General features: G+C 34.2%; 127 protein-coding genes, 1 other RNA gene and 2 pseudogenes (2 of these 130 only partly in view). 69 read left to right on the forward strand and 61 right to left on the reverse strand.

The genetic code is table 11. The features are described 5' to 3' along the window. From AB4Y30_RS08640 to AB4Y30_RS08690, 11 genes and pseudogenes are all read left to right on the forward strand, one after another. A pseudogene (locus AB4Y30_RS08640) lies at nt 1–384 on the forward strand (hypothetical protein); its annotated part reaches 46 nt to the left of the window's first position; the annotation flags it as partial. Nucleotides 385–665: 281 nt separating this feature from the next. Then, nucleotides 666–1163 (forward strand): small multi-drug export protein, encoded by a 498-nt coding sequence (locus AB4Y30_RS08645; protein ID WP_368655072.1) that lies wholly within the window; start codon nt 666–668, stop codon nt 1161–1163. A gap of 45 nt (nt 1164–1208) precedes the next feature. Beyond that, a complete protein-coding gene (locus tag AB4Y30_RS08650; protein ID WP_368655073.1) occupies nt 1209–1412 on the forward strand; it encodes a hypothetical protein in 204 nt (67 codons plus the stop codon). 69 nt (nt 1413–1481) lie between these two features. After that, nucleotides 1482–2489 carry a LytTR family transcriptional regulator DNA-binding domain-containing protein gene (locus tag AB4Y30_RS08655; protein ID WP_368655074.1) on the forward strand — a complete coding sequence of 336 codons (1008 nt, stop codon included), beginning with the start codon at nt 1482–1484 and terminating at the stop codon, nt 2487–2489. Next, nucleotides 2486–2755: a hypothetical protein gene (locus tag AB4Y30_RS08660; protein ID WP_368655075.1), complete on the forward strand. Its 270-nt coding sequence runs from the start codon at nt 2486–2488 to the stop codon at nt 2753–2755. The genes AB4Y30_RS08655 and AB4Y30_RS08660 overlap by 4 nt, the downstream gene beginning before the upstream one ends. 88 nt (nt 2756–2843) lie before the next feature. Next, the gene (locus AB4Y30_RS08665) at nt 2844–3191 is read left to right on the forward strand and encodes a hypothetical protein (protein ID WP_368655076.1); all 348 of its coding nucleotides are present in this window, start codon (nt 2844–2846) and stop codon (nt 3189–3191) included. Nucleotides 3192–3305: 114 nt separating this feature from the next. Beyond that, nucleotides 3306–3893 (forward strand): TetR/AcrR family transcriptional regulator, encoded by a 588-nt coding sequence (locus tag AB4Y30_RS08670; RefSeq protein WP_368655077.1) that lies wholly within the window; start codon nt 3306–3308, stop codon nt 3891–3893. 14 nt (nt 3894–3907) lie between these two features. After that, on the forward strand, nt 3908–4282 hold the full coding sequence (locus AB4Y30_RS08675; RefSeq protein WP_368655078.1) for a DUF6220 domain-containing protein: 375 nt from the start codon (nt 3908–3910) through the stop codon (nt 4280–4282). A 58-nt stretch (nt 4283–4340) separates the two neighbouring features. Beyond that, complete coding sequence (locus AB4Y30_RS08680; protein ID WP_368655079.1) at nt 4341–4982, forward strand: NAD(P)-dependent oxidoreductase; 642 nt, start codon at nt 4341–4343, stop codon at nt 4980–4982. 119 nt (nt 4983–5101) lie between these two features. Next, complete coding sequence (locus tag AB4Y30_RS08685) at nt 5102–5707, forward strand: GNAT family N-acetyltransferase (protein ID WP_368655080.1); 606 nt, start codon at nt 5102–5104, stop codon at nt 5705–5707. A 147-nt stretch (nt 5708–5854) separates the two neighbouring features. Continuing rightward, a complete protein-coding gene (locus tag AB4Y30_RS08690; RefSeq protein WP_368655081.1) occupies nt 5855–6562 on the forward strand; it encodes a DUF998 domain-containing protein in 708 nt (235 codons plus the stop codon). Nucleotides 6563–7279: 717 nt separating this feature from the next. On the opposite strand, the gene AB4Y30_RS08695 is transcribed toward AB4Y30_RS08690, so the two are convergent. The 3 genes from AB4Y30_RS08695 to AB4Y30_RS08705 form a co-directional block, all read right to left on the reverse strand. Then, nucleotides 7280–8056: a class I SAM-dependent methyltransferase gene (locus AB4Y30_RS08695; protein ID WP_368655082.1), complete on the reverse strand. Its 777-nt coding sequence runs from the start codon at nt 8054–8056 to the stop codon at nt 7280–7282. Between the two features lie 100 nt (nt 8057–8156). Continuing rightward, nucleotides 8157–8360: a 4-oxalocrotonate tautomerase family protein gene (locus AB4Y30_RS08700; protein ID WP_368655083.1), complete on the reverse strand. Its 204-nt coding sequence runs from the start codon at nt 8358–8360 to the stop codon at nt 8157–8159. A 24-nt stretch (nt 8361–8384) separates the two neighbouring features. Then, complete coding sequence (locus AB4Y30_RS08705) at nt 8385–9542, reverse strand: YbfB/YjiJ family MFS transporter (RefSeq protein ID WP_368655084.1); 1158 nt, start codon at nt 9540–9542, stop codon at nt 8385–8387. Nucleotides 9543–9675: 133 nt separating this feature from the next. On the opposite strand from AB4Y30_RS08705, the gene AB4Y30_RS08710 reads away from it, so the two are divergent. Beyond that, the gene (locus tag AB4Y30_RS08710) at nt 9676–10533 is read left to right on the forward strand and encodes a LysR family transcriptional regulator (protein ID WP_368655202.1); all 858 of its coding nucleotides are present in this window, start codon (nt 9676–9678) and stop codon (nt 10531–10533) included. A gap of 422 nt (nt 10534–10955) precedes the next feature. Continuing rightward, complete coding sequence (locus tag AB4Y30_RS08715) at nt 10956–12233, forward strand: aminotransferase class V-fold PLP-dependent enzyme (RefSeq protein WP_368655085.1); 1278 nt, start codon at nt 10956–10958, stop codon at nt 12231–12233. Between the two features lie 47 nt (nt 12234–12280). Here AB4Y30_RS08715 and AB4Y30_RS08720 read toward each other — a convergent pair whose 3' ends face one another. Beyond that, nucleotides 12281–13237: a LysR substrate-binding domain-containing protein gene (locus AB4Y30_RS08720; protein WP_368655086.1), complete on the reverse strand. Its 957-nt coding sequence runs from the start codon at nt 13235–13237 to the stop codon at nt 12281–12283. Nucleotides 13238–13367: 130 nt separating this feature from the next. Here AB4Y30_RS08720 and AB4Y30_RS08725 point away from each other — a divergent pair, with 130 nt between their 5' ends. Both AB4Y30_RS08725 and AB4Y30_RS08730 read left to right on the forward strand, forming a co-directional pair. Continuing rightward, on the forward strand, nt 13368–14582 hold the full coding sequence (locus AB4Y30_RS08725; RefSeq protein WP_368655087.1) for a pyridoxal phosphate-dependent aminotransferase: 1215 nt from the start codon (nt 13368–13370) through the stop codon (nt 14580–14582). After that, nucleotides 14579–15004, forward strand: coding sequence for a RidA family protein (locus AB4Y30_RS08730; protein WP_368655088.1), 426 nt, complete (start codon nt 14579–14581; stop codon nt 15002–15004). The genes AB4Y30_RS08725 and AB4Y30_RS08730 overlap by 4 nt, the downstream gene beginning before the upstream one ends. Nucleotides 15005–15054: 50 nt before the next feature. On the opposite strand, the gene AB4Y30_RS08735 is transcribed toward AB4Y30_RS08730, so the two are convergent. Together AB4Y30_RS08735 and AB4Y30_RS08740 are read right to left on the reverse strand one after the other, a co-directional pair. After that, nucleotides 15055–16146 (reverse strand): threonine synthase, encoded by a 1092-nt coding sequence (locus tag AB4Y30_RS08735; RefSeq protein WP_368655089.1) that lies wholly within the window; start codon nt 16144–16146, stop codon nt 15055–15057. A gap of 14 nt (nt 16147–16160) precedes the next feature. After that, a complete protein-coding gene (locus AB4Y30_RS08740) occupies nt 16161–16538 on the reverse strand; it encodes a RidA family protein (RefSeq protein ID WP_368655090.1) in 378 nt (125 codons plus the stop codon). Between the two features lie 201 nt (nt 16539–16739). On the opposite strand from AB4Y30_RS08740, the gene AB4Y30_RS08745 reads away from it, so the two are divergent. Then, nucleotides 16740–16877: an RAxF-45 family protein gene (locus AB4Y30_RS08745; protein ID WP_368655091.1), complete on the forward strand. Its 138-nt coding sequence runs from the start codon at nt 16740–16742 to the stop codon at nt 16875–16877. Between the two features lie 140 nt (nt 16878–17017). Then, complete coding sequence (gene abc-f / locus AB4Y30_RS08750; RefSeq protein ID WP_368655092.1) at nt 17018–18646, forward strand: ribosomal protection-like ABC-F family protein; 1629 nt, start codon at nt 17018–17020, stop codon at nt 18644–18646. A gap of 623 nt (nt 18647–19269) precedes the next feature. Here the strand turns inward: abc-f and AB4Y30_RS08755 are convergent. Further along, a complete protein-coding gene (locus tag AB4Y30_RS08755) occupies nt 19270–19899 on the reverse strand; it encodes a GntR family transcriptional regulator (RefSeq protein ID WP_368655203.1) in 630 nt (209 codons plus the stop codon). A 175-nt stretch (nt 19900–20074) separates the two neighbouring features. On the opposite strand from AB4Y30_RS08755, the gene dpaL reads away from it, so the two are divergent. The 22 genes from dpaL to AB4Y30_RS08865 all read left to right on the forward strand — a co-directional run bounded on the left by dpaL (nt 20075) and on the right by AB4Y30_RS08865 (nt 41413). Then, nucleotides 20075–21277: a diaminopropionate ammonia-lyase gene (gene dpaL / locus AB4Y30_RS08760; protein ID WP_368655093.1), complete on the forward strand. Its 1203-nt coding sequence runs from the start codon at nt 20075–20077 to the stop codon at nt 21275–21277. A 15-nt stretch (nt 21278–21292) separates the two neighbouring features. Continuing rightward, the gene (locus tag AB4Y30_RS08765; RefSeq protein ID WP_368655094.1) at nt 21293–22450 is read left to right on the forward strand and encodes a M20 aminoacylase family protein; all 1158 of its coding nucleotides are present in this window, start codon (nt 21293–21295) and stop codon (nt 22448–22450) included. A gap of 250 nt (nt 22451–22700) precedes the next feature. Continuing rightward, the gene (locus AB4Y30_RS08770) at nt 22701–23795 is read left to right on the forward strand and encodes a flavin monoamine oxidase family protein (protein ID WP_368655095.1); all 1095 of its coding nucleotides are present in this window, start codon (nt 22701–22703) and stop codon (nt 23793–23795) included. Between the two features lie 182 nt (nt 23796–23977). Then, on the forward strand, nt 23978–24298 hold the full coding sequence (locus AB4Y30_RS08775) for an ArsR/SmtB family transcription factor (RefSeq protein WP_368655096.1): 321 nt from the start codon (nt 23978–23980) through the stop codon (nt 24296–24298). A gap of 90 nt (nt 24299–24388) precedes the next feature. Then, on the forward strand, nt 24389–25345 hold the full coding sequence (locus tag AB4Y30_RS08780) for a cation diffusion facilitator family transporter (RefSeq protein WP_368655097.1): 957 nt from the start codon (nt 24389–24391) through the stop codon (nt 25343–25345). A gap of 382 nt (nt 25346–25727) precedes the next feature. Then, nucleotides 25728–26072 carry a metal-sensing transcriptional repressor gene (locus tag AB4Y30_RS08785; RefSeq protein WP_368655098.1) on the forward strand — a complete coding sequence of 115 codons (345 nt, stop codon included), beginning with the start codon at nt 25728–25730 and terminating at the stop codon, nt 26070–26072. Nucleotides 26073–26146: 74 nt separating this feature from the next. Then, nucleotides 26147–26353 (forward strand): copper chaperone CopZ, encoded by a 207-nt coding sequence (gene copZ / locus AB4Y30_RS08790; RefSeq protein ID WP_368655099.1) that lies wholly within the window; start codon nt 26147–26149, stop codon nt 26351–26353. An 82-nt stretch (nt 26354–26435) separates the two neighbouring features. Continuing rightward, complete coding sequence (locus AB4Y30_RS08795) at nt 26436–28862, forward strand: heavy metal translocating P-type ATPase (protein WP_368655100.1); 2427 nt, start codon at nt 26436–26438, stop codon at nt 28860–28862. A gap of 7 nt (nt 28863–28869) precedes the next feature. Next, the gene (locus AB4Y30_RS08800) at nt 28870–29445 is read left to right on the forward strand and encodes a DUF1541 domain-containing protein (RefSeq protein ID WP_368655204.1); all 576 of its coding nucleotides are present in this window, start codon (nt 28870–28872) and stop codon (nt 29443–29445) included. Between the two features lie 93 nt (nt 29446–29538). Further along, the gene (locus AB4Y30_RS08805; protein ID WP_368655101.1) at nt 29539–30207 is read left to right on the forward strand and encodes a hypothetical protein; all 669 of its coding nucleotides are present in this window, start codon (nt 29539–29541) and stop codon (nt 30205–30207) included. Nucleotides 30208–30243: 36 nt separating this feature from the next. Then, complete coding sequence (locus tag AB4Y30_RS08810) at nt 30244–30522, forward strand: glutaredoxin family protein (RefSeq protein WP_368655102.1); 279 nt, start codon at nt 30244–30246, stop codon at nt 30520–30522. 117 nt (nt 30523–30639) lie between these two features. Next, nucleotides 30640–31251: a nitrite reductase gene (locus tag AB4Y30_RS08815; protein ID WP_368655103.1), complete on the forward strand. Its 612-nt coding sequence runs from the start codon at nt 30640–30642 to the stop codon at nt 31249–31251. A 52-nt stretch (nt 31252–31303) separates the two neighbouring features. After that, nucleotides 31304–32722 (forward strand): MFS transporter, encoded by a 1419-nt coding sequence (locus AB4Y30_RS08820; RefSeq protein ID WP_368655104.1) that lies wholly within the window; start codon nt 31304–31306, stop codon nt 32720–32722. A 220-nt stretch (nt 32723–32942) separates the two neighbouring features. Then, complete coding sequence (locus AB4Y30_RS08825; RefSeq protein WP_368655105.1) at nt 32943–33284, forward strand: PadR family transcriptional regulator; 342 nt, start codon at nt 32943–32945, stop codon at nt 33282–33284. Further along, on the forward strand, nt 33274–34014 hold the full coding sequence (locus AB4Y30_RS08830; protein WP_368655106.1) for a DUF1129 family protein: 741 nt from the start codon (nt 33274–33276) through the stop codon (nt 34012–34014). Before AB4Y30_RS08825 ends, AB4Y30_RS08830 begins: the two co-directional genes overlap by 11 nt. A 149-nt stretch (nt 34015–34163) precedes the next feature. Further along, nucleotides 34164–34865 (forward strand): MgtC/SapB family protein, encoded by a 702-nt coding sequence (locus AB4Y30_RS08835; RefSeq protein WP_368655107.1) that lies wholly within the window; start codon nt 34164–34166, stop codon nt 34863–34865. A 490-nt stretch (nt 34866–35355) separates the two neighbouring features. Then, nucleotides 35356–36027, forward strand: a complete 672-nt coding sequence (locus tag AB4Y30_RS08840) for a hypothetical protein (protein ID WP_368655108.1) — start codon at nt 35356–35358, stop codon at nt 36025–36027. Then, nucleotides 36024–36755 carry an ABC transporter ATP-binding protein gene (locus tag AB4Y30_RS08845; RefSeq protein WP_368655109.1) on the forward strand — a complete coding sequence of 244 codons (732 nt, stop codon included), beginning with the start codon at nt 36024–36026 and terminating at the stop codon, nt 36753–36755. The genes AB4Y30_RS08840 and AB4Y30_RS08845 overlap by 4 nt, the downstream gene beginning before the upstream one ends. Then, the gene (locus AB4Y30_RS08850; protein ID WP_368655110.1) at nt 36715–39225 is read left to right on the forward strand and encodes an FtsX-like permease family protein; all 2511 of its coding nucleotides are present in this window, start codon (nt 36715–36717) and stop codon (nt 39223–39225) included. The genes AB4Y30_RS08845 and AB4Y30_RS08850 overlap by 41 nt, the downstream gene beginning before the upstream one ends. Nucleotides 39226–39237: 12 nt before the next feature. Continuing rightward, nucleotides 39238–39738 (forward strand): PadR family transcriptional regulator, encoded by a 501-nt coding sequence (locus AB4Y30_RS08855; protein ID WP_368655111.1) that lies wholly within the window; start codon nt 39238–39240, stop codon nt 39736–39738. A 237-nt stretch (nt 39739–39975) separates the two neighbouring features. Next, a complete protein-coding gene (locus AB4Y30_RS08860; RefSeq protein ID WP_368655112.1) occupies nt 39976–40743 on the forward strand; it encodes a MerR family transcriptional regulator in 768 nt (255 codons plus the stop codon). A gap of 253 nt (nt 40744–40996) precedes the next feature. Further along, on the forward strand, nt 40997–41413 hold the full coding sequence (locus AB4Y30_RS08865; RefSeq protein WP_368655113.1) for an ester cyclase: 417 nt from the start codon (nt 40997–40999) through the stop codon (nt 41411–41413). Nucleotides 41414–41512: 99 nt separating this feature from the next. On the opposite strand, the gene AB4Y30_RS08870 is transcribed toward AB4Y30_RS08865, so the two are convergent. Further along, the gene (locus AB4Y30_RS08870; RefSeq protein WP_368655114.1) at nt 41513–41929 is read right to left on the reverse strand and encodes an SRPBCC family protein; all 417 of its coding nucleotides are present in this window, start codon (nt 41927–41929) and stop codon (nt 41513–41515) included. A 230-nt stretch (nt 41930–42159) separates the two neighbouring features. Between AB4Y30_RS08870 and AB4Y30_RS08875 the strand changes: the two genes are divergently transcribed. Continuing rightward, on the forward strand, nt 42160–42963 hold the full coding sequence (locus AB4Y30_RS08875; RefSeq protein ID WP_368655115.1) for a hypothetical protein: 804 nt from the start codon (nt 42160–42162) through the stop codon (nt 42961–42963). A 33-nt stretch (nt 42964–42996) separates the two neighbouring features. On the opposite strand, the gene AB4Y30_RS08880 is transcribed toward AB4Y30_RS08875, so the two are convergent. Continuing rightward, entirely contained in the window at nt 42997–43110 is a 114-nt protein-coding gene (locus AB4Y30_RS08880) for a hypothetical protein (RefSeq protein ID WP_368655205.1), read from the reverse strand. Between the two features lie 91 nt (nt 43111–43201). Between AB4Y30_RS08880 and AB4Y30_RS08885 the strand changes: the two genes are divergently transcribed. Further along, the gene (locus tag AB4Y30_RS08885; RefSeq protein WP_368655116.1) at nt 43202–43720 is read left to right on the forward strand and encodes a DUF402 domain-containing protein; all 519 of its coding nucleotides are present in this window, start codon (nt 43202–43204) and stop codon (nt 43718–43720) included. A gap of 371 nt (nt 43721–44091) precedes the next feature. Here AB4Y30_RS08885 and AB4Y30_RS08890 read toward each other — a convergent pair whose 3' ends face one another. Together AB4Y30_RS08890 and AB4Y30_RS08895 are read right to left on the reverse strand one after the other, a co-directional pair. Beyond that, the gene (locus AB4Y30_RS08890; protein ID WP_368655117.1) at nt 44092–44586 is read right to left on the reverse strand and encodes a DUF4188 domain-containing protein; all 495 of its coding nucleotides are present in this window, start codon (nt 44584–44586) and stop codon (nt 44092–44094) included. 23 nt (nt 44587–44609) lie between these two features. Continuing rightward, nucleotides 44610–45149, reverse strand: a complete 540-nt coding sequence (locus AB4Y30_RS08895; protein WP_368655118.1) for a PadR family transcriptional regulator — start codon at nt 45147–45149, stop codon at nt 44610–44612. 257 nt (nt 45150–45406) lie between these two features. Here AB4Y30_RS08895 and AB4Y30_RS08900 point away from each other — a divergent pair, with 257 nt between their 5' ends. From AB4Y30_RS08900 to AB4Y30_RS08960, 13 genes are all read left to right on the forward strand, one after another. Continuing rightward, on the forward strand, nt 45407–46309 hold the full coding sequence (locus tag AB4Y30_RS08900; RefSeq protein WP_368655119.1) for an alpha/beta hydrolase fold domain-containing protein: 903 nt from the start codon (nt 45407–45409) through the stop codon (nt 46307–46309). A 64-nt stretch (nt 46310–46373) separates the two neighbouring features. Continuing rightward, nucleotides 46374–47630 carry an acyltransferase gene (locus tag AB4Y30_RS08905; RefSeq protein ID WP_368655120.1) on the forward strand — a complete coding sequence of 419 codons (1257 nt, stop codon included), beginning with the start codon at nt 46374–46376 and terminating at the stop codon, nt 47628–47630. Then, a complete protein-coding gene (locus AB4Y30_RS08910) occupies nt 47617–48294 on the forward strand; it encodes a DUF6320 domain-containing protein (RefSeq protein WP_368655121.1) in 678 nt (225 codons plus the stop codon). Before AB4Y30_RS08905 ends, AB4Y30_RS08910 begins: the two co-directional genes overlap by 14 nt. Nucleotides 48295–48316: 22 nt before the next feature. Further along, a complete protein-coding gene (locus tag AB4Y30_RS08915) occupies nt 48317–49075 on the forward strand; it encodes an aminoglycoside adenylyltransferase domain-containing protein (RefSeq protein WP_368655122.1) in 759 nt (252 codons plus the stop codon). Between the two features lie 125 nt (nt 49076–49200). Then, nucleotides 49201–50505, forward strand: coding sequence for a Y-family DNA polymerase (locus tag AB4Y30_RS08920; RefSeq protein WP_368655123.1), 1305 nt, complete (start codon nt 49201–49203; stop codon nt 50503–50505). Nucleotide 50506: 1 nt separating this feature from the next. Further along, the gene (locus tag AB4Y30_RS08925; protein WP_368655124.1) at nt 50507–50911 is read left to right on the forward strand and encodes a hypothetical protein; all 405 of its coding nucleotides are present in this window, start codon (nt 50507–50509) and stop codon (nt 50909–50911) included. Nucleotides 50912–50938: 27 nt separating this feature from the next. Beyond that, a complete protein-coding gene (locus tag AB4Y30_RS08930; RefSeq protein ID WP_368655125.1) occupies nt 50939–51850 on the forward strand; it encodes a VOC family protein in 912 nt (303 codons plus the stop codon). Nucleotides 51851–51983: 133 nt separating this feature from the next. Next, a complete protein-coding gene (locus AB4Y30_RS08935) occupies nt 51984–52661 on the forward strand; it encodes a response regulator transcription factor (RefSeq protein ID WP_368655126.1) in 678 nt (225 codons plus the stop codon). Continuing rightward, nucleotides 52658–53665: a histidine kinase dimerization/phospho-acceptor domain-containing protein gene (locus AB4Y30_RS08940; protein WP_368655127.1), complete on the forward strand. Its 1008-nt coding sequence runs from the start codon at nt 52658–52660 to the stop codon at nt 53663–53665. The genes AB4Y30_RS08935 and AB4Y30_RS08940 overlap by 4 nt, the downstream gene beginning before the upstream one ends. 92 nt (nt 53666–53757) lie before the next feature. Beyond that, nucleotides 53758–54471, forward strand: coding sequence for an ABC transporter ATP-binding protein (locus AB4Y30_RS08945; protein ID WP_368655128.1), 714 nt, complete (start codon nt 53758–53760; stop codon nt 54469–54471). Beyond that, a complete protein-coding gene (locus AB4Y30_RS08950; RefSeq protein ID WP_368655129.1) occupies nt 54468–55211 on the forward strand; it encodes an ABC transporter permease in 744 nt (247 codons plus the stop codon). Before AB4Y30_RS08945 ends, AB4Y30_RS08950 begins: the two co-directional genes overlap by 4 nt. Further along, nucleotides 55208–55963 carry an ABC transporter permease gene (locus AB4Y30_RS08955; RefSeq protein ID WP_368655130.1) on the forward strand — a complete coding sequence of 252 codons (756 nt, stop codon included), beginning with the start codon at nt 55208–55210 and terminating at the stop codon, nt 55961–55963. The genes AB4Y30_RS08950 and AB4Y30_RS08955 overlap by 4 nt, the downstream gene beginning before the upstream one ends. Before the next feature lie 94 nt (nt 55964–56057). Beyond that, nucleotides 56058–56600, forward strand: a complete 543-nt coding sequence (locus tag AB4Y30_RS08960) for an AAA family ATPase (protein ID WP_368655131.1) — start codon at nt 56058–56060, stop codon at nt 56598–56600. A 107-nt stretch (nt 56601–56707) separates the two neighbouring features. Here AB4Y30_RS08960 and AB4Y30_RS08965 read toward each other — a convergent pair whose 3' ends face one another. Beyond that, nucleotides 56708–57364: a carboxymuconolactone decarboxylase family protein gene (locus AB4Y30_RS08965; RefSeq protein WP_368655132.1), complete on the reverse strand. Its 657-nt coding sequence runs from the start codon at nt 57362–57364 to the stop codon at nt 56708–56710. A 279-nt stretch (nt 57365–57643) separates the two neighbouring features. Here AB4Y30_RS08965 and AB4Y30_RS08970 point away from each other — a divergent pair, with 279 nt between their 5' ends. Further along, a complete protein-coding gene (locus AB4Y30_RS08970; protein ID WP_368655133.1) occupies nt 57644–58042 on the forward strand; it encodes a hypothetical protein in 399 nt (132 codons plus the stop codon). 218 nt (nt 58043–58260) lie between these two features. Then, nucleotides 58261–58512, forward strand: a complete 252-nt coding sequence (locus AB4Y30_RS08975; RefSeq protein WP_368655134.1) for a hypothetical protein — start codon at nt 58261–58263, stop codon at nt 58510–58512. A 597-nt stretch (nt 58513–59109) separates the two neighbouring features. Here the strand turns inward: AB4Y30_RS08975 and AB4Y30_RS08980 are convergent. Further along, entirely contained in the window at nt 59110–59748 is a 639-nt protein-coding gene (locus AB4Y30_RS08980; RefSeq protein WP_368655135.1) for a type 1 glutamine amidotransferase family protein, read from the reverse strand. 120 nt (nt 59749–59868) lie between these two features. Here AB4Y30_RS08980 and AB4Y30_RS08985 point away from each other — a divergent pair, with 120 nt between their 5' ends. After that, nucleotides 59869–60801, forward strand: a complete 933-nt coding sequence (locus tag AB4Y30_RS08985) for a helix-turn-helix transcriptional regulator (protein WP_368651906.1) — start codon at nt 59869–59871, stop codon at nt 60799–60801. A 433-nt stretch (nt 60802–61234) separates the two neighbouring features. Further along, nucleotides 61235–61378: pseudogene (gene fecE, locus AB4Y30_RS08990) on the forward strand (Fe(3+) dicitrate ABC transporter ATP-binding protein FecE); the annotation flags it as partial. 163 nt (nt 61379–61541) lie between these two features. Here the strand turns inward: fecE and AB4Y30_RS08995 are convergent. After that, entirely contained in the window at nt 61542–62570 is a 1029-nt protein-coding gene (locus tag AB4Y30_RS08995) for a YeiH family protein (protein ID WP_368651907.1), read from the reverse strand. A 118-nt stretch (nt 62571–62688) separates the two neighbouring features. Between AB4Y30_RS08995 and AB4Y30_RS09000 the strand changes: the two genes are divergently transcribed. The 5 genes from AB4Y30_RS09000 to AB4Y30_RS09020 all read left to right on the forward strand — a co-directional run bounded on the left by AB4Y30_RS09000 (nt 62689) and on the right by AB4Y30_RS09020 (nt 66845). Then, complete coding sequence (locus tag AB4Y30_RS09000) at nt 62689–63585, forward strand: LysR family transcriptional regulator (protein WP_368651908.1); 897 nt, start codon at nt 62689–62691, stop codon at nt 63583–63585. 156 nt (nt 63586–63741) lie between these two features. Beyond that, entirely contained in the window at nt 63742–64614 is an 873-nt protein-coding gene (locus tag AB4Y30_RS09005; RefSeq protein ID WP_368651909.1) for a GyrI-like domain-containing protein, read from the forward strand. 467 nt (nt 64615–65081) lie between these two features. After that, on the forward strand, nt 65082–65243 hold the full coding sequence (locus AB4Y30_RS09010; RefSeq protein ID WP_368651910.1) for a hypothetical protein: 162 nt from the start codon (nt 65082–65084) through the stop codon (nt 65241–65243). A gap of 331 nt (nt 65244–65574) precedes the next feature. Beyond that, complete coding sequence (locus AB4Y30_RS09015) at nt 65575–65871, forward strand: ATP-binding cassette domain-containing protein (protein WP_368651911.1); 297 nt, start codon at nt 65575–65577, stop codon at nt 65869–65871. 197 nt (nt 65872–66068) lie between these two features. Next, a complete protein-coding gene (locus AB4Y30_RS09020) occupies nt 66069–66845 on the forward strand; it encodes a methyltransferase domain-containing protein (RefSeq protein WP_368651912.1) in 777 nt (258 codons plus the stop codon). 258 nt (nt 66846–67103) lie between these two features. On the opposite strand, the gene AB4Y30_RS09025 is transcribed toward AB4Y30_RS09020, so the two are convergent. From AB4Y30_RS09025 to AB4Y30_RS09080, 12 genes are all read right to left on the reverse strand, one after another. Further along, nucleotides 67104–68630, reverse strand: coding sequence for an FAD-dependent oxidoreductase (locus AB4Y30_RS09025; protein ID WP_368651913.1), 1527 nt, complete (start codon nt 68628–68630; stop codon nt 67104–67106). A gap of 140 nt (nt 68631–68770) precedes the next feature. After that, nucleotides 68771–68977, reverse strand: a complete 207-nt coding sequence (locus AB4Y30_RS09030; protein WP_368651914.1) for a DUF6501 family protein — start codon at nt 68975–68977, stop codon at nt 68771–68773. 21 nt (nt 68978–68998) lie between these two features. Continuing rightward, nucleotides 68999–69958, reverse strand: coding sequence for a peptide-methionine (R)-S-oxide reductase MsrB (msrB, locus tag AB4Y30_RS09035; RefSeq protein WP_368651915.1), 960 nt, complete (start codon nt 69956–69958; stop codon nt 68999–69001). A 29-nt stretch (nt 69959–69987) separates the two neighbouring features. Then, nucleotides 69988–70413 (reverse strand): VrrA/YqfQ family protein, encoded by a 426-nt coding sequence (vrrA, locus tag AB4Y30_RS09040; protein WP_368651916.1) that lies wholly within the window; start codon nt 70411–70413, stop codon nt 69988–69990. A 180-nt stretch (nt 70414–70593) separates the two neighbouring features. Further along, entirely contained in the window at nt 70594–70815 is a 222-nt protein-coding gene (locus tag AB4Y30_RS09045) for a YozE family protein (RefSeq protein WP_368651917.1), read from the reverse strand. A gap of 22 nt (nt 70816–70837) precedes the next feature. Next, a complete protein-coding gene (tatC, locus tag AB4Y30_RS09050) occupies nt 70838–71578 on the reverse strand; it encodes a twin-arginine translocase subunit TatC (protein ID WP_368651918.1) in 741 nt (246 codons plus the stop codon). Between the two features lie 78 nt (nt 71579–71656). Then, nucleotides 71657–71848 carry a twin-arginine translocase TatA/TatE family subunit gene (locus AB4Y30_RS09055; protein WP_368651919.1) on the reverse strand — a complete coding sequence of 64 codons (192 nt, stop codon included), beginning with the start codon at nt 71846–71848 and terminating at the stop codon, nt 71657–71659. 181 nt (nt 71849–72029) lie between these two features. Further along, a complete protein-coding gene (locus AB4Y30_RS09060) occupies nt 72030–72614 on the reverse strand; it encodes a molybdenum cofactor guanylyltransferase (protein ID WP_368651920.1) in 585 nt (194 codons plus the stop codon). Nucleotides 72615–72635: 21 nt separating this feature from the next. Then, a complete protein-coding gene (locus tag AB4Y30_RS09065; RefSeq protein ID WP_368651921.1) occupies nt 72636–73121 on the reverse strand; it encodes a dihydrofolate reductase in 486 nt (161 codons plus the stop codon). Nucleotides 73122–73164: 43 nt separating this feature from the next. Further along, entirely contained in the window at nt 73165–74106 is a 942-nt protein-coding gene (locus AB4Y30_RS09070; protein ID WP_368651922.1) for a thymidylate synthase, read from the reverse strand. Between the two features lie 268 nt (nt 74107–74374). Next, on the reverse strand, nt 74375–74725 hold the full coding sequence (locus tag AB4Y30_RS09075) for a VOC family protein (protein WP_368651923.1): 351 nt from the start codon (nt 74723–74725) through the stop codon (nt 74375–74377). A 226-nt stretch (nt 74726–74951) separates the two neighbouring features. After that, entirely contained in the window at nt 74952–76622 is a 1671-nt protein-coding gene (locus tag AB4Y30_RS09080; RefSeq protein WP_368651924.1) for a formate--tetrahydrofolate ligase, read from the reverse strand. A 371-nt stretch (nt 76623–76993) separates the two neighbouring features. Between AB4Y30_RS09080 and AB4Y30_RS09085 the strand changes: the two genes are divergently transcribed. The 4 genes from AB4Y30_RS09085 to AB4Y30_RS09100 all read left to right on the forward strand — a co-directional run bounded on the left by AB4Y30_RS09085 (nt 76994) and on the right by AB4Y30_RS09100 (nt 79984). Further along, the gene (locus tag AB4Y30_RS09085; protein ID WP_368651925.1) at nt 76994–77155 is read left to right on the forward strand and encodes a cytochrome c oxidase subunit 2A; all 162 of its coding nucleotides are present in this window, start codon (nt 76994–76996) and stop codon (nt 77153–77155) included. A gap of 18 nt (nt 77156–77173) precedes the next feature. Further along, nucleotides 77174–77656 (forward strand): cytochrome c oxidase subunit II, encoded by a 483-nt coding sequence (locus AB4Y30_RS09090; protein ID WP_368651926.1) that lies wholly within the window; start codon nt 77174–77176, stop codon nt 77654–77656. Then, nucleotides 77656–79305: a b(o/a)3-type cytochrome-c oxidase subunit 1 gene (locus tag AB4Y30_RS09095; RefSeq protein ID WP_368651927.1), complete on the forward strand. Its 1650-nt coding sequence runs from the start codon at nt 77656–77658 to the stop codon at nt 79303–79305. The genes AB4Y30_RS09090 and AB4Y30_RS09095 overlap by 1 nt, the downstream gene beginning before the upstream one ends. A 91-nt stretch (nt 79306–79396) precedes the next feature. After that, complete coding sequence (locus tag AB4Y30_RS09100) at nt 79397–79984, forward strand: SCO family protein (RefSeq protein ID WP_368651928.1); 588 nt, start codon at nt 79397–79399, stop codon at nt 79982–79984. A 39-nt stretch (nt 79985–80023) separates the two neighbouring features. On the opposite strand, the gene AB4Y30_RS09105 is transcribed toward AB4Y30_RS09100, so the two are convergent. From AB4Y30_RS09105 to AB4Y30_RS09125, 5 genes are all read right to left on the reverse strand, one after another. Then, a complete protein-coding gene (locus tag AB4Y30_RS09105) occupies nt 80024–81151 on the reverse strand; it encodes a class I SAM-dependent RNA methyltransferase (protein ID WP_368651929.1) in 1128 nt (375 codons plus the stop codon). Between the two features lie 260 nt (nt 81152–81411). Continuing rightward, nucleotides 81412–81789, reverse strand: an RNA gene (gene rnpB / locus AB4Y30_RS09110) — RNase P RNA component class B. Between the two features lie 39 nt (nt 81790–81828). Next, nucleotides 81829–82140, reverse strand: a complete 312-nt coding sequence (gene gpsB / locus AB4Y30_RS09115; protein WP_368651930.1) for a cell division regulator GpsB — start codon at nt 82138–82140, stop codon at nt 81829–81831. A 295-nt stretch (nt 82141–82435) separates the two neighbouring features. Then, a complete protein-coding gene (gene cdd / locus AB4Y30_RS09120) occupies nt 82436–82837 on the reverse strand; it encodes a cytidine deaminase (protein ID WP_368655206.1) in 402 nt (133 codons plus the stop codon). Between the two features lie 43 nt (nt 82838–82880). Then, on the reverse strand, nt 82881–83231 hold the full coding sequence (locus AB4Y30_RS09125) for a DUF1798 family protein (protein ID WP_368651931.1): 351 nt from the start codon (nt 83229–83231) through the stop codon (nt 82881–82883). Nucleotides 83232–83995: 764 nt separating this feature from the next. Here AB4Y30_RS09125 and recU point away from each other — a divergent pair. Beyond that, nucleotides 83996–84598 carry a Holliday junction resolvase RecU gene (gene recU / locus AB4Y30_RS09130; RefSeq protein ID WP_368655207.1) on the forward strand — a complete coding sequence of 201 codons (603 nt, stop codon included), beginning with the start codon at nt 83996–83998 and terminating at the stop codon, nt 84596–84598. Then, a complete protein-coding gene (locus AB4Y30_RS09135; protein WP_368651932.1) occupies nt 84595–87387 on the forward strand; it encodes a PBP1A family penicillin-binding protein in 2793 nt (930 codons plus the stop codon). Before recU ends, AB4Y30_RS09135 begins: the two co-directional genes overlap by 4 nt. 79 nt (nt 87388–87466) lie before the next feature. On the opposite strand, the gene nth is transcribed toward AB4Y30_RS09135, so the two are convergent. From nth to menG, 30 genes are all read right to left on the reverse strand, one after another. After that, a complete protein-coding gene (gene nth, locus AB4Y30_RS09140; protein ID WP_368651933.1) occupies nt 87467–88120 on the reverse strand; it encodes an endonuclease III in 654 nt (217 codons plus the stop codon). A gap of 2 nt (nt 88121–88122) precedes the next feature. Beyond that, on the reverse strand, nt 88123–88800 hold the full coding sequence (locus tag AB4Y30_RS09145) for a DnaD domain protein (RefSeq protein ID WP_368651934.1): 678 nt from the start codon (nt 88798–88800) through the stop codon (nt 88123–88125). A gap of 109 nt (nt 88801–88909) precedes the next feature. Then, a complete protein-coding gene (locus tag AB4Y30_RS09150) occupies nt 88910–90088 on the reverse strand; it encodes a pyridoxal phosphate-dependent aminotransferase (protein ID WP_368651935.1) in 1179 nt (392 codons plus the stop codon). A 570-nt stretch (nt 90089–90658) separates the two neighbouring features. Then, entirely contained in the window at nt 90659–93436 is a 2778-nt protein-coding gene (gene dinG / locus AB4Y30_RS09155; RefSeq protein ID WP_368651936.1) for an ATP-dependent DNA helicase DinG, read from the reverse strand. 16 nt (nt 93437–93452) lie between these two features. Further along, entirely contained in the window at nt 93453–94325 is an 873-nt protein-coding gene (gene panC / locus AB4Y30_RS09160) for a pantoate--beta-alanine ligase (protein ID WP_368651937.1), read from the reverse strand. A gap of 8 nt (nt 94326–94333) precedes the next feature. Continuing rightward, nucleotides 94334–95158: a 3-methyl-2-oxobutanoate hydroxymethyltransferase gene (gene panB, locus AB4Y30_RS09165; protein WP_368651938.1), complete on the reverse strand. Its 825-nt coding sequence runs from the start codon at nt 95156–95158 to the stop codon at nt 94334–94336. A 6-nt stretch (nt 95159–95164) separates the two neighbouring features. Then, complete coding sequence (locus AB4Y30_RS09170) at nt 95165–96151, reverse strand: biotin--[acetyl-CoA-carboxylase] ligase (protein ID WP_368651939.1); 987 nt, start codon at nt 96149–96151, stop codon at nt 95165–95167. Further along, nucleotides 96127–97317: a CCA tRNA nucleotidyltransferase gene (locus tag AB4Y30_RS09175; RefSeq protein ID WP_368651940.1), complete on the reverse strand. Its 1191-nt coding sequence runs from the start codon at nt 97315–97317 to the stop codon at nt 96127–96129. The genes AB4Y30_RS09170 and AB4Y30_RS09175 overlap by 25 nt, the downstream gene beginning before the upstream one ends. A 20-nt stretch (nt 97318–97337) precedes the next feature. Continuing rightward, nucleotides 97338–98462, reverse strand: coding sequence for an N-acetyl-alpha-D-glucosaminyl L-malate synthase BshA (gene bshA / locus AB4Y30_RS09180; protein ID WP_368655208.1), 1125 nt, complete (start codon nt 98460–98462; stop codon nt 97338–97340). Between the two features lie 27 nt (nt 98463–98489). Then, entirely contained in the window at nt 98490–99278 is a 789-nt protein-coding gene (dapB, locus tag AB4Y30_RS09185; RefSeq protein ID WP_368651941.1) for a 4-hydroxy-tetrahydrodipicolinate reductase, read from the reverse strand. 23 nt (nt 99279–99301) lie between these two features. Further along, entirely contained in the window at nt 99302–99679 is a 378-nt protein-coding gene (locus tag AB4Y30_RS09190; RefSeq protein ID WP_368651942.1) for a nucleotide pyrophosphohydrolase, read from the reverse strand. Between the two features lie 240 nt (nt 99680–99919). Further along, entirely contained in the window at nt 99920–100099 is a 180-nt protein-coding gene (locus AB4Y30_RS09195; RefSeq protein WP_368651943.1) for a DUF6440 family protein, read from the reverse strand. 212 nt (nt 100100–100311) lie between these two features. Further along, on the reverse strand, nt 100312–100992 hold the full coding sequence (locus AB4Y30_RS09200; protein WP_368651944.1) for a zinc metallopeptidase: 681 nt from the start codon (nt 100990–100992) through the stop codon (nt 100312–100314). 151 nt (nt 100993–101143) lie between these two features. Further along, a complete protein-coding gene (locus AB4Y30_RS09205; RefSeq protein WP_368651945.1) occupies nt 101144–101392 on the reverse strand; it encodes a sporulation protein YpjB in 249 nt (82 codons plus the stop codon). A 76-nt stretch (nt 101393–101468) separates the two neighbouring features. After that, nucleotides 101469–102038 carry a DUF1405 domain-containing protein gene (locus tag AB4Y30_RS09210; RefSeq protein WP_368651946.1) on the reverse strand — a complete coding sequence of 190 codons (570 nt, stop codon included), beginning with the start codon at nt 102036–102038 and terminating at the stop codon, nt 101469–101471. Nucleotides 102039–102153: 115 nt separating this feature from the next. Then, a complete protein-coding gene (locus AB4Y30_RS09215; protein ID WP_368651947.1) occupies nt 102154–102930 on the reverse strand; it encodes a c-type cytochrome in 777 nt (258 codons plus the stop codon). A gap of 18 nt (nt 102931–102948) precedes the next feature. Beyond that, nucleotides 102949–103623 carry a menaquinol-cytochrome c reductase cytochrome b subunit gene (gene qcrB / locus AB4Y30_RS09220; protein WP_368651948.1) on the reverse strand — a complete coding sequence of 225 codons (675 nt, stop codon included), beginning with the start codon at nt 103621–103623 and terminating at the stop codon, nt 102949–102951. Between the two features lie 6 nt (nt 103624–103629). Then, nucleotides 103630–104142: a ubiquinol-cytochrome c reductase iron-sulfur subunit gene (locus AB4Y30_RS09225; RefSeq protein ID WP_368651949.1), complete on the reverse strand. Its 513-nt coding sequence runs from the start codon at nt 104140–104142 to the stop codon at nt 103630–103632. Between the two features lie 166 nt (nt 104143–104308). Continuing rightward, complete coding sequence (locus AB4Y30_RS09230) at nt 104309–104773, reverse strand: DUF2487 family protein (RefSeq protein ID WP_368651950.1); 465 nt, start codon at nt 104771–104773, stop codon at nt 104309–104311. A 27-nt stretch (nt 104774–104800) separates the two neighbouring features. Next, nucleotides 104801–105349 (reverse strand): YpiB family protein, encoded by a 549-nt coding sequence (locus tag AB4Y30_RS09235; protein ID WP_368651951.1) that lies wholly within the window; start codon nt 105347–105349, stop codon nt 104801–104803. A gap of 37 nt (nt 105350–105386) precedes the next feature. Beyond that, nucleotides 105387–106640, reverse strand: a complete 1254-nt coding sequence (locus AB4Y30_RS09240; RefSeq protein WP_368651952.1) for a tetratricopeptide repeat protein — start codon at nt 106638–106640, stop codon at nt 105387–105389. Between the two features lie 319 nt (nt 106641–106959). Next, nucleotides 106960–108252 carry a 3-phosphoshikimate 1-carboxyvinyltransferase gene (gene aroA / locus AB4Y30_RS09245; RefSeq protein ID WP_368651953.1) on the reverse strand — a complete coding sequence of 431 codons (1293 nt, stop codon included), beginning with the start codon at nt 108250–108252 and terminating at the stop codon, nt 106960–106962. Between the two features lie 25 nt (nt 108253–108277). Next, on the reverse strand, nt 108278–109378 hold the full coding sequence (locus AB4Y30_RS09250; RefSeq protein WP_368651954.1) for a prephenate dehydrogenase: 1101 nt from the start codon (nt 109376–109378) through the stop codon (nt 108278–108280). 52 nt (nt 109379–109430) lie between these two features. Next, entirely contained in the window at nt 109431–109802 is a 372-nt protein-coding gene (gene aroH / locus AB4Y30_RS09255) for a chorismate mutase (protein ID WP_368651955.1), read from the reverse strand. Then, nucleotides 109799–110872 carry a 3-dehydroquinate synthase gene (gene aroB / locus AB4Y30_RS09260; RefSeq protein WP_368651956.1) on the reverse strand — a complete coding sequence of 358 codons (1074 nt, stop codon included), beginning with the start codon at nt 110870–110872 and terminating at the stop codon, nt 109799–109801. The genes aroH and aroB overlap by 4 nt, the downstream gene beginning before the upstream one ends. Next, complete coding sequence (gene aroC / locus AB4Y30_RS09265) at nt 110872–112038, reverse strand: chorismate synthase (RefSeq protein WP_368651957.1); 1167 nt, start codon at nt 112036–112038, stop codon at nt 110872–110874. Before aroC ends, aroB begins: the two co-directional genes overlap by 1 nt. Before the next feature lie 124 nt (nt 112039–112162). Continuing rightward, the gene (locus AB4Y30_RS09270; RefSeq protein WP_368651958.1) at nt 112163–112939 is read right to left on the reverse strand and encodes a protein-glutamate O-methyltransferase CheR; all 777 of its coding nucleotides are present in this window, start codon (nt 112937–112939) and stop codon (nt 112163–112165) included. Between the two features lie 160 nt (nt 112940–113099). Next, on the reverse strand, nt 113100–113546 hold the full coding sequence (ndk, locus tag AB4Y30_RS09275) for a nucleoside-diphosphate kinase (protein WP_368651959.1): 447 nt from the start codon (nt 113544–113546) through the stop codon (nt 113100–113102). 81 nt (nt 113547–113627) lie between these two features. Further along, nucleotides 113628–114602 carry a heptaprenyl diphosphate synthase component II gene (hepT, locus tag AB4Y30_RS09280; RefSeq protein WP_368651960.1) on the reverse strand — a complete coding sequence of 325 codons (975 nt, stop codon included), beginning with the start codon at nt 114600–114602 and terminating at the stop codon, nt 113628–113630. Nucleotides 114603–114721: 119 nt separating this feature from the next. Continuing rightward, nucleotides 114722–115343 carry the 3' portion of a demethylmenaquinone methyltransferase gene (menG, locus tag AB4Y30_RS09285; protein ID WP_368651961.1) on the reverse strand. It continues 92 nt past the right edge of the window, so 622 of the gene's 714 nt are visible here — the last part of the coding sequence; its start codon lies beyond the right edge, outside the window — the gene reads right to left on this strand; its stop codon occupies nt 114722–114724.

Below are 115343 nucleotides of genomic sequence, written 5' to 3' on the forward strand. Positions count from 1 at the left end.
ACCCGTCAAATTGATCAAGAGATGGCGGTATTACCCAAAGTACCTGAGGCACTAGAAGAGCTAAAGATTAGAGAGCATGTTGCTTATGGGCGTTATTCTCACCAGCTAGCAATGTTAGAAGTGTTTCAGGAATTAAATAAACAAGAGAAGCGAACCATTATTATGGTTATCCATGATTTAAATCATGCAGCTCGTTTCTCTGATTATATGGTTGCTATTCGCAATGGCTGAATTATAAAGGAAGGTACTCCTAATGAAGTAATGAGAGCAGAGGTTCTTCAAGAGGTTTTCCAAATTGATGCAGAGGTTGTTGCTGACCCACGCACAAATAAACCAGTTTGTATTACTTATGATTTACTAACAAAGTCTGCAATAAAACAGTAATAAGCAAACTTCCGATTGGATAAATATATTTCATTTATCCAATCGGAAGTTTTTCTTGTAAAACTGATTTTTTTGCTCCATTGACCCTGTTTAATTCTCCATTCATCCATTCGGAATCTCTGAAAATCCTATTCTAGCAAGCTTTCATACCATTTGATACCACTCACCGTTTTTTAGGTTCCATTCAATGCTTTTTTCCCTCCTTTCATCCAAAAATTAATGCGACAGTGGGATATCTTTTTTATGCTTGGGTCAGTCAAATAAAAAGGAGTGTTTTAATAATGGAATGGTTTCAAGAGTTATTAATCAATTTAATGGAGGCAGATAGATGGATACAATATTTAAGTGTATTTATTACATCAATTATTCCATTTTTTGAATCTTATGTCGCAATTCCAATAGGGATTGTATTTGGATTTCCGAGCGTTCAAGTTGTTATCATTGCTGCTATAGCAAATTGGTTGTCTGTCATGGTATTTATTTGGTTGATTTCTGGTTTGCGTAAGAAAATAGTTAAAAATAAAGATACTGGTAATAAACGAAAAAATCGTGCACAAAAAATATTTAATAAGTATGGTGTCGCTGGTTTATCTTTTGCAGGGCCAATTATTTGCTATCATGTTTGTGCTGCTATCTCCATTGCTTCGGGTGCTAAGAAAGCTTATGTAAGTGTTTGGCAAGCAATAGCCATTACAACTTGGTCGGTAGCATTAGGAGTAGCTTTCCATTATGGTGTGAACCTTCTGGAATATCTCCCTAATCTTAATCCGTTTTCATAAAGACTAACTCTATAAACAATATTTTTAAATAAGGAGTGGTGAAATATGAAAAAAGTGATACAAAAAATTGGACCTGTATTAATGATATTACTCACAATTTTTCCGATTTTGGTGATCTATCAGCCTATATCTAAGCAGGTTCCATCGTTGCCAAATTTTGAAGCTCCTAGCTGGTTAACCCCTGTTGGCTTCATCAGTATTGCTTGCATCTTTGTTCTTTCCTTTTTGATTAAAAATAAAGGGGAATAAAAAATAATGGCTAAATTATTTTACTTTCTATATGATTAGTACTAAGAAAATAAAGGAGTCGTCAACTAGATGGTCATTGCTTTTAATCAGCTAAGGAGAATTGAAAAAAATGTAATCTTATTACCAGAATTTAGCTTAACAGTTCAAAAGGGTGATATTATTACCGTTCAAAGTGAAAACGAGTATATTGGACATTTCTTTGAATTGTTAAATCACCCAGATTATATACCCCAAAATGCAATCACTATACAAACAGGCGGATTTAGAAATGTGCATTTGTTTCAGCAAACAGACGGATTGTATAAACGATTGACAGTTACACAAATGCTGCGCTTTTGGTGTAATTTATATAAAAAAGAGCCAGATTTAGAAAACCTTTTAAATCTTTGTGAATTACAATCCTGTGCTTACAAAAAGGTAAAACACTTAACCTTTTCCGAGCAACAGCGTTTATTATTCGCAGCCGCATTAATCCATCAAACGGATGTGTTTATTTTTGAAGATCCTTCTTTAGGGCTGGATCTTCAATCTAAACATGTATTGCACAATATACTTATCCACCTATCTAATCAAGGTGCTGCAGTCTTAGTATTTACACCAACATTAGAAGAAGCTATCCGTCTTGGCAATTTGGTTTATCGTTATTCTGATCGAGGCATTCAGCAATTGGAACAAGATGCAGAGAAAGTAGAGGAGATTGTTGAAACTGAGCATGAAGAAGAGCCTACCAGTATGCAAGTGCAATTAGATAAAATAAGTGCAAAAATTGAAGATAAAATTATTCTGTTTAACCCACTTGAAATTGATTATATTGAATCATGCGATGGACAGACTTATTTGTTTGTTAATCACGAGGAATTCGCTTCTTCTAGTACGATAAAATATTTGGAGGAGAGATTACAACCCTTAGGTTTTTTCCGTTGTCATCGTTCTTACCTTGTTAATCTACAACGTGTACGGGAGATTATCATTTGGAGCAAAAATAGCTACAGCCTTAGTTTAGATAACTCTGCTAAAAGTACAATTCCATTATCAAAAGGAAATTATAGTAAGCTGAAAGAGCTGATTCGTTTATGATGCAAAAATATTTACATCAATGTAAAACAATACTGTATAAAGATTTATGTGACTTGCGCTGGAATGGACAAGTACTTATCAATATAATTGCTGGAATTGTGGTGATTATACTCATTTCCTATTTTCCAAACAATCAATTTTCAATAGCATTCCTATTTGGATTTATTTTTTGTATGCTAACAATGATTATGCAAGGATATTTAATTGTAGAGGAGCGAGAACAGAAAACGATAAGACGTTTAAGACAAGCTGATTTTTCAATTTAACATTATTATTTTATCCAAAGCTTTGATTACTTTTATAACAACCCTATTCATATTCATCTTGTTCTTTATACTTTCTGGAAACTCTTTTTTGTTTCATTTTAAACTGATTCTCTTATCTCTACCTATAATTGGTCTGTTTCTTATTGCTGGAACATATTTAGGTTTGAAAACGAAGAATACGATTGAAGTCAGTCTTTTTGCCACACCTATTATTGTCTTATATCTTTTCATCAATGGCCTTTTAATGAATAGTAGTAAAGGAGAGATGCCTTGGTTGGCCATTTTTCCAAATTTTCATTTTCATTATGGGATAGTAGCCCTTTATGCTAAAGATCCTTTTCTTATTTATCTAATCGTACCAATTATTTGGTTAATAGGGATTTTCTTCCTTTATACACACTGGTTTAAAAAGCAGAAAAATCGTTTCAATGGTTAGCAAGCTAGCATTGGAACGATTTTTGTATAGAAATTTATTGACATTTTTCTATTAAAGAAATATGATTATGTTAGTTATTACTAACATACATTTTGATGGAATAAAGGTGATACCATGTCTAATAAAAAACTAAGTACTTCTGAACGAATTTTACAAGCAGCACTTCAATTAATGAAGGATAAAGGCTTTCAATTAGTAACTATTAAGGAAATTGCAGATGCGGCTAATGTTAGTGAGATGACGGTTTTCCGTCATTTTGAAACTAAAAAAGGACTCCTGGAGGCTGCGGTCGAAAGAAATACAGTTATTCCCAGTTTTCAAGAAACACTTGAAAAGGATATTGCTTGGGATCTTGAGCATGATTTATTACTATTTGCTCAGTTATATCTTAGCTTGATGGAGCATAATGAATCTATATGTCTACTAGCAGTTCAAGAAAGAACGACGATGCCTGAATTAATTGATTTAATCTCTAATAATACAGAACACCTAAAGGATTTTATTACAAAATATTTTAATAAAATGCAGGAAGAAGGCAAAATGATTGAAGTAGATTCTTACACGCAGGCAGCTATATTTATCGCTACTTTATTCAGCTATTTTATTTCTACTGCCCTATGGCAAGATAAGTTTATGAATATATCTAAAGAAGAATTTATTAAAAATAGTGTGCAATCTTTTTGTCATGGGATTCTTAAATAAAGGAGGTGTTAACTTTGGAAAATTTGCATCGCCGTATTCATATATCTAGGAAAATCTTTCTTATCCTAGCTTGGATATATGTTGCTTGTATTGTTGTTCAAACATTTATTGCAGGGATGGCATTTTTTACTAGTTCTACGTGGAAGTATCACACAACATTTGTCATTTGGTTTCAATTTACTCCCATTATCATGCTGATACTTTCTTTTATAGGTCAGCTTCCAAAGAAAATTCGCTGGCAGGTGGTTGGTTTATTTCTGCTGATTGTACCACTTCAGTATATCAGTATAAATATTCCTGCTATTGCTGCCATTCATCCAGTCATTCCGTTAGTTTTATTTTGGTTAGGCTTGGTGATTATCAAGCAAACAAGAATGATAATAAAGTAAAGTATATTTTTTTGAAGTAAATGTTAGTTATCAATAACTAACTAAAGGAGTGATCAATATGAAAATTATAGTCTTTGGAGCTACTGGTGATACAGGTATTCAATTGGTGGAGCAATTATTAGCCGAAGGACATGAAGTAACCGCCATTGTACGTAATCCGGAAAAATTAAAAATATCAGGAGAAAAATTACTAATCGAAAAAGGGGATGTATTGAATCCAGTTACTTTGAGTGGAAAGATAAATGGAGCAGATGCAGTATTTTCAGCATTAGGAGGAAATCATCGTCAAGCAACAATTGTTTATTCACAAGGAATAGAGAATATTATAACTGAAATGCAGAAATCTGGAATAGAGAGGTTAATTTGTCTATCTGCAGAAACACTCAAATCCAAGGAAGAAGCTACATTTGTAGAACGTATTTTTATTAAAATTTTATGGAAGCTATTTTCTAATTTATATAGAGATATGCAACAGATGGAACAGAAAATTCTTTCTAGCTCTTTAGATTGGACAATTATTCGCCCTCCAAGACTTACAAATGGAAGCAAAACAAATGATTTTCAAATGAGTATAAATCATTCTATTTCAAAAGGGAAAGGGAAAGGGAAAATATCACGTGCTGATTTGGCAGTATGTATGATTCAACAATTAACCAATCAAGATTCCTATCAAAGCATTGTTTACGCTTCGAGTAAATAAAGAAATAGATAAATGACAGCCAAACTCTTTTGTAACGAAGGTTTTTACTTGATGAAGTATTTCTTTTACCAACATTTTAGTATAATTGGTTACATGAAGAGAGAGGGAGGGATTGATCCATGTCAATCATATCATTTCACAAGCCACCTGTATTAAGAGGAGAACAATTAAATTTGATTCCGATGGAGCATGAACATGCGCCATTTCTTTTTGAAATCAATCATCCGGATATATGGGAATTCATGTTAAGTAATATAAAAACATTAAAGGACATGGAAAAATGGGTTGCTACAGCAATTCAGCAACGTGAACACGGAACAGCTCTACCATTTGTAGTCGTTTTGAAAGAAACAAATCAAATTGTCGGTGCTACCCGACTTTTTGATATAATCCTTGGTCAAAAGTCATGCGAGTTGGGACATACTTGGTATGGTAAAGATTTTCAGAAGACTTTCGTAAATTCAAATGCTAAAAATATGCTATTAACCTATTGCTTTGAAGAATTAAAATTAGTTAGAGTTCAATTCACGACAGATGAAAGAAATAAACCTTCCCAAAATGCAATCGCACGATTAGGAGCAGTAAATGAAGGTAGAAAAAGAAATGGAAGAGTACTTGCAGATGGATCTGTTCGTGATGCCATTGTTTATTCCATTACAAATAATGATTGGATTTCCGTAAAGCAAGGATTTCAAGATAGAGATGCTAAGTACTCAATTAAGTAAATGTAGATAAAAATCAAATTCTTCATTATAGAGGAATTTGGTTTTTTTATTGAAAATAGTTTTAAGGTTTCCTGTTCACTTTGAAGTGGGAATGTCAGAATAGAGTTAAAAGAGTGGAGGTGAAGTAAAATTAGTTATGAATTTCATATGGTATCAATGATCATTATTTCATTGATCGCTGTACTTATAATATTCATCTTTCGGAAAAATAAAAGAATTTCTATTCGAATTGGTAGTATTAGTTGGATTGCATTAAGTGCTTATTTTTTTATTGAAGCATTTGTGATTCATGCAACGACTGCACCTTATGATTTTTTAAAACAACCAATGAGTGATTTAGGTGTTACAACTTGCGGAACAGATACGTATGTGCTCGCAAATTATATGATTTGTTCACCTTATCATTGGCTAATGAATTGGACGTTTTTCTTAACTGGATTAGCTATTTTACTTGGTACTGTTTTCCTGTATCCTTTATGGCCAAAAGCCCGTACTACTAAAATAGCAAGCTTTTTCATCGGTATTTTTGGAATAAGCTATGGTATGTCTGGGATTATTCCTGCTGATATTCATTTTTATGGGCATACATTAACTGCACTACCGGGGATGGTTGTGCAAATTCCAGCAATGATCTTAATCAGTATTGTTATTTATAAGAAGATGCCTCGTATATTTTGGTGGACAATACTTTGGTTAATTGTAAACATACTAGCATTACTAGGAATATTCCTCCAGCCAGTATTTAGCAACCTTCCAGGAGGGTTGCTACAGCGTATTCTATATGTTTCGGTGTATATATGGCTAACAGGAATCGCTATTGGATTTTGGCAAAAGCGTCACCGATTTATTGATTAGTGCAGAAGCTTTTAAGGTGTATACAGTAAATCCTAATCAAAAAAATGAATTGATATACTTCCTATTAGTAAGATGATACATTAAATCATTTTCCTAATAGGAGTTTTTATAATTTATCATAAAACTAGCATTATGGTAGACCACTTTTGAACCTTGACCATAAATCATACACTTAATCTTCTGCTAATTTTTTGTACAGATAATATATTTTGAAATTTGAACATCCTTACCTGTTTACGATAATAGCAGTAAGCTAGCATCTCATCTTTCTGTATCTTAATTACTCTTATAAAACGTTGGGTCATCTTTCCATTAGCAGAAATATAAATCATCTCTAAAGTTGCTCCTTTTTTGATTATGTTGTTAAACAACTTCATCTGATTATCACTCCTATTATAGAAACGTACGTTCTATTTTATCACGAATAAAAGAACGTATGTACTGTTATGTTTTACCATTGTTATTTTATGATTTCTCATTGGTAATGAGAACTAATATTCTTATATGGAGGATTATTTTAAAAATGTTACAAAGCTATAGTTAAGTTATGTATCAATTAAAGCGCTGCACCATTTTTTTAATGGGACTTGAAGTTAATATCTAAAGCAATCATTGAAAATTGCTTGAAAAGTATTATTAATAAATGATTTTAAAAAACAGAAAAACATGAGTCCAGCTTAGCTTAGAGCTCATGTTTTAACAAATTTTATTTAATTATTAATGTCCCTTTTTTATTGCTTTTAATAATAAGGCTTCTCCTTGAAATGATTCAATTTTATTATTATTTGATTGAATGCGAAATTTCCATTTCACTTTTTCTGGAGTTTCAAGCATTAAATTGTTTAAAGTTTCTTTCTCTGCACCTGATAAATGCATTCGCTCACACCAATTCTCAAATTCAAATCGCTTTTCAAAACGATGGAATTCTTGAATTTCAAAACCATTTAATTCTAACATGCGAAGCCATTCTGTCTTTTTCCATGCCCGGAAATGGCTATAATCTCTCATTTTTTCTACTTTATTATAAAAATCGTCTAACATATCATCTTCAGGGGCAACATTGTCATCCAATAGGAAAGTTCCATCAGGTTTTAGAACGCGATAAACTTCTTTTATAAAGTCAGTAATGTTTGGAAAATGGTGAGGAGCAATTCGGCAAGTAATCATATCAAATGATTCATCTGGGAAAGGCATTTTTTCTGCATCACCTTCCACAAAAAGTACATTAGAATGACCATTACCTTTTATAAACTTTTCAGCAGATGCTAACATTTCCGGTGTTAAATCCATAGCTGTTACCTGGCGAACAAGAGGTGCTAAAGCATTCGCCGTATGTCCACCTCCTGTGGCTACATCGAGAACATCTTCCACTCCTGTTGCACATGCCATTTCTACTAATTTATTCAAATCCCCACCATTGCGGTGTATTTCACTTTTAACGTAAGAATCAGCGCTACGACCAAATTGATTTTTAACATCTTGTTTGGTTTCCATTTATTTGCTCCTTTTTTATATCTAGATTGGATTTATTAATTCCTTAAAAACTAAGTTCGCACTATTACCTTAGCATAAAAATCTACGAATAGAGTTCTTTTTATTGATCATTTTTTCTACGAGCGGTTATTGTTTCTCCAGCAATGCCCCAATTATCCGTATCCACTTCATCAATAACTACAACAGTTGTCTGTGGATTCTTATCTAAAACATCAACCAATAATTGTGTTGCTCCTTTAATAAGCTCAGCCTTTTTGTCAGGTGTAACATGCTCATTTGTAATTTTTATATTTATGTAAGGCATTAAAATTCCCTCTTTTCATTTAATTTAACGCTCATATCGAATACCACTTATAAGCAATACTGCACCAATGAACACCGCGCTAGCTGCTGCAACTAACGCTGAATTAAAACCTTGTGTATGGGATAATAGAATTCCAGCAAATGTTGGTCCAATCATTTGACCAGCAGCATATACGGCAGTTAAATAACCTATGATTCTACCACTGTTTGATGGGCTCATTTGTCGTGCTAATGTTGTAGCCAATGTGGTAATGCCCATAAATGTAGCTCCAAATAATAAAGCACTTAACATTAAACTAGATTTACTTAACGAGAAAACGGGCAGTACAATACCAATGGATTGTAGAAGCATCGAAAATACTAGTGATTTTACAAACCCCCATTTTTTTGCAAGGTTCGACCAGATGATGCATGATGGAATTGCAGCCAATCCGGCAACCATCCAAACAATAGCTGGGTCATTGCTAAAGGTTGAGGTCTGTTCAGCAATCGATACGATAAATGTTCCTGTTATAATGTAACCTAATCCTTCAAGTCCATAGGCAATAATTAACCAAGGAAGCCATTTGAGGGGAGGTGCTTGCGTAACAACCACTTGTTCTTCCTTTTTCATAATCCTGTTTGGGGAATCTTTTAGCCATAACCATACGAAGATAAAAAGAATTACGCTTATAATGGCTAATCCTATCCATACGCCTTCCCACTCAAATAAATTATTTAAACTAGGAATAAAGAGTGTAGAGAAAAAGATACCAAATCCTACGCCTGCATAAAATAATCCTGACCAATTTGTTTTACCTATAGCAGCTAGTTTATCTAGTACAATACTTGAAGCTAAAACAAAAATGAATGCACTTGTCACTCCTGAAATAAAACGAACGATAAGCATCAAAATATAAGAATGAGAAAAACCCATCAAGCATGTAGTAACTATATTTATCACAAGGCTTGCTCTTAAATAAAATGTTTTATGCTTTTTCAAAGGGAGAACTCCTGCTAAAATTGCTCCAATGAAATATCCTGCATAATTGCTAGAAGCAAGATAACCCGCCACAGCATCAGTAAAAGAAAGAGAACTCTGCATCAAAGGCAGAATAGGTGTATAAGCAAACCTTCCAATCCCCATTGCAATCATCAAGGAAAAAATTCCACCAACCAAAAATAAAAAAGGATGTTTCTTCAATTTTTCACCTCCAACTAAAATAATCTGTATTTCTAATTTTATCTTAGCCGTTTTTTGTTATATGGTATAATACTTAAAAATGATACAGTGATATCGTTTTTTTATATATCAGAAGGGGAAAGAGCGTATGACTATGGATTTACAAGCATTAAACTTTTTTCAAGCTGTTGCTAAATCTGGAAGTATATCAAAAGCAGCGAAAGAACTAAACTACGCGCAATCAAATTTAACAGCAAGAATTCAGCAATTGGAATCAGATTTACAAACAAAACTGTTTTATAGACATAATCGTGGAGCCACGCTAACCGACAAAGGAAAAATCCTACTATCATATACAGAGGAAATATTTCAACTTTTTGATGAGGTTAAAAACGTGATGAATGATGATCAAACACCGAAAGGACCTTTAGTAATAGGATCGATGGAAACAACTGCAGCAGTTCGTTTACCAGTGTTCCTTTCAAATTTTCATCGTCAATATCCTGCAGTTGATCTTACTTTAAAAACAGGTCCAACTGAGCAAAATATCGCAGGCGTTTTACAATATGAATTGGATGGAGCTTTTATTGCTGGACCTATTGAACATCCTGATCTTACTCATAAAATGATAGTAGAGGAAGAATTAGTCCTCATAACAGATGCTTCCCATCAAACCTTATCCTCTATAAACAAAATAGAAAATCGTACAATATTAGTTTTTCGTAATGGCTGCTCATACCGGGCAAGATTTGAAGCATGGTTACATCATGAAGGAGTAATTCCAGAAAAAATCATGGAATTTGGAACACTTGATGGAATTATCGGCTGTGTTTCCGCGGGGCTAGGTATCAGTTTACTTCCTCGAAGTGTAGTAGATAAACATATAAACGAAGAACCCATTATCCAACACGCAATTCCGAATAGATACGGTAAAGTTAAAACCTTCTTTATTTATCGTAATGACAAACATATATCAACTTCTTTGAGAGGTTTTTTGGAAATTTTAAATTAAGAAATGAGATTAGTTAATTTTGGTATTTGTTTTTTTCAGTATGATTAAAAAAACTAAAACAAATGGTTGTATGAGCAGATGATCTATATAATTTAAATTTATTTGGAGGATTTTTTTACGGCAGAAAGAGGGAAATACGCATTAGAAAGCCCAATTTCTCTATTTATTCAAGGAGAAGTTGGGCACTTTTATTTAGAAATAGCATTGGATCGACCGGAAAAAGTAAGCTCTCTTAAGCTCCAGTTACGTCTAACAACATAAAAAATAAAGAGGAAGTAGTTCAAAAATATAGAAAAAAGTATATATCGTTATAATTTTTTCGTATTGGATTTTAGAAATGCTGACACTTACTATTAAATTATAGGCATATTATGAAACGCAAACTAACTTAGAAAATTGTACCGATGGGGGATTTTATAAAAATGGCGAATGAAATACTATTTAGTAAAGAGCTATTAGATGAAATTAGAGAAAAATTTGCATATGTTGATACAGATCCTTTAACACAAAAGAAAAGATTATACATGGATAATGCGGGGGGATCATTAAGATTAAAAAGTACGGTAGAAAAATTTATGCAATATGATTTAATACCAGATCACCCACAACGAGAGCATAAGACAGCGAAATATCTTGCTGATGTGGAAAGTAAAGGATTAGAGGATACAAGATTAATATTTAATGCCAAAGACGGTAGCATTGTAACATGCTTCACTGCATCTCAAGCAATTTTTGAAATCACTGGTAAAATTGCTGAAAATATAGAAGGAACAAATATTGTAACTACTGCACTAGAACATCCATCTGTTTATGATTCTGCAAAGTTTTATGCAGATAAATTAGGAAAAGAACTTCGAGTAGCACCAACCAATCGTGTTACTGGAGGAGTAGATGTTGAAGAAATTACAAAGCTAATTGACCAGGAGACTATTTTCTTAAGCGTAATTTATGCATCAAATATTTCTGGAGCTATTCTTGATATCGAAACAATTGTAAAAGAAGCAAGAAAAATTAAGCCAGATCTTTATATTATTGTTGATTCTGTACAGCATGCACCACATGGACTGATTGATTTAGAAAAAACTCCTGTAGATGTGATGAATTTTGCTCCATATAAGTTTTTTGGAGTAAGAGGATGTGGAGTTGCTTATCTTTCAGAAAGAGCAGCTAAATTACCACATCACCGTTTAATTGGAAAAGAAGAGGGCGATTTACAGCTTGGAAGCCCAGTACCAGCTCATTTTGCTGTGATTAGCGAGATTGTTGATTATGTCTGCTGGATTGGTAGCAAATTTACAAAAGAACAAGGTAAAAGAGCTCTATATGTGGAAGGTATTAAAAGAATTGGTTTACACGAAAAAGGCTTGCTAGAGGTCCTGCTAAATGGGACAGACAAAACAACGGGATTAAGAAACATTCCAGGTGTGACAGTGCATCTTGATTATGAAGATTTATCCAAACGTGATTTTATCATTGCAATTAGCATTGATCAATTGGGATACAAAGAAGCAGTAAAGCAGTATGAAGCAGAAAATGTCATTGTATATGATCGCGTGGCATCAAGTATTTATTCGAAGCGAATGTTAGAATCATTTGGCTTAGATGGAGCTGTCAGAATTTCTCCATTACATTGCAATACTGTGGAAGAAATTGAAGAATTCTTAGAAATTACAGCAAAAATTGCAAAAGCAAATGCTTAGGAAATGGGGAAAAGGACTGAACATGGTGTGTGTTTAGTCCATCCCTCTTAAATATCTGAAAGACTTCTTTGATTTAGAAACTGAATGAAATCCGTGTCGATTTTAGAAAGTGATTCCAGATTTTTATGGTACAACATAATATTTTGGTAGGCATTCTCATCATTAATCTTATAAAAATATAGCTTGTTAGTACTTTCAAGATAGCGAGCAACTCCTGCACGAACAAAAGCAATGCCTTTTCCATTATGAGCAATATAGTAAGATGTAAGCATTTGATCGAGATGCATAGATACCTTAGGATTAAACCCTGCTTTTTTACACATTTTTAATCCTCTTTGGTGCATATCATTGCCCTTTTTTAACAAGACAAAATTCTCGTTTTCAAATGCATTAAGATCTACTTTCAGCTGCTTCTCATTCAAATAGTGACCATTTGCAACTTCATCAAATGTAAGACGATACTTCTTCAAATGTTCATTTATTTCAAGAGCAGCTGGAACTGCTAGCAAAATATGTTCCTTAGCCCAGGCGTAAGAACGAAAGTATTTTGGAATTCCTTTCTTTTCAACATCAATGACCATATCAACGATACCAGAGCGAAGGCATTGCATTAAGTCATCTGCGTTAGCTTCCAAAAGGCTTACAGTATGACCAGGATATTCCTTTTTAAACTCCTGTACAACCTTTGGTAAAATGTACGTGCAAAAGAAGGAAGCACCACCAATATTTAATGTTTTTAAGTTTTCATCACGCAGGCGATTGAAATAGGATTTCATTTTTTGTTCTATGTTCATAATGTTTTCAATAGATTCAATATAATATTCACCGGCTGTTGTTAACTCGATGGGGTTACTGCTTCGATCAAATAAGGGGATTCCAATTTCTTCCTCTACTTTTTTAATCTTAGCACTAAGCGCTGGCTGTGAGATATATAAATTTTCAGCTGCTTTGGAAAAGCTTTTATTTACATATACTGCATAAACATAATCCATATCTTTAAGCATAAATATATCTCCTTATGTATGTCATTATTATTTTTTGAAGCGTAATTAAGAAGTCTTCTTATAACTATAAGGAATAAGAGGATGCTCTGTAAAGTATTAAAAGTATTGAAAAAGAAAAGGATGATGAATAATGGATAGAATAGAGAAAAAGTTTATTAAATTAGGAGCTGAATATGCTCCAGGTCAAGAAGTAAGACAACGTACAGATGATATTAAATTATCCTTCGAAAAAATCCCAGGAACTCCAGTTGATTTTTCACATGGTGATGTAGACGCTTTTGAACCAGTATCTGGATCATTAGATGTCTTTGTTGAAGGTGTTCACCTTGGTGGAAAACAAGCTTATACAGAATATCGTGGAAGTAAGAATATCCGTGAAAATGTTGCGGAGAAGCTTACACGTTTTACGGGTGCAAGTATTGATGTAGATAAAAACTTCATTATTACTCCTGGTACACAAGGAGCTCTTTTCCTAGCAATGGGAGCTAGTGTTATTAAAGGAGATAAGGTTGCAATTGTAGAGCCTGACTATTTCGCTAATCGCAAGCTAGTAGAATTCTTTGATGGTGAAATTGTACCTATTCAAATGGATTATTTAAGCACAAATACTGCTGCTGGGCTAGATTTGACTCAACTAGAAGAAGCGTTTAAATCAGGTGTTAAACTTTTCTTATTTTCAAATCCAAATAATCCTACAGGTGTTATTTATTCCCAGGATGAAATTCATTCTATTGCTGAGCTTGCAAGCAAATATGGAGCAAATGTAATTGTTGATCAGTTATATTCTCGACTAATTTTTGACGGCAGAAAATATACACATTTAGCTGCGCAAAGTAAAATAGATCCTGAAAATGTTATCACTATTATGGGACCATCTAAAACAGAATCGTTGAGTGGATATAGACTTGGTGTTGCATTTGGATCTGCTAAAATTATTGACCGTATGGAAAAACTTCAAGCAATCGTATCCCTACGTGCAGGAGGATATAGCCAAGCTGTTTTAAAAACATGGTTTTCTGAACCAGAAGAGTGGATGGCAGAACGTATTGTTCAACATCAAGCAATTCGTGATGATTTAGTACACAAATTACAGGCTGTTGAAGGATTTAAAGTAAGACCTACGGAAGCGGGAAGCTATTTATTCCCAAAAATTCCTGCATTGAATATTTCTATCAATGAATTTGTTAAATTACTTCGCCTACAGGCTGCGGTTACTGTAACACCTGGCACTGAATTTGGACCACAGTTTACAGATAGCTTCCGCATTAATTTTTCACAGGATCATAAAGCTGCCGTTGACGCAATAACACGTGTTATACAAGTAGTAGAGGAGAATCGTAAATGAGTAAAAAGAATCCTATTCCCCAAGGAAAATATGTTCCAGCTACAAGATTTGGGAATATCATCTATACAGCTGGTATGACACCAAGAAAAGATGGTGTTTTAATTCAAAGTGAAAAAGTAAGTGCTAATAAGCCACTTGATTATTATAAAGATTCTGTTTTACAAGCAATGTCTAATGCATTAATAGCCGCAGAAAATTTATTAGAAGATCAAGAAAAACTGGAAAAAGTCTTATCACTTAATGTGTATGTAAATGCAGAAGAAGATTTTTTGCAACACACAGCTTTGGCAGATTTTGCATCTGAATATTTATTTGAGGTATTAGGGGATGCAGGTATAGGAAGCCGTGCAGCTATTGGTATCGCATCATTGCCAGGTAATGCGCCAATTGAAATTCAATTAGTCGCTGGAGTTTCATCATAAAAAATAAAGATAGAGTCCATGACATCATGGACTCTATCTTTATTTTAAATTTAATTTGATTTAATTCCAGCACCGCAGAGAGGAATAATCACTATTTCATCTTTTGTGCGTTCATACTTTAAATAGCCTGCATAATTAATAGCAGAAGTAATTTCTACATAGAAGCCTTTTGCTGCAAGCTGTTCACGAGCCTCTGAAATCTCTTCTTCTCCAATGGTAATAATCATACCATCTGTCTCGCGAATAGCTTCTAATATTTGCTTCGATCTCGCTGGGGCTGCAATAGCAATTCCTTCTGCTAAAGTTCCTTCATTAATAACAGGATTTGCCACTAATTCTTGATTATTAAATGCTTTAGCTAATGGTGCGCAATTTTCAGCTTGAATAGCTACAATTTTTGGCATACGATCGATTTTCTTTGCTTCTAAAAGCTCTTTAAATCCATAATATACACCTAATACTAATGTTCCATTTCCTACTGGTACAATCAATGTATGTGGAGCCTTTTTTAGCTGTTCAAATATTTCAAAGGCATATGTTTTTGTACCTTCATAAAAATATGGATTATAGACATGACTCGCATAAAATACTTTTTCTTTTTCAACTGCAGTTTGAGCTGCAGCTGCAACATCTTCTCGTGTTCCTTTAATTGCTTTCACTTGTGCTCCATGTGCCTTAATTTGCGCTAATTTTTTAGGTGAGGTATCTGCACTTACATAGACATCACAGTTGATACCAGCTCTTGCACTATATGCAGCAATAGCTGTTCCTGCATTTCCACTACTATCTGCTATCATCTTTTTCACACCTAATTGTTTTGCCATTGTGACCAAGACAGCTGCACCACGATCTTTAAAGGAAAGAGTAGGCATCATATATTCCACTTTCACAAATGCATCTGGTGCTGTTTGATCTAATGGGACAAGCGGTGTTTGTCCTTCGCCAAGGGTAACAGATGACCACCCAACTAAATTTTCTTCCGTATCCATTGAGTTAACATATCTCCAAATGGATGGATGGTCTGTCCAGTTAATATCTGATTCGGATTTTTGTAGATTCAAGAGTCCACCACAATCACATTTCCATAGCGTTTCATGAATAGGATATATTTTATCGCAATCTGAACAAATATAATTGGTCATTTGTATCATCTCCATTATTCTGTATAAGCAATTGCTTCGATTTCAATTTTAAAGCCGAAATGTAAATCTTTTGTTGGCACAACAGTTCTTGCAGGTTTATGTGAGCCAAAAAATTGTTCATAAACCTTATTCACTCGATCCCATAATACAACATCTGGAATGTACAAAGTCATACGCAAAATCTGTTCCTTCCTGCTTCCAGCAGCTGCTACTATTGCTTCCACATTTTTCAAGGCTTGTAATGTTTCCTCCTCAATCGTTCCAAATTTCTTTTCTCCTGTTTCTGGATCAAAAGAAAATTGTCCTGATACATATACAGTTCCTTGATGTACTGTTGCTAAAGCATAGTGGCCATTTGATTTTAAATTTCCAACTTCAAATAAACTCTTCATTTTTTAACTCACTCCTATTCCTGTGCTTTTCCGAAGTTAAACATTTCTATCTATTTCCTATTATAGTGATAATTTTCATCTTATAAAAGAGAAATATTTTGCTTTAGTTAGGCTAGAGCTAAGATTCAATTTATTACTTGAAAAAATATTCGAAATATTATATGATATAGTTATATTTATTAGAAACGGGGGTGGATCGAGATGTTAAAATCAACTGTTTTAGTGCATGGATTTTGGACGGAATTCTTATTTCTTAACCATGCAAAATTTGCTGATGTTGTTATCAACGGGAGAAGTGTGTCCTTTTTTAACAACTTTATAGCAGATTTAAAACAGTGAAAACATCTCTAAATCCATCATTATATTAGAGAGGAGCTTTCATGCTCTTCTTTTTTTATGGATTCATTTATGTAATGAAGTCATGGGAGTGTTTTTCCTATGGCTTTTTTTGCATTTTAAGATTAAAGGAGGCTATCATAATGATCGCATGCAGTATACAAGATGTTACAAGGATATATGGAGGCAACACCATTTTTAAAAATATATCATTTGAAATTAAAATGGGTGATAAAGTCGGTTTAGTTGGCCGAAATGGAAGTGGTAAGACAACTTTATTAAAGCTATTAGCCGGAGAAGAAAATATTGATTCTGGACAAATTCACTGGAAAAAAAGAACTCAAATTGGATATATGAAACAAATGCCAGATTTTGATCACCATATGATGACTAAAGAAATATTACGGATAGCTTTTGCTAGCTTATTACAAATTGAACAGAACATGAAGAAAATAGAATTGCAAATGAGTAATCCCGGAAATAATCAAAAAATGGAGAAGCTGATTAATGAATATGGTCAATTGCAGGAAGCTTTTTTATCACAAGGCGGGTATGAAATCGAATCAGAGATAAAGAAGGTTGTCAGTGGATTAAACATGCTAGATTTATTAAATAAGCAGTTTTCCATGCTTAGTGGTGGAGAGAAAACGAAAGTTGAGCTTGCTTATATTCTTTTGAAAAATCCAGACTTTTTATTATTAGATGAACCTACAAATCATTTAGATTTAATATCCGTGGAATGGCTAGGAAACTTCTTAAAAAGCTATGAAGGAACAATTATAATCGTATCCCATGATCGTTATTTTCTAGATGAGATGGTCAATAAAATTTTAGATTTAGACGAAGGAGAAATTCAACAATTCAATACAAATTATTCAGGATATGTGAAAGAAAAAGAAGCGCTCCTGCTTAAAGAATTTCATGATTATCAAGAGCAGCAAAAGAAAATAAAGAAGATGAAAGAAGCAATTAAAAGACTACGAGACTGGGCAAACAGAGCAAATCCACCTAATGAAGGGCTCCATAAACGAGCAAGAAATATGGAAAGAGCATTAGAAAGAATAGAAAAGTTAAATCGTCCCACACTTCAACAAAAGAAAATGAATTTGGATATTGAATCTTCTAATCGTAGTGGAAAGGATGTTGTTATTTTAGAGGATGTAGATAAAGGATTTGCAAATCACAATTTGTTTGAGCAAGTAAATATGCATATCCTCTATGGACAAAAAGTAGCGATTGTCGGAGAAAACGGTACTGGAAAATCAACATTGATTAAATTAATCCTTCAAGAAACACTTCCTGATAAAGGGGAAGTTAAAGTAGGAAGTAACATTAAAATTGGTTATTTATCTCAGCATGTTTTTACAACACGAGATGATGAATCGATGCTCCATGTATTTCGGGAGGAAGTAAAAGTAACAGAAGGGCAAGCTAGACAAATTTTAGCAAAATTTTTATTTTACGGACACTCTGTTTTTAAAAAGATATCTCAATTAAGTGGTGGAGAAAAGATGAGATTACGCTTGGCACAACTAATGCATCAGGATACTAATTTTCTTATTTTAGATGAACCTACAAATCATTTGGATATTGAATCACTAGAAATATTAGAAGAAGCACTTGAAAATTATAATGGAACAATCCTAGCAGTTTCCCATGACCGTTATTTTCTTAATAAACTATTTGAAAGGATTTATTGGATTAAAGACGGAAAAGTATATGGTTTTGAAGGAAACTATAGCTGGGCTAAAGAAAAAATAATGATGTATTAAATAAACGCCCGTCAACAAATTGGCGGGCATTTATTCTTTTCTTTCGAAAAAATAATGATTAATTAAATAGGCGGCACATATTATCAAAAGAATAACACCTACAAAAAATAGAACTATTAATAAATCAGGAAAGTAATTGGCAAGAAAAACTATAGTAAAAGTCGTGAGTAAAAAAAGTACTATAAAAATGCCGTCATATTTCATTGGGTAACCTACTTTCATTTATAAAAATGATCATATGAATTAAGCTAGCATGTTAAAATAATCGAGATATGTTAAAGCTATTACAGAGCATAAAAAATATTTCTTACAACCCAACTTCAGCATAACTATTCCAAAATATTAATTAAAAATGCGACTAATAGAAAATATTCTGTCCTGTTTCTATCATCTAATTGCTTAAATCAAACAATAGATTTGGTCGTAATAATATATGATATGCTCAAAGTGTGATTAAAATAACATTAATAATTCTGTAAATGCTTTAGCGTGGTAACAAGTATCCAGCTTCGATTACTAAGTACACAGTTTCTCAAATAGTTAAATAAAAAGTAAAACTAGGTAGACTAGAAACTTTTTCAAGTTCTTAACCTACCTAGTTTTTAATTTCATCCAATAACTTATTATTTTTCTTCTGTATACAAACGAATACGTTCTAAACTATTTTTCCAATTCATTTTTATCGCATCCAGTGCTGGATCTAGCTTTTGATTTTTTATAGCATGAATGATTTGTTGATGTTCCATATAAGATGTGTTTTTAGCATCCATCTTACTGAAATAATATATTTCCATTCTTTGAATTCTCATTTTTAAACTGCATAGCAACTTTGCTAGTTCTGAATTATTAGCTAGCTGGATAATTTTATGATGAAATTCATTATCTGCTTCCACTGTACTAAAAATATCTCCACTATGAATTGTTTGATCAAGCTTTTCATTAAACTGCTCTAATTCTTCCACATCTTTTGCAGAAAAATAAGGAAAAGCTTGTTCGATAGCTAAGCATTCAAGTGTCCATACAAGGGGATAAATCTCTTCTGCTTGCTCCACATCAATTGGAGCTACTAATGTCCAACGATTCGCTTTCGTAACTACAAGTCCATCATTTTCAAGTCTTAATAAAGCTTCTCTAATTGGAGTACGACTAATACCAAGAGATTTGGATAAATCAAGATCTCTTAATTTTTCACCTGGCTTCAGTTCTCCGGTAATAATCGAATTTTGGAGTTTATTATATACTTCATCCTTCATAAAGGTACGTTTTAGTTTAGGTTCATTTTTATCTAAGCTCAATGACTAGCACTCCCTAAATATTTCTTTAACATACAATATATCATATTGTACAAAAATGAAGTCTATTCATTAGTATGTGAAATGTGATATATTACTGTAAAGAGTAATATATCACTTTGTAAAGGAGAATATAATGCTAAATTTAACAAAATTACAATATGTAGAAAATAATAACGCAAAATCCGAAAAAGAATCTGTAGCTGTGATGAGCAGTAAAGTAATGGAAGAGGTAAGAAGCTTTCATCAAAGCTTTCCAGAATATCAAATCACGCCATTACATTCTTTAGATCATTTAGCTAAAAAGCTAGAGATAAATAAGATTTGGGTGAAGGATGAATCTTATCGATTTGGTTTAAATGCTTTTAAAGTGTTAGGTGGTTCTTATGCAGTAGGTAAATATCTAGCAAGAAAATTAAATATGGATATCTCAGAGCTTTCTTTTGAAAAGCTGAAAAGTAAAGAGATTAAAGAACAGTTAGGTGATATTACTTTTGTAACGGCAACAGATGGTAATCATGGGAGAGGAATTGCTTGGGCAGCAAGTCAGCTTGGACAAAAGTCAGTTGTCTATATGCCAAAAGGAGCTTCTGAAATAAGATTAAATAATATTAAAGCAGAAGGAGCAAAGGCTTCAATAACTGATTTGAATTATGATGGTACAGTACAACTAGCTAGTCAAATGGCTGAAGAAAATGGTTGGATATTAATACAGGATACAGCTTGGGATGGTTATGAAGACATTCCAACTTGGATTATGCAAGGGTATGGAACGATTATTGATGAAGCTATCGAACAACTTGAGGGAGATAAACCAACTCATGTATTCCTACAAGCAGGAGTTGGCGCTTTTGCTAGTAGTATACTTGGATATTTGGCAAGTAGATTTGGTGAAGAATACCCAATGACAGTTATTGTGGAACCAGATGAAGCTGCTTGTTATTACAAATCTATGAAGATTGCTGATGGGAAAGCTTATGCAGTAACAGGGAGCTTGGACACAATTATGGCTGGTTTAGCTTGTGGGCAACCAAGTAAAACTTCTTGGGGAATTATAAGAGATTATGCAGCGTTATTTTTTGCTTGTCCAGATGAAGTAGCAGCAAGAGGAATGCGAATTCTTGCAAATCCATTAGTTTCTGATCCGCAAATTGTCTCAGGGGAATCAGGTGCTGCAGTTGGGATAGGATTAATGAGCTTAGTAGATAGAGAGAAACACCTAAAAGAAATCCTAAAACTTAATAAAGATTCAAAAGTACTTATAATTAGTACAGAAGGAGACACAGATCCAGATCATTATGAAAAAGTCGTATGGGATGGAGCATATCCATCTATATAAGGAGTGTTTACTAATATGAGTAATGAAAATTTTAAACAGGAACTAATTACTTGGAGACATTATCTTCACGCACATCCTGAAAGTGCTTTTGAAGAAGAAAACACAGCTCGGTTTGTAGCAGAAAAATTACTAGAAATGGGTTATGAAATTGTTACTGGTATCGGAAAGACAGGCGTAGTAGGTACTTTGAAAAATGGTACTGGAACTGGAATTATTGGCATTCGTGCGGATATGGATGCATTAAATATTCACGAAAAAACGGATCTACCATATGCTTCTGAATATCCAGGAAAGATGCATGCATGTGGGCATGATGGACATGTAACAACTGCTTTAGGTGCAGCAAAGCTACTTGCTGATAATAAAAACTTTAATGGAACTGTTCGTTTTATTTTTCAACCTGCTGAGGAACATGGTGAAGGAGCACTCGCCATGTTAAAAGATGGTTTATTGGAAAAGTTTCCAATGGATGAGCTATATGGGTTACACAATAAACCTAATTTGCCTGAAGGAGAAATCCATTCTAAAATTGGTCCTATCATGGCAAGCGAGGATAATTTTGAAATTCGGATAAAAGGGAAGGGAGGACATGCCTCAACGCCAAATATGGGTGTAGACCCATTAGTTACTGCATCTGAAATCATTCTAGCTTTACAAACAATTGTCTCAAGAAATATTGATCCCATTGATCAAGCAGTAATTTCTTGTACAGAAATTCATACAGATGGTGCAGTAAATGTTATCCCTACAAATGTAATCATCACAGGTGACTGTAGAAGCTATAAACCAGAGGTACAATCAATTATAAAAGAAAGAATGCAAGCAATCAGCGAAAATATTTGTAAATCGAATGGCGCAACCTGTGAATTTACCTTTAGAAATTCTTTTTCACCAACTGTGAACTGGGAAGAATGCCATCTCACAGCAATCCAAGCAGCAACAAATATTTTAGGAAAAGAAAATGTGGTAGATCAGGCTCAACAAGTAATGGGTTCAGAGGATTTTGGTTATTTTCTAAATAAAATTCCAGGGTGCTATGTATTTTTAGGGGGGAAACGTGAAGGAAAAGGAGTATATCCACTTCACCATGCTCAGTATGATTATAATGATGATAATTTAGTTCGAGGCGCTGAATTTTTCGCAGAAATAGTGCGTCTGAAGCTACCTAGTTGAATGAAATAATATGTATGTCAGCTCGGTTAAGTTTGTGATGTTTGTGATGTCACAAGCTTAATCGAATTTCCTCTATTCTTGCTTTTATGATAGGTATAAGCGCTACTTTCCTCAATATAAATAACACTTCCTTAATCAAGCTTAATAAAAGCCAGTTATATTAGACTTTTTTTCAAAACCTTAAAAAGTAATATTTTAGATAGCTGTGATATGATATTTTTAAGCATTAGCTAGGTAGGAGGAAAGAATTATGAAATATCCCGTTGTTATTATTGGGGCTGGTTTATCAGGTCTATATACTGCATCTTTATTGTCAGAAAAAGGTGTAGATTGTAGAGTATTGGAGGCTAGAGATCGTATTGGTGGAAGAGCTTTGAGTATTCCCCATCCAAATAATTCAGAGTTAGGAAACTTTGATCTTGGCGCAACATGGTTCTGGCCACAATTTGAAAATACGATTACCCAGCTTATTGAGAAATTAAATCTTGAAACTTTTGTTCAATATAATAAAGGGTCAATGCTAGCAGAGCAGACTATCAATGAATCTCCTCGACGTTTTGAAATCCCAAATAATTCTCATTCTATATCTATGCGATTTAAAGATGGGGTTCAGTCTCTGATTTATGCCATAGCAGATAGTCTTCCTGCAGAGCTGATAGAAGTAAATAAAAAAGTGACAAAAATGTCATTGGTTGAAGAAGACCATATTAAAGTAGAGATTGTACTCTCTAATGGAGAAAGAGAATTCATTTTTGCAAGCGCTGTTATTTTAGCTTTACCACCCCGAATTGTAAAGGAGCATATCGAATTTTCTCCGTCACTTCCAGATAATCTGATTTCAGAAATGATAAATAAACCAACTTGGATGGCTGGTCAAGCTAAATTTATCGCTATATATGATGAACCATTTTGGAGAGAAGATGAACTTTCAGGATTTGTATCTAGCTGGGTTGGCCCTTTACAGGAAATTCATGATGCTTCTCCAGAAACAGGCTCTGGTGCACTATTTGGTTTTGTAGGCATTCCTGCTAAAGTTCGTCAGCAAATTACAAAAGATGAAATGACTGAAATGATTGTCGATCAATTGATTCGTCTGTTCGGCTCTTCTGCACAAAATATAAAGGAAATGATATATAAGGATTGGTCAGAAGAATACGAAACCGCTGTTGAAGCAGATTGGGAACCACTTAGGAGCTTTCCACAATATGGTCCATTGGCAGTCACAGAAGCATGGCAAAAGAAAATCATTTTTGCGAGCACAGAAACAGATGCACAATTTGGAGGACACCTTGAAGGTGCGCTTCGATCAGCTAAGCGCGCTGCTTCTGAAATTATTGAAAAATAAATACTAAATAAGTACTAAACTATTTTCAATTAATAAAGCGACTTTTTGTGGAGGTAAAGGCACTCTGCGCTTTTCGTTCATATTTTCTAAAGCAAAAAGTCCTTTTCTATTTAAGAACAGTTGTAATAATAATTCATATATGATAATATGCTCATATATTGAAATATTGAGGAGGAAATTAATTGGAAGAGTTTCAAGAGAGTGTACTTCCACAAGACCTTGATGATGAAACATTATTTATTGTATCGCAAACCTTTAAAGCATTAGGTGATCCAACAAGAGTCAGAATTCTTCATTTGCTCTTTAAAAAAGAATGTTCTGTAAACGAAATTGCAGAGACATTGGATATACGGCAATCAACGGTTTCCCATCAATTACGCTTTTTAAAAAATTTACGGTTAGTGAAATATCGTCGCGCAGGAACAACACTTTACTATTCACATGATGATGAGCATGTGATGTGCATTTTGGAACAAATGATAAATCATGCTTGTCATAATTAATTTGAAGTAATCACTTATTTTAGATAAGTGATACTTATTATATTGTTATATGCATATATATAGATATAAACATAAAAGGGAGGTTTTAACATGGGACACGATCATCATGGGCATGATCACACGCATGGTGCAAATAAAAAAACATTATTAATTAGTTTTCTTATTATTACAGCATTTATGGTTGTAGAAGTAATTGGTGGTATACTTACTAAAAGTTTGGCACTATTAGCTGATGCAGGACATATGCTAAGTGATTCTATTTCATTATTGATTGCTTTAATTGCCTTTACATTAGGAGAGAGAGCAGCCAATTATGGAAAAACGTATGGCTATAAACGTTTTGAAATACTGGCAGCAATTATAAATGGTGTGACCTTATTTATTATCTCTATCTACATTTTTTATGAAGCTTATCAAAGGTTGTTAGACCCACCTACAGTAGCTTCGACTGGTATGCTTATTATTGCTTCTATTGGGTTAATTGTAAATATTATTGTAGCATTTATAATGCTACGTGGAGGAGATACCGAAAATAACCTGAATATGCGTGCTGCATTTCTTCATGTTTTAGGTGATTTATTAGGATCAGTTGGTGCGATTATCGCAGCTCTTCTTATGATTTTCTTTAACTGGATATGGGCAGATGCCGTAGCAAGTGTGCTTGTAGCAGTACTTATTTTGATCAGTGGATGGCGAGTTACAAAAGCTTCTTTCCATGTTTTAATGGAAGGTACACCTTCTAATATTGATGTAGAAGAAATTGTCACTATGATGAAGGGTGTAGAAGGAATTCAAGGGATTCATGACCTGCATGTGTGGAGTATTACAAGTGGGCAAAATGTACTTTCATGCCACATTATTGTTGATGGAAGCATGACAATAGAGGAAAGCCAATCTTTACTTCGAACAATCGAACATAAATTGGAACATAAGGGTATAGGTCATGTTACAATTCAAGTTGAAACAGAGGACCACCCACATGAAGATTCCATTATGTGCCAAGCAAAGTATAACATGGAAGCACATCATCATGGCCATAGCCATTAATAAGACAGATTCAATAAATAGATAAAATAGAAAATCTGAAAACTTCAATGCAATCTAGTATTGGAATTTTTGGATTTTTTATTTTGGAGTAAGAAAGCCGCAAATTAATGCTGATATACTAGTGCGGATGTTGCCCTCGTTACGTGGCGTACTTAATTCGCATTTCTCTAGCGTTTTTATGCGACTTACGCTTTTCTTTCAGGATATTATCTTAAATGAATAAAACGTAGTATTTTACATACACTATCTTCTGATTTAAAAAATGATTCAAGTAAATATTTTTCATCAATAAAAAAAGGGGGTTACATACTATATAGGGGTATAGTATGATGTTTTTAGAATTAAATTAGTTTTAATCCTTGAAATAGAGAGGAGAATTGAAATGGGAAAGACAGCTGAACAAATAAAGTCCATAGATCAAAAGAAAATGTGTTGTATTGAAAAAGAAGAGTCCAGTACACATATATCAGATGAGCTTCAACGAAAATTAATGAATCGCATGAGCCGGATTGAAGGTCAAGTCAAAGGTGTTAAACGGATGATTGATCGAAATGTATATTGCGATGATATATTGACACAAATGTCAGCAATACAATCTGCATTGCATTCTGTTTCAAGAGTGCTTCTGGAAAATCATATAAATACCTGTGTGATTGAAAAATTAGAGAATAAAGATCCTGAAATTGTCGCTGAGTTTATGACAACTATCTCAAAAATAATGAAATAAAAATTTTTCGCTTGACAATACCTATCCAGGGTATGGTAATATGGAAGTGAATTAAAAATTAGGAGGTAATTTACATGGAAAATATAACACTTAATGTACAAGGAATGTCTTGTGGACACTGCGTGAATTCAATTGAGGGAAGTGTGGGGAAATTGGATGGAGTTGAATCTGTCAAAGTTCATTTAGACAATGGAAAAGTAGATGTAACCTTCAATTCAGAAAGAGTAAATTTAAAAGAAATTACAGAAGTGATTGAAGAACAAGGTTATGATGTTAATTAAAATAAGCGGTCGTGCTGCTCCAGCACGATCTCTCTTTTAACATTTTTAATACCCCTATACAGTATATTGAGAGGTGATGATTATGGGCGCACAAAAGGAAATAAATTTACAAATTCAAGGTATGACTTGTGCTGCATGTGCCAATAGAATTGAAAAAGGGCTTAATAAGATAGATGGAGTAGAAAATGCGAATGTCAACTTTGCGATAGAAAAAACAAAAATTATTTATGATCCTGAAAAAACAAATGTACAGGATTTTGAAGATGAAATTGAGAAATTAGGATATCATGTCGCACATGATAAACAAACATTTGATATATCAGGTATGACCTGTGCTGCATGTGCCAGTAAGATTGAAAAACAATTAAATAAAATGGAAGGCGTTTCTCATGCATCTGTTAACTTTGCTTTAGAAAATGTAGTGGTAGATTATGACAAGGGTCAAGTTACTGTTAACGATATGATGGAAGCAGTTAAAAAATTAGGCTACAACTTAAAAGTGCAAGCATCTAAAGAAGAAACAGCTAATAATAAAGAGGAAGAGATAAAACATCAAACTGGGAAATTTATATTTTCAGCTATTCTAACACTTCCTTTATTGTGGACGATGGTGACACACTTTGAGTTTACATCGTTTATCTATTCTCCAGATATGCTAATGAATCCATGGGTACAATTAGCATTAGCCGCACCTGTACAATTTATTGTTGGAGCACAATTTTATAAATCTGCCTATAAAGCATTGAAAAATGGCAGTGCTAATATGGATGTTCTTGTTGCATTAGGTACATCTGTTGCTTTCTTTTATAGTATTTTTCTAGGCTATGAATGGCAAGTACAGGGTCAAGTTGGTATGCCAGAGCTATATTTTGAAGCTGCGGCAGTTATTATCACGTTAATTCTTCTTGGAAAACTATTTGAAGTTCGTGCCAAAGGAAGAACAGGTCAAGCAATACAAAAATTACTAGGGATGCAGGCAAAAACTGCTCGAGTTATAAGAAACGGTGAAGAACAAGAAATTGCGATGGAAGAAGTTATTGTTGGAGATACTGTTATTGTACGTCCAGGTGAAAAGATTCCAGTTGACGGTCAGATTATTAAAGGAGAATCGGCAGTTGACGAATCAATGATTACTGGGGAAAGTATCCCTGTTGATAAAAAATCGGGAGATGTAGCTATCGGTTCTACTATTAATAAAAATGGATTGTTAACCATTGAAGCTACAAAGGTTGGTAAAGATACAGCCCTTTCTCAAATTGTGAAGGTGGTAGAGGAAGCTCAAGAAAGTAAAGCGGATATTCAGCGTGTAGCTGATCGTGTATCCAGGATCTTTGTTCCAATTGTTGTAGGTATTGCGCTTATAACTTCGCTTATATGGTATTTCTTTGTTGCACCAGGTGATTTACGTGCTGCCTTAGTTCCTGCAATTACCGTATTGGTTATTGCCTGCCCTTGTGCGCTTGGTTTAGCTACTCCAACGTCTGTTATGGCTGGATCAGGAAGAGCAGCAGAGCTAGGAGTTTTATTTAAAGGTGGAGAATATTTAGAGAATACACGTAATCTAAACACGATTGTGTTAGATAAAACAGGAACGGTAACGAAAGGAGAGCCTGAATTAACAGACGTTCTCCCAGGGCAAGGTTTTTCAGAAGAAGAAGTACTTACCTTAGTTGCTTCTGCTGAAAATAATTCTGAGCATCCACTTGCAGAAGCTATCGTAAAAGGCGCTAAAGCAATGCGCGTTCAAATTAAAGAAACAGATTCTTTTGAAGCAATACCTGGATACGGTATTCAGGCCTCTGTAGATGGAAAAATGATTTTTGTCGGTACAAGAAAGCTGATGAAACGAGAAAACATTGATGTTTCTTCTGTAGAAGATAGCATGGTTAAACTTGAATCCGACGGAAAAACAGCAATGTTAATTGGATTGGAAAATCAACTGGCTGGTGTTATTGCGGTGGCAGATACAGTAAAAGAAACGTCTAAAGCTGCTATTAAGAGAATGCATGAGCAAGGATTAGAAGTTATTATGTTGACCGGAGATAATCAACGAACTGCGGATGCGATTGGTAAACAAGTAGGTATTGACCGTGTAATTGCAGAAGTTGTTCCAGAACAAAAAGCAGAAGAAATTAAAAAACTCCAGTTAGAAGGTAAGAAAGTTGCGATGGTCGGTGATGGTGTCAATGATGCACCAGCACTCGCAGTAGCAGATATCGGAATGGCAATTGGTACAGGTACAGATGTAGCCATCGAAGCAGCAGATATTACACTTATGCGTGGAGATTTAAATAGTGTGGCAGACAGTGTACAAATCAGTGAAAAAACGATGCGTAATATCAAGCAAAATCTATTTTTTGCTTTCTTCTATAATACAGCATCCATTCCAATTGCTGCCGTCGGTTTACTTGCTCCATGGGTTGCTGGAGCAGCAATGGCATTTAGCTCCGTGTCTGTTGTCTTAAATGCTTTACGATTACAACGCTTGAAATTAAAAGGAGGCCAGTAATATGTCTATTAAAAAATGGGTTTCCTTAGGGATCATCTATGTAATAGCAGTTTTTACGGCATTCGGTATTATTACAGGACAGAATCCCTTTGCCAGTAAAGGAATGGAACATAATGAACACGGACATGAAGGGATGAATCATTCAGCTGAAGAAATGTCCAGTTCTGGAGAAATCCCTATAGGTCTTAAAGAAGCAGTAGACCCGACATTTGAAATTGGCAGTGAAGTAATAATTAACGCTGACCACATGCCTGGAATGGATGGTGCTGTTGCGAAAATCTCCGGTGCATTTGATACGACTGTTTATACAGTATCTTATACTACAGATGATGGACAAGAAATCGAGAATCATAAGTGGGTGATTCATGAAGAATTGGAAAATCCACAGGCTGCACCACTAGAATCTGGTACAGAAGTTATATTGAATACAGATCATATGGAAGGGATGTACGGTGCTAATGCAGAAATCGAATCAGCTGAAGAAACCACTGTCTATATGATTGATTTTGAAACAACAGATACTGGAGAAGATGTCCAATACCATAAATGGGTAACAGAGGAAGAATTATTGCCTGTAGAGTAAGAGTTATTATGTAAATTCTCTCATAGTACTTGACGAAGTAAATGGAAATGCAATGAATCATAATATGAAAGCAAATCAAAGGAGGAAGAAAGTATGAATCATAGCCACCATCCCCATAATCATTCAGGTAAATCAGAGGTAAAAACAACGGTAACGTATAAAGATGGAAAGATATCTATAACCCTAGAAGATAATACAGGAAAAGTACCAGAACTTGCTTTAGCACATGAAAAAGAAATGCACTTTATCATGGTGTCCAATAATTTGGAACAATACTATCATTTACATCCGAAAAAAGAGCAGGAAGGCCTTTATACCATTCAACAACCTTTAAAGGATGGAACCTATAAAGCTTTCGTTGATATCACGCCAAAAGATAAGGCATATCAGGTAGCTCCCAATACAGTTCAGGTCGGAACTAGTGAAACTGGTAAAGCTGTCTTAGATCATGACTATGATTGGACCAAAGAAGTGGATGGTAAGACTGTTATTTTAGAGGATGTCAAAGCAGAGGCTGGTAAAGCAGTTCCACTAGATTTTAATATGCATGGAGAAACTCCTGAAGCACATTTAGGTGCTTTAGGTCATGTAGTCATTGTGGATGAAGCTGCAGAACACTATATCCATGTTCACCCAGATTCAGAAGATACAACAAGCTTTCATGCTCTTTTTCCGAAGCAAGGAATGTATAAAATTTGGGCAGAATTTCAATTTGGTGATAAGGTACACACCTATTCATTCATTATTGAAGTTAGTAAATAAGTAATGGCATATTACCTGGAGGAGGTAAGTTAATAGATGGCTAAATATAATTTAGAAATCTTTACAAGACCAACTTGTTCAGATTGTCAGGACTTGAAAAACTTTTTGGAAGAACATCAAATTCCACATAAACAGTATGATTTAGCAAAGCAACCTGAGAAAGAAAAAGAGTTGAAAAAGATAACGGGCAATCGAATCGTTCCTGGCATCGTTTTTTCTCAATCTTCTATGTTAGGTTTAAGGAAAAAAGCTAAAAGTATGACAGGATTTGAGCAAAATAAAGAAGAAATAAAAAAGCTGTTAGAAATTAGCTAATAAAAATAAACAGATTCCATAAAGAAATTTGATAAACATTTTATTTCTTTATGGAATATTGTTTTACTATTTTAAATACCCTACATATTGTATATCAGGGGTATAGGGGGAGTCCATATGGATAAGAAGATAAAAATCACTGTCAATGGAGGTATCGGATTTGGATCAAAATTAAATGCCAAACAGCTACTGACCATTTCCAAGTATATGGATGAGAACGAAGAGCTGGAATTAACCACATTTCAACAGCTTTATATAGAAATACCAGAAAACAATAAAGATGAAATTATAAAGGAATTTGAAAAGGCTGGATTGTCTTGTTATCCGGTAGGAAATTATATCAAGAGCTTGAGAACATGTAACTTCTGCAAAGGAGAAGAAAGAGAAGGAATGCCTGTAGCAAAAGAACTCAATAAGCGATTTGCCGGCAAACAGGTTCCTTTTACATTAAAGATGGCTTATACAGGCTGTCCAATTGGATGTGGAGAACCAATGGTGAGTGATATAGGCGTTATGAAGTTTAAAGATCAGTACAATTTATATGTAGGTGGAAAAGGCAAAGGATTTGATGCAGAAGTTGGTACACTTCTGAAAGAGAACTTAGATCCGAAAGATTTATACGAAATCATAGAGATCATTATTGATAGCTATGCACAGCTAGGCAAGAAAAGAGAAACATTCTTTAAATTTTGGAGAAGAATTGGGAAAGAACAATTGGTGAATATATAAATAATGGATTTTTAAGTGCTTTAATACTGGTAACATTGGAGGTAAAAAAACGATGTCTACACATACAAATACCATTTCACAACCAGATCCTAAACGATGGAAGGCACTGTTTCTGCTATGTTTTGCAAACTTTCTTGTAATAATGGATGCATCTATTATTCAGATAGCATTACCTTCTATTAAGGAAGCGCTTGGTTATACGCAAGAGAGCTTGCAATGGGTGATGAGTGCTTTTCTTCTTTTCTTTGGAGGGTTTCTTTTATTAGGGGGAAGATTAGCAGATTTATTTGGTAATCGACGTATATTTAATTTAGGAGTTGTCATTTTAGCTATTTCATCTTTATTTGCGGGTTTAGCCTGGAGTGAAATGATTCTGAATATATCCCGTGCGGTTCAAGGTATGGGATCCGCATTAATTGCTCCTGCAGCACTCTCTATGGTTATGCAACTGTTTTCTTTTAGTAATAAAGAAAAGGGGAAAGCACTTGCCTTTTGGGGGTTATCTGGTGCAGCTGGTGGAGCATTTGGAATTGTTTTAGGAGGAGTGCTTACAGGATTCTTTAGCTGGCGCTGGCCGTTGCTTATTTATGTTCCACTTAGTGCTCTTGTTCTTATTTTAAGCCCAATGCTTTTACGAAAATCTGATCGTATAGTTAAGGGAAATATTGATTATATTGGAGCAGTTTTAGTTACTGCATCCCTTATGTTGATTGTATATGGCATTGTAACAGCAGAACACAGTGGGTGGCAGTCATCGAATACAATTATTTCTCTTATCGTTGGTGTAGTCTTGTTTCTCATCTTCTTATTAGTTGAATCGAAAACGAAAGAAGCTCTATTACCTTTAAATATATTTAAAACACCTCATTTAGGTATTGGGAATATAGGTGTCTTTTTCGTTCAGGCAGCATGGTTCCCATTGATGTATATGGTTATTCTTTATTTACAGCAAGTTTTACAATTTTCTCCATCTGCTGGAGCAATGGCCGTATTACCTGTACCTATATTTATGGCATTTTTCATGGTGGTAGTAGCAGAAAAAGTACTGGCTAAATTCGGGATGAAAATGACAATGATTCTTGGATTTATTATCCTTGGTGCAGGAAATATTTTATTCTCACAATTAGCTACTGTAGATGGAACCTATGTAATAAGTGTATTATTTCCTTCGTTTTTTGCAGCACTTGGTAACGCACTGGCTTATTTAGCAGCTACAACTGCTTCTGTATCAGAAGTCGAATCGGAAAAATCAGGAGTAGCCTCCGGTCTATACAATACTAATTTTCAAATTGGTTCTGCAATCGGTCTTGCAATTATGGTTGCTATCGCTGGTACAACTACAAATTCCAGTAATGCTACTTCTGCAGTGACGGCACTGAATGAAGGATTTCAGCAAGCCTTCTTCTGGTCAGGAATTGTGGCATTTATTGGAGCAATACTAGCTCTGTTGTTTATGCGTTCTAAAAAGTAGAAAGGCTTTATAATACTTTTGATTTAAAGCAGCATATTTAAATATTTGAAACGATTCAAATTAATTTCGATTTTAATGAAATGGCACAAAACTAAGCATTGGTTTTGTGCCATTATTATTTGAGGTGAATTCATTTTTTAATTTTTTATCAACTATCTTGCTTTACACTATATTGTAATGTAAGATAGTATAAACAAAGAAAGAATTTGAGGTGAGAACCTTGTCTACGACTAGTCAAATGCTAAAAGGTTTATTAGATGGAAGTTTACTTGCATTGATCGCAAAAGGGGAAACTTATGGCTATGAAATTACAGAAAAGTTGAAAGAGCATCACTTTGCTGTCGTAAGTGAAGGGAGTATTTATCCTGTATTAATGCGATTACAAAAGAACAATTATGTAACAACTGTGCTAAGAAAATCACCAAGTGGGCCGAAAAGAAAATATTATTCTATTACAAAAGAGGGAAAAGAAGAACTAGAGAGGTTTAAAAAACATTGGAATAAGCTGTCATCTGGTGTATTTTCACTACTAAAAGAAGGAGATGACGAGGATGTTATCTAAGAAAGCAAATCAATTTATGATTGAATTAAAGATGTATTTGATGTCAAAGGGGAAGAAGGATAAAGAAATTAATGAAATTTTAGATGAATTAGAGGATCATTTAATACAAGCAGAGGCAGAAGGTAAAAGTATTCGAGATATCACTGGAGATTCTCCGCGGGCATATATGAAAAGTGTTGGTCAAGAAATGAGCTTTGATGGAAAACAATTCTTAAGTTTAGTTCCTATGACTGCCTTACTATTAATAGCATTTATGGCTTTTACTCCATCTATCCAAGGTGACTTCTCTCTTTCTAAAATAGGTGTGTGGGGAGCAGTTATTGGAATGGTCCTATCATTTGCTCTCTATGGATTTTTATTCACACGTGTTTTGCCAAAGGTTTTATATTCTAAATGGTTTTATGTCATCGTTATGATAGCTTATGTAATTTTAACTGGTTTTTTTGTGCTAGTATTTCTATTTGATAAAAACCCATTTTTTGTAGCAACTCCATTACAAAATAATCTAATATTAATTGGATGTATTGCTGTTTTTATTATTTGGTCTTTATATGCTAAAACTTGGATAACCATTCTTATCCCATTTATTATGTCAGTAGGACCAATGGGTGCTCGCTTTGTTCCTCCAGAAATTAATGAGGATCCAATTTTTATAACGATAGCAATTGTTATCCTTCTCCCGATAACAATTGCTGGATTTTATTTTCTATACCGAAAGGAAAAAGCATAAAGAGTTAAGACTTTTTGTATTGTTGTTTTCTTAACCAATTTGGAAATTCTAAATCTAATTAGGCAAATTGATGAATATGCTGTAAATAAGATATTGAATGTCCAATAACATGGAATTTTGCTAGATGTAAAAAGAAATGGGGGAAAGAAATGGGACAATTTACACAAGCAATATTAGGGGATAACTTTTCAATTATTGTTATTCGTTTGGTTATTGCCTTAATTTTGTCAGGAATCATTGGCTTTGAAAGAGAATGGAATAATCATTCAGCAGGTTTTCGTACACATATTCTCGTAGGTATAGGTTCTTGTCTCATGATGCTCTTATCCTTGTATGGATTCTTACATTTTCTAGAAACATATGATAATGTACGATTTGATCCTGCACGAATCCCGTCATATGTAATTAGTGGGATTGGATTCCTTGGTGCTGGAACGATTATTGTTTATGGTGGTACTATACGCGGTTTGACGACTGCAGCTTCTATATGGGCAGTAGCAGGAGTAGGGCTTGTTGTTGGAGCTGGGATGTATGGGCCAGCACTTGTAGCAACTATTATCATTTTAGTAAGTCTTGTTCTATTAAATCGAATTGAAAAAGCATTTCAATCCAGAAAAAAGACAACGCGAATTGAAATGGTTGTTGAACAGGAATTGGATGTATCAGAGCTGATAAAAATACTAGAATCACATCGAATTACGCTAGCAGATTTGGAAGTAGAGAAAATGAATAATCATTTAAGAACCATTTTTATTAAAATAAATAACGTAGAAGATAAAAAGCTGTTAGAATTATTTGAAGCCATTTCTAAGCTCGATTCCGTAAATCATGTAGCAAGACTAGTGGGATAGTGAGTGAGACATTTGAAAGATTAAGAGAGTATTAAAAAGCCGCCAGTATCAGGTACTGGCGGCTTCACGAAATTTGCGGCGAAAGACCATGGGGTTCACATCCGCATGTAATACGTTGTCCTTCGTCTTATGCAAATCAGCTCATCGCAGAGATAAGTATAGCATTATTTTGGTTAAATTGCTATACCACTTATATTCTTAATAATACTCTTTGTTGTTTCCCTGTAAAATAACTGCATACTACAGCTTTACATATAAGTATCCTATCCATAGTTCATAAATATACGCTATAAACTGATTAAGAATTACAAAGGGCAGACTACTGCTCTTTTTTTTATGAATTTTCCTTTTAACAGATAGTACCTTTAGTCCCTGTCTAGTCCATATTTATTGCATGCAATTAAATAAATATAATTCTTCTTGATTTTTATACTTACTCAGTATATACTTACATAGTAAATATTTACTGAGTAAGTAAAAGAGGAAGGTAGTGAGTTATTATTTGAAGGAATTTATTATTGATTATCAATGGGAATTATTTATTTTTGCAGAAATTATTTCTTGGTTATCTTTGGTTTTATTTTTGCTTATACGATATGCATTTCGACGTTTTTCTATAAGTATTTTATTTCTAATGTCTTTCTTGGTAGCAACAATATTCGAGGTGGTTCTAGCTATATTTGATTATCAAGAAACAGGAGAAATTGCCACCTTTCAAATAATTATTTTTGTTTTTATTCTTTATGCGTTCACATTTGGAATTGGAGATTTCAAAAAAATGGATCGTTATTTAAAAATTAAAATTGGAAAATGGCAAGGGAAAGATCTGTTGACGGAAAAAGATAAACACATGATGAAACAAAACAAGAACCCAGCTTATCTTGCGAGAAAATATCGGCGAACTTGGGCAGCACATGCCGTTATTTTTATTGTGGTACATTTATTGTTTTGGATATTCAACCGCTTACCAGAAGAATCGTTCCTCGCGTTTTTCACACAGGTTAGCTGGATAACGGAATCTGAAGTTTTTCGTGAACCATTTGTTAACCAGATAAGCGCAATTTGGAAAATTATTTTCTTCGTCGATACAATTTGGTCATGGTCTTATACACTATTTCCAGACAAACCTAGTCAACAAAAGGAAAAGGAGAATGATATATGATTGAAGTGACAGATTTACAACGAGAGTTTCAGGGTGGAGAAGAAAGCCTCCAAGTATTAAAGCATGTACAATTATCTATTTCTACTGGAGAGTTTGTTGCCATTATGGGGCCAAGTGGTTCTGGTAAAAGTACCTTACTACAGCTACTCGGTGGTCTGGATACACCTACAAAAGGAGAAGTGCGTATCAACGATATTGCTCTACATGAACTTTCAGAGAAAGAACGAACATTATTCCGTCGTCGCAATATCGGGTTCATTTTTCAAAACTATCAACTTCTCCCAATGTTAACCGTAGAGGAAAATATTGCTTTTCCCTTGGACGCGGACAATGTTCCACAAGTGGAAATAAAATCACGTGTGAATCGGTTACTAAAAGCAGTGGGATTAGAAGGTAAAGGCGATATGTTTCCAAATGTGCTAAGTGGTGGACAACAGCAGAGAATTGCTATTGCTAGAGCTTTGTCAAACCAGCCTCGCATCGTATTAGGAGATGAACCAACAGGAAATCTCGATCGAAAAACTGGTACAACTATTTTAAATCTGCTTTCTAAAATGCATCAGGAAGAAAAACAAACCATCGTTATGGTTACTCATGATATTTTTGCTGCAGGATATGCAGACCGTGTCATTATGTTGAAAGACGGGAGAATAGAAGCGGAAATAGAACGAGAGGAGGCTAATAAAGATGAACTCATGGCGAGTTTCTTGGCGGAACTTAATGCGTAAAAAATGGCGTTCCTTTTTAACGCTTTTAGCTATTATTCTTGGAGTAGCTGCAACGGTTTCAGCCTTTGCTATGGTTCAGAGTACTCAAAGTATTATCTCTGATTATGCAAGCCAAGGTCAGGGCAATACTGATTACTATGTATTTAGCCAGCAAGGTTGGACAGACACCGATTATATTAATCAGCTTTCCGAAGAGCATGTAATAGAAGAAGTATTGGGTCAATCAGATCAGCGATTAATATTGGATAAAGAAATATGGAAGAAAGAAAACGCTCAACTAGATGTCCAGGCAATGGGCATCAATGATTTAGAAAACGCGATTTATGATATTATCGTGTTGGATGGAACATTAGATGGGAACGGTCTTGTGATCGATGAACGTACAGCTGAGCTGTGGAATGTAGAGGTCGGTGATGAAATCAACTTTTCGCTGCATGCTCAAGAAACTGAAGAAAGCGTTCAGATACAAGTAGATGCTGTGGTGGAAAATACAGTTCTACTGACAAATCCGCAAAGCTGGGAAGAAGCAGAAAATAACGAATGGCATGTGTTCATAGGCTTAGATACGCTACAAGCATGGACAGATACAGAAGGACAAGCAAAACAGCTACTTGTACTGGGAGCAGAGGGTATCTCACATGAACAACTAGGGAATCATTTGAGAGATTTCTTTCCAGCTGAAGAGAATATGATTGTCCAGCCAGCTATAGTGGATGAGAGTCAAATTGCAACTGGGTTTGAAGAATTATATGCGAGTTTATACGTCGCTGGTGGTTTAAGTCTACTAATTAGTGCGTTTATTCTATATAACACGCTGTACATCAGTGTAGTAGAACGCCGAAAAGAATTTGCCTTAATGAAAGCAGTTGGTTATACACCAGGGCAAACACGCGGATATATTTTAAGAGAAGTCTTTATTCTCTCACTCATGGGAACAGCTTTGGGACTCGGAGTTGGAGTATTACTCTCCTATGGTTTTATGGAGCTTCTTTCAGAAGTATTTACAAATGTTTTATATGAATTAAAAATAGGAATACCGCTACTCATTGCCGCTGGTGCCGGATTGGTAATTCCAATTATCGCAGCATGGGTTCCTGTTATGAAGGCTTCCAACACAGAGGTAACAGATGTGTTTCGAGAAACCATTAGCAAATCAGAGAGAAAACCAACCTTCTTTTTAATTATAATAGGAATGCTTTTACTAATTCCTGGATTTTTTTGGGATGATATGCTAGCCTTTTTACCTTTGTTTATCGGTATTGCAATTCTGTTTCCATTCCTATTTAGTTCAATAATATGGCTGTTGCTGCCTGTTTCTAAACTATTGTTTCAACGAGCCGGAAAATTTTCTGCTCGTAACTTAAATCGTCAAAAATTGCGGACAGCATTAACAGCAGCTATTTTAAGTTTCGGAGTAACACTACTTGTCTTTCTCAGTTCAATGGCTTTATCTGTAAGTGATAGCATGTCTAAATTAATTGAAGAAACAATTGGTGGAGATGTATGGATTACTTATGATGATTCTATTTCAGAAGAAACATTCCATACCTGGCAAGATATTAAAGGTGTAAAAGACGCAGTAACTTACTCAGCATCTTCATTGCTTTGGCATGTAGATAAAGAAGAAAAGGATATGCGAGTTATGAATGTAAACAGTGTTACCGCAGAAAGAATGGAAAACTTCCCTGTTTTTCAGTATAATCAAGGTTATGAGCAATTGTTGCGTGATTTAGAAGAATCAAATACGATAGCCCTAGGAAGGGAAGCTTTTGAACAATGGGGCGGAGATATCGGTAATACGTTGACAGTAGAAACAGTAGATGGCACAAGGGACTGGACAGTAGTGGGGCTAGTCGATACATCTCGTAATGGAGGATATGTCGGTTTTATCCATGATGAACAGATGGAAAAGCAACTCGGTTTTAATGATCAAAACGAGGCCCTTTTATTAGCGGAAAATGATACGTCATCCTCTATCAAAACAGCAATTATATCAGAAGAGGATGCTTCGCTTGCAACTGTTAAAACAGCGGAAGAACAAATAGATGCATTTCAGCAGCAGACAGAGGATATCTTTTTCATATTAAATGTTTTGATTATCTTTGGAATGGGAATTGCCGGCATCGGTATCGCGAATACACTGTTGATGAGCACGATTGAACGGGTTCCTGAGTTCGGTACAATGAGGGCTATTGGCAGCACAAAATGGCAAATACAAAAGACCATTTTAAGTGAAGCATTCTTTATTGGAACAGGAGCAGCCATCATTGGTAGCGTGATAGGAATAGGAATTATGTTCCTAACATCTGTGCAGGAGAGTGACTTTATGTTAGATATTCCTTTCCGTATTTCCTGGTTGTCTATCCTGTTAGCATTTGTTTTCTCTATCTTAGTAAGTGTGCTCGCTTGTATCCTTCCTGCACGACGAGCAGCAAAAGTTAATATTAGCCGCGCATTGCGGTATGAGTGAGTTGAGTGAGCGATGTCTGTAAAACATGCGATGTTAGCATTATTATATGAGCAGCCCCACCATGGGTACGAAATTAAAACCGGTTTTGATGATCTTGTTCAAAAAAAGTGGCCTCTAAACCCTGGGCAAGTCTATACAACACTTGATCGATTAGAGCGGGACGGGTTAGTGGATTCTCCTGGATCAGATGAAAAAGACCGGAAAATATACAAGATTACGGATGCAGGAAAAAAAGAATTCATGGATTGGCTGTATACTCCAGTCGAATATTCATTATTAAAGAATACCTTTTATTTTAAATGGTTATGCTCCCAAAAAGTAGATGTCGGTCAAGAAAAAGAAATGGTGGAGCATCAACGGAAAACAATTATTAAAAACATTTTACAGCTGACCAAATTTAAACAACAGCTAGAAGTGGAAAATGAACAAGAAAATATGCAATTGTTAGTAGAAGGCGCCTTACTTCATTTGGAAGCAGACTTAAAATGGCTGGATATGATTAAGAAAAAATAAGTATTTACCAAAGTTAGATTTCAAAGAAACTTGCAATATAGTATGTAATTAAATATTTAGCTTATTAAACCCAATTGTTCTTTGATCAATTGGGTTTCTTTTTTGTGTCTTTGGCAATAGCTTGATTACTGGTGAAATAATTCAACTAAGATAATAAATTTCAAAAAAACATACGAAACTCCTTGCACTTCACGTTACGGAAGCATTTATACTTAACTTATAAAGGAGTTGGTTCAAATGTATACCATCGGTGAATTTGGAGCAAAAACCGGATTTTCAACAAGGACGTTACGATTTTACGAGGAGCTTGGAATTCTTTATCCAAGTAAAAGAAATGAGAGCGGTCATCGATTATATGGCTTGGAAGAACTTGCCACTTTACAGCGTATTCAATCATTAAAGTTTATTGGTTACTCGCTTCAGGAAATTAAAGAAATGTTAGATAAAGAAGAGATTACTTTAGAAAACTTTGCAGATTCTCTACCTGTCCAAAGAAAAGTCTTAGTGCACAAACGTGAAGAAATAGACTCGGCCATTGCAGCTATTGATCAAGTACAAGAGCTTTTAGATGATGATTTTCCATTAGATTGGACTGTTCTCACTTCACTACTTCATGGAATGGAATTTGAAGAAGAACAAAAGGCTTGGATGCAAGAGCATTTTCCAGATGATTTTGCATCGTTTTTCACTGATATATCAAAAGAAGAGCGCAAAAAATTAGATAGAGAATGGCTTTCTATCCTAGCTGATGTAAAAAAGTTGATGAGAGAAAATATTCCTCCGCATGCTCAAGAGGCACAACAAGTTCTTTATGATATCAATGAATTATTCCTTAAAATGGTTCCAGAGAATGTCATTGTAGAAAATATTGATAAATGGGAAAAACAATTAGAATCTGCTGAAGCTGACGATTTTATCGCTCCAACCTTCTGGTCAAAAGAGGAAGAAGCCTATATGGAGGATATAGCAAAAGTCATGGAAGAAAATTATAAGGAAGAGAAGTAATCTAAAAATCATCCTCAAAGTTAGATTTTCTACTCTAACTTTCGAGGTTCAGTACCTTATTGGAGTTGTCGGTTTTATTTGTTAGCTGGTGTTTTGTTGCTCGTTGGAAGCATAATTAACAATGATGAATTTCGTGAGTTCATATAGGAAGAGGCAAAGATATTTCCATCATTTAAAGCGTAGTTTCAAATAATATTTAAGCCTTCGCTTATGGTATAGTTGAGCTAAGAGAATACAGAAAGGAGATTTTATTATGAACGGTAAGTCCATTTATAAAGTTTGGGTTAAAGCATGGAATGAGGATATAAATGTGCTTGATGAAATAGTAGATGAAAATTGTATAGTCCATCAAGCAAGAACAGATGGTAAAGATTCAAAAAGCAAACAAGGTTTAGAAGCTATGAAAGATGTAATTATTTCAAGTACTAATTTCTTCGATAATATTCATATGTCTTTGGTTGTTGGACCGATTGAGGAAGATAATTATGTTTCCGCTAGATGGTTATTTAACGGGAAATATAACGGTCAAATGAGTGGTGCAAATGCTGAAAAAGGTAAAGAAGTTTCCTTTGAGGGAATTGATATTTTTCAAATCAGAAATGGAAAAATTGTAGATTATTGGGTATCATCTGATGTTGTTGATTTTATGAACCAGCTAGGAATGTATTAATATAAAAATGAATATTTATCAACAGTAAGATGGATGTGACCCCCAATTGTTAGATACCATCTAATAATTGGGGTGCAGTTCATAGAAGAGATTTTCCATTTATTTATGTGACTCACTATATCTTTTAAAATTATCTAAAATTGCCTGCCAGCCATCTCGTTGCATTTCAATAGAATTTTCAGCTTCTGCTTCAAAAACCTCTGTAATTTTTGTTTTATTTCCTTGGTCAGCGAAAGTGATAGTAACCTTTCTACCATCATCAAGTGTATAAGAAATCAGTCTGTGCAAGTTTACTTCATCGTAGATACCACCAAAATCAAATCCAAAACTTCCATCCTTGGCTTCCATTCTTGTAATAAATTTCCCTCCAGCTCGCAAATCATTCTCAGCCTTTGGCGCATGCCATTCATCTGAAGCAGCAGACCATTTCGTTATATGTTCTGGTTCTGTCCAATAAAACCATGCATCCTCAACAGATACGTGAACAGTTGTTTCAATAGTTATCATTGTCCCCATCACAAAACCTCCCTAAAGGCTAAAGGATTTAACATTCTCTACTTATCATATCACTTATCAAAGATCTAGTTAATATTTTGCATGCAGAAAGAAAATTTTTATTCATCTAAACATAAAAGCATCTTGATGCTTGAAAGGAGGCTCTCTTTTTAATGGGTTATTTTTCCTTTTTATTTCATAATCTATTAAACTAGAAATAATCATCTTGTTAATAAATGGGAGAGGGATATATGAATAAGCAAAAAATAACAGTATCATCTTATGTTCGTCAAGAATACAAAAAAATGTATTCGGGAGGAAATTTGCTTATTGTTTTTATCATTCTAGCTTTAAGCATTTGGGGAACAATCGATAGTTTTTTTGATGCAAATGGTAACAGGGTACTTGGTGTGGTTCCACTAATAACGCCAGCTCTTTTATCTGCATGGTATCTCGTGTCCATTTTAAGAGAAAAGGAACAGCAGGATACGCCTAATATTGTGAGGAAATTTTTAAACGCTACTGCTACGATTTCACTTCCAATCGTTATTGTAAATGTATTAGTACTCCTTATAGCTTGGATGATTCCTTCTATACGTACATTAGTAGAAAATTATGAGGGGTATCATTATTGGTGGGATGGATCTATTAATATGCAAATCATGCTGACAGGTCTTGTTGGGCTAGTTGGGCAGGGACTAGGAGCATTATTTGCAATGTTGGTCATCGTTTTACCAGTACTAGCAATCAAAAAGCCAGAAGCAGTTGCAGGTGGATCAAATATAGAGAGGATAGAGGATAAAGAACAGAGTAATAAAATAGCTAGAAACCTTTATATAGGCTTAGGTATTTTTATGTTAGGTTTAATTTTAATTTTCACTACAGATGGGATGGATTTTAAATTAGCGAGTCTGAGACTTAACATGATTTTAGAATTTGGTTATGCTCCAATGCGGTGGATTATTTGGCTACTCGGTAAAGCATTATTCATTATTGGTATTGCGTTAGTAGCAAAAGCTTGTATATCTGTACTTGCTGCGAAGAAGACGAATTAATATAATGACAAAATGATGGGTGATTATTACTCATCATTTTTGTATTTGATAAGTTTCATGATAAAATCCAACTGCATTATTGTTGGGGACTTTATTATTAAAATTTCTCCGTGTACCAAGTTTTTTCCCTCTTGCATAAGCAAGCAGATCTTCAGTAGATCACTAATATTGCACTTTATTAATATAACCAAATATAATTAATTTCCCCAATATTATTACTAACTTCTGGAGGGGTGTTATGGATAAAATTAAAGTTTTAGTATCTAAATACAATGGTAAAAATCATTATGAATGGAAATCTAAGCTATTAAAAGAAACAGAAGACTATATTATGATTTTTGGTGAGCCAGGTAGAAAGTTGTATCATCATAGCAAAAATAAGGTATATGAATTTGGGACATATTCAATAGAGTTTTTTCAAAAAAATACTTGGTATACGGTAAATTTAGATATTTATGAGAATGGAGATGTAGAATATTATTGTAATATTTGTTTACCTCCAGAGTTCCATAAAAATGAAATTAGATTTATAGATATGGATATTGATGTGATAAGAAGCAAGGATGGCGAATGGTCGGTTGTAGATGTGGATGAATTTGAAGATAATGCTAAGGAGCTTTGTTATTCTTTAGAAGTAAAGGATAAAGTACAGAAGAGTTTGAGTAACTTATTGTATAGGATTGAACAAAAAGAGTTTCCGTTTAATGGTTTTTTTGAAAAGTATATTAATTACCTACTGGCTAAGGAATTTTTATAAGTGATAAACAGTTCTAGTTATTTAAAAGTGTATGAAGAGATATTTAAGATTAGCGCTTTTGAGAACAAGCCTACTTTTAGAGGAGACACAAATGGATCAATAATTTGAATAAAATGGTTTAACGTATATTATAGATTTTCAACACATAAGAGTTTGGGATAAAAGGAAAAATTAAGCTTGAAATCCGACCAATATTCAAATGAAGCGTAGGAAATATACGTAGACTCCTATGGGAGGAAGGCCTAGGCGAGACCCCGGAGTGCGTAGCACGAGGAGGCTCACCAGCCGCCCATGGAAAGCGAAGTATATTTCCGAAGCGGGTGTTGGCTCAATTTAAGTTCGCAATTAGCTAAGTAATAAAACCTTTTGTCCTAGCTTCTTTGTTGTTGATTTATTCCTTCCAGACGTTTTCGTGCAGAACCATATTTTGCTGGGACAGGAATATGGTTAATGGCATTGCCCATACCAAATAAAGGCATATTGATATAAACAGATTCATAATTCCCTGGTTGTATTTGATAAGTTTCATGATAAAATCCAACTGCATCATTGTTGGAGGCTTTATTATTAAAGTTTCTCCAGGCAGCCAAATGCTTTTTACCTCTTGCATAAGCGAGTAAATCTTCAGTAGACCGCCAATATTGCACCATCAACGTTGTTCGTAAACCAAAATAGCTTTCCATAGAAAGGAATCCTAATTCTTCCTTATTTTCATAAAGCTCACGAATCATCCCAGGCATTGCAGTAAAAACAGGTCCCCATTTGCGAATCGACCACCATTTATTAACACGCATACCAATAATAAAAACAACCATATCTTTACTGTTTTCCGTTGTGTATCGACCTTTGTGAATTTTTTTAGGCATTGAGCATTCCTCCTTTTAAAAATCTATAGATTTTTAATTGTTTCCTCACACCATGCTAAAGCAGCTTCCGTCACTTTTTTTCCATAATCAAGTGTAAACAGCCAGTATTTCGCATCATTCTTGTTATTGTCGTAATAAGAAATCATTTCTTCGATTCCTTCGTATTTTTCATATGTTGCTTTTAATTTTTTCTGATAATCTTCTAATAGCTGAAGCGTCTGTTCAACTGTTTGATGCTGTCCAAAAAATAATTTTAGCAGTACTTCATTTCTTTCTACTGGTAATTGCTTTAACGGTTGCTCTAGCCATTCCTTTAATGCTTGCATACCTTTTTTTGTAAGAGAGTATTCTTTACGTGTAGGCTTTCCTTCGTCTGATGTTATTTGAACTGTTGCTAATTCATCTGCTTCTATAAGCTTTAAAGTTGGATAGATTTGTCCGTAGCTAATTTTCCAGAAATGAGTAAGGCTGTTATCAATAAAACTTTTTATTTCATAACCAGATCGGCAGTCTGTTGTTAGGATTCCAAGTATCGCGTATGTTGTATCATTGTATTTCTTCATTTATTTCACCACATATCTTTAAGATATATATCATTTAGATATATAATACATATTTCAATCGAAAAAGTAAAGAGAGATCAATTAAAAAAGAGGCATATATACGTAAAGTAAAAAGAATGTCATAATAAATATAGAAGTATTCATTTTTAACGAAGTAATAGACTAACTTTCTATTTTGATGGGAAAAATAGCAGTGATGCTACTTTTCTAAAGGTGTTAGCTAATAAAATGCTAATAAGGTATAAGGGGAAACAAATATGAGAAGTATGCAAAGCTGGATGATAGAACGATTACTTATGCGTTTTAGTAATAAAAATAGCTTTACGAATAAGAAAAAGTATAAGGCTTTTTTAAAAAAGCGACGAATCGAAAATGAAAAACCATATAAATTATCAAAATATATTCAGCAAAAATTTAATATCAAAAAAGAAATTTTTGCTGAAATGGAATGTTACATATTTAATTCAGACCTTGCCGACTCAAAAAAATCCATACTCTATTTACATGGAGGAGGATATATTAAACAGCCTTCCATATACCATTGGCATTTTCTCGGAAAACTAGCAAAAGCTACAAATGCTAAAATATATGTTCCAATTTATCCAAAAGCACCTAATCATCAATATAAAGAGTCTTTTGATAAAGTTCTGCCAATATATAAATGGATTTTAGAGATATCGAATAAAAAAGATATTATTTTAATGGGAGATTCTGCTGGTGGAGGATTCGCATTAGCGCTAGCACAATTACTTTTAGAGAAAAAATTATTACAACCAAGACATATTATTTTACTATCTCCTTGGCTCGATCTTACCTTGAAGAATCCAGAAGCTTCCAAACTAGAGCGCAAAGATCCAATGTTAGGTATTTATGGCTTGATTCAAATGGGTAAAGCATATGCAGGAGATACTGATCCAAACCATTATTTATTAAGTCCAATCAATGGAAAATTAAAGGGATTAGGAGAAATTACTTTATTTGTAGGGACACATGAAGTCTTTTTGCCAGATGCAAGAAAGCTTATTGAAATGGCTAAACCATTGGATGTAAAAATAAATTATTTTGAATATCCGAAAATGAATCATATTTTCTTGCTCTATCCTACCCCAGAAGCCAAAAAAGCTACTAAAGAAATTGTAAAGATTATTATGCAAAAATGAAAGCTATGAAGGGTAATGAAAATAGAGTATAAGCAAAAACAGCATGTATAGAGGTGTTCAACTTATGAGTGAATGGTACAGACTTGATAATGCAGGTAAAGTGTTTCATGCTGTGTCAGAACCAGCTAATTCTTCGGTCTTCCGAATTTCAACTATTATGAAGAAAACTGTACAATCAGAGAAACTTCAATTGGCATTAGATAAAACGATTAAACGATTTCCCATATTTGCAGTGAAGCTTCGAAAAGGAGCTTTCTGGGATTTTCTAGTAGACAATAAGGAGAAGCTATATGTTCAGCTAGAAAGTCAATATCCATGTGCGCCAATCGATCCATTAGAAACAAATGGCTTCTTACTACGCATTATTTATTATAAAAAGCGGATTTCAGTTGAATTTTTTCATTCCGTTACAGATGGCACAGGCGCTTTAGAATTTATGAAAGCATTAGTTTATTACTACTTAGTTCATTTAGGGGAAGAAGTAAACTATGAGAGTGTGTTGATCGATATTCATAATGAACAAAGTTACTATGAAAGAGACGATAGCTATCAAAACTATGTCACAAATGAAAAAACAGTAATGGCTAAGGAAATATCTTCTTATCAAATTCGTGGAGTACCCATAGATCAAACCATAACAATCCATGGGAGAATGAGTGCAGGCAAAATACATCAGCTTGCTAAAAAGCACGAAACAACAATTACTGTATTTATCACTGCTATTTTAATTGCAGCTATTTATAAAGAAAGATTAAAGTACAGAGCATATAAAGAGGAAATAAAAATTGCTATTCCAGTTAATTTACGAAGCCTTTTTCCATCTAATACATTACGTAATTTTTTTGGAGTAGTTAATATAGGGATGGTTGTTACAGAAAGCACAACATTGGAAGAAATTATTAGAGAAACATCAAAGCAATTACAGGAAAAAGTACAAAAAGAAATTTTACAGCAAAGCATTAATGATAGAGTAAAATGGCAAACAAGATTAACCGCACGTTTTATCCCACTTCCATTAAAATATTATGCGATTCGTTATGGGTACAGAAGCTTCAGTGAACGTACAAAAGCGATGACTTTGACAAATATGGGTATGGTCCGCTTCTCTGAATCTATAGATCCACATATTTCTCATATGGAAATGGTGATGTACCCAACAAAGAAAAGTCCAATCAATGGAGGTATGATTGCTGTTGGGGATGAACTTGTCATCACATTTGCCCGAATGATACAAGAAGCAGATATTATCCGTACCTTTTTTAAAGAACTGTCTAAAACTTATAACTTGGAGATAGAGGTGTACTCCAATGACAATAGATAAAACCGAGAAACATTATTGTACGAATTGTAATATCTATACAAAACAACATTATTGCCCTCTATGTAAACAGGGGCTTTCTGAAGTGATAGAGGAAAACGAATACTATCCAGCCTATGAAATGAAAATAAAGCGACGTTATTTTATCCAGCGTCTTGTTCTGTTTATTGCAATTTTCTCTATTAGTACAAGTCTGTTAATAAATTTATTAACAGACCCAGATACATTATGGTTTTTATATGTGTTAGGTCCAGTATTATATGGTTTATTATGTATTAATCATACTATTTTATCCAAGGCACATACTGGTTCAAAAGTGATTTTTCAAGTGATTGTACTTTCTATCATGCTGTTTATCTTGGACGCAGCGTCAGGAAGCTCAAAATGGTCTATTCACTATGTTATTCCTTTCCTTGTGACCTTGGCAACCTTATTTGTAACTATTATCATTCTTAGAAAGCCAATGAAATGGAGTGAATATATAGGATATATGTCCACAATGGTCGTTTTAGGATTTCTTCCTGTTATTCTTTTTCTAAGTTCTTGGTCAACTGTTTTATGGCCAAGTGCAGTAACTGCTTTATATGCATTACTCACATTAATCGGTATGGTATTATTTTCAGAAAAAACAATGAAAAATGAAATCGTACGGAGATTTCATTTTTAGAGGGGAATCAAGGGGATATCATATGGAAATTGATAAACAAATGAATGATGTATTAAAAGTATTAACAAATGAACTACCAGAAATATTAGTTGGTATTTACTTATGTGGTTCTTCTGTACAAGGTGGATTGAAGGCTAATAGTGATTTAGATTTCTTAGTTATCGTTAAGGAAAAACTTTCTCAAAAATGCAAGCAAAATTTAATCGAAAAACTTAAATCTTTCTCTAAAAAGATTGGAGAAGACACTCATTTGCGATATGTAGAAATTTCTGTCATTGTTCAAGCACAAATTACACCTTGGTCCTATCCACCTACACAAGATTTTATCTATGGTGAATGGCTACGAGATGCTTACGATAGGGGATATATTCCTTTAAATGAAGCAAATCCTGATTTAACGATACTATTGTATCAAGCGAGAGAAGTAGCTAAAAGGCTCTATGGTTCCTATTCACTCCAAGAAATATTGCCCGAGATTCCTTTTACAGATGTGAAATTGGCAATGAAAGAATCAATTGCTGAAATAGCTTGTGATTATGAAGGTGATGAACAAAATGCAATCTTAACGCTTTGCCGGATAATCCAAACATGCTTAACTGAAAAAATCTATCCCAAAGATATTGCAGGAGAAATACAAGCTGAGCAGGCACTTACACAGCATCAAAAACTAATCATTTTAGCTGTCGAAAGCTATTTAGGTGAGAAAGAGATTAATTGGAAGAACTACGATGTTACTGAAACAGTAAATTATTTGCATAAACAAGCGTTAATATATCTTTAAATGATAGAGCATTCAAGGGAAGAAATTCTTTTGAATGCTTTTTCTAGTTTATTCATCTTGACTATAGAAACGTATGTTCTTATAATCATAAATAAGAACATATATTCTTATCGGGAGAGAGTGTGATGAAAAATATTATCATGGTGGATTACTCTAATGAACCACGTAGAAATATCATGTGTATTGATGCAAAATCCTTTTTCGCCAGCGTAGAAGCTTCTGAACGCAACCAACATCCTTTAAAAGCGCGAATTGCGGTTGTATCAAAGCCTGATAGTCAAGGTGGTTTAGTTTTAGCTTCATCTCCTTTAGTAAAAGAAAAATATGGCGTTGAAACAGGAACAAGAATTTACGAAATTCCTCCTGAAGCAAATATAGAAATCGTTGAACCACGTATGGCATTATATTTAGAAAAAAATTTAGAGATATTACGCATTTTTAAACGTTATGTAGCAGAAGAGGACTTGCATGTTTATTCCATCGATGAATCCTTTATTGACGTAACTAGATCCAAGAACCTTTTCGGCGGTGCACACCATATAGCGAAGAAAATCCAGTATGATGTTTGGAAAGAGCTAGGGTTAGTATTAACTATTGGAATAGGAGACAATCCACTTCTGGCAAAATTAGCACTCGATCATCAGGCAAAGCATGATGTGCAAAATGCTTTTATTGGGGAATGGAGATATGAAAATGTTCCAGATACCGTATGGAAAATAGGATCTTTAAGTAAGTTTTGGGGAATAGGACAAAAAACAGAAACAAATTTAAATCAATTAGGAATTCAAAATATTTATCAGCTATCTCAATATAGTATTCATAAATTAAAATCAAAATTCGGGGTCATTGGAGAGCAGCTCTTTTTTCATGCCCATGGAATTGATAGAAGCATTTTATCTGATACCTACAAGCCTAAAAGTACATCCTTTAGTAAAAATCAGATATTAAATAGAGATTATCTTGTTAAATATGATATTGAGATTGTTATTCGAGAAATGACAGATGAGAATGTAGCCAGATTAAGAAAACATCGACTAGTAACTGGTGTTATAAAATTAGCTATCGGATATTCTAAAAATACGATACATGATGGATTCAAACATGAAATGAAAATTGATGCAACAGATTCATCTAAACAACTAAAAGGATATATGCTGCTTATGTTTAATAAATATTATAAGGAAAACACTCCTGTAAGAATTATTAATATAACCTTTGGAAGACTTCGGCCCAAACAAGCTATCCAATTGAATTTCTTTGAAGCCCCAGAAGAAATCATCGAAAATGAAGAACTAGATAGTGCTATTAATATTGTTAGAAAAAAACATGGTTATACTTCATTACTGCATGCATCAAGCTTACTTGAAAGTGGGATGGCCAGATATCGAGCTAAATTGCTGGGTGGCCATAGATCCGGAAAGGAAGAGTGATATGGAGGAAGTTCATATAATACGCATTACACCGGAACAATTTGGATATGAAGATAGGGGTATTGTTAAATGGTTAGGAATGCTACTCTCCGATCATACAGAAGCACTTAAGCAGGAGAGAAAGAAAAATCAATTAAGGGAAATCAAAGCCAAAGTGGAGATGACAGAAGTAGAGAAGGCTAATATCCTTTACAAAGCTTTCACTACGGGTTCTCCTGTTTTAATCCAGGCTAATATTGTAACGAATGGAAATTATTATAAAGATCTAGCATGTAAAGTCTCAGGCTATGCCGATAATCAAATTTATTTTATATTAAAAGATAAGAGAGAAGCTAGTTGTACATTAGAAGAAATAAGAAATGTAGAATTTATGAATTTGTTAGATTGGTACGATAAAAGGGAATAATTAAAATAAAAACCAGGAGGCATAACAATGACAAATCAAAAGATTGTCCCACATTTATGGTTTGACACAGAGGCAAAGGAAGCCGTAGCATTTTATTCTTCCATTTTTCCAGAATCAAAAGTCACACATAGTATGGTATTATATGATACTCCATCAGGAAATGCTGATTTAATATCCTTCGAACTATGGGGAACAAAATTCATGGCAATTAGTGCAGGTCCTTATTTTAAATTCAATTCAACCATTTCTTTTATGGTGAACTTTGATCCATCTCGAGAAAAAAATGCAAGCAAAATAATAGATGAAGTTTGGAATAAGTTATCAGAAGAAGGCACTGTGCTGATGCCACTTGATAAATATCCGTTCAGCGAAAAGTATGGATGGATTCAAGATAAATATGGTTTGTCATGGCAATTAATTCTTACCAATCCAGAAGGTGAAGAACGTCCACCTATCATACCGTCACTATTGTTTACTAATGATGTATGCGGTAAAGCTGAAGAAGCAGCTCGTTTTTATTTATCTATATTTCAAAATGGGAAGGAAGGGCACATCGCACGTTATCCTAAAGGCATGGAGCCTAATATGGAAGGAACCATTATGTTTTCTGACTTCATGTTAGAACATCAATGGTTTGTTGCAATGGACAGTGCGGAGGCTCATTCTTTCCATTTTAATGAAGCAATCTCATTTATGGTCTATTGTGACACACAGGAAGAAATAGATTACTACTGGAATCAACTGACAGCAGTTCCAGCATCTGAACAATGCGGATGGCTGAAGGATAAATATGGCTTATCCTGGCAGATTGTACCTAAGGAAATGGATGACATGATGGAAAATGGAACAGACGAGCAAATAGCAAGTTTGAATCAAGCTACGCTTAAAATGAAAAAACTTGATCTTGCTGAGTTGCGAAAGGCTTATAAGTCAATATAATTATTGAACAGGTTCTATTAAATTAATTTTAGTAGAACCTGTATTATTTTTTTACATTGGTTTTCCCAAAAGAAAATCAAATCGCTATGTTATAATACTAGATAATTTTGAAATTCAGAGAGAAGGGTGCTTCTTGAAAAAAAGCTTATTATATATTGAAGATAACGAGAAAATAGGCAATTGGGTGAAAGAGGAATTAGAAGAGCGAGGCTTTTCAGTACAGTGGTTACTATCAGGAGAGAATGCTGAAAAAGAAGTGCTTCATCATGAAGTAGTTATTTTGGATATCATGTTGCCTGGATTAGATGGATTCACCGTTGGGAAACGCTTAAAGAAGGTAGCTCCTACAGTCCCAATTTTACTTTTATCAGCTCGAACATCGATAGATGATAAAGTGGATGGCTTGCAATTTGCGGATGATTATTTAACAAAACCTTTTCATATAGATGAATTAGTTGCTAGATTGGAAGTATTAATACGCCGAAGTGGAGGGCTACATTCCGAGCGTATTTCCTTAGGAGAGCATATCGAAGTCGATCCAGAAATCAAAATGGTATTTGATAAACAGACAGGAAAAGAAATTATCTTGACAGGAAAACAGCATCAAATTTTAATGTATTTCTTAAACCATCCTAACAAGGTTTTACCAAAAGAACAGATTTATGAAGCAATTTGGGAGGAGCCATATATGACTGGTGATAAAACATTAATGGTTCATATTAGTCGTCTCCGTCAAAAAATAGAGCAGAATCCAGATTCTCCAGAGATTATTGAAACGTTGAAGGGAATAGGTTATCGGGTGAAGCTATGAAACATCAGAATTCATTATTTCGGAATTTTATGACAGGACATTTTATCTTTATTATTTTACCAATGTTTTTCATATTTCTTTTTCTGGGGTTCGTCGGGATTTCTGTGATCAATGAGAATCATGTAGAGGTAAACCGATTTTACATGATTTTACTTCTGTTTGCTTTTATTATTGTTGCATTTGTTATCATGTCTTGGATTTTCTTTTTAAAACTTCGCAAGCGTCTTATTCGCCTCCAGGAATCTATGGCAATATCTGCTGATAATGAAACCTTTCCTAAGCCTGTACCTATTCAAACAGATAGAATGGATGAAATAGATCAGTTAGGGAATTCCTTTAATTGGATGATTAGCCAGCTTGAAGATAGTAAAATAAGAGAATACGAAGAAGAATTATTACGACGCAATCTTATTGCAAATTTATCTCATGATTTGCGAACTCCGCTTACCATTTTGCGAGGGCATGTCAGCAGATTACATAAAGAATCACTTAGTATAGAAGGAAAAGAATCCATAGTAGAAATAGATCATACGATTACAAGAGTTGACGATTTAATGGATGACTTACTTGCCTATACACTGCTTACATCAGGAAAATATCCTTTTCAGCCTAGTTCAACAGATATAATTCGTTTAGTAAGAGCTTCAGTTGCTGCTTGGTATCCTGTATTTGAGGAGAAAAAGATACAATTTGATGTTGATTTGCCAACAGAAGAAACCTTTTACTGGGAAGTCGATTCGAAGTGGGTAACACGTGTCTTAGACAACTTATTTCAAAATATCCTTCGGCATGCTGCTACAGGAAAATATGCAAGTATTGTTGTTGATGACAAAAAGGAGCAAATTATTATTTTAGATAAAGGACCAGGTATGGACCAATCTTCTGATAAGAGTGGGGTAGGTATAGGTTTATCCATTTCAAATTACATGCTAGAAAAAATGAAACTGAAAGCTCAGTTTCTAACCAATGAGAACGGTACAAAAGTGGTTATTTCTAGGGCTTAACCTAAAGCTTACCAAGAATTAACCTACAAGCTAACCGAGATGTTACTTTGCTTCGTTATAATTAGGTCCATAACAGAGAGGAAGTGTTATGGATGATTGAAATTAATAACTTAGTTAAGAAACATGGATCTCAAAAGATCTTGTCAGGCATTAGTTTTAAAGCTAAACCGGGGAGAGTCACTGGTTTCCTAGGACCAAATGGAGCGGGGAAGAGCTCTACACTCCGTATCCTACTTGGATTGGATCGTGCCACCTCAGGAAATGCACAAATTAATGGGGGACCCTTTGCAAAATTAAACAATCCACTAGCAACCATAGGTGCAGCCCTTGATGGATTTGGGGCTCATCGGATGCGAACAGGCCGAGCACATTTGCGTTGGATTGCACGTGCTGCAGGATTGCCTCGCTCCCGTGTAGAGGAAGTATTAGAAATAGTAGGTCTTACTCATGCAGCCGGTAAGCGGATTGGAAATTATTCGCTTGGTATGAGGAAAAGACTCGGTATGGCTGCAGCACTGTTAGGTGATCCTGAGATATTGGTTTTAGATGAACCAGTAAACGGACTTGACCCAGAAGGTATTCGCTGGATTCGAACCTTTTTACGTGAACGTGCTGAATCCGGAAATACCGTACTCTTATCCAGTCATCTTATGGGGGAGCTTGCGGAAACGGTTGATGATGTCGTGATTATTAATCATGGGAAAATTGTTGCTGATGGTACTTTAGAAGAAGTAATAGGTCATCATGCCACACTTGAGGAAGCCTTTTTTGCTCTCACTTCTGGAAGTGCAGGTGATGTGATATGAGGGCGCTTTCCGCAGAATTGTCCAAGTTAGCTTCCTTGCCATCTATCTGGCTTGCTTTTCTTATTGGAATCTTTGGATCAGCAACCATTGCGATTTTAGATAGCCTAAGCGAAAAAGACGATATCATTGCTGGAGTCAGTACACGACTATCAGAAATTGGTTATATAGGATTAGCTTTTGGGATTCCAGGTGTGATTATTATTGGGGTTATTGCTGTTAGTAGTGAGTATTTCACAGAAAGTAGCGAATCTGGTGGGGGACAGCAGCTTACAACAAGCCTAACCGCAGTTTCATCTAGAATTCACTTTTTATTTGCAAAAGCAGGCGCTGTAACAGTGGTAAGTCTATTACTTTCTATCATTGCACTTATTACAACCATGGGAGCAACTTATCTAACTCTAGGTGAATATGCACCAGCAATAGAAATATCGAGATATATTGGTGTTATATGCAACTGGATATTTACTGCTCTTTTAGCATTTGGGATTACCGTGCTAACCAAGAACGGTATTATCCCACTCACGATACTCATCTTAAATGCTTCTGTTGTTACAGTTAGTTATTTGCTTTCTAATATTACCAAGCTAGGTTTTTATTTACCAGATAGTGCCGGTAGGGATATGTTTATGGGTGATGGATATTTCTCACCATTTGTAGGTGGATTAATCATGTTTACTTGGGTAGCTGTTCTTTTCATTCTTGCAACGATTGTATTCTACAGAAGGGATGTTGCATCATGAACGAATCATCAAGTAAAAAAATAACTCACATTCTTGGTGCAGAGCTGTCTAAATTAATCTCATTACCGATGATATGGCTTACTCTAATTGGTACATTCATTCTTAATTTAATTTTAGTCGCAGCTTTTATTTATGCTGAACTACAAGCAGAAACAGGTAGTAATGTATTAGATATTGGACTAGCTTCGATGAGCTATCTTCAAGTTGGTTTTATCATTCTTGGAATTTTAGCCGCTTGCTCTGAATATGTAGGTGGTCAAATTCAAACTACACTAATCGCGGTACCCTGGCGTGGTCTACAATTATCTACCAAGCACTTGGCTTTAGCCATTATTAGTCTTCCAGCTGCATTTATTACTGTTTCAGCTGGGGCGCTTTATGCTTTTATGATGATAAAAGACATAGCAACAGAACTTGAAATAAGTACAATGATCAAAACAATAGCAGGTGCAACAGGATATCTCACATTAACCACGCTTCTTAGTGTAGCAATAGGGTCCTTACTAAAACGAACTATTCCTGCATTAGTTGTACTGCTCAGTTATTATTTTATTGCCAGTCCATTATTGAGAGGATTTTTGTCTGATATTAAAAATTATCTTCCTGATACAGCAGGATCTTACATGTATACGTCGTCTGCTTCAGAAGGAATAAATGGACTTACTTCAATACAAGGAACTGGGATTTTGATGTTATGGACGTTCATTTTAATTGCAGTAGCTGTTGTATTTTACCGAAAACGAGATGCTTAAGTTTATGAAAGTATGTATATCATTTTTAGCTTTGCGAAATAAGTATAATTAAAGGAATAAATGGATTTTAAAACTCACCAAGGAAGTGATAAGAATGACACTACCAAAAGGAATTTATATAATCACTGGTATTATGGCTTCTGGAAAATCAACGATAGCACAATTATTGGCAGAACAGCTGGATAAAAGTGTCCATGTACATGGTGATATTTATCGAAAAATGATAGTAAATGGACGAAAAGAAATGACACCACAGCCTTCTGAAGAGGCACTAGAACAATTAAGACTGCGCTATCATCTGACTGCCAATACAGTAAAAACATATTATGAAGCAGGCTTCACTGTAGTAGTACAAGACAATTATTTAGGAGTAGAAACAAAAACTTTTCTGCAAGAATTACAATCTAAGCCTGTCTATTTAATCACACTTAATCCTAGTATAAATGCAATTCTACAACGAGAAAAACAACGTCATAAAACAGGCTATCATGCATGGCAAGTAGAATCACTTTATCAAGTATTAATAGAAGAAAACCCACAAATAGGGCTATGGATAGATTCATCTGATATGACACCAGAAGAAACTATTACCGAGATTTTAAAGCATGTGGAATCAGCGGGAAGGATCTATGTCTGATTCTTTTCATTAAGATAATTGCCAAACCTGTCTGAGCGTTAGAAATAAAGCAGGCTTGCTAATTTAAATGATTAGCAAGCCTGCTTTATTTCTATCTCTAAACTGTATTAATCTTCTTTATAAGCTTCGATCATATTCGCCATGTGAGCATAGGCACCGCCTGCACGTAAAGCAGCTGTAACGAGAATTGCTTCTGCTAACTCCTCATTTGTAGCACCTTGTTTTATCGCTTTCTTTGTATGGCTATCAATACAATAAGCACATTGCGTTGCAGTTGCTACAGCTACTGCAATAATCTCTTTAAATTTAGTACTCAAAGCTCCTTCTTTTACTGTAGAATCACTAAAAGCTCTATAAGACTTAAAGGCATCAGGATCTAATTTACCTAATTGAACTGTTCTCTTGACATCTGAACGACTATAAAGAATTTCTGACGCATCTTCTTCTTGTGTGTGAAAAACATGAGAACTATGTGCAACAGAACCTCCAGCTTCAAGAGCAGATGCAACAAATACTGCTTCCGTTAATTCCTCTAGTGTTGCGCCTAGTTTCTTTGCATTTTTCGTATGGGTTACAAGACAGTACGGACATTGTGTCACATGTGTAATTGCTACTGCAATAATTTCTTTTTCCTTTTCTGTTAAAGCACCATCTTGAAATACATCCATATTAAATTTTTGAAACGCTTGAAATTGTTCAGGTGCTAAATGCTTAAGTTGTGCAAAATTTCTTCTTAGTTCGAGCGAGTATAAGCTAGAAGACATGTTTGAAATTCCTCCCGAATATTGGTAATTGATTTTCATTTGAAAATGTTCTGTATAATTATCCTATCATTAGCTCCTTCTTTTTAAAAAATAAATGCTCAGAAATCTGTCAATGTTTTCCGTGTTTAGAAGCTTGTAGATTTTGAGTAAATAAAAAATACTTTATAACTTTTCAATTAAAGGAAGAGAATTTTTTAGAAAAAGAAGGAATTTTGAGCAATTTAGAAGAAACTTTTAATATTCGATTGTGGTAAAGTTCATAAAAAGGAGGCGTTTTAAATGGCTACAATGATTTTTGTTAATTTTCCAGTTAAAAATGTTGCTGATGCTACAAATTTTTATGAGAAATTGGGTTTTACAAAAAATAATGATTTCTCTGATACTCATGCAAGCTGTATGGTTTGGGATGATAATTTTTATATTATGTTGTTAGAACATGCTTTTTATCAGCAATTTCTTAAGGATAAAAAGATTGCCGACACACAAAAGGAAAATGCTGCCTTGATCTGCTTTAGCATGGAAAACGCAGAAGCAGTTAAAGAATTTGGACGATTAGCGAAAGAAAATGGCGGCGATGCTTACCATATTGATATGGGAATTCCAGAAGAACAAATGTATGGATTAGAAGTATCTGATATTGATGGGAATATGCTAGAACCAATGTGGATGAAACAATAATAAGTAACGAGATAGTATACAGAAATATAGATAAATCAATAGCCTGGTGCCAATATTTTATATGGCATCAGGCTATTTTATGAATTAGAAAACTCAAAATTATAAAGATTTTATTCACGAGACTAAAGAATTTTTAGATAAAGTTAATAATAACAAGTGATTTGATAATTACAAACATCAAATAAAGAATATTATATGAATAGAGGAGGTTTTAGATAATGAAAGAAATTATTGAAATTTTCAATTTACCATTTGATGATATACAGGAAATTTCTTATGAAATACTAGAACCTATTTATGATAATACCGGAGTATGTATTTTTGAAGGTACAGCTTATTTTGTTGCTTACACAATTTATGGTGCAAGAATTGAAATTCCAGAAAAAGATAGTCGCTTTTTAACCATTAAAGAGTTACTACCAACTAAACTCTCCCTACATGAAAACAAAACGCTTTACTTAAGAGGGTAGAGGAGCATTAGTATTGTGTAAATTAATAATGCTAAAATGGATTATATTTAGTTCGTAAGTTTAATAATATCCCTTTAATTTATAGCCTATCACTTTCTAATTGTTTTGATCTTTTTTGTACTTTTCCTTCGTAGTGCAGCACTGTTACAACAAACTGCTCGATTAATCGAAAGGGGCCAGAATCTTGGTCAATTTAAACAGGGAAATACGATGGAGATGGTATTTTTCTATTTTGCATCCATACAAGGGTTAGTGATGATGAAAATTGCTATGAATGAAGAGTTCATAACTCCACGTCCGGAAATCGTAACATCTTTTTTGATGGAGGATTGTACCTCACTGTAACTTTCTTGAGTTTGATGTAATTTGTTCTCTTAGAAAAATTAAACTTAATATTCCCAGCCATTTTTTCAGCAAGTGGCTCATCATTTCTACTCCATAAGTGCACATAATGTTTTAAAGTTCTATGCTCTAATCCGCGTGATACAACTAATACATCAGCATTAAGCTCATTAATTGATTGGACATAAAAATATCAAAAAGAGATTAACACATGTAGTAATCTCTTTTTAAGATTTTAATAACAACAAAAATATCCTAATATTTATTGTTAGATGGTAGAGTTTGCATAAGTTCAAAGAAATATTTAGAATCGCCAGTATTAAAATAGTTATACCAAGATTCTAATGTGTTTGATTTAAAAACATCTAAGCACTCAATAATTTGTTTCATCCATAGCAAAGCTTCAGTGGAACCAGCAGTAATAAGGTTATTAGATGCAATAGAGGCTTGGTCTATATAAAAATCTTGTCCTTTATAATTAGAACAAATCATTTCAAGGAATCCCGGACCATTACTAGTATGCGGACGGTTATTTAGTATCCCAAAATTAGCAAGTGCTGCAGTAGCTCCACAAATTGCACATACTGTAGCACCTACAGAGAGCAACTCGTTTGCTTTTACGAGAATAGCTTCATGCTTTGGATCATTCCATGTATCTGCACCTGGTAATAACAACATGCTTGTTTCACTTACAATAATGTCATCAATTAAGTAGTCAGGAACTATTGTCATTCCGCCCATTGTACGGATTGGTTGTTTGGAGTAACTAACTGTTTTAATCGATAGGTGATTCGCGTCTTCTTTGAAAAATCTCCTAGAATTCAACTCCGCAGTAACATATCCTAGTTCCCAGTCAGCTAAAGTATCAAGTACATAAATATAGATTGTTTTCATCATTTTCCTCCATTTGATTGTAATAGGTTGATTGCTTGATTATTATTATACTTAGCTATTGTTGACAACAATATGGCAACAATCTAGAATGAAGAAATCTTTTTGAAAGGTGGCTAACAGATGAAAGTTAGCAGGCTTGTTAGCATTATTATGATACTACTCGATAAAGAACGGATAAGCGCACAGGATTTAGCAAATATGTTTGAAGTTTCAACTCGCACCATCTACCGTGATATAGATGCCATCAACATGGCAGGTATTCCAATTCGCTCAACATCGGGGGTAGGAGGTGGCTTTGAAATCATGAAAAACTATAAAATGGATAGCAAAGTTTTTTCAACTACTGATATTTCTACTATTTTGACAGGACTTTCTAGTCTCTCCAATATGATACAAAGTGACGAGCTGATAAACGCTCTCGCGAAAGTAAAAAGTTTTATCCCGGTAGATAGAGTCGACGAGATCCAACTAAAAACAGATCAAATACATATCGATTTAAGTCAGTGGATAGGTTATAGGAACGTACAAGCCTATTTAGAAATCATAAAAATAGCTTTACAAGAAAACAAGTTACTTTCATTTGAATATGCCGACCGTCATGGAAATAAAACGGAACGAGAAGCTGAAGCCTATCAAATTGTATTGAAGGGTAATCATTGGTATTTTCAAGGCTACTGTTATAAAAGAAATGATTTTCGTCTATTCAAATTAGCTCGTATATCAAACCTAAAATTAGAAAAGATTTCCTTTACGCCACGAGATTATCAAAAACCACTATTGGATTTTACTGATATTTTGGCAACTATACAAACAAAGATCAAACTTCGTATTCATAAATCTGTCATGGATAGGGCACTTGATTATTGTAGGTATGAAGATTTTTCTCCAGACGGTGAGGAGTACTACATTGTTACTTTCCCTTTTATAGAAAACGAATATTATTACAATATCCTTTTAAGTTTTGGCGATAAATGTGAATGTTTAGAGCCTTCACATATCCGAACAGAATTGAAACGGAAAATACATGATATAGCTAACTTATATGAAAATTAAATCAAGAATCTCAATTTTATCCTTATACTGTTTAGTTAAATTTGTTGCCAGTTATCAAGATAAAATAGTGCCTTCTAAACTAAAAATGACACGTCCACACTATTCGTCTTTTTTACCAAAAAATATTCCCTGCCAAAACTTTTTCTTGGCGGGGAATCATCTTATTATTTAATACATTTTCTTTATTTTTGAGTAGGGAAATGGGATTTAATAGGCAGTCCCTCTTCAAGTTAAGTTGTATTCTTATTCCCACCCTATAGTAGCTGGTGCCTCTCCGCTTAATAGATTTATGCCCAGTAAATAGTAATCACAAAATAGTGAAAGCCGCAAATGAAATTTATATTTTGCATGTTCGGAAAGGCAATGGGAAATTAGAAAGAAACAGAGAGAGCTTTTCTTTAGAACAAAAGGATTTCTTTGTTATTTCCGGTTTTTGCCACAAAATCCGACTGCCCCAGAAGGTTTAACAGTTGCTGAACTAGTTGCATATAGTCGTTTTCCTCATCAAAAAGGCCTAGGGTTACTAAAGAAACATGATAAGAAGATAATTACATGGGCTATTGATATGACAGGAATGCAAAAAGAACAACCACTTATGGAGACAGTTAATTAAATGGATTCTTGTTATAAATAATGTAGGCTCTATATAATGAGAAAAACCTTCTTTTCCTTACTTTAAAAAATATGTTGAAAAGAAGGTTTTTCATATTGAAAAGACAAAATATATTCTTCACATGCTTTTAGATAATAAAGTAGGCAATGATGGACAAACAAATAGAAGTAATGGTTACCGCAAATAGTGGTTTCAAGGCTTTAGTCCGCAAATCCTTTAGATTGACATTTAAACCTAGTCCTACCATAGCGGCTGTCAATATCCAAGTTGTAGCAATACTAGTACCTTCCAAAACATTATTTGATACTGGAATAATATCCCCAAGAATAAAGCTTCCTACAATACTCATCATAATAAATCCAATTAGAAACCATGGAAATTCAACTTTTCTTTTTGCTTGATCTCCACTATTTTTATTCTTTATAAAATAAATCAAAATGAAGCAGAGAGGAACTAGCAAGAAAACTCGTCCTAATTTTGCTAATAATGCAATGGCTAATGAATCTTCTCCTGCAGGTTCTGCTGCAATGGCAACATGAGCAAGCTCATGTAAACTGATTCCTGACCAAATTCCATAATCAATCGGTATTAATGGTAATAGGGGCCTTACTAGCGTATATCCGATTGCAAACACGGTACCTAACAATGCAATAATACCAACACTAATAGCTGTATCTTCATCCTTTGTTTTCATAATGGGGGCAACAGCAGCGATTGCGGCAGCTCCACAGACACCTGTTCCAATTCCAAGTAAAAGGGAAATATCTTTATCTGCTTTGAGCATTTTAGCGAGCCAAATCATAAGTCCAATTGCAAACAAAATGACAAATGCGTCACGTACAAGCAGCCCTAATCCATCATGCAACACAATGTCTATATTTAGTTTTAATCCATATAAAATGATTGCTAAACGTAGCAACTTTTTAGTGGAAAAAGTAATTCCATTACGTAATAAATCAGGATATCCAAAAAATTGCCTATAAACTACAGCTATAATAATAGCACAGGCCAATTGCCCAACATGGTCAAAACCAGGCAGCATAGCTAATAAGTATCCTAAGAATGCAATAAAAAAAGTAAATAAAATTCCAGCAATCCATTTTATAAAAGAGTTTGCTTTTTGTTTTTTTCTTTCATTCGTTGCTTGATTCACCACAAACTCACCTCCTTTAGTTAGGATATCTCATACAAATACATAAGGAAAATAAATTATAATAATGATGATAATAAGTAAAATGTTATAATAGAATTATTGATCATTAGGAGGATAAAAATTGGATAAGCATCTAGAAATATTTAAAACAGTCGCAGAGAAAGAGAGTTTTTCTAAAGCAGCAGAAGTACATTTTATGACACAGCCCGCAGTTAGCCAATATATACGTACATTAGAAGACAATATCGGAACACGCTTATTAGATCGAAGCAATAAATATGTCCATTTAAATAAAGCTGGTGAAATTGTGTATCATTATGGAAAGGAGATACTTGGTTTATATACGATGATGCAGAATTTAGTTGACGATTTGACGAATACCGCAAGTGGACCACTTGCAATTGGGGCAAGTTATACCTTTGGTGAATATGTTCTTCCAAGAATTATTGCTGATTTAAAAAGAAGTTATCCAGAAATTGAACCAACTATAAGCATTGGTAATACAAATAGAATTGCAAATTTAGTTGATACTCATCAACTTGATGTAGGCATCGTGGAAGGGCATTTTAATAATAAAAATATTATTATTGAGCCAATTGCAGAAGATGAGATGGTTATTGTTTCCTCACCGAAAAATAAACTATTTGATAAAGAGGGAGAAATTAAAATAATTGATTTAGAGAAAGAAACATGGATTGTAAGGGAACAAGGTTCTGGGACAAGAGAAGCAACAGAAAAGATGTTCCAACAACTTAATATTGCTCCTTCGCAACTAATGCATTTTGGCAGTACACAATTGATTAAAGAGGGAGTAGCAGCAGGCCTCGGTATTAGTCTGCTTTCAAAATGGTCGATTCAAAAAGAAGTAAAATATGGTGATTTAAAAATTATTTCTATGGAAGGACTTCCAATTAAACGAGAGTTTTCAATTATTACAAAATCTCCTTTTCAGACAAAAGCGTTAGATGTTTTTATTGAGAGGTTACATGATCATGAAATGTTGACAATGATCTTTTGAGTAATTGGCATTAGTGAATTATTAGAAAAACAGGATAAGAGTTAATGACGAATAGGTAAAAATAGGATTATGAAAAGTAATCTGTCTTGATCGAGCACAAAATGACAAGTTTTAGAGGAATTAATAAGTTAATATGCAATTAAAGGAGTGAACCATATGGCATTGGTAGAATCATTACAAAAGGCAATTGAATACATGGAAACCCATCTGCTGGATGATATCTCGATTAAAGACATTGCTGAACAAGCTCATCTATCTCCCTATCATTTCCAACGTGCTTTTGTTATTCTGACGGATATGACTGTTGGAGAATATTTGAGAAGACGCCGTTTGACCAAAGCAGCTCATGAATTATGCAACAGTCGTACAAAGATTATTGACCTTGCCTACAAATATGGCTATCAAACTCCTGAATCTTTTACTAAAGCATTTCATAGACAACACCAGCTTACGCCGAGTGAAGCACGTAAAGGAATGGGAAATTTACAATCCTATAACCGCCTGGTAATACAGGTGAATGTGAAAGGAGTAGAACCAATGAATTATCAATTGATAGAACGAAAAGCCTTCCAGATTGTGGGGGTGAAAGAACAGCTTAATTGTAACGGAGATATCGGCCCGTCTCGGAATATTGGTCTTTTTTGGACACAGGTCGGCCGGGACGGCACTATTAACCGATTGCTAGGCTTGAATAACGGACAAATATCAGGTTTGATTGGAGCAACAGTGGATTATAGCAAAGAGGACAATAATATTGAGTATTGGATTGGCACTGAACATAAAGGTTCCACACCTGATGGATTATCTAGTTATGAAGTATCTGCCGAAAAATGGGCAATTTTTGAAATCGTAGGGCCAGTAGTTGATGTAGTACCAGAAACATGGAAAAAAATATATTCAGAGTGGTTTCCATCTAATGATTATCAGCATAGCGGTGCACCGTCTTTAGAAGTATACAAAAGCCCTGATCCAACCAGTCCCACAGCCAAAACGGAAATCTGGGTACCGGTAAGACATATTTCGGAATAACTTTTACTTGTAACAACACAGCAGATGCGCTTTAATGACCTCGATGAAAAATTCGAGGTCATTTGTGTGTCCATTACCAGCTTAGGAATATAGGTTTTAACTGAGCTACGATATATTTACATAAAGATGTGGAACGTAAATTTAGAGAAACACGAATATATCAAATTGCTCCAGTAAATAATAATTTGATTTTAGCTTACATGGGCCAGCATATACTTGGTATGCCACGATCTTATTAGATAAAAAAATAAAATAAAAGTTACACTAAAAACGCCATTTGGAAGGAATTTTACCAATAAATGGTGTTTTTAGTTGTAATTAAGCAAAAAAGCTTTTTAATCTAACCTTTCAGATTAATAAAATATGCTAAGGTTAAGCTTAAATCAAAATTTCACATCATTTGGAAATAATTATCGCAATGCGCTCACAATATTTTGTGCACACTAAAAAATAAGGAGGTGTTTGTAATGAGTAAAAAAAATAAAAACAAGAAAAAATATTCATCTGAAGATAACAAAGGTGTTCAGGCCGTAAAAAATCAATTGAATGAAAGCTTTCAAAGTGGAGTCGTTGAAGATCAATTAGAAAACAATAAGGGAATTCATCATTTTAACAATAAGAGCCGATAAAGTATAAAAGACCACATGACATATGAAACATTGGGGCTATATAAAAAGTATAGCCCCAATTTTAGTTTCAATGCTATCCTCAAATCTCTGCACAACTTTTTCTTCTGTTAGCTCCAAATTAAAAAATACAAAAATTTAAATGGTTCCTCAAGGATCCCTAATTTTACAAAAAAGATTGTATTCATGTTGTCCTCAATCAATGTTGTCAGGCTAAAGATAAGAGTAGATAATCTGCTCTCATAATCCTTTTTATGGTAATATTTAACTATAATATGAATATTAGACGGGAAAAGAAAATAAGTCGTTATCCTTTCGAAATGGATGGATTGCTGTGGTATATGCGATAAATGTAGAAAATTTACATAATTCATATGGGAATGTTGCTGTATTGAAAGGACTCTCCTTTAAGGTAAAAAAAGGAGAGATTTTTGCATTACTTGGCGGAAATGGATCCGGGAAAACTACAATATTAGAATGTATAGAGGGAATACGTAAATATAATAGTGCCTCTATATCCGTTGACGGTAGTTTTGGAGTACAGCTTCAGTCAATTACATTGCCCAAAAATATTAAAGTAATAGAGGCGCTAACCCTATTCTCAAAATGGAACTCAGATTCAATCAATTAACAGTTTCTGCATACAGAAGAAATTACAATGGATTAAAAGTTGAAGAACTTAAGGGAGGGGACTCATTAATATGAAACGAATTAATTACTCGATACAGTTAGTAAATCTGATGGAGTCTGTATCGGGCTTAACCCTAAACATCTATCAGTTAACTGTATCATCCACATAATAAATTAAAAAGTGGAGGGATAGTTATTATGAATATAAATGTGTTAAAAAACGAATGGATAAAATATGAAGAAGTGAAATTTGAAGGTTGGGATTTTTCTTGTATACAGGACGATTGGGAAAATGAAACTCTCCCATGGAATTATGCTGAAATCGTAAACAGGTATTTATCTTCAGATTTAAAATTACTTGATATGGGTACTGGAGGCGGAGAATTTCTTTTATCCCTAAATCATCCTTATGAAAAAACATCGGTAACAGAAGGCTGGCAGCCAAATATTGAACTTTTAAAAAGAGTATTAGTTCCTTTAGGGATAAATCTAGCCACAATTGGTGAAGATGGCATTATTGATTATGGTGACAATAGTTTTGATATTATAATTAATAGACATGAATCATTTGATGTTAATGAAGTAAAAAGAGTATTAAAACCAAACGGTATATTTATTACCCAGCAGGTGGGCGGGGAAAATGGAAACCGTTTATCAAATATGCTTATTCCAGGCTTTCAACCAAAATATAGAACCTTAAATTTGAGAAATACTCAATGTGAGCTAGAGTGCAGTAATTTTGAGATTGTGTTCGCTAATGAATATTTTCCTTACCAAAAATTTTTTAATATGAAAGCTCTAATTTACTATGTAAAAGTTATTGAGTGGGAATTTCCGGAATTTAATGTAATGAATAACTTTGAGCAATTGTTGAATGCCTATAAAGAGTTAACATTAAATGGCTATATTTTAAACTATGAGCATCGATTTATAATAGTTGCTTATAATTTTATAAAACAAATAAACCCGTGTTGAAAAAATGTTCAATGCGGGTTTATATCATTTTATAAAGAATAAAGGAGAGCAAGTTAAAACAACTTATGATAAAGAGTTGTTAACTAATATTAAAAAGTTTGCCCAAAAGAATAATCTATTCATAGTAATAGAGCATAGTAAGCAACCTCTTTTCTTTTTAAAACTTCCTAGTTAACATAATATTTATTATAGGAACTAAAATAAAATTTCAATAAAATATCTCAATATCAAAGTTTACTCATGATATTGAGATATTTTTTATTTTTCTACATCCGTATTTAAATCAATAGTTTGTAATGGTTCTTTAGCTGGACCTTGAATAACTTCACCTGTGTATGAAAATCTTGATCCATGACACGGACATTCCCATGTTCGTTCTGTAGTATTCCAGGATACTTCACATCCTAAATGTGTACATGTTGTTTTTACTGCATGAATATTATTTTGCTGATCTTTATATATACCAATTCGCGATCCTTTAATTTTAGTAACAATTGCTTGATCTGTTTTAATATTACTTATACTTTGTTTCGTAGTATCAAATTTACCTTTAATAAATTCCTTTGTTACATTCATATTTGTGCTTATAAATGGTTTGATTGAATTTGGAAATGATGATCTTGTTGGCGCAAAAAATTCAGAATATTCATTTCTACGTTTCATTATTAAATCTGTTATGACCTTTGCTGCAGTGGTACCATTGGTCATGCCCCATTTATTAAATCCAGTTGCTACGAATACATTATCATGTGCTGATGAGACAGTTCCTATATATGGTATGCCATCAATTGTAGTGTAATCTTGTGCCGACCATTTGTTAATGATTTTAATTGGGCCAAATGTATCTTTCGCAAATTTTGCTAGATTTTTAAAATAATTTATCTTTTGGTCACCTTGGCCAACCTTATGACTATCTCCAGCAATGATCCAAATATCTTCTCCATTTAATCGAATATTTCTAACGGATCGGGTTGGAGTTTCAGCATTAATGTACATTCCACCAGGAAAATCTTTTTCTGTTTTTATAGCTAAGACGTATTCACGCTCTGCATACATACGAACAGGATAAAACCCTTGCCCGTCAAAAAAAGGATAATGGCTTGCTTGAATAACGTAGTCACAAATAATTCTTTGATTATTAGCAGTCATTATTGCTGTTTTCTTATTAAATTCCACGTCGATTGCACTAGTGTTCTCAAATACATGTACATCATTTGCAATTGCTTCTTCAAGTATTGCCTTTAAGTACTGAACAGGATGAAACTGTGCTTGATCATGCATGGAAATAGCAAGTTGATATGGAATATCTAAAGGTAAATTATCTGTAAGTTCTCCAGATATATTCAGTTTGTCATATGCTTTCATTTCATTTTTTATTTGTTCTATATAATTATCTGTATTTGTATATACATAAGCATTTTCATTTGTGTAATGACATTCTATTTGATGTGTTTGAATGATGTTTTCTATTAGTGTCTTTGCTTCCGTAGCTGCTTGATAATATTTTTTAGCATTTTCCACGCCAAATTGCTTGATTAATTTATCGTAAATCAATCCATGTTGTGCAGTAACTTTTGCTGTAGTATGACCAGTAGTACCTTGTAAGATTTGGCTTGTTTCGATCAATGCTACTTTTAATCCTTGTTTTGCTAGTAAATAGGCTGCAGTAATTCCAGTAATTCCTGCACCAACTATTCCGACATCGACTTCAAGTGATTCTTCTAATGTAGGAAAAGAGGGTAAATGAACTGATTCATTCCATAAAGATTTTGTTTGCTCGCTCATATGCTATGTACTCCTTTTCAACTGTTACATGTATTATGACCAATTAGTCTTTATTTCATGTAGAATTGAAAAGAATTTTAATAATATAAAAAAACTTGTAGAGAAAAAACAAAACTATCCCTACAAGCTAAAGGTATTAATTATTCAACTTCTTTAAAATATTCTTTGCGAAATCCGCCAATTCGATTACTATTGTCAAAAATAAAATAAAATTCTTCTGTTTCATTTTTAACATCATATATTTTCCCAGGTGTTAATTTTTGATTAACAATAAATTTCTTTGCATTTGTATGAACACATTCAATTTGTTTGATTGTTTTATTTTTCTCCCAATGTAAATGAATCAACTCATTCTACTCCCTTGATGTTTATTTAAAAAGATATAAGTACTCAGCATATCCCTTTTCTTCCATTTTTTCTATTGGAATAAAGCGAATTGCTGCAGAATTAATACAATAACGTAGACCGCCATGCTCTGTTGGTCCATCTGGAAAGACGTGACCCAAGTGAGAATCCCCCTCTTTACTTCTTACTTCTGTTCGAAACATCCCATGGCTTCTATCTGTTTCCTCAACAATCTGATGTCCATCAATTGGTTTTGTAAAGCTTGGCCAACCACAATGCGCATCAAATTTATCCTTTGAGGAAAATAGTACTTCTCCAGAGACAATATCTACATAAATACCCTCTTGAAAATGATTCCAATATTCATTTTGGAATGGAGGTTCTGTACCATTTTTTTGAGTCACTTCATATTGCATTGGCGTCAATTTTTCTTTTAAAGCTTGTATATTTTTCGGTTTTTTCCAATTTTCCTGGATAAAATCAGCTCTTCCAGATCCTTTTTTATATAGATTATAATGGAAGGACTGTTTTTTATAATAATTTTGATGTGCGTCCTCAGCAGGATAAAATGTTACTGCTGGCAGAATTGGGGTAACAATTGGTTTATTAAATTTTCCACTTGCTGCAAGCTCCTGCTTTGATTGTTCAGCAATAAGACGTTGTTCTTCTGTATGATAAAAAATCGCTGTTTGATAGGATTCTCCTCGATCATGAAATTGTCCACCAGCGTCAGTAGGGTCTATCTGTTGCCAAAATGTTTCTACTAATTTTTTATAAGGCATTATTTCAGGATCAAAAGCTATTTGTACTGCTTCACGATGTCCAGTTGTATTCGTACATACTTCTTCATAGGTTGGATTTTCCGTAGTTCCTCCTGTATACCCAGAAATCACTTCATAAATTCCTGGGCGTTGATCAAACGGTTCTACCATGCACCAGAAGCATCCGCCAGCAAATGTAGCTAATTCTTTATTTACAGTCATTCCATTAATCCTCCATTCGCTATTACAAATTATACATATAATCTAGGCAAAGAATTACCTTTCCTTACTGTATTCGATTTTACCATATTTATACTATCTTTGTTGTCTTCATGCACTGGAGGTGTAGATAAATCCTCAACATCAGTTGCTGTTTCCTCTTCTAAATCTATATTCTTAAAAGCTTTCATCATTCGATACATAGCTGGTAAATTTTTAACGAGAGGTCCGTATTGTTGCACTAATGGAGTTGCAGAATCTACTACTTGTAAAACCTGCTGAATATTCCCTAACGATTTTGATAATCCTCCTACCCCTTTATTGATTAGATTAGGAATAGAGCTAATTTTTGATTGCGTTTGTGGGACTGGAGCTTGAAAATTACGTTGTGGAAAGAAAGGATGATTTCTATTTGTGAAATTTTGATTTGTATTTCTTGATTGATTAGCAAAAAGCATAAAGATCCTCCTCTCTATTTTAATCTTTCATTCATTTTACGTAAATAAAAGATATCTCGTATAGGCGAAAAGGATCTTTCTTTCTATTTCCCGGGAAACCGCAGGATGTGGCAATATCAGCTATTGATAGCCATCATAGCGTCTTTTAAATGCTAATAATTTGTCGAATTCACTAGAAATTTATTTATGATTAGCTTCATATATTGCCCAGACTTCATCAAAAACCATTAAAGCATTGTGAAATGGTGTATTCCACTCTAAATAATCACTAATTTCATGATAATTATTTGAATGCTTTGGGAAATCATGATCTTTAAACATCCAATCTGCTAATTTACTTTTTTCATCTGCTACTAGCTTTCCGCGTAGGGTCATCATAAATTGATAAAAAGTCATGTGCATATCACCTTCTTTTAAGAAAGTCTTAAGATTGTTGTTTGCTTTGTCTCTTCTTATAAACTCTTTCAGCTAATAAGATACTGATTTCATAAAGAATGAACAATGGAACAGCTACTACAATTTGTAAAACCACATCTGGTGGTGTAATTAATGCAGCAATAATTAATAAGATAAAATAAGCATACTTTCTTGTTTTACGCATAAATTTTGGTGTTAAGATTCCTATACTAGTTAAGAACATAATGATCACTGGGATTTCAAATAATAATGCAAATGGAATTAATACACGGAATAAAAAGCGAAAGTATTTTTCAACGGTAAATATTTCATTAAACATGCCATTATTTAATGATAGTAAGAATGGCAAAATTAAGTTGGTAAACATAAAGTATCCGAACACAATTCCTAAAATAAATAGGATAAATACTGCAGGAACATATAAAATAGAAAGTCTTCTTTCTGACTTTGTTAATCCTGGTTTAATAAACAACCATAATTGTAAACACAGAATCGGCATGGTAACTATGAGTGATCCTAAGCCAGCAAATGTAAAGTAAACCCAAATAATGTCCCCAGGGCTTGTGATATTCAAGTCAAATGGAATATCTTGTGCAATGAAATAATATATTTCTTCTACAAAAATAAAGATTCCTATAAAGAAAACAACAAAAAAGATAGCTGTAAATAATAAGCGATTACGTAATTCTGCTAAATGTCCGACAATATTCATTTCTTTTTCATTAGGCGTATCTATTTTTTCAGCCATTAATGCTCACTTCCTTTTACATAAGCATAAAAGAAGATGTAAGGATTAAAACCCTACACCTTCTATAAATAAATAACTTTATTTGGATGGATTGTCCTTCTTCGCTTTGCTATCCTCTTCATCATCACCGATAATGCCTTTAGTTGCATTTTTGAATTCTCTTAAAGAATTACCAACAGCTTTTCCAAGTTCAGGTAATTTAGAAGGTCCAAAAATAATTAAAGCAACAACTAGAATTAAAATTAAACCAGGAATTCCAATTTGAGCCATATTTTTCACCCCAATAATTTGATAGTACTACTCTATCTTTAAGTAACTGATTAAATTATAACTTGTCTACATCAAAAACAAAACTAAGTTTACAAAAATCCACATAATGTTCAAATTCTAAGCTTCTACATTATTTTATCATGAGAATAGGAGAATGCAAATTTTTTTCGTTTGATTGGTCTTACTCTTTATACTTTAATGCTTTCTGATATTCCTCTGGTTTATTCATATTAAAGAAATGTTTTGTTAGTATTTCCCCAGCTATTTCTGGATAATCACCAACATATTTAACTTTTAAATAATCGAATAATCTTCTTACTTTCAAGTCATCTTTTGATAGTTGCTGTTGTACATAAGGAAGCACTGTTTTTCTGTATATCCCAGCTAATGGATGAATTCTCTCCTCATATTTTGGAATAATGACATCATTATCTTCCATATTAGCTAATAATAATTGATAAATATCAGCTTGAATAAATGGCATATCACAAGCAGCAAATAGATATAAATCTGCTGGTTGATAATATAAAGCCGATTCGATCCCAGCTAAGGGGCCTTTATCTAGAAAACGATCTTCGTATATTTTAAATGGCAAAAAATCATAATCTGAAGGATGATTCGAAATAATAATAATATCCTTTGTTATTTTTTGTAATTCCTCTGCTATATGTTGAATTGTAGGTTTTCCATTGATTGGAAGTAATGATTTATTCGTACCCATTCTTGAAGATTTACCACCAGCAAGAATGACGCCACAAATATGCAAATACATCTCCACCTTCACACTTTAGATTCGGTCATATACAGTGAAATAATAATCATAAGGGTTTTTATCATCTTTTTCGCCTTTTGTTTTGGATACTTGTTTCCACTCTGACTTAGAAAATTCTGGGAAAAGTGTATCTCCTTCAAAGTCTTCATCAATATGTGTAATATATAAACGATCAGCATGTGAAATAGTTTGTTCGTATAAGTTGCCGCCCCCACCAATAAAAATTTCATCATTAGGATACTTTTCAACTATTTTAAAAATATCATTTAGTTCATGAATTACTTCTACCCCATCTATATTTAATTCTTGGCGAGTAAGTACAATGTTTCTCCGATTCGGTAGTGGTCTACCAATTGATTCGAATGTTTTTCGTCCCATAATAATGGTATGTCCATTCGTTACTTCCTTAAAATATTGTAAATCCTTTGGGATATGCCAAGGCATATCGTTGTCTGAACCAATCATTCTGTTATTTCCTATTGCGACTATTAAGGAAAGCATATGTTACCTCCAATGTATGATAAATTAAGTATTTTCATGCTTGCTATACTGCGATTGGTGCTTTAATCGTTGGATGCGGATCATAATCAACAATTTCAAAATCATTAAGTTCAAAATCAAAAATGGATTGCTTATCACTGTTGATTTTTAATGTTGGCAGTGGACGTAATTCTCTACTTAATTGGAGTTCAACTTGTTCTACATGATTGGAATAAATATGTGCATCACCAAAAGTATGAACAAAATCTCCTACCTCTAAGCCACATTCATGTGCGATTAAATGCGTTAACAGAGCATAGCTAGCAATATTAAAAGGCACACCTAAAAATACATCTGCACTACGCTGGTATAATTGACATGATAGCTTACCATCAGTAACATAAAACTGGAATAACGTATGGCAAGGTGGCAATGCCATATGTGGTACATCCTCAGGGTTCCATGCAGAAACAATATGTCTTCTGGAATTAGGATTCGTTTTAATTGCATCAATTACTTCTTTTAATTGATCCACCCCATTGAAATCACGCCATTGCTTTCCATATACTAAACCGAGATCACCATATTTTTCAGCAAATCCTAGATCTTCAAGGATTCGATTTTTAAAAATATCCATTTGTTTATCATATTCTGCTTTAAATGCAGGATCTTCCAATATTTTATTTCCAAAATCATCCATATTAGGCCCTGTATAGTCTTCGCTTTCCACCCATTTTTTAAATGCCCATTCATTCCAAATATTAATATTATTTTCTAGTAAATAGCGTATATTTGTATCGCCTTTAATAAACCAAAGCAATTCAACGGCTATTATACGAAAAGGAACTTTTTTAGTTGTTAGTAATGGGAAGCCTTTGCTTAAATCAAAGCGCATTTGATGACCAAAAATAGAATAGGTTCCAGTATTTGTTCGATCATCCTTTTCCTTACCAGCTGCTAAAATTTTCTTACATAAATCTAGGTAAGCTTGTTCTTCCGTTATCATTACTTTCCCTCCATTTAATTGTAACTAATATATCTTGTTCATTTATCATACCCGAAAAAAGCATAAGTCACAATCACTCATATTTTGGTCTTGAATGGTCTTAAATCACTGAAACCAAAAGCAAACATTATAAACAATATGATTGTAGTTTTTATAAAACTTTTGATATTCCTAATAGATCTTTTTAACCTTTTTCCATTTTCTACTCTTTGTTCTAAATTTATTTATGGAGCAACTGTGTTTAGCAGTAATATCTAATATTATTTTTTTACTGATGAATAAGAATATTGACTAGCTTTCCAAATGGGTCCCTTACGTAAAAACGCCGTACTCCCCATGGTTCCTCAACTGGTCCATACTCAATTGGGATGCCCGCTTCCTGCACACGAGTTAATGCTTCTTCCAGATCATCAACTTCAATAGATAAATCAGGCACTTGTGTTCCGGAACCTCCCTCTGAAAGAAAGCTAATTTGAGTTTCCATTTTCTCATCGGATCCATAAGTTGCAATAAATCCCATATCCATTAGTTGTTCAAGCCCAAGTACCTCTCCGTAGAAGTATGCTGCTTTGGACTTGTCCTGTGTTTCTACATTCGCAACAATTCGTTTTACCTTCATCTTTATACACTCCCAAAATTTTGACAGCCATTTTATTGCATACCTAATCTGGTAACAATTTAATATTTATTATAGTCAAAAATATAATGAAATTTAAGCTTCGACCCTTTTAGTAAGGCGGAATGTATTTCTGTAGCGATTACTTCTAGTCATTTTCGTTATACTTTTTTCTATGATAAAGAAAGACTGTCTACTTTTATGTAAACAGTCTTTTCTTATTGATATATTAGAATAAGCCTAGAGCTCTTCCATCTTCTGAAACGTCCATATTTAAAGCAGCTGGTTTAACTGGTAAACCTGGCATTGTCATCATATCTCCTGTAAGAACTACGATAAACCCTGCTCCAATAGATGGGCGCATTTCTCGAATTGAAATAGTAAAATCTTCTGGTCGACCTAATAATGCCGGATTATCTGATAAAGAGTATTGTGTTTTCGCCATACATACTGGCAATTTATCCCACCCCTGCATTTCATAGAATGCAGCCTGTTTCTTAGCTTGTGGAGATAATTCAATATCTTTTGCTCCATAAACTTTTTGAGCGATTTTTCTAATTTTTGTTTCTAAAGAATCCTCTAATTCATAAATACGTTTAAAATCACGTTCTTCAGACTCTGCTTTAGCAATAACTTTTTTCGCTAAATCAATTCCACCTGCACCACCTTTAGCCCAAATATCAGCTAAAGCAACATCAACACCTTGTTCTTCACACCATGCTTGGATAAAATCAGTTTCAGCTTCTGTATCTGTAGGGAATTTATTAATTGCAACAACATAAGGAAGTCCAAAAGTTTCAATCGTTTCCATATGTTTCTTCAAATTGCTCATACCTGCTTTTAATGCTTCTACATTTTCTGCTTTTAAATCGTCTTTAGCAACTCCACCATGCATCTTCAATGCTCGAACAGTAGCAACAATGACAACAGCTGCTGGTTCAAAGTCTCCAGCTCGGGATTTAATATCGAGAAACTTCTCTGCTCCAAGATCCGCTCCAAATCCCGCTTCCGTAACAACATATTCCCCTAATTTAGCAGCAGTTTTGGTAGCGATAATACTATTACATCCATGGGCAATATTCGCAAATGGACCACCATGGATAATTGCTGGGGTATTTTCAATTGTTTGAACTAAGTTAGGCTTGATTGCATCCTTTAATAAAAGTGTTAATGCACCTTCTACTTTTAGATCTTTTACTGTAACAGGCTCTTCATTATATGTATAACCAATTACAACCCGAGAAATCTTCTCACGTAAATCATTTAAATCATTTGCTAGACACAGGATAGCCATAATTTCAGATGCTACCGTAATATTAAATCCATCTTGTCTAGGAACCCCCTGTGTAGGCCCGCCTAATCCAACAACAATTTGTCTTAACGTACGGTCATTCATATCCATGACTCGCTTCCACTCAATACGACGTGGATCAATATTCAACTCATTTCCACGTTGAATGTGGTTATCAATTAGAGCAGATAATGCGTTATTTGCTGTAGTAATTGCATGTAAATCACCAGTAAAATGCAGGTTAATATCCTCCATCGGTAGCACTTGTGAATATCCACCACCAGCAGCCCCACCTTTTATTCCCATTACTGGCCCTAAGGAAGGCTCGCGCAAAGCGATGATTGTTTTCTTGCCTACTTGGTTTAATGCTTGGCCTAAACCAACAGATACAGTTGACTTTCCTTCTCCAGCAGGTGTAGGGCTAATCGCCGTTACTAAAACAACTTTTCCGTCAGGACGATCTTTTAGTTTATTCAATAAAGCATCTGATAATTTTGCTTTCGTATGTCCATATGGTTCCCAGTCTGATTCATCTAATTGTAAACCTTCAACAATCTCACGAATTGGTTTTAATGTGGCTTCCTGAGCAATTTCAATATCTGTTTTCATTATATAGCTCTCTCCTTTAATGCAAAATTTTTAATATTACTGATATTATATCGCATTTGCTTTTTTTATGGTATGGAAAGGTTTTGGTTGACACTCATTATTCTTTGTTTAACTAGTGTTTTACCCTAAATCAATTAGTTTGTGAAATAATTCACAACTTTATCACATTTTTTTCATAATTTTGCCATCCCAATTGAACAGTTTGTGAAATGTTGAACAAAGTTATAAAAAATATATTACTTTGTGTGTATGATGAAAGTGTAAGAAGAGCTTTACATATGAAAAAGAGAGTGACTTCAAACACCTATATATCTAGTATCCTATCGACTTTACTCTCAATGAAAAAATCTAAAATGAAAGGAGTGATTAAGATGGCTGGGCCAAAGGTGAAGGAGAAAGAATCAAATGTGAAAAAACAAGTTAATCATGAAGAAGAAACATCCCTCAAAGGTACATTAGCTTCAGTAATGATTTTAGGCGGAATTATTGTACTAAGCTGGATAGGTGTATGGATGTTATTCGTAACCCGTTAAGAAAAGGAGAAGAGGACTATGCATTTTCATAAATATGAAAAGATTTGGTTATTTTTTGGTGTAGGTAGTTTATTAGTATTCCTAACCGTTGTAGGAATTAGCGCATTCTATATGGGCAGTCAACCCCCTAGCTGCGCTGTAACGTTAGATCCAGAAAAAGTAGATGAATGGGAACCATTTAATGAGCCTGGATTAAAACAAATTGGTGATAATGAATACGAATTAGCAATTGTTGCTTCTGCTTTCAACTATGATGTTGGAACAGATGATAAGGTAGTTCAGATTCCTAAAGGAGCAACAGTACATTTTGTAGTTACAACGAAAGATGTGATTCATGGTTTTGAACTAGCTGGTACAAATGTAAACATGATGCTAGAGCCTGGCTATGTAAGTACATTAACAAATACATTTAAAAAAGAAGGTACATTTACCATGGTATGTAATGAGTATTGTGGAACTGGACACCACTTAATGTATGCGACGATTGAGGTGACTGAATAATGATGAAATCTGTTCGAGGTTTACCAATTAAAGATGCAAGATTATCGATGGCACATCTATATGTTGCATTTGCTGCCCTATTCGTAGGTGCTTCAGCAGGTTTATTACAAGTACTAGAACGTTCTGGAAAATTCCAAATGCCATTTAACCTTAGCTATTATCAAATTTTAACAATCCATGGAGTTATTCTCGGTCTAGTATTAACTACTTTCTTTATTATCGGTTTTATGCTTGCTGCACAAAGTAAAACTACAGGTGGATATAATAAAACAGAGCTCATTATTGGTTGGATAGGCTTCTGGCTAATGTTGGCTGGAGTTATTCTTGCAGGTATTTTAATGATTCAAAATGAAGCAACTGTTTTATATACATTTTATGCTCCACTACAAGCACATGCAGGATTTTATTTTGGTTTAACTTTAATTATTGTTGGTACATGGTTAGATGCGTTTGTAATGTTTAAGCGTCATGCTAGATTCCGCAAAGAGAATCCAGGTCAACCTACTCCATTATTAAGCTATATGGGTGTAGTAACAATGGCAATGTGGTTTATTGCGTCCTTAGGAGTAGCAACAACTGTATTATTCCAATTATTACCTTGGTCTTTAGGTTGGGTAGATACAGTAGATGTACTAGTTAGCCGTACATTATTCTGGTACTTTGGTCATCCACTTGTATATTTCTGGTTATTGCCTGCATACATGATGTGGTATGCGGTTATGCCAAAAATTATCGGTGGTAAAGTATTTTCAGATTCATTAGCACGTTTTACATTTATTTTATTACTATTATTCTCTATTCCAGTTGGGTTTCACCACCAATTAACAGAGCCTGGTATTGATCCATTCTGGAAGTTTCTACAAGTTATTTTAACATTTTTAGTAGTTATTCCTTCTTTAATGACGGCATTCTCTATGTTTGCTATGTTTGAATCAAGAGGAAGAGAATTAGGAGCAAAAGGGCTATTTGGCTGGCTGAAGAAAATGCCATGGAAAGATGTTCGTTTCTTAGCACCATTTATTGGTATGCTCTTCTTCATCCCTGGAGGAGCTGGAGGAATTATTAATGCTTCTAACCAAATGAACCAAGTTGTCCATAATACAATTTGGGTTACAGGACACTTCCATTTAACAGTAGCAACAGTAGTAATGTTGACATTCTTTGGAATTACTTATTGGTTAGTACCGACATTAACTGGTAGAATTCTTACACCAGCAATGAACAAGCTAGGTATTATTCAAACAATTTTCTGGACAGTAGGTATGACGATTATGTCTACCGCAATGCACTGGCAAGGATTATTAGGTGGGCCACGTCGTTCTGCATACTCTGAATATGCTGGTAATGCTGATACAGCTGCTTGGGGGCCATATCAAATGGCTCAAGCTATTGGTGGATCTATCCTATTTATTGGTATGGTAATCATGATTATTATCTTTGTTTATCTCGCGTTCTTTGCTCCTAAAGGCGAAGAAAAATTCCCAGTTGCTGCTCTTGCAAAAGATGCAATTTCAACTCCTAAAGTATTTGAAAACTGGAAATTATGGATTGGTATTACTGTACTATTAATCTTGTTCACATATACGATTCCGTTTATCGATATTCTACAAAATGCGCCTCCGGGATCTAAAGGTTTTAAATTATGGTAACAAGGTAGGAACGTATATAGGGTGTAGAGGAAATTTTGCCCTTCCTCTTCCCCTATTCTTTATAAGCCTTACTTTTATGGAGGGAATTTAATTGAAGAAATTATATATTATTTTTAGCGCTTTACTTGTTATTGGTATAACAGCAGGAATATTATATTTAACAGTGATTCGCCCTGGAAATACAGAATTACCACAGGATGTTGTTTTACAAACTGCATTTGAAGAAGAATATTCTTTTGAGGAATCACCAAATAAAGTAAGATTAATAGAATTTATGTATACCAATTGCCCGGATGTATGTCCTGTTACGACATTAGAGCTATCGAAATTACGTAATAAGTTAGAGAAAGAAGGTGTTTTTGGAGATCAAGTAGAATTTCTAACGATTACAATTGACCCAAAACATGATACCCTTGAGGTTTTACAGGATTATGCAAATCGTTTTGAGGTTACTGAATCTGATGAAGGCTGGTATTTCTTAAGAGGGACAGATGAAGATACAAAGAAACTTGCTGACTCCTTAGACTTCCGCTATCGTGATCCAGGAACTGGAGATATTGTTCATACTTCTTATTCCTATTTATTAGACGAAAAAGACAATTTATTAGAGCAGTTTACAATGGGAGATAAATTTGATACAGACAAAGCATTCAATAAAATATTAAAAACCATCAATTAGAAAAAATACCTCCATTAGAGGTATTTTTTCTATGTATATCTAATTCTTTTTACCAAAAAATTGATAGTAATCGGTTTTAATAAATCCATTAAATAATTTTCTTTTCTTCGTTGCCTTATGACCATAATATTTTTCAAATTCTTCAAATGCAGTAATGATATATACACTCCAAGAAGAGTGATTTTTCATCACATCTCCAAGCTCACGATAAAGTTTAGTAATTTGTTCTCGATCACTTAATCGTACACCATATGGTGGATTTGAAACAATATAGCCATTATCTCTTTTAATATTTAAATCACTCACTTGCATTTGTTTCCATTGAATTAAATCACTAAGTCCGGCCTCTAACGCATTAGCTTTAGCAATTTCTACCATACGATGATCAATATCAGAACCAATAATATCTAACGCTTGATCATAATTTGCTAGATCCTCTGCTTCTGTAAAAGCATCATCCCAGTATTTCTGCTTGATAAAGGACCAATCTTCAGATGCAAAGTTTCGATTAAATCCTGGCGCAATATTCTGCCCAATTAATGCAGCTTCAATTGGGATAGTTCCTGAACCACAAAAAGGATCAATAAAGGCTTTATTTGGATTCCAATTAGTTAAAAGAACTAATGCAGCAGCTAAGGTTTCTTTCACAGGAGCATCTCCCTGCCCTACTCGATAACCACGTCGATGTAATCCTGCACCCGATGTATCAATGGTTAATGTAGCAATATCTTTTAATAAAGCTACTTCAATCTTATATAATGCTCCAGTTTCCGGAAGATTAGATGCTAGCCCATGTTTCAGCTTTAATCTTTCTGCAATAGATTTCTTTACGATTGCTTGACAGTCGGAAACACTAAACAGAGTCGACTTATGGGATTTACCAGAAACAGGGAATTGTCCATCCTCAGGAATAAATTGCTCCCATGGTAATGCTTTCGTAGCTTCAAATAACTCATCAAATGTAGTAGCTTTAAATTCACCAACTACTAATTTCACACGATCTGCAGTTCTTAGCCATAAATTACATCTAGGAATAGCATTGATTGGTGCATTAAAAATAACCTTTCCATTTTCTACCGTTGTTTCATATCCAAGTGTTTGTACTTCTTTTGCTACAATGGATTCGATTCCCATAGCGGCTGTTGCGATTAAAGTAACTTCTTTCATCTACACTAAATCCTTTCTTTTAACGATCGGAAATTTTTTCTGTTTTTTGTGAAAAAAAGAGATTGGGACAAAAGTATTTTAGGTTAGTTGTTTCCGAACATAAATGCTAAAATACTCGTTTCGAAAATATACTTCGTTGTCCATTAGGAGTCTACGTATATTTCCTACACTTTTTGTACTTTGTTCGGTTCTTAAACTAAAAATTACTTTTGTCCCAGCCTCTTTCAAAATGTATAAATCATGTAATTGACTATTGAATACATCATAAGCCATGTTCTGTACCATTGTACTACAAACGGCTGTCAGCCTCGTACTCTGGTCGCAATCATTTATCTACAAGCAAGATAGCTTGTCCCTCGTTCGGTTCATTTCCCGATTAGAGGATGCCCCTACCATAGTTTGGGTTGCTCACTCATGGGGTTTACCCGTTCCACCCAGCTTGTTTCCAAACTGGCTACGTCACTGTGGCACTTTCAAGGACTATTTCATATCATAATGACTTAGAAATAGTTCCTGCCGTTAACCTAAAGGTTACCTTGACTTATGTATTCGCCAAGCATGAACACTACAAACGTCTCAGTTTGTGTGAGCATGGACTTTCCTCTACATGCAATAACATGTAGCGATTACGTCCGTATTCAATCATTACATTAATATACTATACCATAAAATAAGGTTTATGAATCCTCTTGTTCAGCAAATTTTTTGCCAAATACTTCTTTTTCTAAATTAGATAAACGTTTTAGAACATCATAATTCACTTGTTGATTTGGCGTATGCATAGCTCTTGTGCGGACTTCACTAGATTGCTTCTGCAATCGATCAACTTCATTTTTCAGTTGTTCTAATTCTCTCTGGAATGCTTCATAATCCTGAATGATTACATCTAGAAATTCATCGACTTCTACTTGATTGTAGCCACGCATGGAAGATTTAAATTCTTTTTCTAAAATATCTTTTGAGCTGAGTTGAATGTTATTTGTATTCATTTCATCAGTCACCTCTTCACTTTCTATCATCCGTAGTTCATTATTTATTTTACTAATTATATATTTCCCTTATTACTTTATTATAACATGAATAAATGGAAGCTGGAACTAATGCCTTCCTTTTCCTTTCCCTTTATCCCGCTTTAAGAAACTAAATAGTAAAGTATTAAGTATATAATCGTCTAATAGCAAGGTTTGAAGTGTTCCAAAACCAAAGCATTACAATTTTTTTATATTCATGTAACAGAAGAATAGACGGTGAAAGAACAATCAATTACACCGAGGCAAATTGATTTTATTTATCAATAAGATTTTCCTTATGAAATGAGTAGGGCAATAATTCTTCCATGGTTAGTGTGATCGTTCGATCTTGTAAATTACTTAAGAAAATACTAGTATGCTTCTGAAAAAATTCACTCATTACTTGTCTACAAGACCCACATGGAGAAACAGCTTCCTTCGTATCCGCTACAACAGCTATTGCTTCAAAGTCACTAAAACCTTCGGAAATTGCCTTGAAAATCGCAACTCGTTCTGCACAGCAAGTAACAGGATATGCCGCATTTTCTATATTAGAGCCAGTAAAAATTTCGCCTGATGTTGTGAGCAACGCAGCTCCTACCTTGAAATTGGAGTATGGAGCATAAGCAGATTTTCTTGCTTGCTTAGCTGCCTTTATTAATTTCTCTTGCATAATTACTCTCCTTTAAAAAGTTTTTCTATGGATATCATTCGCTTTCTTAAGATAAATCCTGAAGCACTTGATTGAAAATATAATTACAAGAATGATAAAATTCCATATACTTTCTTCGGCGCATATCACGATAGTAACTATGCACAATAATTTGCTCATAATTTTCTACTGTTGCTACTAATTGATGTGGATATATTTGAACCTTCTTTTCCTTCATTAATTCTAGAATCTCTTGATGCCATTCATCTAGTAAAGTATAAATCATTTCTGTTTCCTGCTTTACATTAGCAAAGAACTCCTGATCTTTGGGATCTTCTGGAGGTTTTATTGTTTCGAAAGTTTCTAATAAAATTTCTAAATAAGCTTTAAGTTTTTCTGTCTTTTTCAGGACTGTCATGACAACACCCCTCCTCTTAAGCCATATTCTGTTCTAATACTTTACCATGAATGAAAGGTAAATACACGTTTTCAATACTTAAGCGAATTATAAAGGAGAGGTTGTTCAAAAAGTCCAACAAAAATGACACATCGAACAGGGGAACTTCGACTAAGTTCCGACACGTCTTGTGGACAACACAGAAGTCTCTACATCCTGTAGAAGTCCGCTAGCCTAAACTGCGCTGCCTTGAACTTTCGACGTACGGACATACTAGTTGCAGATGTTGCTCGCGTTGCGTGACGTGGCGTACTTAATCTGTCTTCCCCTGGTGTTGCTCGCGTAATGTTGCGAACTTAACCGATAACGGTCTTTTTACTGACCTTTTTGAACACGTACTTTTAGAATTAAAGCAGATCTAACTGTTTTTTGATTTCTTTTTTTATGTGTCTATTTAATTTTTTATCCATGTTCTTTAATTGGTCAAATAAATAATGAACCGCGCTATAATAGTGTTTTTTGGAATAAAAAATAGATTTTCTAATAATTATTCCTCCCTTCTTTTTAAATTTAATTAGCTATTCAGGGAAAATTTTCCTGTTAGTTGACAATACTAGAAAGAAGAATATAGAAAAGGTGTTTTTTCATTGTTTTTTTCAACAAATCACTTGGTATATTCGACAAATACAGCACACTATTGAATGAACCATTGTCTATGAGAAGTTGTTTCATATATAATGAGGTTAGTTTGTATCTTAGGTATAGATATAGCAAACTAGGAGGAAATATCATTGAAGTATCCAAATGGGCAACAAAGAAATATGACTGTTTCACGAACTACAAATAATTATCATAATCGTGGGATGACACTGGAGGAAGATATTAATCTTACAAATGATTATTATCGCGTGCAAGGTCGAGCAATCATTCATAAAAAACCAACACCAGTGCAAATAGTGAAAGTAAATTATCCGAAAAGAAGCGCTGCTGTTATTACAGAGGGATATTTTAGGCAAGCTTCCACTACTGATTATAATGGGATTTATAAACAAAGATATATCGATTTTGAGGCAAAAGAAACGAAGAGTGAAACCTCCCTTCCTTTGGCAAATTTTCATGAGCACCAAATCAATCATATGAAGGAAGTTGTCCAGCATGGAGCAATTTGCTTTATTCTTATTCGTTTTGCCACTTTTAATGAAACTTTTTTATTAAATGCAGAGAAACTTTTTACTTATTGGGACGACCAATTAAAGGGAGGCAGAAAATCCATCCCCTACTCTGCTATTCAGCAGGCGGGTTATCTCATACCGTTCAGGTACCAAGCTAGAGTCGATTATCTTGAAATTATCGATAGGCTCTATTTTAGATCGGAGGAAACATCATGACAGATAAAAAAGAAACTCGTACTGCGCGACGAGAACAACAAATGAAGCAAAAGAAAAATGGAAAAAAGAAAAACGGGAAAAAGAAGCCATTATTTAAAAAGATATTATTAATTATAGGTATTTTAATCTTAGTAATGGGGATTGGTGTAGGAAGTGTAGTTGGTTATTATATTGCTACTGCCCCAGATCTAGACGTAGAGAAATTATCTGACCCCTTCTCTGCTCAAGTACTCGATATGAATGGAGATGTTTTTGCAGAGCTTGGTGATACGAAGCGAACAAAGATTGAGTACAATGATTTACCACAGGTTTTAATTGATGCAGTTACCGCTACAGAGGATGCCCGTTTCTTTGAGCATAATGGAATTGACTTTAGACGACTTGCGGGAGCTGTACGTGGTAATATTGTAAATGGCTTTGGTTCTGAAGGAGCAAGTACCATTACACATCAGGTGGTTGAGCAATCATTTTTAACCCCTGAGAAAAAGCTTAGTCTTAAAATACAAGAACAATGGCTTGCACTAAAGCTAGAGCGTAAATTTTCAAAAGAACAAATCCTAGAAATGTACTTAAATAAAATTTTCTATGGTAGTGGTGCTTACGGTGTAGCTAAGGCTGCTGAAATATATTTTGGTAAAACAGACTTACATGACCTTACCTTAATCGAAGCAGCTATTTTAGCAGGATTGCCACAGCGTCCTACTGCTTATAACCCTTATGAAAATCCAGATTTAACAGAGGGTCGTGTAGATACCGTTTTGAAATTAATGGTACGTCATGGGAAAATTACGCAACAAGAAGCAGACGAAGCTCGTGAAGTAGATATTACTTCCTTGTTAGCAGGAAAGAAACCATCCTCAACTCCATATGAAGCATTCATTCAAAAGGTTGAAGATGAAGTTCATGAAAAAGTAGATGGCGCAAATATTTACACAGATGGTTTGAAAATACACACAACATTAGATCCACATGCACAGGAATATGTAGAATTTCTATTAACAGATAGTGATGATAATCCTATTTCCTATCCAGATGATGAATTACAAGCAGGTATGGCTGTTCTGGATACGAAAACTGGTGAGATTCGAGCGATTGGTGGAAGTAGAAATAATGAAGGCATACGTGGATACAACTACGCTTATAACAATAATGGTCGTCAGGCAGGTTCAACCATTAAGCCTATAGTAGCCTATGGACCAGCGATAGAAAATAACCAATGGTCTACTTATCATCAAATCAACGATGATAAACCATATCCAATTGCTGGAACTGATAAGGAAATTAGAAACTGGAATCGAAGCTATCAAGGCTGGCTTTCTATGCGTTCTGCCTTAGCCCAGTCTTTAAACGTTCCTGCAGTAAAAGCTTTAGAAGAAACTGGTTTCGATAATGCGAAAAAATTTGCTGAAGGTCTAGGAATTGAATTCGCTAACGATCAAATTACTATTGGTGATGCTATTGGAGGTACTCAAACAAGTGTTACTCCATTACAATTAGCTGGTGCCTTTAGAGCTTTTGGTAATGAGGGAATATATAATGAACCTTATGCGGTAACGGAAGTTGAATTTCCTAACGGTCAATCCGTTGACTTAAGACCTAAATCAGAAGCTGTCATGTCTGATTACACCGCATATATGATTACGGATATGCTTAAATCAGCTGTCACGGCATCCAATGCGACAGGTAGAGACGCAAATATTCCAGATTTACCTATGGCAGGTAAAACAGGTACAACGAATTTAGAAGGTCAAAGCGGAGCAAATAATTCATGGTTTAGTGGTTATACAACCAATTTCACCATTTCTATTTGGACCGGTTATAATGAAAATAACAAAATTATTGAAAATACAAAGGTTCCACATGCATTGTTTAAACATACGATGACAGAGCTTTCGAAGGATATAGATACACCTGATTTTGAAATGCCTGATTCTGTTGTAGAGGTGGAGGTTGAAAGAGGAACAAATCCACCAATGCTGCCTAGTCCGCTCACACCTAGTACAAATATCGTAAAAGAATTGTTTGTTAAAGGGCATGAGCCAAGTAAAAAATCAGAGAAATTTGATAAGCTCGATCCTGTATCTAACTTATCTGCACAGTACAATAGTGATAACGAAAGCATTAATGTTTCTTGGGATTACTCAGATGATCTAGATGTTAGTTATGAAGTAAGTGCAAGTGTTGATGGCGGGGAAATGAAGGTACTCTCTACGACCGAAGAAACTTCATTAGAAATTTCAGATATAGAAGCTGATGCTGAGTATGTAATTCAAGTAGTTGTTGTTAGTAATGAAGATAGTAGTAGTCGAAGTGATCCAGCTTCAGTAAAAGTAACGATAGACGCAGAAGAAATTCCAGCAGTTGAATCACTAAGCGCATCCTTTGATGAAGGAAGAGGAATTATTGATGTAGACTGGTCATATGATGGTCCTCCAGCTGCCTTTGAAGTAGATGTAAATGGGCAAACACAAACGGTTAATTCTGCTGGTTTAGAAATTAGTGGCGTTCAAACAGGCAGTTATACAATTACCGTGACACCAATTGGAACAAGTGGCAGTTTAGATGGAGTTCGTGGTGAATCGCGCAGTGTTACCCAAGACGTAAATATTACTGAAGAAGAGCCTGAGGAGGAACCAGAAGAAGAACCAGCAACAGAAGATCCTGAACCTGAAGAGGAACCTGAACCAGACCCGGAACCTGATCCCGAGCCTAACGAGGAAGAAAATAATAATGAACTAGAAGGAAATGCGACGGATACTCAAGAAGAAGAAAACACAGATGAAAATTAATCTGGTGTAGCATAAATGAAGCAGAAGAAAAGGTGTTGATCCCCTCTCTTCTGCTTCTTTTTTGTTTTGAGATTATTTTTTAACTTATAGCTTTCTTCATTCGCTTCTTACCTTCTCGACAAAGTGATAGTAAGGGACATTCTGGACAGTTAGGATTTCTAGCTTTGCAATGATATCTACCAAAAAATATCATTCGATGATGTGTATCACTCCACTCTTCTTTAGGAATTCTACGCATTAGTGTATTTTCTACTTCTAATACAGAGTCTTTCCAGCGGCAGATACCTAAACGCTTAGAAACTCTTTCTAAATGTGTATCAATTGCTATTGCTGGAATATTAAATGCTACAGATAAAACGACATTTGCCGTTTTTCTCCCTACCCCTGGCAGTTCTACTAGCTCTTCTCTTGTTTGTGGAACCTCACCATTATACTTATCTATTAAGATAGCACATAACTTTTGAATATTTTTAGCTTTATTACGATACAAGCCTATGGAACGAATATCCAGCTGTAGCTCCTCTAAATCCACCGCTAAGTAATCCTCTGGTGTTTTATATTTTTCAAATAAGCTAGGAGTTACTTTATTCACCAATACATCTGTACATTGAGCAGATAGTAAGACTGCAATAACAAGCTCAAAAGGGTTTTTATGATTTAATTCGCACTCTGCATCTGGAAACATATCTCGCATGGTATCTAAAATTTCTCTAATTTGTGTATTATTTAGCACGTCTAATCCTCCCCCTCTAACCAATTATAATAAAATGATGTATCTCTTTTCTTCGTTTCAGCTACTGGATTCGTTTGCTGATTGCGAAACATTTTAGACTGCTGCCTAGCTTGTTCTACCGAACGAATTCCTTTCTTCTGCCACTCATGTAAAATACGATCAATATATTTAAAATTTAATTTCCCCATTAGGACTGCTTCACGTAATGCCGCTTTAATAAGAGGCGGGGAAATCTGATCTATATCTAACCAATTATTTATTGTCTCTATCTCAAATGGCGATAATGGTCTACCAAACTCTTGTTCAAATAATAAGAAAATCGTTCCTTCTATATTTTGCTCTTCATATTCAGGCTTGGATGTATATAGCTTTTCCCATAGTGATGCTAAACTATATGCTTCAGACAATTGACCATGCTCATTTTCAAGTTGTTCAATAGCCAATAATCCCTTTTGAATCAATTTACGTAAAATTAAAGCACATTCTTTTTCATTAAGGCTTAAGGAAGATGAAATTTCTGTAGGTGTTGGGAAATCATTTTTATTATTTATAAAACGATGTATTTGTAAAATAACCATAACATCATTTTCATTTAAGCCTATATCTTTAAAAGAAGTTAATAATTTTATTGGGACAGATAACTGATCTGTAAGTATTTGCTGTATTGAAATTTTTTCCATTTTCGTAAAACACCTCTCCCTTCATTATAGCATGAAAATATCTAATCCCTTGCTAGAATAAACAAGGGATTAGATATAGAGTTTTAGATATTTTTATGAAGTGCGCACTTTAATGATTTTCTACAAACCTTTTTATGCGCTCTGCAGCCTCTTCTAATATATCTAATGAAGTAGCATAAGATATTCTGACATGATCAGGTGAACCAAATGCTGAACCAGGTACTAACGCAACCTTTTCTTCTTCTAATAATGCCGCAGTCCACTCATCTGTCGTATTAAATTCACTTTTTCGTACAGCTTCTGTGACATTTGGTAATAAATAAAATGCTCCTTTTGGTTTACGACAAGTAATACCAGGTATATCCGTTAAAAGCTGATATAATCGTTCTAATCTTTCAGAGAATATTTGTTTCATATTATTAATTGCTGTTTCATCCATTTTATATGCCGCTATTGCTGCATATTGTGCAATTGTAGTTGGATTAGATGTTTCATGAGAAATATAATCAGTCATTGCTTTAATAATATATCTAGGACCAGCAGCATATCCAATTCTCCAGCCAGTCATTGCATGTGATTTACTTACTCCATTAATAACAATTGTTTGTTCTTTTAACAAAGGTGAGAGCTCTGCAATGGATACATGCTTGTCCTCTGTATAAATAAGTTTTTCATAAATTTCATCAGACACAATAGTAATATCATGTTTTAGACAAATATCTCCAATTTGCTGTAATTCATCTCGACTATAGACCATTCCAGTTGGATTACTTGGAGAGTTGATAATAATTGCTTTTGTCTTTTCTGTAATTGCTTGTTCTAATTGCTCAGGAATTAATTTGAAATCATTTTGTTCTAATGTATCTACAATTACAGCCTTACCACCTGCTAGCTTCACCTGCTCTGGATAGCTAACCCAATAAGGAGCTGGAATGATGACTTCATCATCTTCATCTAATAAAATTTCAAACAATGCAAATAATGCGTGCTTTGCTCCTGTAGTAACTACAATCTCATTGCTTTTATATTCTAAATGATTATCTTCTTTTAATTTCTTTGCAATGGTTTCTCTCAATTCAATAATTCCATTTGCAGAGGTGTATTTTACTAATCCGCTTTCCATCGCTTCTTTAGCTGCTTCTATTATGACTCTAGGTGTATTAAAATCAGGCTCTCCAACACCTAGACTAATAACATGGTGTCCTTGTTTTTTTAATTCTGTAGCTTTAGCCGAAATCATTAATGTTGATGATGGAGTTAATGTGTTCACTCTCTTGGATAATTTCATGGATTGTTCACCTTTCGATTTTAAATTATGATGAAATGAAATGTTTGATCATACATCAGCCAAAAAATGTCATTGATAATTTTTAATTTAATACAAAAGTTAATAAGAGTATTATGTTAAATCTTATCTATTTTAACATAATATGAATAAATCCCATACCAGATAAAACTGATGCAATTGCATCAGTTTTATCATAACCAATATGTAAGCTTTTAAGCCAAACTAAAGTATTTCTTCCGTTTATCTTAAAGTGCGTGTTCAAAAAGGTCAGTAAAAAGGACCGTCATCGGTTAAGTACGCAACGTCACGAGAGCAACACCGATACTAGCACATCGTGTCCGTCGAAAGTTCAAGGCAGCGTAGCTTAAAGTAGCGGAATGTATGGTTTTAATACATGAGCAGACGCTCTTGCACGCAGAAAAAGTGCTTTTCTTTTTCAAGGAACGGAAAAGCAAGCTAACGACTTGCGCGTGTTGTGATGACTTCGACGTTCGACACAGGACGTGTCAGAACCTAGTCGAAGTTCCTCTGTTCGATGTGTCATTTTTGTTGGACTTTTTGAACATCCTCTTAAAACCACTCTTCCGCTTTCTTCATTAAATTCGTTGTGGAATCATAGGTAATTGGTACAGTTGGTATTGATTTAATAAAAGTTTTTCCGTAACGTGATTTCATAATTCGAGCATCACAAACAAAGACAATTCCCCGATCTGTTTTCGAACGAATTAGTCGACCAAATCCTTGTTTAAAACGAATCACAGCATTTGGTAAAGAGAAATCATAGAAGGCATTCTTTCCACGCTGCGTAACATCCTCTGCTTTAGCTGCTTGAATAGGGTGTGTTGGTGGATCAAAAGGTAGTCTAGCAATAACCACACAAGACAAATCTTCTCCTGGAATATCGACACCTTCCCAAAACGAGCTTGTTCCAAGTAATATTGCTTTTTCAAAGGTCTGGAAATTTTTCTTTAATCTACTTCTGCTCCCACTCGAAATACCTTGGGCAATTAGAACATATTCATCTAAATCCAGCATCTCTTTTAACAGATAATAGGACTTTTTCAACATATCATAAGAAGTAAATAAAACAAGCATCTTTCCTTTTGTTATTTCTGCAAGGGACAGAATAGCTTCACATGTCGAAATAATATAATCTTCCAAATCAGTATGATTGATGTCTGGAAAGTCATCTGGAATAAGGAGCTGTACTTGATTTTCAAAAGAAAATGGTGAATCAATTTTTTTCATGATCAATCGATCTTCAGAAATACCTAAACGCTGTTTGATAAAAGAAAAAGAATCACTAGTTGTTAATGTTGCACTCGTTAAAACAATACTTTTCTTGCCTTCAAATAATTTCTCATTAATGACAGGAGCAATATTTTTCGGTTCTCTATACAAAAACACCGCATTTTTCGCCCCATGTGCTGCTACTTCAATCCATCTAATTTGTTCTGAGTCTTCCTTCATAATGAGCAGCTTCAATTCATCTATATAATTTACTAAAGCGTTTATCAAAGCAGTTACTTCATTTTTATCTGCCTCTTTATCAATATTACCCACAGCATCACTCATGATTTGAGAAAGCTTAGATAGAAAAAGAATCACACGATCTGTTAATTCTATAATAAATTTCCAATTCGTTTGATCTCTTTGAACAGATTGAATTCGATATTGAATTCTTCCTATATCACTAACTGCCTTATATTCTTTCTGCTCCACCACATATTGAAAGATAGAACGAAATAATTCATCTACTTCCTGTTTAGCCAATTGTAGCTGCTGCTGCCATGTTCTTGCTTGATATGTATCTTTGATGAGGTTTTCTGCCTCTATTAATTTTAGAATTGCTTTATTAAGGATAGATGATGATGCTATTTTATTAAGAATATGCTGGATTTGGATATAATCAATTTTCATCCCATAGCGCTCAGAAACGACAGACTCTAGATGATGAGCTTCATCAATAATAGCTACCTCATACTCAGGCAATAATGGGACATCTTGTATAATATCCATCGCAAATAAAGCATGATTCGTAATTACAATATGTGCTTGGTTTGCTTCTTCTCTGGCCTTTTGATAATACGAATGTTCACTCCAGGGAGATTTATGATTCTTTTCTTCTTCACTATTAATGCTTTGAAAAAATAAATACCCACTAGACGAAAGTTGAATCTCATCAATATCACCAGTAGTTGTTTCTGTTATCCATATTAATAAAATTGCTTTTGTTAAAACATGATCATAATTATCTTCCTGTTCTAACTGCAATACCTTAGCAAAGCGCTCTAAGCTAATATAATGATTTTTTCCTTTTAATAGTGCAACTTTAAAAGGAAAGGATACAAGCTTCCTTAATAATGGAATCTCTTCATCCATAATTTGCGCTTGTAATTGTGTAGTGTACGTACTAATAACTGTAGTTTTATGATTGTTTACTGCTCTGTATAATGCTGGGAGCAAGTATGCAATTGTCTTCCCTGTCCCTGTTCCTGCTTCAATTAAGGCATGTTTTTCTGATTGAAAAGCATCATAAATAGTTTCAGATAACTCTCTTTGTCCAGATCTCTCTTCAAAATGATCCATTAATGCTCCCATGGAACCATCTTTACCGATAATATCATCTAGAAAGTGACCAAAGGACGGAAGGGATAACTGATTCTGATTAGTTGACTCTTGCCATTTTTTATATGCAAGTCCTTGAAAGACCTTATATGCCGAATAATTTGCTTGATCTTTATTCTTTGTCTGCTCTTCTGCAAATAAAATAGCGTATAAATCAGATTGTAATTTCTTCTCCAGCTTTAGCAGATGGCTAATTGTTTCTACTGGCAATGATGAAATTTTATTTAATAAAATAATTAATAATTCCGCTGTTACCTTGGCATCTGATAATGCTCGATGTGGTTCATTATGGCCTAAAGAAAAATATTCTGCTAATTGTCCCAATTGAAATCCAGGTGCTTGAGGAAATAAAATTCGTGATAACTCCACAGTATCTAATACAGGATTTTTTAATTTAGATAATCCTAGATTGGCTAATTCTGTATTTAAAAATCCTAGATCAAAAAGGATATTATGGGCTACGATATAGCCTTCTTGTGTTAATTCAACAATTTCAGCAGCTATGTCTTTAAATTCAGGTGCAGACGTTACATCTGTATTCTTTATATTTGTTAGATTCGAAATGAATGGTGGTATGGATTGATTTGGATTAATTAATGTCGTATATTCTTTCACAATTCTTCTATCTTCAACGATAACAATACCAATATCAATAATCCGATCTCCAGATGAAGGAGCATGACCTGTAGTTTCCAAATCTATAATAACAAATTTATCCATAAATCCACCTTACTCTCTATACCGTAATCATCGTTACTGCATTTCCATGTTGATCTAAAATAATATTATCAATTAGTCTAGTCTTATCAAAAAACACAGCTACAGCAATAATGATTTGTCCGTTTAATTGTTCCATTGCTCTTAACTTGGGATAGCTTAATATTTCAATATAGTCAATCATCCCATTCGTTTCATTTTCAATTATTTGGCGCATTTTAGCTTTGATAGCATCCGTATTCAAAACTCCACTTTTAAAGGCTTCCTGCGCTTGTTGTAATGCACGGGAAATCCAAACCGCTTCCTTACGCTCCTCAGCAGTTAAATAGACATTGCGACTACTTTTGGCTAAGCCATCCTGCTCACGAATAGTTGGCAAGCCTATAAGGCCTACTGGAAAATTTAAATCCCTCACCAATGCTTCAATGATAGCAAATTGTTGAGCATCCTTTAGTCCAAAATAAGCTTGATGTGGTGTGACAATATGAAATAGCTTACTAACTACTGTAACTACCCCATCAAAATGATTTGGTCTAGATTTTCCACAAAGCACTTCTGCACGATTGCCTACATGCATTGTTATTTGCTGGTCATCTGGATACATTTCCTTAGCATCAGGCATAAATAAGAAATCTGCTCCAGTGTTCTTGGCAAGCTCGATATCACGTGCTTCATCCCTTGGATATTGATCAAAATCTTCATTCTCTCCAAATTGTAGTGGATTTACGAAGATGCTCACAACAACAATATCATTATCTTTCTTAGCCTGTTCTATTAAAGAAAGATGCCCTTCATGCAGATATCCCATTGTTGGTACAAAACCAATGGTATATTTTTTTCTCAAATATTGAAGTGAGTATTGAAGCTCATAGGCATATTTAATAATTTTCATATCTATCCCTACTTTGGTAATATATTCTTATTTTTTATTAAAAATGAATGATTATCTAATGGGAATTGTTCTGCTTTAACTTCCTTCACATAGTTCTGAATAGCTTCATTACCAATATCATTAAAATTTGCATATTGTTTTACAAATTTAGCTACTCGCTCAACTCCATAATTAAGTAAATCATGATAAACCAAGACTTGCCCATCACAATGAATCCCCGCACCAATTCCAATGGTTGGGATGGATATTTTTTCTGTTATTAATTGTGCCAGTTCTTTTGGCACACACTCTAATACTACAGCAATTGCACCATGTTTTGTGACAAGTTCAGCTTCTTCTAATAATCTTGTTGCTGATGATTCATCCTTTCCTTGAACACGATAACCACCGTCAACATTCACCGTTTGAGGAGTAAGCCCAAGATGAGCAACTACAGGAATACCAGCTTCTGTTAAACGTTGAATGACCTTCAGCACTGTTTCTGAAGCGCCTTCTACCTTCAATGCTTGAGCATTTGTTTCTTGAAAGATCTTTTGCGCATTTACTAGAGTTTCTTCTACAGAAACATGGTAAGACATAAATGGCATATCTACTACAGTAAATGTATTTGATGCACCACGCTTTACAGCTTTTCCGTGATGGATCATATCTGTGATTGTTACTTGTACAGTTGTAGGATAGCCTAATACCACCATACCTAATGAGTCACCAACAAGAATCATGGACGCTTCTGCTTCCTCCACCATTTTAGCAGAAGGATAATCATAAGCTGTAACCATCGTAATTTTCTCACCATTCTGCTTCATCTTTTGAAAATCATTTCTTGTTAACATGAATATTTAATCCTCCTTAAACCATTCAATTTCTGCTGAATAAACACGCTTAATATCTTCATCTTCTGTTTGCATTAACAATGCACCATCTTCAGCTATTCCTAAGAAGAGTGCTTGGAACCGCTGATTTTGCATATTAAGCCACACTCGCTCTCCCATTTTATAACCATAGCTTTCCCATTTATTTTTCACCTTACTAAAACCTTCATGGATAAAAGCTTCATATTCTTTTTCAAACATGGCTAATAGATTTTGTGCTATCTTACGAATATCGCATATTTTATTTGATTCAATTTGAATAGAAGAAGCTCTATGCTGAAGCTCAGCTGGTATATCTTCTATTTCTTGATTTACATTAAGTCCAATACCAATGACTACATAATGAATTTGATCCTGTTCTGCATGCATTTCTGTTAAAATACCAGCTATTTTCTTCCCATTAATCAAAACATCATTTGGCCATTTAATTTGCGGCTGTAGATTGGTCATTTTTTTAATAGCATCTGCAATAACAGTAGCAGAAAGTAATGTTAGCTGTGGAGCTTCATAAGGATAGATGCTTGGTCTTAAAATCATACTTAGCCATATACCTTTTCCAGCCTTTGAATACCAAGCTCTATTCATTCGCCCTTTTCCTTTAGTTTGCTCATTAGCAATGATAATTGTCCCATGCTCAGCACCCTTTTTAGCTAGTTCATGGGCAATATCCTGAGTAGAGCTAACTATAGGCTTATGAATCAATGTTTTAGCAAGCCAATTAGTTTCTAATCCACGCCTTAATGTATATTCATTCATTTCATTTGGATAGTTTAAAATACGATATCCTACTTTTGGTTTTGCTTCAATAACATATCCTTCTGTCTCTAAAGCCTTCATATGCTTCCAAATAGCACTGCGAGAGATTTGAAGCTGTTCTGATAGCGCTTGTCCAGATATGTAGTCTTCTCTACTTACAGCTAATAATTGTATTAATTTTGCTCGGGTGGATTGCATAATATCCATTCCTTTATTTTATTATTTTTATTAGGTAGGCGAGAAAAAACAACCTCATATTCAATGCGCTGAAGTAATTCTTTAATCCAAGGACCTCTGCTTAAATTTGGAAATAAAGTCATTATTTCTCTCCCATTAACCTCTAACTCTCTTGCTGAAGCAATTGGCAATTGGGATCGTAGTTGTTGCATTTGTTCCTGTGTTATTTCATAGGTTGGGATTAACTGATGAGCTAGTCGAACAAAGCTAGCATCCATTGCTTCAGGTAATTGATACACTAACCATGGATTTAATCCTGTTTGTTGTAAATTGTTGTATGCTTGGATAAAAATATTTATTTGTTGTTTTGTTTTATTTGAGCAATTCCAAGCTTTTAACCATCGCCGCACAGCTATATTTTCATTCGAAAAATGCATATATGTAATAAACGCTGCAAAAGAATCAAACTTAGAAATATTTGAAGGAATTTCTTCAAATATTTCCGGATATTGATTAAAAATAGGTAAATATTGGTAAACTTTTGAATCCTTTAAATAAGTAAGTGATCTTTGAAAAAAAGCTCCAGTAATAATCTTCTCCCATTCACTACTTACTCTTTCGATTGCAACAGATTCCAATGACGCTCGTAACTCATTCATATATTCTAATGTAGCCTTTTCTATCCTAAATCCTAGTTGACTAACAAATCTTACCGCTCGCAATATACGAAGTGGATCTTCCAGAAAACGGCCCTTTTCATCAGCTACTACCCGAATGAGTTGCTGATGGATATCCGCTCGGCCACCCCATATATCAATAATTTCACCAGAGCGATTCATTGCTAAGGCATTCATTGTAAAATCACGTAATCGTAGATCTTCTGCAATATCTTTTTGTTTATTATTAGCTGTTATTTGCTTATTTAAATAATGTTTATAGGTGGTTACCTCATAGGACTTCTGCTCATGGCGAACAATAACTGTACCGTGAGCAATACCAACTGGAATCACCTGCGGGAAAATATTTTGAATCTGTTCAGGGAATGCTGAAGTGACAATATCAATATCATGAATCGGTCGATTTAATAAAAAATCCCTTACACACCCACCTACAAAAAAAGCTTCATGCTCATGTTCTTCTAGTCGCTGTAATATTGAATTTGCTTGTAAAAAGGCTTTCGTTTGCAAGGGAAATCACCAATTTTCTATTATTTCTTTAAGACTTCATCATATAAATCAATATATTGTTGAACAATGATTTTAGAATGAAATTCATTTTTAGCACGCTTTAATGCATTTTCTGTGATGTTTTGATATAGATCCTTATCTTTAAATAACTCAATGGCATACTTAGCAGCCTGCTTCGTGTCTCCTAATTCAACAATAAAGCCTGTTTCCTTATGATTAATCACCTCAGGTATTCCACCGGTATTTGTACCGATACATGCCACATTACAAGACATTGCTTCCAGTATTACTAAACCAAAGCTTTCCTGCTCTGATAAAAGAAGCTTTACATCTGCAATGGAAAGTAATTCACTGATATTCTTCTGTTTTCCTAGAAATAGTACATGTTCCTCTATTCCTAATCGATGTACAAGCTCAGATGCAGATGAAGATTCTGGACCATCGCCAACTAATAATAATTTAGCATCTGCTTCTTCCAAAATATGTTTAAAAGTATAAATAATATCGGTAATTCGCTTTACTCTTCGGAAATTTGAGATATGAATAACTACTTTTTCATCTGGTTTAATTTGATAACATTCTCTTAATGAAGGCATATCTTTCTTATAATATTCCTTCTCGTTTACAAAATTATAAATAACAGAAATATCACATTTTACACCAAGTCTACTTTTCGTTACCTTAACTAAATCATGAGATACTGCAGTAACAGCATCTGATTTTTCAATACCATATTTGATCATGTTTTTAAATGTAGAATCATAGCCAAGTACAGTGATATCTGTACCATGTAATGTAGTAATAATTTTCACCTTATGCTCTGCAATTTCTTTCGCTAGAATAGCAGAAATCGCATGTGGCATAGCATAATGGACGTGTAAAATGTCTAATTTTTCACGATCAATTACTTCTGCCATTTTAGCCGCTAATGCTAAATCATAGGGACGATACTGAAAAACTGGATAATGTGTAATTTCTACTTCATGAAAAAAGATATTAGGATATTGAGAATTTAAGCGAAAAGGTAAACTGGATGTTATAAAGTGAATTTCATGTCCTTGTTCAGCTAATAGCATTCCTAACTCTGTAGCAATGATTCCTGAGCCACCGACAGTAGGATAGCAAGTAATACCAATCTTTTTCATCATTTCGCTTTCCCCCCAACAACTGTTCTATAGTTCTATTAAATTTTCTAATCCATAAATAAGCTGATCTAATTTCATTACTTGTAAAACAGAATAATGAATTCCATCCATAAATGATAAACGATTTAATGAATCATGCTTAATGGACAGAGTTTGACCAGCTCCTCCAAAGATAACCTCCTGATGTGCAACAAGTCCTGGAAGTCTGACACTATGAATTCGGATGCCGTCCATATCTCCTCCACGTGAGCCACTTACTGTTTCTATCTCATTTGGATGGCCTTGTTTTTTGGATTCGCGATTTTCTTGGATTAATTGTGCTGTTTTAACTCCAGTTCCTGAAGGTGCATCCATTTTCTGATCATGATGCTTTTCAATAATTTCAACATCTGGGAAAAATTTTGCTGCCATTTTAGAAAACTGCATCATCAAAATAGCTCCAATTGCAAAATTTGGTGCAATAATACAGCCAGTATGATGGGTTTCTGCCATTTCACTTAACTCATTAATTTGTTCTGTTGAAAATCCAGAAGTACCAACAACAGCACGAATTTTATGGTTTAAAGCTGTTTTCGTATGATGAAAACCAGCTTCGGGATTCGTTAAATCGATGAATACATCTGCTTCAACAGAATCAAAGCAAGTATCTGCATCATCAAAAATTGGGATAGATAAATTATTTTTCTGCAATGCTTCTCCAGCGTTTTTTCGATCGATGCATGCAACTAATGCAAATTTCGGTTCCTTTAATATCATTTCAATTGCTTCTGTTCCCATTTTACCACGTGGCCCAGCCAAAACGATTTTTATCGTCATCGTATACTCCTCCTCAAAATGCGTTATTCTTTTTTCGTCCAACGATTTTCATCACGTACTTCAAATTTTCGCATGGATTGTTCAAATGCCTCATCAAGCTTAAAATCTAAGGAATTAGCAAAACATGCTAAAACAAAAATAATATCTCCAACCTCTTCCTCTATGCTTCCTGCTTTTTCAGAAGATTTTTTTGGTTTTTCTCCATGGAAATGACTGATTTCTCTTGCAAGCTCTCCAGTTTCTTCTGTCAGTCGAGCCATCAAGCTTAACGGAGAAAAGTATCCCTCTTTAAATTGTGAAATATATGCGTCAACTCGTGATTGAATTTCTTCTGTAGTATATGATTGTTTATTAATTTTTAAAAACCCCTTTTTGAAAGAACTTCTTTTACTATTATCCATTCTAATGTTAACCGAAATAACAGTTAATTGCCAAATATTTATTCTTTTATCTATTATTAGTTTCTAAAAACTGAAAGATAAACATTTGCTATATGATTATAAAGTGAAATTTTATAAAATGGGAGAGTTTCTTTACCTCATAAAACCTATGAAAAAAGGCTAATAGAAGGCTTAGAGAGAGATAAAATCCGTTTTCTAGGAGCATAAATAAAAAGCACCTCAGTATGAGAGGCTTAATCATTACTGTTTATATTCTTCATCAATCAAAGGCTTCCCTTGCGAATCAACCAAAACAGTTAACCCACCTGCATAACCAACTAAATGATGCATATAAAGAATCCCTGTCTCATTATGACGTATAACTTTGAATTGTTCTAGTTTGCCTTGTTTGTCAATAATCTCAAAACGTTTTTCACTCATTTAAAATCTCCCTCCTTGTCCTTCATCATACGATAAAAAAGGATAATTGAACCAAACTAAAAGCATAAGCACTGGTTCAATCAATTGGCTATCGTTAGTATAAGTTACTAACTTAGTGTTCTAGATTTTCTCAATGCTTGTTGCGAAGGACTTCCATAAAAAAAGAAGCTATCGCCTTCATAGCGATAACTTCTATATTGGATGCAATGAATTTAATCATTACTATTTAAAAAGATTAAAATAAATCTCACGAGCTCTGCTACAGCTACTAATGCAGCAGCTACATAGGTTAAAGCAGCAGCATTTAATACTTTCTTTGTATCCCGTTCTTCATCATTACGGATAATACCTGAAGCGATTACTTGATCCATCGCCCGTGAGGAAGCATTAAACTCGACTGGTAAAGTAACAAGTTGGAACAACACTGCAGCTGCCATGAAGATAATACCTAATAATAATAAATTGGTCATACTAAAAATAAGCCCTGCAAAAATAAGGAAAAAGGAAATATTTGATCCAAAGCTTGCTACAGGAACTAATGCTGATCTAAATTTAAGAAATGCATATCCTTCTGCATCCTGTAATGCATGGCCAACTTCATGTGCTGCTATTGCTGTAGCTGCTTTAGAGTGACCACGATAATTCCCTTGAGAAAGACGAACTACTTTCTTTCTTGGGTCATAATGATCTGTCAAAACTCCTTTTGTTTCCTCAATCGTAACATCATATAATCCATTATCATCTAAAATTTTTCGTGCAACTTGAGCCCCGGTCATATAGGATGAAGTCGCTACTTTAGAATATTTATTATAGGTTCCTTTCACTTTTGCTTGCGCCCAAAGTGGAATAATCATTAACAATGCAAAGTATATTAGTAAAGTTCCTAATGACATAAACAATTCCCCCATATTTTTTTAAATTGACATTATTTGTGAATATAAAATTCCGCATAGAAGAAAGCAAATTCCATATTACTAAGGCACTTCTCCACACACTGTCAAATTTTTATCTATAAGTCAATTTTAGTCAAATTTCGATGATACGTCAACTATTTGACTTATCATTAGTTTGTTTCTTTTTCATACTTTTATACTTTTTATAGCTTACATAAGCTAGCGTTGTGGCAATACAGCCACCTACTATACTGACAATCCATAGAAAGGATTTTATTTCAATAGTAACTGTAACATTTGCTTCTTTAGCAGCAATCTCTGGAGCAAAAAAGATCATACTAAATAATGCTATGAGGATGATTAGAAGGTATCTGAACATGCTTTTTCTTATCAATTCCACTGTCATCACCTCATCGTTAAAGACTTACTACAGGTTATGCAAGGAAAAGAAAAACAATGCCTGTAAAAAAGTTTAATCACTTCTTCTTCGGTATTGTTATTTTATAAGCAATGAAAATAGTTAAGATACTTAACCAGAAGGTAAAATAGCCAATCTCTTGCATATAGGTTGTCAAATCAGAATAAATTGGCATCATTTCAAATACATAATCAATAATGTCATTATGCAGAATCCATAGGGATGCAACAACAAGATGGCGCATTTTAATCTTGTAATAAGGAGCATAAATTAATCCTTGAATAGCCATAGCTCCATGTGAAGCAATTAACATATATCCTTGTGGACTTAGTTCTCCATTTAATATAAGAGTTAGCAGGTTCATCACAACTGCCCAAATTCCATATTTAAATAATGATGTAAGTGCCAAAGCTTCTATATATGGGGTGTTTTTATTAAATAAGAAGAACAATAAAAATATCGTAAAAAATAAACTTGCTGTAGGACTATCTGGAACAAACGGCAAAAAATGCAAAGGAGTAATTGCTAATTGACTCTTATACCAAATATAACCATAAATCGTTCCAAACAAATTGATAAGAAATAACACAAAAATAAATCGTTTGTCGATAAATAAATATTTTAACATAATTGACATACCTCTATTTTAAATGAAATAGGTAAAGTAAAGTACAATTTTCGTCTTTGTAAGAAAAAAACACCTTCACCAATTGTGTTGGCAAAGGTGTTTCTACAATTATTAATTACTCATTTGCTTCATTTACAGATAAGATAAAGTTTACTAGTTGTTCTAGTTCTTCATCTGTACCTTGGAACATGTCTGCTGGCATACCACCAATACCATTTACAGCAATATCAGCAATTTCTTCAGCAGTGTGCTCCGTACCCATTAAGGCTGGTCCAGCACCTGTACCTTCCAATTCTCCACCATGACAGCCTATACAGCTATTTTCATAAACAGCATATCCAGGATCACTTGTGTCGATTTCAACACTTGATGGTGGAATTGGTTTGTTAGATTCAGCACGCTGTTCCCAGTCAACAGCAGCAGCAGACTCATAAGTTAACCAGCTAACTGCAGCTAAAGCAAGTAACATCATTCCAATTGCAACAGGACGTTTAGGAGGTCTTCTACCTGGTCCATTATCTAAGAAAGGAGCAATTAGTAAACCACCAAATGCTAAACCAGGGATAACAAGAATACCTAAAATAACATAAGGTCCACTTGCAAATTGATATTTTAGTAATTCATATAAAAATAAGAAATACCAGTCTGGTAACGGAATATACCCTTGAGTTGTTGGATCTGCTACACCCTCTAAAGGCGATGGATGAGCAAGTACTAAACTTAGGAATCCAATTAAGAATACTGAACCTACTAACCACTCTTTAAGTAGGAAGTTTGGCCAAAATGCTTCAGTTCTACCAGGGTACTCCGAATAGTCCTTAGGAATTTGTGATGTGCGTTCTGCGGAGATACGTGAATCTCCGACAAACTGCATTCCCTTACCTCTTTTCACGGCTTAACCTCCTTTATTTTATAGTGGTCCAGCAATACCTTGTCTACGGATCAAGATAAAGTGTACTGCTAGTAATGCAAATAATGCTGCTGGTAAGAAGAACACGTGAATCGCAAAGAATCGTGTCAATGTTTCAGCACCAACAATTGTTGGGTCACCAGCTAATAATGTTTTTAATTGTGCACCAATAAATGGTACCTGTTCTGCAATCTCAAGACCTACTTGAGTAGCAAAATATGCTTTGTTGTCCCATGGCAATAAGTAACCTGTGAAACCTAAACCTAACATAATGAAGAAGATTAATACTCCAACCATCCAGTTTAGCTCACGAGGTTTTTTATAAGCACCTTGGAAAAATACACGCATTGTATGTAGTAATAACATTACAATTAGAACACTCGCACCCCAGTGGTGCATACCTCTAACAATCTGTCCATGAGCTATTTCGGTCTGTAAATAGTATACAGACTTCCAAGCATTCTCAATATCCGGTACGTAATACATTGTTAAAAACATACCAGATAAAATTTGAATTACTAATACGAAGAACGTAAGACCACCAAAACAGTATACAAACGCTGAGAAGTGATGTGCAGGGTTTACATGTTCTGGTACTTCATGATCTGCAATATCCCGCCAAATAGGCGTAATATCAATTCGTTCATCGATCCAATCATAAATTTTCTGTAACATTGGTTATTACGCCTCCCCTCTTGGTTTTGGTTCACCTAGAAATAAAATTCCATTTTCTACAGCTTGCTCATATTCATCTAATGGACTTAATGGTGGTGTTCCAGGAACATTTGTACCATCTTTGTAATAGCGTCCATCATGACATGGGCAGAAATACTCGTTTGGATGATCTGAGCTGCCTTCCCAAGTTACAAAACATCCAAGGTGTTTACATATCGGGGAATGCGCTACTATTTCGTCGTTTTCATTTTTATATACCCATGCTACTCGGGTTGTTTTTGAATTGTACCAACCATCCTCTAGCTCAACTACCCACTCAACACGTTGTGGATCTGCAGTAATTTCGTCTACAGAAATTCCAACATTCGCTAAATCTCCAGCAGCAGAAGATTTTAATACCGGATCAATAGCCATTCTAAGCATAGGTACCATCATACCTGCAGCCATAAATCCACCTACACCAGTTAGTGTATAGTTAAGAAATTGTCGTCGGGAAACTTGTTGTTTCTTTTCGCTCACGATTTTCCCCTCCCCTCTTATACTTTAATCACGGACATATAAATTTATAAACAGATTACTAGGACAACTTAATGATAGCTCAATCTTTTATTTCGGTCAATCATAATCCCATTGTTGAATAAAAGTTTTCTAAATATGAATATTTCATGACGTTTTTTGAATGATTTTACCAATAAGAACGAATTAATTCGCTTACTTGATTTACTTGATCACGAATAACCATTGCCATTTCAGGTGAATGAATATCTCCTGTTGTCATTCCTGGTAACCAAATAAGATGTCCATCTAGTGCTTGTTCATGCTTCTTCCAAGCAGCATCAAAAGTAATAATAAAACAATGATTAAATGGCTGTGATTTAGCATGTTGAATCCAATTATTAATTCTTTCAATATCCGTATCTTTCTCCTGATCGTTACTTGCAATATACGTGTAGTTTGGAGTAAGCAAAATTCGACCAGTTAATTCTTTTTCTAATTCGTTTGTAAAAATAGTTAAAACCTCGGTTTGAAAAGCATGCTTGGCCATATTATTGCTATCCGTTAACTGAAACGGACTTAATGGAATAAGCAAGGAATCAATATACTCTTTTGCTCCTATATATTGACTCATATCTTTCTGAATCCATCTCATGTTTTTGCCCTTCTTTCATTCCATGATTTAATGATTCATTTGCTCCTTTAATTGTTGAAGCTTTGCAGTTAGGTAATTAAATTTTGATTTATCCAGTTCATCTAGTGCCTGATCAATTTCTACTTCTAAGTTTTTGATCTGTTGCTCATACTTCATATATTTAAGTAAAGCATCTACTTGTTGTGTATCTTGTTGATAATACTTCACATTTGGATTTTCAGTTAGAACACCTGCATAGTATGGACAACTCATGGCATTTGGATAATGAAATTGTATAAATAAAGGTAATTGCTTCTGCATGCGTATATCGTGAAATGCTTTATCTGTGCTGGAAGTATAAATATGATATTTGAAAAAAACAAAGGCTTTGTTGTCAGTTTCTTCACTACTAATAATCATACCGCGAGAATAATCTTCAATGTCCTCACGCACAAAATGAACGAGAGATAAAAGTTCTTCGTCCTTACAAAGATATTTTAAAATCCATTCACTTTCATGATTTTTCAATTGATGTGTATCTAAAAACCATTGGATATAATCTCGTTTATCTTGGGTAGATATGAGTGATTGCATCATTTTGATAATCCAGCTTCCTTCCTTGTTCAAAATAAATTTATATCTCACTTAATCTTTGCACATATTCTTTCATTTCTTCATCTGACGGTTCTAGTTGTAAATATTTAGTAAAAGCAATATTTGCTTCTGTTAATTTTCCTTGTTCTGCTAAAAAATATCCATATTCTTTTAAAAATATCGGATCTTCTTCTAGTAGCATATAAGCATCTTCATACTGTTCTGCCGCTTTTTCTATAAAATCTTCCTCATAGTAAGCTCTAGCTAATTCCCAGCTATAAAGCGGATCACTTGTATCTCCTGCTTGAATTTGCTCTAATAAATCGATAATTTCTGTATACTGCTCATCTTCTTTTAAAAGCTCTACCAAAAACAAAATTGCTTCCTGGTAATCTGGATCTAATTCAATTGCTTTTTTAACATAATGCATACTTGCTTCAAAGTCTTTTAATTTATTAGCTAATACACCCGCAAAATATTGTAATTCCTTATGATGTTCGTCAAATTCAATGCCTTTCTGACATACTTCATAAGCATTTTCAATTAATCCTTCTGCATCATAGGCAGTTGCTAATTCATAGTATACAGAATGATAATACGGATCGATATCTAATAATTTTCCCCAAACTTTTATGGCGATATCCTTACGATCTGCATAGAAAGCAGTTAATCCATGTTTAAATAATTCATTTGGATTATTGGACTTTACCTTTTGGTAGAATTCTAACGCTTTTTCATATTCTCCTGATGCTGCATTAGCTTCAGCTAAACGAGAGATAATTGATATATTAGCAATTTCCTTATGTTGTTTAAAAACTTTTTCATAATAAGTGATTGCCCGTTTAAATTCACCTGTAGAAAAGAAAAATTCCCCTAAAGCAAAGTCAATAATACTTTCTTTAGGCTGAAGTTTCTTTGCCATCATAAGCTTCATTTCTGCAACTTCAAATAATCCTTCAGCTTGATAAAGATCAGCTAGCTGCAAAAGTGCTTGAACATAAGCAGGATCCTCTTCATGAATATTATTTAATATATTAATCGCAGCTTTATCATCCTCTAATTCAACATAATTCTGCGCCAGCATTATTTTCAATTCGCTTTCATCTGGGTATTTATCAATTAGTTCTTGTAATGCCTCATTAGCTTCTGCCAAGAATCCCCATTGCATATACACTTCACAAATTGCGAATTTCTCATCATCTGATGCCGACAGATAATATTGCTGTAATATATTCATTGCTTGATCACTTTGATTATTTTCAAGAAGCTGAATCGCATGTAGAATGGTTTCCAAATAATATCGTCCTTTCTAGGAATCCGGTTCTGGAAAAAGAATAGAATCTACAACTAGGCAGATTCTGTTTTGTTCTAGAGTAAAAAAGTATTAAAAATTGCGCAAAGTAATGCTTATTCAAAGATAGCGCTGTCTAGCGGAGCGCCAAAGAACGGAAACGCAATCTCTAGGTTTTTCGACGTATAGGGCGTACTACGACGTACAGGATGTACTAATGCGGATGTTGCTCGCGTAACGTGGCGTACTTAATCCGTATCCCCTATGCGTTGCGATAAGATATCGCGTTTTTAGTCTGTAAGGGCACTCTTTGCTTTTCTTATTAAGATTGGGTTAATTGATGTAAATCCTCTAAGAAATTTGGATAGGAAACAGAAATAGAGCTATCATCATCTAAAATTACTTCTTCCTTTGCAATCAATGATGCGATTGCTCCCATCATTGCAATACGATGATCACTATAGGATTTTACTTTACCGCCAGATAAGTTTGTATTGCCATGAATGATCATACCATCTTCTAATGGTTCAATTTTAGCTCCTAACGTTGTTAGAACATCGACAGTAGCTTCAATACGATCTGTTTCTTTTACCCTTAATTCTTCTGCATCAGTAATGACAGTTTTTCCATCAGCTTGTGTAGCTAATAATGCAATAATTGGAATTTCATCGATTAACCTAGGGATTATTTTACCATTTATTTCTATGCCACGTAAATGACTATGTTTAACTGTTATATCACCGAAGTGTTCTCCACCAATCATTTGTTCATTAGAAATAGTGATGTTTCCTCCCATTTGTTGTAAAACATCAATAATACCTGTTCGTGTTTCATTTAAACCAACATTTTTAATTGTTAATGTACTATTAGGGACGATTGCTGCGGCCACAATAAAGAAAGCTGCAGAAGATATATCACCAGGCACATGTACATTTGTTCCAGTTAGCTTCTGTTTTCCTTGAATAGAAATTTCTAGTCCATCCACATGAACCTCAGCTCCAAAAGCTGTTAACATTCTTTCTGTATGATCTCTTGATGTATCTATTTCAGTTACCTTAGTTACACCATCTGCAAGTAACCCTGCGATTAAAATTGCTGATTTCACCTGTGCGCTCTTCACAGGTAATATATAATCTATGCCTTTTAACTGCCGTCCTCGAATTCCTAAAGGAAGTAAGCTACCTTCTCCTCTTCCATCGATAGAGGCACCCATTTCTTTTAATGGAATAATCACTCTATCCATTGGGCGTATGGTTAAATGTGGGTCACCATGAATGACAGTATAAAAAGGCAAACTTGCTAGAAGTCCTAACATTAATCTAGCTGCGGTACCTGAATTGCCGAAATAAACTGGTACTGTTGGTTCTTTAAAAGAATCAATACCTTTTCCATAAATTGTAATTGATGATTCCTGATGTTCTATTGCAACACCTAAGGAACGAAATGCTTCTAAAGTATGTAAACAATCATCACTTTGAAGGAAATTAGTAATCTTAGTTGTACCTGTTGCCATGGAACCAAACATAATGGCGCGATGTGAAATCGATTTATCTCCGGGTACTTCCATTTCTCCAGAAAGACCTTTTGTGCTTGGTTGAAATTTTACTTCTGTCATATAGAACCACTCCATTTTTAAAGAATCATTCACTATATTGAACATCATAGCCTTGACTACGTAAAACATCATAGGCACGAAGCTGAGATTTCTTTGAAGATACAGATAAGCGAAGTGCACCAAAGATATCGTCACGAATTTCCAAAATGCGAATGTTAGTAAGACTGATTTGATTATCAGCAAGCAATTGAGCAACAGATGCAATTGCTCCTGGTTGGTCTTTTACATCGACATATAAATCAAAGTAAGACGGAAGTGCTCCACGTTTCGTATTATTTAATCCATCACGATAGCTTTTGGCTTGATGTAAATAGGTCGTCATTTTATCCTTATCATTCTGCTCCAAAACATTCTTTAATGTCTGCATTTCAACAATCCACTCATCTAAAAGCTGAGTCATTTTAGAACCATTGTGATAGAAAATATCTTGCCACATTTCTGGATTACTTGACGCAATTCTTGTAATATCTCTAAATCCACCTGCAGCTAATTCCGGTAGATATGCATGTGTTTCTTGCCATCTTCTTGCCTGATGCACTAATGAAGCGGCTATTAAATGCGGAAAATGTGATACTACACTTGTCATTTCATCATGTTCTTGTGGATTTAAAACGACAAAATGACTTTTGGTCTCTTTTAAAACCTCTTTTAGTGTATCAACATGTTTTTCCGAGCATGCTGTCGTCGGTGTTAAAATATACATCGCATTCTCAAAAAGATGCTCCTTCGCTGCTCGAATACCGTTTTTATGAGAACCAGCCATCGGATGACCGCCGATAAAAGAAATGTTCTTGTTTGATAAATGCTGAGCAGTATCAATAATAGAACCTTTAACAGAAGAAACATCTGTTACGATGACATGATGATCAAATTCAATTGCATTTAATTGTTCCATTAACCCAATTGTTTTTGAAATAGGTGCAGCAAGAAAAATAATATCTGCATGTGTAGCAGCCTCTGTAAATGTAGGATATGATTCCTGAATAATATTATTTTCACGAGCAAACTTAATTGTGTCTTCATTTGTGTCATAACCAATAATGGTATGTTGATTGGCTTTACCGATTGCTTTAGCTATTGAACCACCAATTAGTCCAAGACCAGCAATTAAAATTTTATATTTCATGAGATACCTCTTTATTTGTTTAATTCTTGTTTATTTAAAACCTCTTACTTCTTTATTCTTCCTCTTCCACTAGATCAGGACGCAAGCGAATCGCTTCTTTTTGAAAAATATGTTGGATATCTTGCTGACTTTTAGCTGTATTTACTACCATCATGATTCGGATGCATTTTTCTAAACTATTTGGTACATCGATTTCACGCATACACATGACAGGAACATATTTCCAACCAGGAAATTCGCGAATTGATTTTGCAGGGAAGACAGCATCTATATCACTTGTTACAGAAACAAAAACATGTGAAACAGATGCAGGTATAATATTATTTTTTTCAATCATTTCTTGAAGTAAAGCTTTCGTGTTTTCTAAAATTTCATTTGCTTCATTATTTACAACAGTTGTCGCTCCACGAACACCACGTGTCATTTATCCATCAACTCACTTATAAATTTTTTTAAAAAGCAGTGCAATTTCTCATCATCTATTTCAACAACAACAAGCTGTCCAATGGCTTTCATTAAAACCATTTGAATTTTATGATTAACTACTTTTTTATCTAATTTCATGATATGGATTAATTTTTCAATATCTAAGCTTGGTAATTGCAAAGGATATTCATTTTCTATCAGCCATTGCTTAAACTCCTCATATGGCAATGTCACATCAAATGTCTCTTCACTAACACTCATAGCGAAAAGTGTCCCTATTGCAACCGCTTCTCCATGTGTAATGACACCATATCCTAATTCTGCTTCCAATGCATGTGCTAGTGTATGACCTAGATTTAAGAATTTTCGAATTCCCGCTTCTTTTTCATCAGATTCTACAATTTCAGCTTTTACACGAATCCCTTTTTTCAAATGATCAATAAGTACTTGATTGGATAAATCAGCAAGATTAGTTGCTAGAATTTCCTCAAAGAAATAGGCATTAGAGATAAGTGCTTCTTTTACTAATTCTGCATATCCTGAACGAATTTCACTAGGACTTAATGAATTCAATGTTTCTACATCATAAATTACAGCCACTGGTGGATAGAAACTACCAATTAGATTTTTTCCTAATTCATGATTGATTGCAACTTTACCACCTACACTACTATCATGCGCTAAAATGGTTGTTGGTACTTGAATATAATCAATTCCTCGAAGGAAAGTAGCAGCTACAAATCCAGCAAGATCACCTACTACCCCTCCGCCTAATGCTATAATCAAAGATTTTCTATCTAACTTATGTTTTAATGCTTCAGTTTGCAATTTATAATAGGTTTCAAAGCTTTTAGATTGCTCACCAGAAGGAATAATGACAGAGTACACCTGATCGTCAGAAAAATTGCTTAAAATATCATCTAAATATAATTTAGCAACTTGATCATCTGTTACTACCATAATTGATGAGTAATCCTTCGTCACATATTTTTTAATCTGAAAACGAATATTTTCTGCTACAATAATTTGATAGGAATGTGATGAAGATTGAACAATGATATTATCCATTAAAACACCCTTGCCGCTTCCCGAAATTCTTCAATCGCTTTTTTCAATTGTGGGAATGAATCACTTGTGAATTGGTTTGTTAATGCTTTAGCTAATTCAAATGCTACAACATGCTCCATCACTACCGCTGCTGCTGGAACTGCACAAGAATCAGAGCGTTCAATACTTGCATTGAAAGGTTCTTTCGTTTCAATGTCAACACTTTGTAAAGGTTTATATAGTGTTGGAATCGGCTTCATAACTCCTTTTACTACAATTGGCATACCTGTAGTCATTCCACCTTCAAAACCACCTAAACGGTTTGATTTACGGTAGTATCCCTCTTCCTCACTCCAAGCAATTTCATCATGAACTTCGCTACCGTTTTTACGAGCGGCTTCAAACCCAATACCAAATTCGACACCTTTAAAGGCATTAATACTAAGTACACTTCCACCAATAATTCCATCTAATTTACGATCATAGTGAACATAAGAACCAACTCCTGGTGGCATACCTTCTACATAAACCTCACAAACGCCCCCAATAGAGTCTCCATCTGCTTTTGCTTTATCAATAGCATCCATCATTTGTTGTTCTACATTCTTATCTAATGTTCTCACTGGAGAAGCTTCTGATATTTCCAAACGCTCTTTAGCAGAAAGTCCCGTAATTTCTTCTGCTTTAATCCCAGCAATTTCTTTCACATATCCAGATACTTCAATCCCTAACTGACGAAGTAGAATTTTTGCAACAGCTCCTGCTGCAACACGTACAGTCGTTTCACGTGCTGAAGAACGCTCAAGAACATTACGCATATCACGATGCCCATACTTTAATGCTCCGTTTAAATCTGCATGTCCTGGACGCGCTCTTGTTACAACACGACGAATGTTTGCATCCTCATCGACAGGATCTTCTCCCATAATTTTAGTCCAATGCTTAAAATCATCATTTTTTACAACTAATGAAATTGGAGAACCAAGTGTATAACCATGTCTTACTCCACTCATAATTTCTACAAGGTCTTTTTCTATTTGCATACGTCTACCACGACCATAGCCTTTTTGACGGCGAAGTAGCGAATCATTGATGTCTTCTTGATTGATTGGCATTCTAGCTGGTATACCTTCAATTATTGTAGTAAGTTGCTTACCATGGGATTCTCCTGCTGTTAAATATCTCATGCAACCTTCCCCCTTATTTTCTATTAATTAAAATTTAATATATCATATATTGAATGTTGATAATATTGTTTTCCTTATTTTCTATGTATTTATCTAAGTTTTACACATTTATTTATTTTCAAATCTATCTCGTTTTTTCGTAAAAAAAGGAATCAAAAATAGAAAAATTAAATTGCGCAGGGTTAAAGATCTGTTCTGTACTCCCCACAAATAATATTCCATTCTTACGTAACGCATTAGCAAAATTCCTATACACTTGCTTTTTAGCTTCATCCGTAAAATAAATTAATACATTACGACATACAATTAAATCCATATTACGAGGATAATGATCTGCTAATAAATTATGTTGTTTAAAAGTAATATTGCGCTTTAAGATAGAATCAATATGAAATAGTCCATGTTTTTCTATAAAAAACTCTCTTTTTAACTCTGAAGGTAAATCATTTAAAGCAGATTCTTGATATATGCCTTGTTTAGCCTTACGCAGCACGATATCATCTAAATCTGTTGCGATAATCTCAAAAGTGATCTCAGGAAAGTATTTGGTTAATAGTATGGCTAAACTATAAGGCTCTTCTCCTGTAGAACAGGCAGCACTCCAAATCGTAAGCTTTTTCCTATCCGTCATCAAGTAAGGTAATACTTTATGTTGAAGTGTTTCCCATCGTTTAGGATTGCGATAAAATTCCGATACATTAATTGTAATACGATCTGTAAATTCTTTTAATAATTTCACATCTTTATTTAATGCTTGGAAATAACTATCGTAATTCTGAAAACCCCTTTTTATCCGTAATGCATCTAAGCGTCTTTTCATTTGAGATTCTTTGTATAAATTTAAATTAATCCCAATTTTTGTATGTATTTGTTGGGTAAATTGTTTATAGTCATTGGTCATTACCCTATCCCCCCACTCAGCATATTAAAGCAAATTGATTATGAGCTTTAATGATGCCTCTACCGTAGAAACTTTTCTACTTGCAAAAAAAGCTCCGTTTAGAAAACGGAGACTTTACATCTTTAGCAAGAAAAATATAAAATTTTCCTTTTCTTATTAATTAATAAATCCAAGCACTATCTTGTTTATCGTAAGTAGTTAATTCTGATTCATTAAAGAATAAGTTAATTTCTCTTTCTGCACTTTCTGGTGAATCAGAACCATGAATAACATTCTTACCTACTGTTAATCCGAAATCTCCACGGATAGTTCCAGGAGCCGCATCAGCTGGATTAGTAGCACCCATCATATTACGTGCAGTTTTAATAACATTCTCACCTTCCCAAACCATAGCAAAAACTGGTCCAGAAGTAATAAATTCAACTAATTCACCAAAGAAAGGTCTTTCTTTATGTTCACCATAATGCTCTTCTGCAAGCTCATTAGGGATTTGCATTAGTTTAGCTCCAACTAATTTAAAACCTTTATTTTCAAATTTTGCTACAACTTCTCCAATTAAATTACGTTGAACGCCATCTGGTTTTACCATTAGGAATGTTTTTTCCATCATTGCACCTCTTTAATAGTTTGTGTTTTTTTATTTACCAGTAAAATCGTACCAAATTATGCAAAAAGTTTCAATTGCTACTTATGAACGTCTTTTACCGATTGCTTTTGCAATATCTATCAGAATTTTTTTCGCTTTATAATCTGGAAGAATATCCAAAGCTTCTAAAGCTTTCTGTAAATACTTTTCACTCATTTCATAGGCCTTTTCAATTGCGTTTGTTTGATGTAATGCTGTTAAAATATGATCCAGCTGTTCCTCTGTTACATTTGTCGGATCTGTGAATGTTTTTCTCAATAATTCATCAAATGCTGGATTCTGTTTTGCAATGAGAATTGGCAATGTAATATGTCCTTGGATAAGGTCACCACCTGTTGGTTTACCTAATTCTTTCACAGATGCAGTGAAATCAAGAATGTCATCAATAATTTGAAATGACATGCCAATATAATAACCATATTTATATAAATGATGCGCTTGTCTCTCTGTTGCATCTGAAACAATTGCACCTAGTTTACAGCTTGTTGCAATTAATAGAGCTGTTTTACGTTTAATACGACGAAGATAATCTCTTAATTGCTGATCCCAATTAAATTTCTGCTCAATTTGTTCAATCTCTCCAATACACACTTCTACAATGGTTTTAGAAAGTAGTTGATGAACTTTAGGGTTTCTAATTTGCAAGATGTTTTCTAAAGCTTTTGCTAAAATATAGTCCCCTGTATACATCGCTATTTGGTCACCGTATATATGCTTAATCGTTGGTTTTCCTCTACGAAGTTCAGAATTGTCAACAACATCATCATGTACTAGTGTAGCCATATGGATGAGTTCTAAAGCAACTGCAGCTGTTTTTACTTGTTCTTTATCATAATTGCTACCTAACTGACCAGATAACAGAACAAAAACAGGGCGTATTCTTTTCCCCCCGGCTTTTAACAATTGAGAAGATGTTTTTCTAAGCACTTCATGATTGGCTTGAATGGAATCATGTAAAGCATCTTCAATAGATTGTAAGTCTTTTCTCAAATATCCATACGTTTTTGCAAGTTTCATTCATGTCACCTTTTATCGTTATCCAATTTAAAAACGGTTTGTTGCGAATTAATAGGCTATACCCGCTATTTTAAAGTATTAGCTTGCTTTATATCTAATTATCCTGAAATACATTCTTTTTATGCTTTAAACCCCATATGCATTGCAGCTACTCCACCAGAATAGCTTTTTATATGAACTTTTGAGAATCCAACCTGTTCAAACATCTCTTTTAATTTTTTCTTATCTGGAAATGATTTTGCTGATTCATGAAGCCATGCATATTCTTTATAGCTTTTTGCAAATACCTTTCCTAGTACAGGCATGATGAATCGGAAATAAAAATAATATAATTGCCTATATCCAATTAATGTTGGCTGAGAAGTTTCTAAACAGATTACTTTCCCACCAGGTTTAACAACACGGTAAAGTTCGCTTAAAACAGTTATATAATCTGGCACATTTCTAAGGCCAAAGCCTATGGTTACATAATCGAATGTATTATCTTCAAATGGTAGCTCCATCGCATTTCCATGAACAAACTGCAATTGCTCAAAGGGACGATCACTTTGTGCTTTTCGATCTTCAGCAACTTTCAGCATGTTTTTACTAAAGTCTAAACCAATAACTTCCCCTGTTGGTCCTACCTGGTCTGCTAATGCAAATGACCAATCACCAGTTCCACAGCAAACATCTAAAGCTTTTTCGCCTTCTTGTACTTCCATTCGCTTCATAACATCCTTACGCCAAGCTACATGACGA

Origin of the sequence: Ornithinibacillus sp. 4-3 (assembly GCF_040958695.1) — a bacterium.
Lineage (GTDB): Bacteria > Bacillota > Bacilli > Bacillales > Amphibacillaceae > CALAMD01.

Coding starts and splice junctions, on each gene's coding strand:
- AB4Y30_RS08645 (WP_368655072.1), top strand. CDS start 666: ATGGAATGGTTTCAAGAGTTATTAATCAATTTAATGGAGGCAGATAGA.
- AB4Y30_RS08650 (WP_368655073.1), top strand. CDS start 1,209: ATGAAAAAAGTGATACAAAAAATTGGACCTGTATTAATGATATTACTC.
- AB4Y30_RS08655 (WP_368655074.1), top strand. CDS start 1,482: ATGGTCATTGCTTTTAATCAGCTAAGGAGAATTGAAAAAAATGTAATC.
- AB4Y30_RS08660 (WP_368655075.1), top strand. CDS start 2,486: ATGATGCAAAAATATTTACATCAATGTAAAACAATACTGTATAAAGAT.
- AB4Y30_RS08670 (WP_368655077.1), top strand. CDS start 3,306: ATGTCTAATAAAAAACTAAGTACTTCTGAACGAATTTTACAAGCAGCA.
- AB4Y30_RS08680 (WP_368655079.1), top strand. CDS start 4,341: ATGAAAATTATAGTCTTTGGAGCTACTGGTGATACAGGTATTCAATTG.
- AB4Y30_RS08685 (WP_368655080.1), top strand. CDS start 5,102: ATGTCAATCATATCATTTCACAAGCCACCTGTATTAAGAGGAGAACAA.
- AB4Y30_RS08690 (WP_368655081.1), top strand. CDS start 5,855: ATGGTATCAATGATCATTATTTCATTGATCGCTGTACTTATAATATTC.
- AB4Y30_RS08695 (WP_368655082.1), bottom strand. CDS start 8,056: ATGGAAACCAAACAAGATGTTAAAAATCAATTTGGTCGTAGCGCTGAT.
- AB4Y30_RS08700 (WP_368655083.1), bottom strand. CDS start 8,360: ATGCCTTACATAAATATAAAAATTACAAATGAGCATGTTACACCTGAC.
- AB4Y30_RS08710 (WP_368655202.1), top strand. CDS start 9,676: ATGGATTTACAAGCATTAAACTTTTTTCAAGCTGTTGCTAAATCTGGA.
- AB4Y30_RS08715 (WP_368655085.1), top strand. CDS start 10,956: ATGGCGAATGAAATACTATTTAGTAAAGAGCTATTAGATGAAATTAGA.
- AB4Y30_RS08720 (WP_368655086.1), bottom strand. CDS start 13,237: ATGCTTAAAGATATGGATTATGTTTATGCAGTATATGTAAATAAAAGC.
- AB4Y30_RS08725 (WP_368655087.1), top strand. CDS start 13,368: ATGGATAGAATAGAGAAAAAGTTTATTAAATTAGGAGCTGAATATGCT.
- AB4Y30_RS08730 (WP_368655088.1), top strand. CDS start 14,579: ATGAGTAAAAAGAATCCTATTCCCCAAGGAAAATATGTTCCAGCTACA.
- AB4Y30_RS08735 (WP_368655089.1), bottom strand. CDS start 16,146: ATGACCAATTATATTTGTTCAGATTGCGATAAAATATATCCTATTCAT.
- AB4Y30_RS08740 (WP_368655090.1), bottom strand. CDS start 16,538: ATGAAGAGTTTATTTGAAGTTGGAAATTTAAAATCAAATGGCCACTAT.
- AB4Y30_RS08745 (WP_368655091.1), top strand. CDS start 16,740: ATGTTAAAATCAACTGTTTTAGTGCATGGATTTTGGACGGAATTCTTA.
- abc-f (WP_368655092.1), top strand. CDS start 17,018: ATGATCGCATGCAGTATACAAGATGTTACAAGGATATATGGAGGCAAC.
- AB4Y30_RS08755 (WP_368655203.1), bottom strand. CDS start 19,899: ATGAAGGATGAAGTATATAATAAACTCCAAAATTCGATTATTACCGGA.
- dpaL (WP_368655093.1), top strand. CDS start 20,075: ATGCTAAATTTAACAAAATTACAATATGTAGAAAATAATAACGCAAAA.
- AB4Y30_RS08765 (WP_368655094.1), top strand. CDS start 21,293: ATGAGTAATGAAAATTTTAAACAGGAACTAATTACTTGGAGACATTAT.
- AB4Y30_RS08770 (WP_368655095.1), top strand. CDS start 22,701: ATGAAATATCCCGTTGTTATTATTGGGGCTGGTTTATCAGGTCTATAT.
- AB4Y30_RS08780 (WP_368655097.1), top strand. CDS start 24,389: ATGGGACACGATCATCATGGGCATGATCACACGCATGGTGCAAATAAA.
- AB4Y30_RS08785 (WP_368655098.1), top strand. CDS start 25,728: ATGGGAAAGACAGCTGAACAAATAAAGTCCATAGATCAAAAGAAAATG.
- copZ (WP_368655099.1), top strand. CDS start 26,147: ATGGAAAATATAACACTTAATGTACAAGGAATGTCTTGTGGACACTGC.
- AB4Y30_RS08795 (WP_368655100.1), top strand. CDS start 26,436: ATGGGCGCACAAAAGGAAATAAATTTACAAATTCAAGGTATGACTTGT.
- AB4Y30_RS08805 (WP_368655101.1), top strand. CDS start 29,539: ATGAATCATAGCCACCATCCCCATAATCATTCAGGTAAATCAGAGGTA.
- AB4Y30_RS08810 (WP_368655102.1), top strand. CDS start 30,244: ATGGCTAAATATAATTTAGAAATCTTTACAAGACCAACTTGTTCAGAT.
- AB4Y30_RS08815 (WP_368655103.1), top strand. CDS start 30,640: ATGGATAAGAAGATAAAAATCACTGTCAATGGAGGTATCGGATTTGGA.
- AB4Y30_RS08820 (WP_368655104.1), top strand. CDS start 31,304: ATGTCTACACATACAAATACCATTTCACAACCAGATCCTAAACGATGG.
- AB4Y30_RS08830 (WP_368655106.1), top strand. CDS start 33,274: ATGTTATCTAAGAAAGCAAATCAATTTATGATTGAATTAAAGATGTAT.
- AB4Y30_RS08835 (WP_368655107.1), top strand. CDS start 34,164: ATGGGACAATTTACACAAGCAATATTAGGGGATAACTTTTCAATTATT.
- AB4Y30_RS08845 (WP_368655109.1), top strand. CDS start 36,024: ATGATTGAAGTGACAGATTTACAACGAGAGTTTCAGGGTGGAGAAGAA.
- AB4Y30_RS08850 (WP_368655110.1), top strand. CDS start 36,715: ATGAACTCATGGCGAGTTTCTTGGCGGAACTTAATGCGTAAAAAATGG.
- AB4Y30_RS08855 (WP_368655111.1), top strand. CDS start 39,238: ATGTCTGTAAAACATGCGATGTTAGCATTATTATATGAGCAGCCCCAC.
- AB4Y30_RS08860 (WP_368655112.1), top strand. CDS start 39,976: ATGTATACCATCGGTGAATTTGGAGCAAAAACCGGATTTTCAACAAGG.
- AB4Y30_RS08865 (WP_368655113.1), top strand. CDS start 40,997: ATGAACGGTAAGTCCATTTATAAAGTTTGGGTTAAAGCATGGAATGAG.
- AB4Y30_RS08870 (WP_368655114.1), bottom strand. CDS start 41,929: ATGGGGACAATGATAACTATTGAAACAACTGTTCACGTATCTGTTGAG.
- AB4Y30_RS08875 (WP_368655115.1), top strand. CDS start 42,160: ATGAATAAGCAAAAAATAACAGTATCATCTTATGTTCGTCAAGAATAC.
- AB4Y30_RS08885 (WP_368655116.1), top strand. CDS start 43,202: ATGGATAAAATTAAAGTTTTAGTATCTAAATACAATGGTAAAAATCAT.
- AB4Y30_RS08890 (WP_368655117.1), bottom strand. CDS start 44,586: ATGCCTAAAAAAATTCACAAAGGTCGATACACAACGGAAAACAGTAAA.
- AB4Y30_RS08895 (WP_368655118.1), bottom strand. CDS start 45,149: ATGAAGAAATACAATGATACAACATACGCGATACTTGGAATCCTAACA.
- AB4Y30_RS08900 (WP_368655119.1), top strand. CDS start 45,407: ATGAGAAGTATGCAAAGCTGGATGATAGAACGATTACTTATGCGTTTT.
- AB4Y30_RS08905 (WP_368655120.1), top strand. CDS start 46,374: ATGAGTGAATGGTACAGACTTGATAATGCAGGTAAAGTGTTTCATGCT.
- AB4Y30_RS08910 (WP_368655121.1), top strand. CDS start 47,617: ATGACAATAGATAAAACCGAGAAACATTATTGTACGAATTGTAATATC.
- AB4Y30_RS08915 (WP_368655122.1), top strand. CDS start 48,317: ATGGAAATTGATAAACAAATGAATGATGTATTAAAAGTATTAACAAAT.
- AB4Y30_RS08920 (WP_368655123.1), top strand. CDS start 49,201: ATGAAAAATATTATCATGGTGGATTACTCTAATGAACCACGTAGAAAT.
- AB4Y30_RS08925 (WP_368655124.1), top strand. CDS start 50,507: ATGGAGGAAGTTCATATAATACGCATTACACCGGAACAATTTGGATAT.
- AB4Y30_RS08930 (WP_368655125.1), top strand. CDS start 50,939: ATGACAAATCAAAAGATTGTCCCACATTTATGGTTTGACACAGAGGCA.
- AB4Y30_RS08940 (WP_368655127.1), top strand. CDS start 52,658: ATGAAACATCAGAATTCATTATTTCGGAATTTTATGACAGGACATTTT.
- AB4Y30_RS08945 (WP_368655128.1), top strand. CDS start 53,758: ATGATTGAAATTAATAACTTAGTTAAGAAACATGGATCTCAAAAGATC.
- AB4Y30_RS08950 (WP_368655129.1), top strand. CDS start 54,468: ATGAGGGCGCTTTCCGCAGAATTGTCCAAGTTAGCTTCCTTGCCATCT.
- AB4Y30_RS08955 (WP_368655130.1), top strand. CDS start 55,208: ATGAACGAATCATCAAGTAAAAAAATAACTCACATTCTTGGTGCAGAG.
- AB4Y30_RS08960 (WP_368655131.1), top strand. CDS start 56,058: ATGACACTACCAAAAGGAATTTATATAATCACTGGTATTATGGCTTCT.
- AB4Y30_RS08965 (WP_368655132.1), bottom strand. CDS start 57,364: ATGTCTTCTAGCTTATACTCGCTCGAACTAAGAAGAAATTTTGCACAA.
- AB4Y30_RS08970 (WP_368655133.1), top strand. CDS start 57,644: ATGGCTACAATGATTTTTGTTAATTTTCCAGTTAAAAATGTTGCTGAT.
- AB4Y30_RS08975 (WP_368655134.1), top strand. CDS start 58,261: ATGAAAGAAATTATTGAAATTTTCAATTTACCATTTGATGATATACAG.
- AB4Y30_RS08980 (WP_368655135.1), bottom strand. CDS start 59,748: ATGAAAACAATCTATATTTATGTACTTGATACTTTAGCTGACTGGGAA.
- AB4Y30_RS08985 (WP_368651906.1), top strand. CDS start 59,869: ATGAAAGTTAGCAGGCTTGTTAGCATTATTATGATACTACTCGATAAA.
- AB4Y30_RS09005 (WP_368651909.1), top strand. CDS start 63,742: ATGGCATTGGTAGAATCATTACAAAAGGCAATTGAATACATGGAAACC.
- AB4Y30_RS09010 (WP_368651910.1), top strand. CDS start 65,082: ATGAGTAAAAAAAATAAAAACAAGAAAAAATATTCATCTGAAGATAAC.
- AB4Y30_RS09020 (WP_368651912.1), top strand. CDS start 66,069: ATGAATATAAATGTGTTAAAAAACGAATGGATAAAATATGAAGAAGTG.
- AB4Y30_RS09025 (WP_368651913.1), bottom strand. CDS start 68,630: ATGAGCGAGCAAACAAAATCTTTATGGAATGAATCAGTTCATTTACCC.
- msrB (WP_368651915.1), bottom strand. CDS start 69,958: ATGACTGTAAATAAAGAATTAGCTACATTTGCTGGCGGATGCTTCTGG.
- vrrA (WP_368651916.1), bottom strand. CDS start 70,413: ATGCTTTTTGCTAATCAATCAAGAAATACAAATCAAAATTTCACAAAT.
- AB4Y30_RS09045 (WP_368651917.1), bottom strand. CDS start 70,815: ATGCACATGACTTTTTATCAATTTATGATGACCCTACGCGGAAAGCTA.
- tatC (WP_368651918.1), bottom strand. CDS start 71,578: ATGGCTGAAAAAATAGATACGCCTAATGAAAAAGAAATGAATATTGTC.
- AB4Y30_RS09055 (WP_368651919.1), bottom strand. CDS start 71,848: ATGGCTCAAATTGGAATTCCTGGTTTAATTTTAATTCTAGTTGTTGCT.
- AB4Y30_RS09065 (WP_368651921.1), bottom strand. CDS start 73,121: ATGCTTTCCTTAATAGTCGCAATAGGAAATAACAGAATGATTGGTTCA.
- AB4Y30_RS09070 (WP_368651922.1), bottom strand. CDS start 74,106: ATGATAACGGAAGAACAAGCTTACCTAGATTTATGTAAGAAAATTTTA.
- AB4Y30_RS09075 (WP_368651923.1), bottom strand. CDS start 74,725: ATGAAGGTAAAACGAATTGTTGCGAATGTAGAAACACAGGACAAGTCC.
- AB4Y30_RS09080 (WP_368651924.1), bottom strand. CDS start 76,622: ATGAAAACAGATATTGAAATTGCTCAGGAAGCCACATTAAAACCAATT.
- AB4Y30_RS09085 (WP_368651925.1), top strand. CDS start 76,994: ATGGCTGGGCCAAAGGTGAAGGAGAAAGAATCAAATGTGAAAAAACAA.
- AB4Y30_RS09090 (WP_368651926.1), top strand. CDS start 77,174: ATGCATTTTCATAAATATGAAAAGATTTGGTTATTTTTTGGTGTAGGT.
- AB4Y30_RS09095 (WP_368651927.1), top strand. CDS start 77,656: ATGATGAAATCTGTTCGAGGTTTACCAATTAAAGATGCAAGATTATCG.
- AB4Y30_RS09105 (WP_368651929.1), bottom strand. CDS start 81,151: ATGAAAGAAGTTACTTTAATCGCAACAGCCGCTATGGGAATCGAATCC.
- gpsB (WP_368651930.1), bottom strand. CDS start 82,140: ATGAATACAAATAACATTCAACTCAGCTCAAAAGATATTTTAGAAAAA.
- AB4Y30_RS09125 (WP_368651931.1), bottom strand. CDS start 83,231: ATGACAGTCCTGAAAAAGACAGAAAAACTTAAAGCTTATTTAGAAATT.
- AB4Y30_RS09135 (WP_368651932.1), top strand. CDS start 84,595: ATGACAGATAAAAAAGAAACTCGTACTGCGCGACGAGAACAACAAATG.
- AB4Y30_RS09145 (WP_368651934.1), bottom strand. CDS start 88,800: ATGGAAAAAATTTCAATACAGCAAATACTTACAGATCAGTTATCTGTC.
- AB4Y30_RS09150 (WP_368651935.1), bottom strand. CDS start 90,088: ATGAAATTATCCAAGAGAGTGAACACATTAACTCCATCATCAACATTA.
- dinG (WP_368651936.1), bottom strand. CDS start 93,436: ATGGATAAATTTGTTATTATAGATTTGGAAACTACAGGTCATGCTCCT.
- panC (WP_368651937.1), bottom strand. CDS start 94,325: ATGAAAATTATTAAATATGCCTATGAGCTTCAATACTCACTTCAATAT.
- panB (WP_368651938.1), bottom strand. CDS start 95,158: ATGTTAACAAGAAATGATTTTCAAAAGATGAAGCAGAATGGTGAGAAA.
- AB4Y30_RS09170 (WP_368651939.1), bottom strand. CDS start 96,151: ATGCAATCCACCCGAGCAAAATTAATACAATTATTAGCTGTAAGTAGA.
- bshA (WP_368655208.1), bottom strand. CDS start 98,462: ATGAAAAAGATTGGTATTACTTGCTATCCTACTGTCGGTGGCTCAGGA.
- dapB (WP_368651941.1), bottom strand. CDS start 99,278: ATGACGATAAAAATCGTTTTGGCTGGGCCACGTGGTAAAATGGGAACA.
- AB4Y30_RS09190 (WP_368651942.1), bottom strand. CDS start 99,679: ATGGATAATAGTAAAAGAAGTTCTTTCAAAAAGGGGTTTTTAAAAATT.
- AB4Y30_RS09195 (WP_368651943.1), bottom strand. CDS start 100,099: ATGAGTGAAAAACGTTTTGAGATTATTGACAAACAAGGCAAACTAGAA.
- AB4Y30_RS09200 (WP_368651944.1), bottom strand. CDS start 100,992: ATGTCATTAGGAACTTTACTAATATACTTTGCATTGTTAATGATTATT.
- AB4Y30_RS09210 (WP_368651946.1), bottom strand. CDS start 102,038: ATGTTAAAATATTTATTTATCGACAAACGATTTATTTTTGTGTTATTT.
- qcrB (WP_368651948.1), bottom strand. CDS start 103,623: ATGTTACAGAAAATTTATGATTGGATCGATGAACGAATTGATATTACG.
- AB4Y30_RS09230 (WP_368651950.1), bottom strand. CDS start 104,773: ATGAGATGGATTCAGAAAGATATGAGTCAATATATAGGAGCAAAAGAG.
- AB4Y30_RS09235 (WP_368651951.1), bottom strand. CDS start 105,349: ATGATGCAATCACTCATATCTACCCAAGATAAACGAGATTATATCCAA.
- aroA (WP_368651953.1), bottom strand. CDS start 108,252: ATGACAGAAGTAAAATTTCAACCAAGCACAAAAGGTCTTTCTGGAGAA.
- AB4Y30_RS09250 (WP_368651954.1), bottom strand. CDS start 109,378: ATGAAATATAAAATTTTAATTGCTGGTCTTGGACTAATTGGTGGTTCA.
- aroH (WP_368651955.1), bottom strand. CDS start 109,802: ATGACACGTGGTGTTCGTGGAGCGACAACTGTTGTAAATAATGAAGCA.
- aroB (WP_368651956.1), bottom strand. CDS start 110,872: ATGGATAATATCATTGTTCAATCTTCATCACATTCCTATCAAATTATT.
- aroC (WP_368651957.1), bottom strand. CDS start 112,038: ATGAGATATTTAACAGCAGGAGAATCCCATGGTAAGCAACTTACTACA.
- AB4Y30_RS09270 (WP_368651958.1), bottom strand. CDS start 112,939: ATGACCAATGACTATAAACAATTTACCCAACAAATACATACAAAAATT.
- ndk (WP_368651959.1), bottom strand. CDS start 113,546: ATGGAAAAAACATTCCTAATGGTAAAACCAGATGGCGTTCAACGTAAT.
- hepT (WP_368651960.1), bottom strand. CDS start 114,602: ATGAAACTTGCAAAAACGTATGGATATTTGAGAAAAGACTTACAATCT.